This window comes from Nostoc cycadae WK-1 (genome assembly GCF_002897135.1).
GTDB lineage: Bacteria > Cyanobacteriota > Cyanobacteriia > Cyanobacteriales > Nostocaceae > Nostoc_B.
In genome coordinates this window covers 103,232-185,587 of the sequence record NZ_DF978434.1, presented here as the reverse complement: position 1 = coordinate 185,587, position 82,356 = coordinate 103,232, and the positions used below count along the sequence as shown (strand labels likewise).

The following is an 82,356-nucleotide window of genomic DNA, read 5'->3' as shown; positions in this document are numbered from 1 at the left end:
CTTTCAAGACTTAACGGGAAAAGTCAGGTACCTGTATAACCACCATCAACATTAGAAACGTTAATCACTACAGGAGTGACACCTGGTTGAGAAGCCAACACAGGAACATCATCTGGTGGTACATATAAGTCGCCAAAGTAATATGCAAAATTCAACAGTTGCTCATCTGTCAGCGTTTGATTTTTGAAGATTAAAATGTGGCGATCGCGCAAAGTTTGTTTCAGTTGTAAAATTACTTCTGGTGTAACAGGTTGACTAGCATCCAAACCAGTTACTACCGCACCCAAAGGCGCATCAAGCGGCGTAACTTTTACTTCTGTTAACGTTAATGTTGGCATAACATCTCCTCACTTTTAACTAGAAACTTTCTTACTTTTTCGCTAACACATCCGAGGGAGTGATTTTGGCGTATTCTTCGGGAGTCAAAAATCCATCTCGGACATTCACTTTCTTAGGTATTTGACCCAAGCTGTACCATTTATCAGCAACTTCTTGTTGTTTAGCAATCACTTGCTCAGTAATTGGTCGCAGACCATAGTCATACTTAGCGTGCATAATTTCGAGAGTAGGTACATCAAGCTGAGTAACTGGAGCTAATAACTGCGCTACTTCTTCACGATGTTCCTTAGTCCAAAGATCTGCTTTTTCAAGCTCTTCTAAAAATGCTTTAATCACATCAGGATGTGCTTGATAAAACTGTTTTGTAGTCGAGTAAAAATTGCCTGTATCTCGCAAATTACCACCATCTACCAACACACGACCAACTTTCTTTTGTTCGGCTCTAGTAACAAATGGTTCCCAGATAAACCAACCATCAACTTTACCTTGACTAAAAGCTACATTAGCATCTGGAGGTGGTAAGAAAACTGACTGCACATCACTTAATTTTAGTCCTACTGATTCTAATGCTTTAACTAAAAGATAGTGACCAATTGATGCTTTTTGGAAAGCAACTTTTTTACCTTTTAAGTCAGCAATAGCTTTCACAGGAGAGTTTGTGGGAACTAACAGCGAGACAGCTTTACCGCTAAAAGATGTAGTAGCTAGATACACAAGAGGTGTTCCTGCTGCTTGTGCAAATATTGGAGGTGATTCTGCTGTAGAAGCAATATCAAGTCCGTTGGCATTGAGCGCCTCTAACTGTTGTGGCCCAGCAGCAAATTCCGGCCACTCTACTTTAAAACCCAATAGTTCTAATCTTTTTTCTAAATTACCTTGCTTTTCTAAAACTGCTAGTGCAGAAAGTTGCTTTGACCGGACAATTCTTACTACTTGTTTTGCAGCATTACTTGGTGCGGCTACTTGCTGTTGAGTATTATTAGAAGATGCGTTACAACTCAGCAAAGTAGTTGATAGTACCAAACAGTAACCAACTACAAATAGTAGAGAACGACGGGCTATTTTTAAACGTTGCCAAAAATTAAATTTTGTTGGTAAACCTGGCATAAGCTCTTTTACGGAAAAAATATGGATAGAAAAATTTGTAGTTATTTACTTTGAGAATTTATAACTCAATTTAAATATTTTATTTAGGAAAGAGAGTGGGTATTACCCACTCTGACTCGATGAGGGACTGAAAACTCAATCAACTTTTAGGAGGCAACCTTGAAAAATTTGCGGTAAGGAATAGAAATAACCCACTTTTCTTGCTTAATTTTAAATTTGTGGATTAATTCTTCCAAGCTACTAAAATATTAGCGGTGATTTCCTCGCTGAACTCTCCGGAAGGTTCAACTTCTAGTAATGCTGCTTGTAAATCTGCTTCAAATGCTGGAGAATTATCACCAAAGAAAATCTTTAAAGCAAAAGCTGTAGTGTATAAATAGCCAAGGTAACTAGAGACTGTCCAAGTTTTTTGAAATGGAACTTCAAACACTTCTTGACGAGCAAAAGCAGAATTAGCAATTACCACTTCATGCGGCGGATCTACTGGTTTACGAACACCTTGTCCTCTTTGTCCAGTCCGACGTTCTTCACCTAGCCATTTTTTCACAACGCCAATGGCTGCTTGTTTCCACGTAAGGTTACTTGACCAGGGGTTTTCGTTAGTATTAATCAGTGCTATCCCACCATCATCAGCAAGTAGCTCATAAATTTTTTCTAATACTAATTCTCGCTCCATCCAATGAAAAGCTCTACCGATTGTGACTAATTTAAATTCCCCTAAACTAGAGTCAATCAGTTCTGCTCCTTGTTCTAGCCAAGTTATATTATTTGCTCCCACTGCTGCTGCTTGGCGTTGCGCTTCTTGCAACATTTCTGAAGAGGGATCTATCGCAATTACTTCGGCAAATTGAGTCCGCAAAGGAATAGCAATTAATCCTGGGCCACAACCTAAATCTAAAAGTCTGCCTTGACCGTTAAGCTTAAATATTTCTGTTAATTTATCAAATAAAGCAGGTGGATATTTCGTTCTGTACTGAGCGTAACCTTCCGCAGCACCTTCAAATAAGGTTGGGTCATAATTAGGAAGGGTTTTTAATGCTTGTACCATGATAAAATTTCCTTTCAAGTTAGGAAAATAGGATGGACATTTAATCATGTCCACCCTAGAGTTAACGAGTAGACAACTGTATTGAAGTCAAAAGTAAAAAGAGAAAAGGCAAAGAAATCTTTTACTTTTGACTTACTATTTCCTAATTCACGCCGTGTGCAACTTGCTCTAAATAGTCTAAAAAAGCGGGTGGAAATTCTTGCAGATCTAGAAATGATGCGAAATTATTTCACCATCCAATCTGATAAAGCAAAGTCTGACTGCGCTAACTTTTGCGATACCAGAAAATTTTTCGTACCTTCTAAGAGTTTCACTCCTTCAGATGGAAATGGTTCTTCAGGAACTTGATTAAGTGGGTACGATGTCTTGATAATGTTGACTGGATATTTACTAATCTGAGCGTGATATTTGTAATATTCTTCGGAGTTAGCTTTTAAATCTTTGACGGATGTTGTCAGGATTGTGTTGAATTTCTGAGGAAAATCCGGCTTTTGGGCGAGAAACTTGTCCGTTGCGACCACTAATGATGTCCCCGACAAACCATTGTGATCTGCTGATGAATCAATCACCGGAAACCCTTGGGATTTGAGAAAAGGCCCCATATCGCTAGAAGTTGCATAAGCTGCAATGTCACCACGTTCTAAAGCAGACTTGGCCTCAGTACTCATTAAGTGGACAACTTTGACTTCTTTAGCAAGCTTAGTCTGATCTAGTAGACCCAGTAGATAACGGTGCATATATGAACCTTTTTGGGTAGCTACTTTCTGTCCTTTAAGCTCAGTTAAAGAATTTGCCCCATTTTTTTTCGCTACTAGCCAAGCAGTGTTATTAAATTGAGTAATTCGCAACAACTTGGTATGAATACCTCTAGCTTTCAAAACTATAGCTGGTGTATCCCCTAAAAAACCCACATCTATCTGTCCTGCAACCAGAGACTCATTTAAATCTGGCCCGTTACCAAATCTGGCAAAGGTAACGTTTTGAAATCCAGATTTTTGTAGTTCTCGTTCTAATATTCCCTGTTTTTTTGCCCAACCTAGTGGCCCTGTAGGTTCTGCACTACCCACATAGCCTATGCGTAAGGTAGTTGTGGTAGGGCTAACATTTTCAGCTTGGACTCTAGAATTATTACTCCCTTGACTACACGCTGTTGTTAGTAGCAGCAGGAAACAAACAACTACAGTTGATATTTTTCTTTGACTGACAAAACCAGTCCCTACTGCAAACGACAACATATCTATTTTCTCCGTTGTGGCATAGAAATTCAGACGTTAGGAGCAATCATTCAGGATTCTGAATATTGTTTTCTCCTCATTTCATCTGTTTTAAAACTTGAAATGTTTGATCGGTTTTGGCGCTGGAAGTTTGTTTTTTTCCCCAACCGATATTTTTGCGGTAACTACCAAGTAAACCTGCTTCCGCCAACTCTGCTTCGTTGACTGAGGTTTGTAGCTCGGTGTCTGGTGCTACATAAAGAGCGTCAACGGGGCAGTACAATTCGCACATAAAGCAGGTTTGACAATCACTTTGACGTGCGATTGTTGGCGGTGCATCAGGTACAGCATCAAACACGTTAGTAGGGCAAACGTTAACGCAGAGATTACACTGAATGCAGCGTGACGCGCTGACTAACTCAATCACGCTGCTGCTCCTGTTGTTAATAAAGATTTATTGGTGTTGCTGAATGGTTGAGTTTTTACCCAAACTTGATCTAAACCACCGCTAATTAGATAATGCTGTTGATTAGCATCTTGTTGAGGATAGTCTTGGTGTTTGTGCATACCCCGTGTTTCTTTGCGTTCCAAGGCACTGTTGTACATCCATCTTGCTGTAGCTACCATTGCGGCGGCTTCTCGCGCTCGGATGAGTTGACTGTCTTCTATTTGGGTATCGCGGATAATTTGCCACAGGTTATCAAGGCGGGAAAGAGAATCGGATAAGCCTTTTTCTGTGCGGAAATAATTGCGATTGTAGGGGAAGACTTCAGTTTGTACTGCTTGGATAAATTCGTTGATGTTTGGGCTAGAAGCGTTTTCCGCTTTTGGTTGCAACGCTGCTTCACCCACACCGCGAACCCGAAGTTGATTTGCTTGCTGTCCTAAATTTAAGGCATACTCGGCAGCAGAATTGCCTGCCCAGTAACCAGAGGAAATTGCCCAAGCTGCATTATGGCTACCACCACCTGTAAACCCACCACAAATTAGTTCGCGGGTAGCAGCATCACCAGCTGCATAGAGTCCTGGTACAGAAGCGGCGCAGGTTTCATCAATAATCCGAATTCCCCCTGTACCGCGCACTGTACCTTCTAGGCGTAAGGTAATTCGGAAACGTTGGGTAAATGGGTCTATTCGCGCTCGGTCAAAGGGTAAGAAGAAGTTGGGCTGTGCTAACCGCATAGATGAGCGCATCTCTTCGGAAGCTTGATCTAAAATGGCGTAAACTGGCTGTTGCAGCAAGGTTTCAGCAATGACAGAACGTCCACGTTGGGAACCTGCGCCGGGTATTGGCGTGCCATCTTCGTAGGTAAAGGTAGCCCAGTTGTAGAAGAGGGTTTTGGTGACTGAGGAAAAGGCAGGAGAGATGCCGTAAGCATTGGAAAACTCCATACCCGACATTTCGGCACCTGCTTCTGCTGCCATCAAGTAACCATCCCCAGTTAGGATGTTGCACCCTAACGCTTTGCTCAAGAATGCACAACCACCGGTGGCGATGATGGTTGCTCCTGATATTACTCTCCATTTTTCACTAGTTTGACGGTTAATCCCAGTTGCGCCTGCAACTTTGCCTTCTTCATCTACTAGCAGTTCTAAGGCGGGGCTGTGGTCTAATATTTTTACTCCAGCGCGTTGAATTTGTCGCCGCATTAGCCGCATATATTCTGGGCCTTGGAGCGATCGCCGATATGGTTTACCTTGATCATCAGTGGGAAAAGGATAACCCCAATCAGCTAATAAGTTGACGTTCGTAAATGTCTGATCCAAAACACGCTTCATCCAACTGCGATTGGCTAAGAATCCCCCCAATGATTCTCTGCTCGCCATCGCATTTTCTCGCGCTTCTGCTTCGGGTGGCACATACCACACGCCATTACCAGAGGCCGCCGCACATCCCGACGTACCACAGTAACCTTTGTCTACTAAAACCACCCTCGCCCCACCAGACATAGCACTCCACGCAGCCCATGTACCTGCCGGGCCACCACCAATTACAAGTACATCTGCTTGTAAATTGAGTGCAAAATTATTTACTAACGTCTTCAACATTAACGTTCTCTCCCTTTGATAGCTGCACACCGGAGAAAATTTTTCCCTATTTGCCTAACTGCTTACTAACAGCCTTAGCTTGTCAGTTTTTGTGGCTGATTGCCAACAGATTTGCTTTTAAATTACTACGGTAACTTGACCAGTTTACCGTAGTTTAACCATAACGAAGTCTCTCATGGTTCTCTAAAAAAAGCAAGCCTCTTAAATCAATTTCTAAGTAACGTTATATGAAGCAATCTTTATGCCTATAAAAAGGGCTTGCTTTTTACATTAGTTTATGCAAACATCACAAGAGTAATCTTTAACAACACAATCTCTATCGATTTACCGTTGTTTATTTATCTATCATCAACGATAGACCACAATTAAGGCTATTTCTACATCAGGGCTAATCTGACTCAAAGAATAGCTGAGTTAAGGGAAACCGCTAGTAAGTAGATATTCCGAGATAATATCACCAGATTTACAAACTGAATTATGCCAGTTAAAAATTTTCAATAAAAAATACATGCTGATATCAAGCCACTGTTGATTTGTCATAAAATTCGCATAAAAATTCAAAAATTTAGCTTGACAAATACACTATAAAATCTGAAAAAATTAGTCATCAACAATATTCTTTGATTTACTCATTGTAGTTGAATTAAATGACTCATAAAATCAAAGAATATTGCCAGAATCAAGTTAGGCTAGAGAATTTCCAAAAGATAGCTCTTACTAATCAGAGATAGTAGCTATCAAGAATCTGTTGTGAATTCAAGAAGAAGTAGATTGATAACTAACAAGTAAATATTTCAATCAAGCAAACTGGAAAAGAGAAATTATAGGAATGTTCTATATCCATGTTTGCTCTTAAATCAGGTTCTATTACCTTTTGCCAGAACATAAATCCAGATTGTGCGAGAAACAACCCATGTCTAAGTTTTTGTGGAACTATTTGCTAGTTATCCCTACAGTTTTTTATGGACTTTTATTTTTACCTTCAGTAGCGAATGCAGATGTTACAACACAGGAGACTGTACCAACAAAAATTATTTCGCCTAAGCCTGTAGTTACTCAAGACCAAGAATCGGCTAATTCACTAACTGAAATCACAGGACAAGTCACATCAGTGTCGCAACTATCTGATGTTAGACCGACAGACTGGGCATTTCAGGCATTACAATCTTTAGTTGAGCGCTACGGTGCGATCGCCGGCTATCCAGATGGCACATTCAAAGGAAATCGTGCTTTAACTCGCTATGAATTTGCCGCTGGGTTAAATGCAGCACTTGACCGCCTCAGTGAATTAATTGCTTCTAATACCGCTGATTTAGTTAAAAAAGAAGATTTAGAGACCTTACAAAAGCTGCAAGCCGAATTTGCCCCAGAACTACAACAATTACGCGCGAGACTAGATAGCTTAGAAGCGCGGACTGCGGAAGTAGAAGCCAATCAGTTTTCTACCACTACCAAACTACTAGGTGATGCCGTATTTATAGTAGCTGACACCTTTGGCGATCGCGCCAATAATCGCCCAGCTAATGATACCAAAGATGATACTCAAACCGTTTTTGGTTATCGCTCTCGGTTAATCTTACAAACCAGCTTCACGGGTAAAGATCAACTCTCAACTATCTTATCATCCAACACTATTCCTAACTTGACCAACAGTACTGGCACAGCCATGACCCGCTTTACATTTGATCAGGGTACTGAGGAAGGAGTATATCTGAGCCAGTTAGTCTACCGTTTTCCCCTTAGTAAAAATGCCACTATTTGGGTAGGGCCGAGGGCATTGCAACCAGCTATCTATGCTCCAACCTTAAACTCTTCTATTGGCGGTTTAAATGGCGCTGTTTCTCGATTTGCCACCTTTAACCCGACCGTTTATAGACCTGGTTTTGACGGTGCGGGTGCGGCTTTAGGATATAAATTTAGTAATCAAGTGCAATTGAGTTTAGCTTACACAGCAGATAACACTCAGGCAAGTAGAGCCAGTGGTGAAGGTAACGGATTTGCTGATGCCAATAACATCATATTTAGTCAACTGACCATATCGCCTAGCCGTCAGTTAGATGTTGGTCTTGCTTACGTACATAAATATTTTGGGACTAGAACTGGGTTTAACCTAACTGGTGGTACAGGTAGTGCTTTCGCTAGAAATCCGTTTGAGCAAAACTCCACCTCAACCGATAATTTTGGGCTGCAATTTAACTGGAGAGCAAGTCGCCGCTTTGTTGTCGGTGGTTGGTTTGGTTATACACTAGCTCATCAAGAAAGTGGCCCTAATAATGATGCGACAATAATAAATGGCGCACTCACCTTGGCTTTTCCAGACTTATTTAAAGAGGGTAACATCGGTGGATTTATTGTTGGTGTACCGCCGAAAGTTACCAGCAACGATTATCGACCCAGACCAAACGCAGCAAGTCGAGAAGATCCCGATACGTCTTTACATTTAGAAGCTTTCTATACATTTCGTGTGAATGACAATGTGCGGGTGACACCAACTTTTTATGTGATTACCAGTCCAGAACATAACGATGCTAACAATGCTATTTGGGTAGGTGCGCTACGGACTACCTTTAGTTTCTAGAGCAGAAAATCAGAATTTGTCAAATTGGGACTTGCTTTTTCCATAATTTCCTGTAAAATCATGACTATAAAATACGGTAACTCTACCGATTTACAGTAGTTTTATGTAGTCTTAATAACAATAATGCAAATTCTTTGGTTTATTCCCACGGCGCGTGACGGACATTATTTAGGAACACAACTTGGAGGACGTGATGCGACTCCAGAATATTTACAGCAAATTGCCCAAGCTGTAGATAACTTGGGTTATACGGGAGCTTTGTTACCCACAGGCCCTTTTTGCGAAGACGCTTGGATAACTGCGGCCTCATTAATCTCTGTCACCAAGCGGATGAAATTCCTAGTAGCAATTCGTCCCGGCATTAGTTCGCCCACCTTTGCTGCCCGTATGGCCGCAACATTTGATCGAATGTCACATGGGCGATTGTTAATTAATGTTGTCACTGGTGGAGAACCAAAGCAATTAGCAGGAGATGGCTTACATTTGAGCCATGACGATCGCTACGACTTAACTGATGAATTCCTCACAGTTTGGCGGGGAATCATTAGTGGCGAGGCAGTTGATTTTCAAGGTAAATATCTCGATATTCAAGGCGGTAAACTGTTATTTCCGCCCGTCCAAAAACCCTATCCACCGCTGTGGTTTGGCGGTTCATCAGCAGCGGCAAAGCGAGTTGCAGCCAAACATATAGATACTTACTTAACTTGGGGAGAACCGCCTGAACAAGTAGCCCAAAAAATTGCTGAAGTTAAACAACTAGCAGCCGCACAAGGTAGAACAGTGCGTTTTGGTATTCGCCTGCATGTAATTGTGAGGGAAACTCAGTCTGCGGCTTGGGATGCAGCCAACGAGTTAATTAAATATATCGATGAAGATGCGATCGCTCAAGCCCAAAAAGCCTTTGCTAGTTCCGATTCCGAAGGGCAGCAACGTATGACACAGCTACACAATGGCAGTCGGGAAACCTTAGAAATTAGCCCCAACCTCTGGGCTGGGATTGGCTTAGTGCGTGGTGGCGCGGGTACAGCTTTAGTGGGCGATCCCAATACCGTTGCCGCCAGAATGTTGGAGTATCAACAACTGGGTATAGAAACCTTCATCTTCTCTGGCTATCCCCACCTAGAAGAAGCTTATCGTACTGCCGAATTATTATTCCCTCACTTGCCTTTGCAGAGTGAACCAACACTAAACACACAACCAATATTGACTTCTATTGCCAGTGAAAAATTTGCTAAACAACTAACGAGTGCCTCATGACTATTACCTTAAAAAACACCAAAAATCTCAGCATCTCGCTCAATGAATTACTCCAAAATCAGCAAATCCAAAAAATAGTTCCTTGGATTGTCCCAATTTTAGTAGTAGTGCTTTGGGAATTGTCATCAAGAACTGGTCTACTTTCTAATCGCATTTTACCTGCACCAAGCGGTGTAGTAATTACAGCATTTAAATTAGCTGCAACCGGAGAATTATTTCAACATATAGGCATCAGTGCTGGACGTGCCATTTCTGGTTTTTTAGTTGGTGGCAGTATTGGTTTTAGTTTGGGATTACTTAATGGGATTTTTCCCCTAGCAGAAAAACTATTGGATAGTTCACTGCAAATGCTGCGGACAATTCCTAATTTGGCATTAATTCCCCTAGTAATTTTATGGTTTGGCATTGGTGATCAAGCTAGATTATTTCTTGTATCTATGGGTGTGTTTTTCCCTCTTTATCTAAATACATTTCATGGCATCCGTAGCGTTGACCCAGGCTTGATAGAAATGGGACGAGTCTATGGATTAAAACCAGTACAACTTTTGTGGCAAATTATTTTACCAGGGGCATTATCTTCAATTCTTGTGGGTGTCCGCTTTTCTTTAGGAATTATGTGGTTGACATTAATTGTTGCCGAAACAATTGCCGCTGATTCTGGCTTAGGTTATATGGCGATGAATGCCCGTGAATTTATGCAAACTGATGTCGTAGTTTTGAGTATTTTTATTTATGCCCTACTGGGTAAGTTAGCAGATGCTACTGCTAGATTCTTAGAAAGAAAATGGTTAGCTTGGCATCCTAATTATCAAAATGCTTAAGCAGAATCAAGCTAACACAAAATAACAATGTAGTCAGGAGATATTATGAGTTATCAACCACAAGGAACACAACTAAGTATTTTGGATCTGACAAAAGCTTTTGGCAAAAAAACTGTTTTAAATTCTATTAATTTAGAAGTATCACCAGGAGAATTTGTTGCTATTGTCGGGCGTAGTGGTTGCGGTAAAAGTACCTTATTACGCCTTGTTTCAGGGTTAGAAAAAGCAAGTGCTGGCGGGATTCTGTTAGATGGCGAACCATTGCGGAAACTGAGTAGTTCCGTCAGAGTTATGTTCCAAGACCCACGATTGCTAGAATGGAAACGCGTCATTCAAAATGTAGGGCTAGGATTGCAAGATAATTGGCGTGAAAAGGCGCAGTGGGCGCTAGAACAAGTGGGATTACAAGATAGAGGCGAAGAATGGCCATCTGTACTCTCTGGTGGACAAAGACAAAGGGTATCTTTAGCTAGAGCATTAGTCAGTCAACCCCGCTTATTGTTATTAGACGAGCCTTTAGGAGCCTTGGATGCGCTGACTCGGATTGATATGCAGCGGTTGATTGAAAAATTGTGGCAAGAGCAGCAGTTTACAGCTTTTTTAGTCACTCACGATGTCGAAGAAGCTGTAGCATTAGCTGACCGCGTGATTGTGATTGAAGATGGCAGAATTGCTTTAGATTTACCTGTCAATCTTCCACGCCCCAGAGATAGGGGTAATGAAGCATTTGTTAGCATCAGAGAAACGATTCTTGACCAAGTAATGAATCGGGAAGGTAGCTATGCGTATAAACAGTTATTGCAGTTAGGTAGTTATTAAGTTTCAGAGAAATTGAAGCCCAAACGAAAATAACCCTGTAATTCGGTAACTTAAGATGAAGATCATTTTGCCTATCGAAATCGCTGCCGAAATTGAGCCACATCTACCATCAGATACTAAAGTTGTACTGGTTGATAGTGATGGCAATCTTGATCATGATGCGACTGATGCCGAGATTTATTTAAGTTGGTTTTTTCTGAAAAACCCTGTTTTGCATCGTGTATTAGCAGCAGCACCCGCATTACGTTGGCATCATGCGCCGAATGCAGGGGTAAATCATATTTTGACTCCGACTTATTTAGAACGCGACCTCATCCTCACCAATGGTGCAGGAGTTCATGCGATTCCCATTGCCGAATTTGTCTTAACTTATATACTTGCCCATGCTAAGAATCTGGCAGATTTGCAAGCTTTGCAAGCTGAACACCAGTGGAAAAGAGATTTTCCGATTCAAGAATTGACGGATGCTACTTTGTTAATTATTGGCGCTGGCGGGATTGGTCAAGCGATCGCCGCTCGCGCTAAAGCTTTTGGGATGAAAATTATTGGTACTCGCCGTCATCCCCAAGAACTAGAAAATTTTGACAAAGTGGTAGGTGTGGATGAATGGCGATCGCACCTAGGGGAAGCAGATTATGTCGTAGTTGCAACACCACTCACCGCCGAAACTCAAAATTTAATCAATGAGGAAGTATTGCGATCGCTACCACCTCATGCTTACTTAATTAATATTGCCCGTGGTGCTGTAGTTAACGAACCAGCATTAATCAAAGCACTCACCGAAGGTTGGATTGCTGGGGCTGCTTTAGATACAGTAGTGACCGAACCGCTACCATCAGACAGTCCTTTGTGGTCGGTTCCAAATCTTTTCATTACCCCTCACTGTTCTGGTCATTCCCCAAAAGTTAAACAGCGTTCAGTGGAACTGTTTCTTGATAACTTCCACCGCTACCACACTGGTCAGCCGTTACGCAATGTGGTAGACAAGCAAGCAGGGTATTGAAATTAGGGAGTGGGGATGGCGAGTAATCCCCATTTCCAAATCTAAAATTCAACGAGATGTTGCAATTAGCAGGATCAGGAATTCCGTGAAATAGTATTCAATATTATCCGCCGTTCTGCATAACTCGTTGATAATTCTTCACTTGCAAATCAATACCAGTTATTGCAGTTCCGACTACAACAGCATAAGCACCTAAATTTAAAGCATGACGTGCCATTTGTGGTGAAGAAATACCTCCTTCACAAATTACCGGAATCTTTAACTCCTCTAGCATTTGCGTCAGCAGTTCCCAACAAGGCGGAGAATCATTATTAGTTTTGGGAGTATAACCATAAAGAGTTGTAGCCACAATATCTGCACCCGCGGCGGCGGCGGCTTTAGCTGACTCAATTGTATCCACATCAGCAATAACTGGTTTGCCTAATTCCTGATGAATGCGGGTAATTATATCTACTACTGTCTCACCACCAGGACGATGCCTTGTTGTCGCATCGATCGCAATTATATCGGCTCCAGCTTGAGCAACAGCAGCAGCATGATCAAACTGAGGTGTAATGTATACATCATATTTAGGGATTATTTGCTTCCATAAACCAATAATCGGAACTTTCACGCCCTCTCTGACAGCATTGATATGAATTGGTGTATCGATGCGGACACCAACAGCCCCATTATTAACAGCAGCCTGTGCCATTGCAGCTATAATTTTTGGTTGATGCAGAGGTGAATCAACAGGCGCTTGGCAAGATACAATTAGTCCTTGTTTTAGGGTTGTAATTGAGTTTTCATTTGTCATTGGTTAATAGTCAATAGTCAAAACTTGTTCTTTCAGCACGGACTGAACGCCCCGCTACCGCCAACAGCACTAATAAATTAGGACTCAGTACTTAGCACTTTTGCTGACCGAGTAGGTATCCAAACAGTAAAAATAGAGCCGATACCCACTGTGGATTCTACTTCAATTCGACCACGATGCAGTTCTACAAGTTGTTTAGTTAATGCCAAACCAAGTCCAGTACCTTCATAACGGCGACGATAGGGTGTATCAAGCTGCTGAAATTTCTCAAACATTAATGGTAATTGCTCTTCAGCAATGCCAATTCCCGTATCTTCAACTTGAAAAACAGCAGTATGATCTTCTACCCAAATTCTCAAAGTCACACTGCCATCTTCAGGTGTAAATTTAATGGCATTAGTTAACAAATTCCAGAGAATCTGTTCTATGCGTTCAGCATCAGCACTAAAGCGATCGCGCTTTGGATCAATTTGTAAATCCAGTTTAAGATTAACTTGTTCGTTAGTGGCCTTATCTCTTAAGATTGCAATAGCATTTTCTGCCATTTGTGCTAAAGAAAATTCATTAATATTTAAAGCTGTTTTGCCAGCCTCGATTTGTGATAAATCAAGGATGTCATTAATCATTTCTAATAAATGTTCGCCACTGTCGTGGATGGTTTGCAGATAATCTCGCTGTCGTTGGCTCAACTCACCGATAGGCCAGCGCAACAATGTAGAAGACATCCCAATAACATAAGTTAACGGCGTAAGCAATTCATGGCTAATGGTAGCGAGAAATTCATTGCGTAAACGACTAGCGGCTTCAGCTGCTAATAAAGCATCACGTAAAGCCATTGTGCGTTCTAGCACCCGTTGTTCGAGAGTTTGTTTTTCTTGAGTGAGCGATCGCATTAACTCAGATTGATGAATGGCGATCGCCAATTGTTCTGCAATGGAAGTCAATAAATTTCGTTCGTTTTCATTCCACTGGCGAGGACTTTCACATTGATGAGCAATTAACAACCCCCAAAGTTTTTCCTCAAATATAATTGGTGCTACCAGCTTTGCACGGACATGGTTAGTGCGGAGAAAATTTAACAAACACTCTTCCAGAGCATAAGTTTTTTCCACATCCTCAACCACTAAGGTAAAACCTTGGCGATACTTATCCCAACAAGCAGAATTGCGTGTAAAGCAATTTGTTTCTGAATAATCTAACACCGAAGAAATCGCATCTGTCGCCTTAGCTTCATAAACTATACAACCCCCATACTTGTACCAGTCTTGTATAGAGGGTTGAGAATGATTTTGCTGATTAAGCGTTAAGTTTTGGGTATTGACCCTTGACCCTTCAAATTTATATATTACTAACCTGTCTAATTTCAAAAAATCACGTACTTGGGCGATCGCCGTTGCCATAATGACTGGCAAATCTAAACTTTTGCGGATCTGAGTTGTAACTTGATTTAATAATCTTTCTTGAGAAATTTGTTTTTGCAAAGCAATTTCAATTGCTTGACAGAAATTTTCGCCCTGATTTGCGCTTAAAGCTTCTGTTACTGCCTGATTCTTGTGTGGCAGCAGATATTCTAATAACAATAGCGTGAATTGACTTTGAAGCGTAGCATCATTAGGGCGGACAATTTGACTGTAGAATTCCAGATTGTGACGCGTATCAGAATCACTAGCAAACAAATCCTTCAATTTGCCAACAAAGGAGGCGATCGCTTCTGAACTAAAAGTCAAGCTAGTGCTGATTGGGGCGTAGGAAGTAGAGAGTTGTGAATGCTGAGTTATAAATTCTCCCCCTGCTCCCCTGCTTCCCTGCTCCTCTGCCTCTCCTGCTCCCCTGTTCCCTTGCTCACAGGTTCCTAACAAAAGCGCACTAAACTGATCAGAAACCACTAATGTGAATCTTTGACCTTGCCATTCTTCAGATATGATAATCCTTGCCAGTACAGCTTCTGTCAGCACTAGCACAGAATTTTCCACAGATTGAGCCATTTGCTGTAACAATTCCCCAAGCTGATTAAATACAACTAAAGGCAAATTTTGAGAAAAGCTCAAATCAGGTGAACTAAGCATTTTCAAGGGTCGGGTAAGAGGGGATGAGGAGCCAGTGACTTGGAGAGATGACCTCTCTTTGAGCAACTGGTTGTGCTAGGGTGGAATGTTTTTGAATCGGGTTATAACCAACAGTTTAAGACGGTAAGGCGGGATTATGCACCGGATAAATGCTAAATCAGTCGGGTGGAATCAGTCAGAAGGTTTAATTTTTGTAGAACAAACTCCAGCGCCGTTTGTGTTTATTACGGCTGCGGATACTGACATTCAAACTTTGGCAGCAGTAGTTACCAAATTACCGACAAATTTTCCTGCATTAAGAGTCGCTAACTTATTGCAGTTACAACAACAAATCAGTATTGATGCTTATAGCGAGCAAGTTTTGGAACTTGCTGAGGTAATTATTTTACGTCTTTTAGGCGGACGTGCATACTGGGCCTATGGTTTAGAAGTGGTGCAGGAAATTGTACAACGTAACGGTACCACCTTAATTGTAATGCCAGGAGATGACGCGCTTGACCCGGAATTAGTCTCTCAATCTACTGTTTCTGTCGATATTGTGAACCAAGTATGGCAATACTTCAGCGAAGGTGGTGTTAATAATTTTGTTAATGCGTTGAAATTTATTGCTGATAGTTGCTCAAACACATCCTTTAATTCTCTACCACCGCAAATTGTCCCCCGCGTTGGGTTGTATGAATGGAGTATGGAGAGTGATGAGTGGGGAGATAAGGGAGATATTAAGGAAATTTTCACCCCTGCTCCACTCCCCAAAGTCGGTATTCTCTTCTACCGCGCTCATTACCTATCGGGAAATACTAAGGTGATTGATGCTTTATGTACAGCCTTAGTTGAGAGAAACTTACAACCTATACCAGTTTTTGTGTCTTCATTACGTGACCCCAGTGTGCAAGATGAATTGAACGAATTTTTCCAACCCAAAGATACAGAACAAATCGCCATCCTTTTAAATACCACCAGTTTTTCCTTAGCGCGTTTAGATACAGAAGCACCTGAAACAGAACTGTGGCAAAACTTAGATGTGCCAGTGTTACAAGTAATCCTGAGTGGTGGTTTCGTTGAACAGTGGGAGTCACTGTCTCAAGGGTTATCACCCCGTGATATTGCTATGAATGTGGCACTACCAGAGGTAGATGGCAGGATTATCAGCCGTGCAGTGTCCTTCAAAGCTTTGGAAACACGTAACCCTGATCTAGAAACGGATGTAGTCGTTTATGAACCAGTGAGCGATCGCATTGATTTTGTCGCTCAACTCGCCGCTAATTGGGTACGCTTACGGACTAAACCACCCCAAAAACGCCGCATTGCCCTAATTTTGGCTAATTATCCCAACCGCGACGGTCGCCTCGCCAATGGTGTTGGTTTAGATACACCAGCTAGTTGTGTAGAAATCCTCAAAGCCTTACAAATTGCTGGTTATGAATTAAATAACTTACCAACAGATGGTAACGAATTAATCCAATTCTTGACAGATGGTGTTACCAATGATCCAGAAGCCAGAGAGTTACGACCAGTTCGGCAAAGTCTTTCAAGTGAAGCATATCAGAAATATTTCGCCTCATTACCAGAAACAATCAAGCAAAGTATTAATGAACGGTGGGGAGTCGAGAGTCAAGAAGCATTCCCCATTCCTGGAATCCAACTCGGCAATATTTTCATAGGTATTCAGCCAGCGCGGGGTTATGACCTTGACCCTAGCTTGAATTATCACGCCCCAGATTTAGAACCAACCCATACTTATTTAGCTTTTTATTACTGGGTCAGAGAATGCTTTGGGGCTGATGCGGTGGTACACGTCGGCAAACATGGCAACCTGGAATGGCTACCAGGGAAAAGTTTGGCTTTATCCAGCAATTGCTATCCCGAAGTTGCTTTTGGTGCAATGCCCCATTTATACCCATTTATCGTCAACGATCCGGGTGAGGGTTCCCAGGCCAAACGCCGCGCCCAAGCGGTGATTATCGACCACCTCACACCCCCAATGACCCGTGCAGAATTGTATGGGGCATTGCAACAATTAGAAAACTTAATTGATGAATTTTACGAAGCCGAAAGTTTAGATCCTTCCCGATTACCAGCAATCCGCGATCGCATCCGCGAATTAGTCATCAAAGAAAACCTGCACCTAGATTTAGGACTAGAAAACAAAGAAGCAATCTTCAACTTTGAACTATCAATATTAAACTCATTAGATGGTTATCTATGCGAACTCAAAGAAGCCCAAATCCGCGACGGCTTGCATATATTTGGGCAATGTCCTCAAGGTAGACAACTGCGAGACTTAATAGTTGCGATCGCCCGTATCCCCAACCGCCATTCCATCGGTATTACCCGCGCCCTGTCCCAAGCCTGGAGATTAGACATCGACCCCCTCACCGACGAATTTAGCTCCCCCTTCACCCTCCCCAACTCTCACTCCGCGCCTCCGCGCCTCTGCGTGAAACTTAACTCCTGTCGCACCATCGGTGATATAGTCGAACTCCTAGAAGAACACGCAGCCGAACTAGTAGAACAACTCCCCCACTCCCCACTCCCCACTCAGCACGGGCTGAACGCCCCGCTACCGCTAACAGCACTCAGCACTATCCTCAACTGGATCAAAGCAAAACTCCTCCCCGCCCTGCAACAAACCTCCGCCGAAATCACCAACTTACTCCACGGACTTGATGGCGGATACGTCCCCAGTGGCGCTTCCGGCGCACCCACACGCGGCAGACCAGAAGTTCTTCCTACAGGCAAAAACTTTTACTCAGTAGACATCCGTGCCTTACCCACAGAAACCGCCTGGGATGTGGGCAGAAAAGCCGCAGAGAACTTAATTGAATCCTATACTCAAGAGCATGGTGAGTATCCCAAAACACTAGGCTTATCCTTATGGGGTACAGCTACCATGCGGACTGGCGGTGATGACATCGCCGAAGCCTTGGCATTGCTGGGTGTTCGTCCGGTGTGGGATGGTGCAGCGCGACGAGTCGTCGATTTTGAAATTTTACCGTTATCGATTTTGGATCGTCCCCGTGTAGATGTCACCTTAAGAATTTCTGGATTTTTCCGCGATGCTTTTCCCAACTTAATTGATTTATTTGAGCAAGCAGTCATAGCAGTCGCCGCTTTAGATGAACCACCAGAGGAAAATCCTTTGGCGGTGCAAGTTCAACAAGATACAGATTATTGGATCACACAAGGATTACCAGAACAAGAGGCAAAAGAGCGATCGCAATATCGCATCTTTGGCTCTCAACCAGGGGTTTACGGCGCAGGAATTCAAGGTTTAATTGAATCGCAAAATTGGACTGATGACCAAGATTTAGCTCGCGCTTATATCAACTGGAGTTGTTACGCCTACACCAGCATTACTTCTACCCAAGACAAAGGCAAACTTACAGGAGTCGCTGCACCAGAAGCATTTGAACAGCGTTTACAGCAAATGCAAATTGTCCTGCACAACCAAGACAACCGCGAACACGACTTGCTGGATTCTGATGACTATTATCAATTTCAAGGTGGTTTAACAGTTGCCGCCCGTTCTCTGCAAGGTAAGAATCCGCAAATTTATTTTGGTGATAATTCTATTCCCACTAATCCACGCATTCGCCAACTCAAAGAAGAAATTGCGCGGGTGTATCGTTCGCGTGTAATCAATCCTAAGTGGATTGCCGGAGTTATGCGCCACGGTTATAAAGGTGCCTTTGAAATGTCAGCAACCGTTGATTTTTTATTTGCCTACGATGCCACAACTAAATGCGTAGAAGACTATATGTATCAAGGTATAGCAGAGTCTTATTTATTTGATACAACCATTTCAGAATTTATTCAGTACAATAATCCTCATGCGTTGCGTGATATTGCTGAACGATTACTTGAAGCACACAAGCGCGGTTTATGGGAGGATGTAGATATACTGACACTAGAAAATTTAAGAAATTTAGTACATCAAGCTGAAGCAGCCATCGAAGAAAAATACATCCCAGATCAATATTAATGGTGTAGGAATGAACTATGGACAACCTTGCATATTTGCACCTAGCATTTGCCTATGAAGACTGTGAATCCAGTGACTTGGTGTTGCTGAGTGATTTGTTAGACAAAGCCTCAGCACCAGACTGGAGGAAACTTTCTGGTAAGGCTTGGAAGTATATGTTACCTCTGGCGCTTACCTTGTCTATTCTCAGTAGTGTCAATAGTGTCTTGGCTCTAGAACGAGGAGATCAAGGCCCTTCTGTCAGAAATCTGCAACAAAAGTTGCAACAAGCAGGCTTTTATCAAGCACAAATCACCCAAGTTTACGATTTTCCCACCGAAGAAGCTGTCAGACGCTTCCAAAAAGCTGCGGGTTTACCAATTGATGGGGTGATGGGAGCCACCACACTCCAAAAATTAGATAACTGGCGTAAATCATCAGCAAATAGCCAAGCAAAAAAACCAACAGTTGTGCGGACATCTCAAACAACTAAAGTTGCGGCTGCTAGTACACCAGTCCAAAAAACCACAACCCAAGCCACCAAGCGCAGCAATTCTCAATACCTCATGAAAGGTGATGAAGGGGAAGAAGTGAGGGTTCTACAAGAACGCTTGCGGGTAGCAGGTTATTACTACGGGAATTCTACAGGGATATTTGGCCCAATTACCGAAGAATCTGTGAAGCGTTTCCAAGATGCTTATAAGCTAAATGTTGATGGGATTGTTGGCCCTGCAACTCTTAGCAAATTGCCAGGAAGAGGTGTAGGTTTTGGTGAAGATACTCCGCCAAAACGAGCAGCTGATCGAGACAATCTTCGTATGGGCGATCGCGGTGAAGCTGTCAGAATTGTGCAAGAACAATTAATTAAAGCCGGATATTTACAGGGAGAGCCAAATGGCTACTTTGGTTCTTATACCTCAGATGCGGTACGTCGCTTTCAAACAGATAATTACTTAGCCGCCAGTGGAATTGCTGGCCCCACTACCAGAGCTAGGCTATATAGCAAGGTGAACAATGCGCCTAAGAGTGACTTTAGTGTTTTAGAAATTCAACGACGACTGCGAGACAAGGGCTTTTATAAAGGGAAGCTCAACGGTGTTATGGCCGACGATACAAAAAAAGCAATTAAGCAAGCTCAGGAATTTTACGGTGTCAGTCTCAGTGATATTAGAAGCGGACGCTTTTAACATCCGCTTATATTTATCAATGTGAATCCCCAAGCCGTTACTTCCCTCCGATAACTCTGCCAATTTTAGATTTATTTTGGTCTATCACCCATTGAGTCCTAGATTGGCTAATTGATCAATCCAAAATCCAAAATTTAAAATCCAAAATTCTTTGGTTATCCTGCCCCAGTGCTACAGTGGCATTAATGCCCGTTGGCACTTGGGGCATACTGCATGAATTGTCATTTGACAGTCAAGCAGATGAAATCCTTCTTTTTGAGCAGTTTTTGCACCAATTTTTAAAATCGAATCGTTTTTAAACTCAATGGTACTGTTGCACCGAACACAAATTAAATGATGGTGATGGTGCGGGTAAGGTTGGTTAATTTCGTAATGTTTATGGCCTTCCCCTAATTCTAATTCCCGTAAAATTCCCATCCGTGCCATCAGCTTCAATGTCCGATAGATGGTTGAGAGACTGATACCTTCACCATCGGTTTCTAAACGATGATACAGATCCTCCGCACTGAGGTGTTCACCTTGCGGAAGTTCTTGAAAAATGTGTAGAATTACTTCGCGCTGGGGTGTTAAACGCCAGCCTCTTTCATTTAATTCTGCTTTGAGTGAAGTAGTTGTGTAGACTGTCATACTAATTTTTCTCAACAAAGCCTATTAGTTGAGAATATAACAAATGTTGTGAGCAATTTGCAACAACTAAAGCTTATTGACAATATTTATTAAATGCTCAAACATTGTAAACCAAACTCTTAAAGCAATTCTAGATTAGCGATCGCCATCCTCAAACTACCTTGAGAAGTAGGGAAACAAAGGGTCAGTTTCTCTAGCTGCAAAAGATTATTTATAAGCTTGAGAAAAATTCTAGCCGAAGAGATCAAAGCAATTTTCTCCAGAAAAATAAGTCCAAAGTCAACAATCTATAGTTAGAATTTTGTTTGCTATTGACCATTGACCCTTGACTATTAACTGATTGACTATTAACTAACTCAGAGACTCTAAATAGTCACGGATCAGGTTACGGCGCTTGGGTTGGCGGAGCTTTTGCAAAGCTTTTGATTCAATTTGGCGTACTCGTTCCCGTGATAAATCAAGGGCGCGGCCAATTTCGGCTAAAGAATAAGGATGACCATCAGCTAAACCAAACCGCATCAGAATTACATCTCGTTCGCGGGTAGTTAAATCAGCTAACAGATTTTGCAAGTCTTTTTGTAAAGATTCTCGCATTAACATTTCTTCTGGAGTCACGCTATCGGTTTCCAGCAATTCTCCTAACTCTGTATCTTTGTCTTTACCAACTTTGGTTTCTAAAGAAACAGAACGAGGAACTCTTAACAACACTTCTCTGACTTGAGATGGTGTCATTTCTAATTCAATTGCCAAGTCTTCTAAGGTAGGAGTCCGACCTTTTTCTTGAGCAATTTTGCGTTGCGCTTTTTTAATTTTGTTTAATTTTTCTGTAATATGAACCGGGAGGCGAATAGTGCGACTAGAAGTAGCGATCGCTCTTGTAATCCCTTGGCGAATCCACCAGTAAGCATAAGTGCTAAAGCGATAACCTTTAGTTGGATCAAATTTTTCAACGGCTCTTTCTAAACCAAGAGTCCCTTCTTGAACTAAATCCAATAATTCCAAACCACGATTTTGGTATTTCTTAGCAACAGAAACCACAAGACGCAGGTTCGCCTTGATCATGTGTTCTTTGGATTGCAGTCCTTGAGACTGAATTTGCTCCAATTCTTCTACTGTAATCTTGGCAATTTCCGCCCAACGGCGTTTGCCTTCTGACAAAGTTGGCTTGAGATCTGACAACTGCACACCAGCAGTAGCAGCCCATCTTTCTAAAGATGGACGGTGGCCGAGTTCAGATGCTAAACGTTCTTGAACTTCAATTAATCGTAGATAGGGCGAGACTACAGCATCTCCTTGCTTGGCAGCATTGGCTAGTACTGTCCGCATCCGTAGGTAGCGCTGAACTTTTTGAGCTTCTGAAACTTCTTCATCACGCCCCAACAACCGGACTCGGCCAATTTCCTGGAGGTATAGACGTACCAGGTCTGTACTGCGGCGGTTAGTGCTGGCACCAAAACTAGCAGGATCAACAGAAACTATCTCCAAATCTTGGAGATCTTCGACCGACAAATCACCGTCGTCAACCGTGAGATCTGGGTCTAAAACCTGGCGGGACTTTTGGGAATTGTAGGCGGCATCCGGGTAAAAAGATGTTGCTGGCATATCGTCTCAATGGCTCCAGGTAACAATAGATTACGGTGAGTCAGCGCTGTAGAAGGGTTTCCCCAATCTAGGCAACTGCGTTCCCCGAATGGGTTCTGGAAATAGAACCCGAAGGGTCAGCTAATCAAAATCAACTGTTGCTATTGTTCCCGTGATTCAAGATGAAATAACACGGTAGAGGATTCCAATACAATTTTTTTTCAAAAACTGCACTAGTGTTTCCAACATTAAATGCCGAAATCCTTCAGCAGCTGAACATTTGATTGAACCAATAGCTATTCAAATCTACAGATAGGCTTTAATTTCTGAGCTACCTAGTCAGTATTTCAACTTAATAAGTGATAAATGTTACTTTTCTAACTGGTATAAACATCTTTGAGTAAAGTTATGTTTAACATCTGGTTAGTCATATCTACATGGCTCTAAAAGTAATTTCCTGACGATTTAGTATTTTCTGTTTCAGGATTTTTTAGAAGTGGAGGTAAAAAGAAAAGCCAATGAAGTATGAAATTTCATACTTCTAGCGGTAGCGGGGCGTTCAGCCCGTACCGAGTAAAAATACTAGCCAATATTTCATACTGGGCTATTAAATAAGTTTCGTTGGGACTTTCTTCTGGCTTTTAACCATTGACAAATGACCTATGACAAATGACTAATATCAGTGATACTCTGGCTTAATGTTCCGCAACATGAGTTCATCAAGTGCTTGTTGAGGCGTAACTTCACTCTGAAGTAATCGATAAACTTGTTCAGTGATGGGCATATAGATATTTTGTTGCTGGGCTAATTGCATCAAAACTTGGCAAGTATTGACTCCCTCGGCAGTTCCTGGCAAATTAGCAAGAATATTTGTCAGGGTTTTACCACAAGCCATTTGATAGCCGACTTGGTAGTTACGACTTAAAGGACTATTGCAAGTGGCTAACAAATCTCCCAGACCTGACAAACCATAAAAAGTTTCCGTTTTCGCACCTAAAAAATTGCCGATGCGAACCATTTCTGTAAGTCCACGAGTGACTAAAGCAGCTTTGGCGTTGGTTCCCAATTGTAAGCCATCACATACACCAGCTGCGATCGCCATAACATTTTTCAGTGTTCCCCCCAATTCCACACCTAGAGGATCGGGATTGGTATAAACCCGGAAACGCGGTGAAGAAAATACCAACTGCACTTTTTGAGCCGCCGTATAAATGTTGCTGGCTACTACAGTTGCGGCTGGTAATGATTTTTGAATTTCTGCTGATAAATTCGGCCCAGATAATACAACCACTGGATGATTAGGAAATGCGGCTTGCCAAATTTGCGTCGGCGTAGCAGTGGTTTGTGGTTCTAACCCTTTGGTTGCTGTGACAAAAATTGTTTCTGGTGAAAGGGGGCAAGATTGTACTTGTGAGGCTACAGTTCTTACCCCTTTCATGGAAATAGCAGATAGCACGATTTGAGCATCTTGAACAACAGCTTGGAGCGTTTCTGTCCCTTGACGCGACCATAGTCGCACCCTATGACCATTGGCTGCTGCTAGATTTGCTAAAGCTGCACCCCAAGCACCTGCACCCAAAATTGCAATGGTAGTTTCTTGCACCACTTTCAACAGTTATCAGTTATCAGTTATCAAGTCTACTCCCTGTTTACTGATGACTGATAACTGATTTATCAGCACTCAGCACTTTTCTGGGATAGCGTTCCATTAACTCTCGAACTTGTTCAGCATGATATGAACTTCTGGTTAAGGGAGAAGAAACAACTTGTAAAAATCCTAGTTCTTCACCAAATGCTTGCCAAGCAGCAAATTGTTCTGGGGTAATAAACGCATCAACTTGCAAATGTTTTTGACTGGGCTGGAGATATTGTCCAATTGTCAAAATGTCACAATCGACGGCGCGTAAGTCTTGCATGACTTGGCGGATTTCGCTATCGGTTTCGCCCAAGCCCACCATGATGCCAGATTTAGTGTATACCCAAGGTGCAATTTGTCGAGACCGCTGCAATAATTCGAGAGTGCGATCGTATTTTCCTTGGGGACGCACCCGACGATAAAGTCGGGGAACCGTTTCTGTATTATGGTTAACTACCTCTGGATTAGCTTGGAAAATTATTTCCAAAGCATTCCAGTTACCACACAAATCAGGAATTAATACCTCAATTGTGGTGTGAGGTGAGACACTACGCACCGCACTAATGCACTCCACAAACTGAGAAGCGCCGCCATCTGGTAAATCATCTCGGTTGACAGAAGTAATTACGACATGATTGAGCCTCATACGGCGAACTGCTTCTGCTAATCTAGCTGGTTCTGTGGGGTCTAAAGGTTTCGGCTTTTTCTCAAAATCAATATCACAGTAAGGACAAGCACGGGTACAAGCTGGCCCCATAATCAAAAAAGTGGCAGTACCTGCATTGAAGCACTCACCAATATTCGGACAGGACGCTTCCTCACAAACCGTATTGAGTGCTAAATCCCGCAAAATTTCTTTAACGTTACCGACGCGCTCCCATTGAGGCGCTTTTACTCGCAACCAGTCTGGCTTTTGGTTAACAGTCACAATCCACTTTTACCACTGAAAGTTATACAAATCTAATCGTAGCAAGCAATCTATATATATAGTTGTCATTGCTCAATAGTTGTCATTGCTCATTTTGTTCTTCTGCCTCATACAGTTCAATATCTGCTGATTTTCCAGTTTCTCTGCCTACTCGCTTTTGCAAGACATTTGTGGTATCATAATAAAGATATTTGCTATTTTTAGCGGGATGTAGCGCAGCTTGGTAGCGCACTTCGTTCGGGACGAAGGGGCCGCTGGTTCGAATCCAGTCATCCCGACATAGGTTTTGAGCTTAAGTAATTATTCTGGGTGGGCTGAAGAATTCATCTCCGGCTTAGGGAACTTTTTGTTTGTTATTCTGTCCAAAAAGGTCAATTGCTTTCTTGGCAAGCCCATTTAAATTATCGATACTTCTCACCTTGAGTTGAGATATCCTTCAAAAGATATATTGACTTAAGGTAAATAATTTTGAAATATTATTTTTGTCATTGTATAGATAAGATAATAAGTATAATTTTTCTCGTTGTATACTTATAGTCATTTTTTGCCTTTTTGTCCAGTCAAAAATGTGAATTTCGTTGTATCTCAACATGTGTATTCTGAGTAATTGAGAACATACGAAACTTTTTAGTCATTAAATTACTTAACTGCTAGTTGATGTATTTATTACTTTAATATGCCGTTGAACATTTATAATTCAGTAGATGAATTAACTACAGAGAGCAAGGCTATACGACTATATTATATTACTTCACAATTACTTTATAAAGTCAGCTATTTTTAAAACAAAGGATGAAGATATCACTTTTACGTAACAGTAATTTCCACAAGGTGTTATAAATTAATTTTAGTATAAACAATTAAAAATCAGTGATTATACTAGAAGAATGCTTACAAAATTAAGTTCATCTGAAAATGTTAGTGTCGTAGCCTCAAGAGAACAAATTTGTTCAGAATTACAAGGAGAAGTGGTCATACTTGATATTAAATCTGGTGCTTATTATGGACTGAATCAAGTAGGCGCTAGTATATGGAATTTCATTCAATCACCTAAGACTATCAAAGAAATTCAAGATGCTATCTTAGCAGAATATGAAGTAGAAGCAGAGGTATGTAAACTTGATATTTCAGATTTGCTAGAAGACTTAGCAGCGAAAGGATTGATAGAAATTAAGAATGAAACGTCTGCTTAAAATACTGCAACTAACCAACAGCGATCGCCAATTTTTATTAAGTACGTTCATGTTACTGGGATTAGTGCGGCTAGGAATGCGGTTACTATCCTTTAATACTTTAAGAAAACTCATAAATCAACACAGTCAGCCAAACTCCAGTCTAAAACCAGTTTCTTTAAATAAAATTGTTTGGGCGATCAACATTAGCACACGTTACACCCCTGGTGGAGCTAAATGCCTAGCGAGGGCTTTAACTTGCCAAATATTAATGACTCGCTATGGTTATTCACCCGAATTACGTATCGGAGTCGTTAAAGGCGAAGCTGGAAACTTAGAAGCTCATGCTTGGATTGAAACTCAAGGACAAGTAGTCATCGGCTATCTTCCTGATCTCTCACGCTTTACTCCATTGCCGTCTTTTGCAGGGATATAAATCATGAGTGGTATAGTTGGCATTTACAATCTAGATAGTCAGTCAGTTGAGCCACAAAAGCTGGCTGTGATGGTAGATGCGATCGCTCATCGGGGGCCTGATGGTGCAGATGTCTGGTGTTCTGGCGCAATTGGTCTAGGTCATCGGATGCTGTGGAGTACTCCAGAATCGCTGCTAGAGAAATTACCGTTAGTTGATCATAATGGCGAGTTAGTCATTACAGCAGATATCCGTATAGATAACCGAGATGAACTAATATCTGCATTATCCATTGATAATTGCCCACCCGAAAAAATCACAGATAGCCAGTTAGTACTGGCGGCTTATGCAAAATGGGGTGAGCAATGTCCAAACAAATTATTGGGTGATTTTGCATTTGTGATCTGGGATCAACAGAAGCAGATATTATTCTGTGCCAGAGATCATTTTGGCATCAAACCCTTATATTATTACTATCAACCTGGACAGCAATTTTACTTTGCTTCGGAAATGAAAGCGCTTTTGAGTTTACCAGAAGTGCCGAACAAGGTGAATGAAATTGCGATCGCCAACCATTTACACCCATTTACAGAAGATAAATCTATTACTGCCTATAAAAATATCTATAGATTACCTCCGGCTCACACAATGACAGTGAGTTACACGGGTGGATTACAATCTCACGCCTACTGGTCTTTAAAAGTGGGTCAAGAGTTAAGACTAAACTCAGATGCAGAATATGCAGCAGCTTTCCGAGAGGTGTTTACTGAAGCAGTTCGTTGTCGCTTACGCAGTGCATTTCCTGTTAGTTGTCACTTGAGTGGTGGCTTAGACTCATCTTCCATTGCTTGTGTAGCCAGAGATATATTGCAAGAAAAAGGCGCACAACTGCACACTTTCTCAAATATTTTTGAAGAAGTTCCAGAGTGCGACGAACGTCAATATATTAACCCTGTATTAGACCAGGGCGGATTTATCCCCCATTATGTCCACGCCGATCAATCAGGCCCCTTATCGGAATGGCAGGACTACTATAAATACATGGAAGAACCCTTTATTGGGCCTAGCCATTTTCTGGTATGGGGATTAAATCGGGCTGCTCAACAAGCAGGTATACGCATTTCCCTAGATGGTTTTGATGGTGATACAACAGTATCTCACGGTATAACCTATTTTGCGGAGTTAGCGCGTCAAGGAAAATGGCAGACATTTATCCAAGAAGCTCAAGCCATATCTCAACACTTTGATACCTCATTGGCAGCCATTTTCTACGGATATGCCATTCCCTACTTACAGGAGTTAGTCAAACAGAGAAAAATGCTCACTTTTGTGCGAACTGCGTTGCAAATTAGTCAGCATTTTCGAGTTTCGAGGCGGAAATTGTTCGTCACTTACGGAATTAAACCCTTAGTTCCTCAATATATCTTGAAGATTTGGCGATCGCTCCGCGGTCACAAACAAAATCAACCTCAAGTCACTTCTTTAATCAACCCTCACTTCGCTAAACAAGTCGGGATAAATCCTCTAACACCATCTCATGATCAAGACCAAAATCCAGCTATCACAGTGAGAGAGGAACAATGTCGTACCTTAAATTCCGCCTTATTCACCACAGTACTGGAATTGGGAGACCTATGTTCTGCCGCATTTTCTCTAGAGTCACGTCATCCCTTTATGGATAAACGCTTGATTGAATTTTGCCTATCTTTACCACCAGAACAAAAACTCAATCAAGGATGGTCTCGCCTAGTGATGCGGCGAGGTTTAGAAGGTATTCTTCCCCAAGAAGTGCAGTGGCGTGGTGGCAAAACAGATATGACACCAAACTTCCAACGTGGGTTATTACATCTTGATCGACTGCTAGTAGATCAAGTAATGACTAACGATGGCAGTAATCTTCAAGAATTTGTGGATCTAAACACACTCCACAGATACTACAAAAACCTTATATCTACAACAGAGGATGCAAATGATGATTCGACAATTCCAGTTTGGAAAGCTTTAACACTTGCTCTTTGGCTAAATCATAACCAAATAAACCATAAGTCGGACTAGGGGTAGTGCATTTTTAGCCTGCTCCTACCTAGGCTGAATTGGTGAATATCTCAAAGCCAATATCTAGTCCAGTAACAAATAAACAAAAACAACAGGAGACCCAAACAATGAAAAAAGCTTACGAAGCTCCCAAATTAACAAACTACGGTAGTGTTCAAAACGTTACCAATGCTTTTGGAAGACCAGGCGTAAAAGATAGTTTCCAAATCGGCGGTCAAACTTTCCCTGCTCCTGGTGACATAACTGGTTCTAGGGATGGTGTAGTTGTTCCTGTACCCCGTTAATAGCTTTAGCAAGGTTATAGGTGTAATAGCATCACTGATACTATTATCCCTAAATCAAATCTAGAGCTAGGGAAGAAAGTAATCCTAAAAACTAACTTTTTTTGGACTACTGCAAAATCTAAATGAAATGTTTGGAAACATCAGGAAATAGTTTTCCTGATGGCTTCCTTTATTACAGATTGCCAGAACTTTGTCAAGATGACAGCGTTAATAAAATCGAGTTTTGCATCAACAAAAATAGTTCTTTAGTAGTCATTCAGCAATATTTTTAGATGTACGTTTACACAGCATACAACTTAGGCATTCACTCGGAATTACCCCTACCTGAACTCATCCCCAGTGATAAACCAGCTGATGTAGTTATCCGCTTGGGTAAGCTAAATGAACCACAACAGAAGGGTAGTGATGGTGGTAACTACCTATTAGCTACAATTGCTGAATTCGGTATGGTGTTGGTGAAAGACGGTAAAGAAATTGTCATTGATTCCAACCCTGGTGTTGATGAAGCATTAATTCGGACTTTTCTGCTGGGTGTGATTATGTGTGTATTGCTCAGACAGAGAGGCTTGCTTGTTCTTCATGCTAGTAGTGTAGTCATTAATGGTAGTGCTGTGGCCTTTATGGCTGACTCAGGTTTTGGTAAGTCAACTTTAGCAGAATGTTTTCACGCTCATGGCTACAGTATTTTGACAGATGATGTTTTGGCAATTCAAGTTGGTGAAAAACAACCGCTAGTAATTCCTGGGTTTCCGCAAATTAAGCTATGGCCAGATGCGGTGGCTTCTTTTGGCCATGTACCAGAAAGCTTACCTTTACTAAATTCCCAAACTGTGAAGCGTGTTCATCGATTGCAAGACGGCTTCTTTCAACAATCTGTACCTCTGAAAAAAATTTATGTTTTAGGTTGGGGAACTCACGCAGAAATAGTTCCTTTAGAAGCAAAACAAAGCTTTGGAGAATTAGTCCGACACTCTAGAGAAATGCAGGCCCTGACTGCGCCAGAATTTCTCAAAGAACATTTTAGGCAATGTATGAGTGTAGTTCAACAAGTGCCGATTTATAGTTTACGGCGGCAACGTTCGTTAGCGGCACTCCCTGAGTTGGTGAAGTTAGTAGAAAATGACCTTGTTCAAGGGAACCTATCTCCCGTTACAATCTAAAGTCTAAGAAATTAGAGTTGACATTTGCACATTCTTTACTGCGATCGCCATTTTAAATATGCAACTAGGCAAAAAAATTCGAGATAAGCTGCAAAATACTCTGCGACTTTTGCCTGCATTGCGCTTAGTATGGCAAAGTAGCCCTGGTTGGACGATCGCCCGTGTAGTCTTACTGACTATTCAAGGTATCTTACCAGTAATCTCAATTTATCTCTCGAAACTCATTATTGATGCAGTAGCTGCCAACCTGAGCCTAGCAGACAAAGCAGCAGCATTTCGTAATGTCTTAGTCTTAATTGCGATCGCTGGTGGAGTCACTTTATTAACCACTCTGGCTAACTCCTTAACAGAACTAGTCACCACTGCCCATTCTCAACGGGTAACTGACTATATGCAAGGAATTATTAACGCTAAATCTATTGAGGCTGACCTAGAGTATTACGAAAATTCTTTATACTACGATACCTTACAAAGAGCGCAACAAGAAGCACCTTATCGACCACCGCAAATTCTCAATCGTTTAGCACAGATTGGGCAAAATAGTATTTCTTTAGTAGCAATGATTGGTTTGTTACTAACACTCCATTGGGGAATTCTGGGTGTTTTATTTGTGGCTGCATTACCAGCAATGTTAGTGCGCGTCAAATATAGCCGTATTATGTATGATTGGCAGCGCAAATGGACACCGATGCAACGTCAAGGTTTTTATTTAGCTTGGATGCTGACATCAGACCAATTTGCTAAAGAAATTCGCTTATTTGATTTAGGTCACTACTTTAGTAATTGGTATCTTCGCATCCGCAGACAAATATATAAAGAAAGCCTGAAAATTTTTACCCGCCGCTTTATAGCTAACTTTGCAGCCGAGGCGATCGCTGGTATTCTCATATTTGCTATTTATGCTTTAATTATTTATCAAGCTATCAACGGAGTTCTACGTTTGGGTGATTTGGTGCTTTATTATCAAGCACTACAACGAGGACAGAACGATATTAAAAGTTTATTAGCTAACATTTCGGCACTTTACGAAGATAATTTATTTTTAGGTAATCTCTACGAGTTTCTTGACCTTAAACCCAGATTAATTGATCCGGTAAATGCCAAACCAATACCGCGACCAATGCAGACAGGTATTGTGTTTCATGATGTTAGTTTTCAATACTCTACTACAACCCGTCAAGCACTGCATCATATCAATTTGAACATCAAACCGGGAGAAGTAGTAGCACTAGTTGGTGAAAATGGTTCGGGAAAAACAACTTTAATTAAATTGCTATGTCGCTTGTATGATCCAACTGCTGGTAGCATCACTATTGATGGTGTTGATATTAGAGACTATAAAATTGCTGAATTACGCCGAGACATCAGCGTGATTTTTCAAGACTACGCTAAATATAATTTTACAGCCCAGGAAAATATTTGGTTAGCTAACATTGAATTGCCCGCTAATCGAGAAAGTATTATGACTGCGGCGCGTCGTTCTGGTGCAGATGATGTGATTACTAAATTACCCAAAGGGTATGACACAATTTTGGGTAAATTATTTGACCAAGGTGAAGAATTAAGTATTGGTCAATGGCAAAAAATAGCCTTAGCGCGGGCATTTTTAAGAGATTCTCAGTTGATAGTTTTAGATGAACCTACTAGTGCAATGGATCCAAAAGCGGAATATGAAGTGTTTGAAAAATTCCGTCAATTGATCCAAAATCAAGCAGCAATTTTAATTAGTCATCGCTTATCTACAGTTAAGATGGCCGATCGCATTTATGTCATGGAAAACGGCACAATTATGGAAAGTGGCACTCACGATGAACTAATCAAGTTGGGTAGTCGTTATGCCTATTTATATGAAACCCAAGCCAAGCAATATCGTTAGTGATAGTGCTGTAAAGCCCTGTGGGTATGGCTGCGCTTAGATCAGTAGCGAAGCAAAAGTGTTAGTTTTCCATCAAAATTAACCGTAAGGGGTCTAAACGCACATACCAAGGGTAAGGTTGGTCTTTAATCTGCACCCATTTTTCTTTGAAAACCTCCGCTTGCAGATGATAGTCTTTGGGATTATTGGGAGCAGTATGTAGTTTTAAAAATAACGTTATTCGATGAGGTGTTTCACTTGTTCGCACTAGCCAACAGGGAAAGGTATTAACTTGAGTTGAATCAAGGGAAAATATCAGTTGATGAGCGCGAATACCAACGTGAGATAGTTCATCAGGAATTGGTTGGACAACTTCGAGGTGACAACCCCAATCCAGTGCTTGTATTTTTTGGGTTCCTTGAAAGACAGCGCAAGAAAAATTCTTACAACCAGTTAATTGAGCAACACTCACACTAGCAGGATGCTCGAAAACATCATATTTAGAACCTTGATGTACGGCTTCACCATTTTCCAATACCAATAAATTTGGACAAACTCGGTAAGCTTCATCCATATTATGAGTCACAAACAAAGCCACACCTTGGTAATCGGCTAAAGTTGCTGTCATTTGCTGTTCTAATTGACTACGCAGATGAGTATCAAGGGCGGAAAACGGCTCATCTAAAAGTAAAGCCTCTGGCTGACTCGCCAAAGCTCTAGCTAAAGCCACCCGCTGCTGTTGACCACCTGAAAGTTGATGGGGATAGCGATCGCCTAATCCTTGCAATTGCATCGCTATGAGTTGTTCTTCAATTTGTCCGCGCACACTTGACGCAGATAATCCTTGCGGTAAGCCAAAGGCGATGTTTTCCGCCACTGTCATATTTGGGAATAGAGCATAATTTTGGACTAAAAAACCAATGCGGCGATCGCGGCTGGGTAGATTAATTCCCTTTTCAGAATCAAACAAAACTCTACCATTCAAAACTATCCGCCCTCTAGTTGGCGTTTCAATTCCCGCAATGCAACGCAAAATCATACTTTTACCTGCGCCGGAACCGCCTAACAAGCCTAGTGGTTGCTCATCGCTACTGAAGAAAACTTGCAAATGAAAACTGGGCAATTTTTTTTCAATGTCTACAAACAGTCCTATTTCAGAAGTTGGTGCAGAAGCAGAATAAGATTTAGTCAATCGTCTTTCTTGTTTTCTTGTTCCTACTTCCTTGCGTCTTCCTTGTTGTTTAAATTCCTGCCAAAAATTGACCGCAAAAATTCCCGATAATGAAATGATCATAATTGCGATCGCCCAAAACCAAGCTTCATCCATTGCGCCTGCTTCCACAGCAAAATAAATCGCCATTGGAATCGTCTGGGTTTGTCCAGGAATATTCCCAGCCAGCATTAAGGTTGCACCAAATTCGCCCAACGCACGGGCAAAAGCCAAGGTCGTCGCTGCTAAAATTCCCGGTAAGGCTAAAGGTAAACTAATTCGCCAAAAGATTGTTGATTCACTTGCGCCTAGGGTTCTCGCCACCCGCAGCAAATTACTATCAATTTGTTCAAAAGCTCCTAGTGCAGTTTTATACATTAATGGGAAAGAAACCACAGTCGCGGCGATCGCTGCACCATACCAAGTAAAGACAATCGTCAAGTCAAAAGGCTCCATAAGTTTCCCCACAGGCCCATTTTTGCCAAAAAATAACAACAACAAAAAACCGACAACTGTTGGTGGTAAAATCAACGGCGCAACAAAAATACTCTCAATTAAAGATTTGGCTTTACCTCGATAACTGAGCATCCAATAAGCAGCAGCTATGCCGACAAAAAAAGTAATAAATGTGGCTAATAATGAAGTTTTCAGAGATATCCAAAGAGGTGATAAATCCTGTGGCATAGTTTATCAAATATCTATCTTTTATCCAAGATGTATTTTTCTATCAACTTCCAGCTAAGACAAAACCCTGTTTTTTAAATACACTTTTAGCTGCATTATTACTAGATAAAAACTGCTCAAAATCTTTAGATACATCAATATTTTTACTACTTTTGAGTACTGCAATAGGATAGACAATCGGAGAATGACTGTTTTCTGGTGCAGTGGTTATTATTTTGACTTTTGCAGTACTTTTTGCATCGGAAAGGTAAACTAACCCAGCATCAACATTACCGGATTCTACATAATTCAAAGCTTGACGTACATCTTTAGCATAAACAAATTTACTTTTAATTTTGTCAGCAATTTTTAACGCAGTCAAAACTTGTTGAGCATATTGTCCCGCTGGTACACTCTTGGGTTCACCTAAAGCAACTTTCTTAATTTGAGGCGAAGTTAAATCTTGAAAATCTGATATCTTTGTAGAATTTTGTGGGACAATTAATACTAGTTGATTTTGCAATAAATTCTTCTTAGTACCATCAACTAACAAACCCTTTTTATCCAGTGCATCTATTTGTTTAGTGGCGGCGGAGATGAAAACATCAACTTTTGCACCTTGTTCGATTTGCTGCTGTAAAGCACCCGATGAACCAAAGTTGTAGGCTAGGTTAATGTTTGGTTTTGCCTGATTGTAAATTGGTTTGATTGCTTCGAGTGCATCTTTGAGACTAGCTGCGGCTGAAATAGTTAAAGTGCTTATTTGGGCGGTTGGACTAGCACTTGTGGCTGAGTTGGGTGTATTTGCTTGATTACAACCAATAACTAATAGGCAAGCAAACAATAACCAACAACTAAAAGCTAAAATGCGTTTAGGACTCATTAGCAGTTTTTCAATTCATCTGTTATTTACCAACCTAACACGAAAAAAGTTGGTAAATAACGTTGAATTACTGAAATATACAGAAATCTAAAATCTATTTACTGACAAACTAACAATCTTGATCATTGTAGTGGTGCGTGACCTTTGCTGTAACACACACTACTAAATATTGGCTAGATAAATAGGCTTTAACACTTAATTTTGGCTACTCACCTTTGTGAGTAAATCCTGACTTTTCTAGCCAATAAAAAGCCCCCGGTTTTTGCCAGGGGTATCTATCTCTATCAGCATCAACCTATTCCTACAACAATGAGAATCGCATTTGTTGGAATTTATTGCATCCGCATTCATGCGTTTTTTGCATAACTTTGATTTGTTTATTGCAAATAGCTATCGAAGATGAAAGCGATCGCACCAAATTTCCCAAAAAAAAAGGCTTAACAACAGGTTAAGCCTTGAAATGTCCTAGTGCTTAAGCAGACATCCGTGATTAATTTAGACGTACTAGCTTGACAGTTCATCTTCCTAAAGGAAGTCATTTGACCTGGGAGAAAAAACTTGAGAAAAATTACACATCGCGTTAAGCTTCCTTAGCGTAACCGCACGCTGTAACATCAGGCGATGACAAATCAACACTCCCCAAAAATCCCCTCCTGCACTTGGAATCGTCCCATTGGTTTAGGCTGGGACAAACCTTATACCGTCCGCTATGCCAGTAATCTTGATGATGGCCCTTGGCACGGGATGCCTTTGGGTGGTTTTGGTGCAGGTTGCATTGGGCGTTCTTCTAGGGGAGATTTTAACCTGTGGCACATCGATGGCGGTGAACATATCTTCAAAAATGTGCCGGTTTGTCAATTTAGTGTGTTTGAGTCGAACGGCACATCTTCTCAAGCCTACGCTTTATCTACTCAATCACCAGAAGATGGCAGTCTCAATGCTTGGCAATGGTATCCAGCCAGTAGTGAGTCAACTTCCACAGGGACATATCATGCTTTATACCCGCGCAGTTGGTTTGTGTATGAAAATGTGTTTCAAGCACAGCTAACTTGTGAGCAATTTTCGCCAATTTGGGCAAATAATTATCAAGAAACGAGTTATCCGGTGGCGGTGTTTTTGTGGAAGGCGTATAACCCCAGCAATGCACCGATTACCCTCAGCATTATGTTGACTTGGGAAAATATGGTGGGCTGGTTTACTAATGCGTTGAAATCACCGGAAGTGCAGATACGCGATGATGGTAGCCCAGTTTATGAGTATCAGCCGCGCTGGGGCGAAAGTCAGGGCAATTACAATCAAATAGTAGAAAATTCTGAATACTTTGGTTGCTTTTTAGGCAGGGGGGGAATTACTGCACCTGTACAAGAAGGTGATGGGAGTTGGTGTATTGCCACCTTGAAACATCCCCAAGTAGAAGTTTTTCACCACAGCAAATGGCATCCTGAAAGTACAGGTGATGAAGTATGGCAAAGCTTTGCGAGTAATGGTTCTTTACCTAATTATCTAGATACAAATCCAGCGACAGAAAATCAACGCTTAGGAACTGCGATCGCAGTTCGCTTCACTCTGCAACCAGGGGAAACTCTAGAAATTCCCTTTGTGTTGGCTTGGGATTTCCCAGTAACAGAATTTGCCACGGGAGTGAATTATTACCGTAGATATACAGATTTCTTTGGGAAAGACGGGAATCAAGCTTGGGAAATTGCGACTACTGCTTTAGCAAATTATCCAACTTGGCGATCGCAAATTGAAAGTTGGCAAGCCCCAATTCTCAAACGCGAAGATTTGCCAGATTGGTTCAAAATGGCGCTATTTAACGAATTATACGACTTAACTAGTGGTGGTACTCTCTGGAGCGCAGCATCAAAAATTGACCCTATCGGCCAATTTGCCGTGCTGGAATGTTTAGATTACCGCTGGTATGAAAGTTTAGATGTGCGGTTATATGGTTCCTTTGGTTTACTGCTACTATTCCCCGAATTAGAAAAGTCGGTGATGCGGGCGTTTGCACGGGGAATTCCCCAAAGTGATGACCATCAACGGATTATTGGTTACTACTATACCATTGGTGCAGATACAACAACCGCCACCCGTAAAGTTGCTGGTGCCACACCCCACGATTTAGGCGCACCCAATGAACATGTCTGGGATAAGACTAATTACACCTGCTATCAAGACTGTAATTTGTGGAAAGATTTAAGTTGCGATTTTGTCTTGCAAGTTTACCGAGATTTTCTGCTGACTGGTGGTGATGATGTAGAATTTTTGGCAGATTGTTGGGATGCAGTTGTGCAGACTCTCGACTACCTGAAAACTTTCGACAAAGATGGTGATGGAATTCCTGAAAATTCAGGCGCACCAGACCAAACCTTTGATGATTGGCGGTTGTTGGGGGTGAGTGCTTATTGTGGAGGGTTGTGGTTGGCAGCTTTGGAGGCGGCGATCGCAATTAGTGATATTTTAATAACGAACCGCCAAGGCGCAGAGGGCGCGGAGAAACAGAAGTCTATCTATGAGGGTTGGTTAGCGCAATCTCTCCCAATTTATCAGGACAAGTTGTGGAATGGACAATATTACAGGTTAGATAGTGAGAGTGGTTCTGCTGTGGTGATGGCAGATCAATTATGTGGGCAATTTTATGCCAGATTACTAGAACTACCGGATATTGTACCGAGCGATCGCGCTTTATCTGCCCTAAAGACTGTTTATGATGCTTGTTTCTTGAAATTCCAAAATGGTGAATTTGGTGCGGCGAATGGTGTACTTCCCGATGGTTCACCAGAAAACCCCAAGGCTACCCATCCTTTAGAAGTTTGGACAGGAATCAATTTTGGACTAGCGGCGTTTCTGGTACAAATGGGAATGAAGGATGAAGCTTTGCGGCTAACACAAGCTGTAGTGCAGCAAATTTATGAAAATGGTTTGCAATTCCGCACACCAGAAGCAATTACCGCAGCCGGGACTTTCCGCGCCAGTACTTATCTCCGGGCGATGGCTATTTGGGGTATTTATTTAGTGATGAGTAAATAGTAGACAACAGACCTCTTGCAAAAGTCCTTCTTTTCATCTTTTTCTTTGCGTCTTTGCGTGAAGCAAAATAATATTTATGCAAGAAGTCTAATGTTGTGCTGAAGATGAAGCTTGGAGTTGAGATAAAGTAATTCCAAGCTTTTTCATTAATACAATTCTTTCCCAGAAAAACAGACTTCTGATTATTTTTCATAAAATATAACTTTAACTAATATTTAATATTAGTTATTTATATCTTTTTAAAGTTTTATTGACATGGTTAGGGGGTATTCTAAACATTAATGTCATGAAATCATGACTTTTTAAATTACTTGAGTTTATGTCTCCCCAAATTTTGAAATATATGTAAATTCTTACCTAACATTTATTTAGAGAAAAGCAACATTTTAGATTAAGGCTAGTTTCTTTTATTTTTTTATAATTAACCATGAAAAGTTTTTTACCAAAAAGACAAATTAATCATACATATATCAAAAATTTTCACTATAAATTATTACATGGCTACTGGTTTAAAATTCGTGCAAGTAGACGCTCTGTTACTTTAGAGATTCCTCATCACAAACATATTTTTTGGAGTTGGTGCGGGAGTTTTTTTGGCATAGCTTTAACAGCTTATCTTTCTGTTAAAACTAATTCTCCTTTACTAATTGCTCCTTTTGGTGCTACTAGCGTTTTGATTTTTGGTGTACCTGATAGTCCTTTGGCTCAACCGCGGAATGTGATTGGTGGTAATTGTTTGGCGGCTATTGTCAGCCTAATTGTGCTGCATCTTTTTGGTTCAGAACCTTGGGCAATGGGAATGGCTGTTGCTACTGCTATTGGAATCATGCAATTAACTGCAACTTTGCATCCACCTTCAGGTGCAGTTGTATTAGTTGTCATGATGACTAAAGCTCCTTGGCACTTTCTTTTCACTCCTGTATTAGAAGGTTCTATTATCCTTGTGTTGTGCGCTGTAATTTTTAATAATCTAGCCAAGGAAAGGACTTATCCAAAATACTGGCTATAAACCTGCAAATTTATCACACATTCCCCTGGCAGATTTTGAGTTTCATCATATATAAAAAAGACACGAAATTTCGTGTCTTTCTACTAAATTGTTTAACTTTCCAGCACTTCTCGCAATAAAGAAGCCAATTTATCAGCGCTATCAGGAACGGCGATCGCTTTGGCATTTTCCCCCATTTTGGTTAACTCGGCAGGATTTTGCAATAACTGTAAAACTTGAGTTTGCAATTTTTCGGCTGTTAACTCTGATTGTTTATCTGTAATTGCTGCGCCAGCTTTGGTAAATACATCTGCGTTGTAAGATTGATGATCTTCCGCCGCAAAGGGGTAAGGGATCAAAATTGCGGGTGTGCCACACACGGCTAATTCTGTTAAGCTACCAGCACCAGAACGACTAATTGCTAAAGTTGCACGCCGCAACAGCGCCGCCATATTGTCATAAAAGGGTAACTCTATATATTGCGGATGTTTAAAAATACCTGCATCGGGATCGCGATCGCCTGTTAAATGCACAATATAAGCACCAGTGTCTAACCAAGCACTCGCAGCTTGACGGACGAATTTATTTACAGCCACTGCGCCTTGACTACCACCAAAAACCACAATTAACGGCGCATTATCGGGGATAGTTAAATCTAGCGGGGGGATTTCTGCCGCTAAAAATTGCGATCGCACTGGTGTACCAACACAGACATTTTTGGCTTTGGGTAAATACTTGGCTGCTGCGTCAAATCCCAGCGCCATTGCATTGCACCAAGGGCCAAAAAAGCGTGTCACTTTTCCTGGTAAAGCATTAGATTCGTGAAAAACTACAGGTAAACCTAAAGAACGCGCCGCAATCACCGCAGGCCCCGCAATATAACCGCCTGTCGTAAATACGCCCTGAAATTTGCCCTGTTTGAGAATTCGTCGAACTTCTATAATCGAACCAATGAGTTTAGCCAAAATCTTTAGAGATGCGAGTCCGAAACCTTGCTGGAACCCTTCAACTGGAATAGTATTCAAGGGGTACTGTTTGGGAACAAGTTGCGTTTCTAGTCGATTCGGCACACCCAACCATTCAATTTCATAGTCTGGCAGTTTTTCTGCCAGTGCGATCGCTGGAAACAAATGTCCACCAGTCCCACTGGCAGCTATGAGTAATTTTATCGGTGCGTTTGTCATCAAACCTCTACCGTTTAGCGCCTAGCTTCATTAAGATAAAACAATTTCCTTACGTTCATGAATAAAATCAGTAAACTGTTACCAATGACTAACATTATTGCTGTATTCCTCAAACGCCAACCCAGCTTTTCGACTCAAAGTTGGCTGTTATTATCACTGCTGACACTGAGTTTAACTAGCAGTTTACACAATGTGCAAGCTGCAACTCCCCCAAAGGCACCCGCAGAACTAAACAATTTACTAACACAAATTGATACAGCTGCTAGTAAAGGCAACGCTAAAGCCGTACTCCAATTCTATAGTCCTAATTTTACTAATGGAGATGGGTTAAACCGGACAAACTTGGAAAAAGCCCTACTGACTCTTTGGAAAGAATATCCCCAGTTACGCTACACCACAAAGCTACAATCTTGGAAATCTGAAGGTAATACCATTATTGCCGAAACAGTGACTAACATTTCTAGCGCACCATCGACTAACGCTAATAAATTGGCGCTGAATGCAACAATCACATCTCGTCAAAGAATTGCTGGCGGCAAAATTGTTAGTCAAGATATCTTAGGGGAACGTACTTTAATTACCTCTGGTAATCAACCGCCCCAACTTGATATTAAATTACCCCAGCAGGTAAAAGTCGGACAACAATACAGTTTTGATGCGATCGTTAAAGAACCATTAGGAGATGATTTTCTCTTAGGAACAGCGACAGAAGAACCAGTTAAAGTAGAAAAATATCTCGCTCCCTCATCCTTAGATTTGCAATTACTCACATCCGGCGGAATTTTTAAAGTTGGACGCGCACCCGCAACTCCTGGTAATCACTGGATTTCAGCGGTGATTGTTCGGGGTGAAGGGATCACAATGGTGAGTCAGCGTTTGCGAGTAGTCAAAAATTAGTCGTTAGTCCTCTCTTACAAAGTTCTGATCGCCGGAAGCCGGCGCTCAGACTTTGCGCTTTGTCATTTGTTATTGGTTTGTACTTGACTCTTAGCTCTTAACCATTGACCATTGACTCTTGACCATTGACTCTTGACTAACAATGATTTCCCTACAAAATCAAATTGTGTTAATTACTGGTGCAAGCAGTGGAATTGGTACTGCTTGTGCCAAGGTTTTTGCTGGTGCTGGTGCAAAGTTGATTTTAGCGGCGCGGCGGCTGGAACGGTTGCAAGAGTTAGCCAATACTCTCAATCAAGAGTTTGGGACAGCAACTCATTTATTACAACTAGATGTGCGCGATCGCCCGGTGGTAGAATCTACCATTGCTAACCTACCTCCCGAATGGTCGAATATAGACATTCTCATCAACAACGCCGGTTTAAGTCGCGGTTTAGATAAGCTACACGAAGGCGACTTTCACGACTGGGAAGAAATGATAGATACCAATATTAAAGGTTTACTGTACCTCAGCCGCTATGTCGTTCCGGGAATGGTCAAGCGCGGTCACGGTCATATAGTAAATCTTGGTTCCATCGCCGGACATCAAACTTACCCTGGTGGTAATGTCTACTGTGCAACCAAAGCTGCTGTCAAAGCAATTTCGGAAGGTTTGAAACAAGACTTGTTAGGTACTCCTGTACGTGTAACGTCTGTTGATCCTGGGATGGTGGAAACAGAATTTAGTGAGGTGCGGTTTCATGGCGATGCAGAACGCGCCAAGCGAGTATATCAAGGTGTAAATCCCTTAACTCCTGATGATATCGCTGATGTGATATTTTTCTGCACCACGCGATCGCCCCATGTCAATATTAATGAAGTCATACTCATGCCAGTAAATCAAGCTAGTGCCACTCTCGTTCATCGGCATAATTAAAGTAATAACATTCTTAAAAATAGGCTTGGGAAAGCTTATGCAGACTACTGCTAACCCTGAAGACTTAATGGTAGTGGAAGATAGGCATGGTCAGCAAAACTCTCAATTAACCTATAGCCGTCGGATTTGATTTTTGTAAAAACCCTAGTGTGGGCGAACATCCATTCGCCCATACCTTGGGAAGAAAATATTTACACGCATTAATTTTTGCTAGTTACTTATCAGCCTCACAACAGCATTAAGAGGCTTTTTTGGCTCTATCCTAGAGCAGATTTTTTCTATACTTAGAAGTTCATTTAGCTTGATCTATATGTATACTACGGTTAATACGTCGAAAAATCGTACTATAATCATGGTGTCTTTACACTCAAGCTTATCTAACGCACCTGCGAAGAACGCCAAACAGCATTTTACCAGACGGTCATTCCTGCCAGACCAGCAAAATGTTCTTTGGCAAATTGAAAAAGGCTTCGTACGTACTTTTACTTATTTAGAAGATGGTACAACAGTTGCTCTAGGACTATGGGGGCCTGGAGATATCATCGGTAAAGTCTTGTCAAAAATGGAACCTTATCAGATGGAGTGCTTAACCAAAGTAGAAGTCAAAAGCTTGCTCATGGAAAATTGGTATCAAGCGCAAGAGACGCTACTAGCACATATTCAACAAGCTGAAGAATTGATGGTAATTCGTAGTTATAAAAAAGTTGATACTATGCTGATTAAACTATTAGCATGGTTATCAAAAAAATTTGGTTTACAAGTTGAACAAGGACGTTTAATAGATATGCGGTTAACTCACGAAGACCTTGCAGAAATGCTTGGTTCTACCCGCGTAACCATCACTCGGATTTTAGGGCAATTTGAAGAAGAAGGTTTAATTGACCGTCTATCTCTCCATCGCATCGTCGTGCGAGAAGAAGACATTTGGTATTATGAAATTTAAATTCAGCAACTGCAAAAACTTTATTAGCCAGTAATTCTGGGGGATAAAAGCTAAAAAATCTCATTTTGGGCAAAATCAAGGTTTAAGTAAATTACCAGTAATTACTTGATTTTCTAGTCTTTTTCTATACTTTATTTTATAATCATTGTTCAAGGCTAGAACTAGAGAGATTTTTATACCTTGCTAGATTTACTCCCCCAATCATTATTTTTAACTCATATAAATATATAGACATATAAAAAACTAAATTATTCTAAATTACAGAGAAACTATTCATGTAAGATATAAAATCATCAGCTAAAGAGCTTGCGCTTAATTTTGCACATTTTTTGTGCAGAAAAGTGTTTCTTTGACAGCACTCAAAAATTAACAAATTGAGGTAAGTATGATATTGATAAAACGTTATCTGGTAAGCATCTTCTCTGTTGCAGCTTTAGGATTGGCTTCCTTACCTGCTCACGCCGAGACTAACCAGACAAGTACTCAGACTGTCGAGCAAAACGCTGCTATTGTAGGCAATGACAGCCAAATTTATCAACGAGCAGATCAAATCAATATCCAAAACAGTCGTCAGCGCATTAGAGGTAGGCGTTCTGGCGGACGTGTCAATCAAGACAATGGTCAATACACAGGCCAATCTGCTGGCGTTGTAGGTGATGGCAGTAGAATTGGCCAACGCTCTAGAATAATTAACATACAAAGAAACTCTATTCGTCGTGATCAGCGTCGGAGATAGTCTGAGTACTAAGCGGTTATTTATAAAGTAAAAATAAAATTCCAGTAGGGTGTGTTACGGCTTTAGGGAATATATCCTATCTAGGTATTCACTTTATAAATGGTCTCTGAAACTCCCAATCTTATTTAAGATTGGGAGCTATAAACTAATTATTGAGTTAATCAAGTTTAAAATTTTTGGGCTTTTTGAACTAAATCAGCATCAAAAAGCTTGTTTGCTCCATACTATGGAGAAATTTGATCATGATAGCGAAAAAGTCTTTACCATTAGTAGTTTTCTTAGCGCTGATGGTTTTGCCAAGTGCAGCCAGCGCATCCAGAGTTGAGATTCGTACTGATGACGGTACAACAATTGTTGATTCCGATAATGGGGTCAAAATCATTTCTGAAGAAGACAGGGATCAATCAACAGATAGTTACTATACTCCATCAGATGCTTATTCCCGTCGTCGTCTGCGAAGATATTATCGGCAAGCACCCTGTCGTCGCTACACGTCTAGCTATACCAAACGTCAAAACAGTTACTCAGGTAGAAGCGTTACTCAAAGCACTACTTCGACAACTGTATGTCGATAGTAATTACCGTTGATATTGACCAGGAGGTAAGTATGAGATCCAAAATTTTATTACTTGGATGGTTATCGAGCAGTACTTTATTAGCGATATCACCTGCTTTGACTGATTCTGTGGTTGCACAGTGTGTGATGACCGACGTTTCTGTGCAAGTGGCTGTTCGTGGCTCTAGACAGCCTTCTCGACAGAGTAATAATGTGGATTTGCAAAATCAAGGCCGATGCTCAGGAAACACAATTACACAAGTTGGTACCCAAGTTTATACAGGTAGTGGAAGAGCAAACCAACAACGCACCAGCAGACAACGCATTAATAGTGGTAGAGGTGGTACAGGGATAAATGGGCCGACTATTAAGGTTCCTGTTGGGGTGAAAGTGGATGTTTACAACCCAGCCTATGACCCATCTTTAACTAGACCTCGTAATTTCCGCCGCTGAAATCTATCTGTTTATTTAGGTGCAGGCTTGAACCCGTTAAACAATTTGGGATGTGAGATTTTGGCTTGATAAAGATAAATCTGGTGGCTCAATAATTACGAATTTGTAATTTAAAGGGTACAAGCCCCACCAAATTTTAGATGTTGGTGGTTATTCAATAAGTTGATTGAAGGTATGGCGAAGATGAGCAAGAAAAAATTTATTTTTAGTCTTTTAACAGCAGTTGCAACTTTTGGGCTGGTTGCTTCTCCTACGTTAGCCGAGGTTAACAGTAATCAAGGAGCCAACCAAACAGCGGCGATTAATGGAGATAACAATACAATTATCCAAATAATTAATCAAACTAATCGTCAACAAAATAGTCGAGGGCGGATAAATCGTCGTCAGTCACCTGATGAGCGACGTGGTAATTTTAACCGAAATCAAGGTTATGGGCGGCAGGAAAATTCGCGCCGTGACCAGGGAAATCATTATGGACGTTACAAAAAGTACCGTAATAATAGTTGGGATAGATAGTTGATTTAGCTCAGATTATCTCTCTCGAAACCACAGTGCTAGTCCACCTCCCCGGCCACGGGCGGCGATAAAATCTTCTGTAATTAAAAAGAACGCAAAGAATGGCAATTTAGCGATGGGTTCGTTGTCAAAATCTTTTGTTTGTGATTTATTACCGCCTAGAGGCTTATTGTAAATAACACGACCAAAAAGACTAATTTGGATGTGGGTAAAATCAAATGCCAAGAGGTTTTTTTTGCCTAAATATTTGGCTGGGCCTGTGAGTTTCAAAAACACAGACCCTAGTTTCACCTGATTGCTAATTTCTGCTTTGGCTGATGTTGCTTCACTAAAGGAAAGATAAGTTGGCGTCAATTTAGGCCAATAAAAGCCTTTACCCAAAATTATGCCGCCGCGCTGTCTCACTTTACGTGTTCCGGTGGCAAAGCACAGTCGCCATGTACCGACAAGAGAATCAAAAGTATAGCTAATTCGTTGCTGTTTGGCGGTTTTTTCTGCTTGTAACAGAGCATCAACTATGATTTTAGCTGATGGGCGATCGCTATCTTTGCCAGCTTGGGTTAACGTGGCGACAAACTCAGATGCAGCAAGTGATGGTAACTCAGCAGTCATGAAAAGTTAACTATTGTGAAGATGAACCTGGTTTCAGTCTATCCCGCCAACTGGGTGTTGATGCTGAACCCGAACCAGAAGAACCAGAACTATTACTAGTTGACGGTGAAGAATGTCTAGACCTTCTAGGTGTAGGAGATTCTGATTCAACTTGTCTAGATCTTCGGCGAGAACGGGGGGATGGTTCTGTAGCTGAGGCACTAGAATCATTTTCTACAGTGCGAAAGCGCCGCCGTCTTCTGGGTGTCTCAGTATTATTGTCTTGCTGCTGGTAACTACGTCTGCGTCTTCTTCTGGATGAGCCGCTATCATCAGCATCACTGGAATTCACCTCATCATTATCGTCACTAGAACTAGATCTGTTGAGGATTTTCTTCGGTTTGATAGGTTGGGCTTTAATTGTGCCTTTGCGACCATCTAACTTTGGCCTTTCCGGGAATTTTTCCACAGTCATTCCCTCTATGGCTTTTTCCATAAATTCGTGCCAAGTGTAAGCGGCGCTACTACTACTACCATAGGTGGCGCGGTTGTCATCGTTACCTAACCAAACTCCCGCCACTGCTTGGGGTATGTAGCCAATAAACCACAAATCCCTGGCTTCATCAGAGGTTCCTGTTTTGCCAGCTACAGGTCGATTATCTAACTGAGCAGCTGCACCAGTCCCTTCAACAACAACGTTACACAGCATCCAGGTCATGATTGCGGCACTATCAGCATCAAGCGCTCGCTGTGATTTAAAATTGGCTGACCAGATAACTTGGCCTTGGCGGTTGAGGATGCGACGAATACCATGCGGCTCTACGTGTAATCCTTGAGTGGCAAAACTGCCGTAAGCGCTGGTTAATTCTAAAAGGTTGACTTCGTTGGAGCCAAGGGCTAGAGAATAATTGGGTTTGAGTTCCGATTTAATCCCCATATCGTGGGCTAGTTTAATCGTTGGCGCAAATCCCACATCTAGCAATACTTTCAATGCAACTATATTCACAGAGCGAGTGAGGGCATCTCGCATATTCATCAAGCCCCGGAATTTTTCGCTATAGTTTTTTGGTTCGTAGCCATCGACGATTAAGGGAGCATCTAAATAGGTATCGTAAGGGCTTTTCCCTGTTGCGATCGCCGTGGCGTAAACAAATCCCTTAAAAGTTGAGCCTGGCTGACGTTTGGCTTGGGTGACACGATTAAATTGGTTTTTACCAAAATCTTTACCCCCCACCATTGCTTTAATTTCCCCACTGCGGGGGTCAATAGCCACCAAAGCAGCTTGCTTAAAGTTTTCCCAACGTCCTTGATTACGTAATACTTTTGTGACTGCGGCTTCGGCTGCTTTTTGCCAATTCGGGTCTAAACTGGTTTCTACTGTTAAACCACCAACCGCCAGTACATCAGCAGACACATACTTGGGTAATTCTTGCTGAACGTAACTGGTAAAGTAGGGTGACTCGACTTGTAGCCTTTTAGGCAAGCTACTTTTGACAATTAATGGTTCTTGAGCCGCGGCTTGACTTTCAGCGGCGGTAATAATGTTATCTTCCCGCATCCGTTGTAATACCAAATTCCGCCGTTGTTTAGCAGCAGCGGGATTTTGTTCGGGAGAATATAAACTTGGGGCGGGAGCTAACCCAGCAATTGTGGCTGCTTCGGCTAAGGTCAGTTGGTCTACTGGCTTACTGAAATAAACCCAAGCTGCATCACCTACACCATAAGCTCCTGAGCCTAAATACACCAAATTTAAATAACGCTCTAAAATTTGGTCTTTAGTAAATTCTGCTTCTATTTTCTGGGCGAGACGGACTTCTTTGAGTTTGCGCCAGATGGTTTTTTCTTGTTTTAAGAACAGAATTCGGGCTAATTGTTGGGTGATGGTGCTACCACCTTCTACCACATTTTGCGATCGCAAGTTATTCAAACCTGCTCTGACAATCCCTTGGGGATCGACACCGTTGTGTTCTGTAAATCTTCGATCTTCTGAGGCAATAAAAGCTTTTTTTAATTTATCGGGGATTTGTTCTATTTTAAGTTGCTCTCTGGTAGCTTCTCCTTGTTGCTGGAGGATATTACCATCAGCGGCTTTAATTGTTAATGTTTGCTCACGGACAAAAGCTTGTAGTTCTGATTTATCTGGCAAAGTTTTATCTATTGAAGTAATGACGTATTTCGCAGCAACTACGCCACTACCGACAGTTAATATTGCCCAAAACCAGAAACGACGATAAAACGGCTTTTCCCTACTGGTAAATATGGTAACTATTCCCGATGAAACATTACCCATCCGGCCAAATAGTTGCCTCACCTTTCCCACCTTGGTTGGGGGTAAGCTCTCGGCAGTGGATTCCTCATTTTTATATTGATTACCAGGCGACAATCGCGGTTCCTCCTTGTCAGAGTCACTCAAACTTTGTTGGTTGTTGCTTGAACCAGGAGGTGAGATTCCCCACGTTAGTTCCTTGCTCCAATTAATCGCAGATTAACCGCCTAAAAGACTTTTGAGGGGTTAATTAACTACGTTCGTGTTAGTATATTATCCTATAAATAATTAACTGAATTCATTGCTACAGAAAATATTATTCTCATAATTAGTACGTGAATTTTGTCAAGATTCAGTCGGTAATTTTATTTAATTCTTTAAAGAAAAATTGTTAAAACTATCCGGTCTCAATGGGGAGCAAAATATAATCAATCATCCTCATGATAGTGGACAAGAATCTCTTAGTGATAAAAGGTCTGGGCGGATAGCTGTAGCACTTGGTAGTAATCTTGGTGATTCTCGAAAAATCTTAGAAGCAGCGATCGCCCAGTTAAGCTTTATACCAACAATGCAATTAGAAGCAACATCCAATTGGTATATAACTAAAGCAGTAGGGCCACCGCAGCCAGATTACATTAATGGCTGCGTAATCTTGCAAGTTGACATGACACCGCAGTTATTGCTAGAAACCTTGTTAGCCACAGAACAGCAATTTGGGCGAGTGCGGCAAGAAAGGTGGGGGCCGCGATCGCTTGATTTAGACTTGTTGTTGTACGATCAAGTAATTCTCGACACCCCAACCCTGCAAATACCCCATCCCCGGATGCGCGAGCGAGCATTTGTTTTAGTTCCCCTAGCCGAAATTGCTCCAGATTGGATTGAGCCAGTTTCCGGATACACGATCAAACAGTTGGTAAAAGATGTAGACTGTTCTGATGTACATTTACTGAAGAGCAATTCAAGTCACTACCAATAAACACACAAAATCCTGATCCCACAAACGACAAACAGTGTTTGTTCGTTGATTTTGAAAAGATAAAACTATAACTATGCCATTAGGTAGAGAATTACCGCAGTTATTAAAACAACGTCTGTTTCATAAAGGACGCAAATTTGATTTTGAAGTCAATCGCTTGCGTTTACCAAATAAATCGGAAGGCGAATGGGAATGTATTCGTCACCCAGGTGGGGCGTTAGCTGTACCTGTGACCAATGAAGGAAAACTGGTACTCGTGCGTCAGTATCGCTTCGCCGTTCAAGGAAGAATCTTAGAATTTCCCGCGGGTACTTTAGAACGCAATGAAGATCCGCAAGAAACAGTCAGGCGTGAAATTGAGGAAGAAACAGGCTATAGCGCCCAAAAATGGCGCAAACTAGGAGAGTTTTTCCTTGCGCCTGGATATTCTGATGAAATTATTTATGCTTTTCTCGCCCAAGATTTAGAAAAGTTAGAAACACCACCCAAACAAGACGAAGACGAAGATATTGAAACTGTTCTCATGACACCAGAGGAACTGGAAGCCGCAATTTTACAAGGCGAACCCGTAGATGCTAAATCAATCGCCAGCTTTTTCTTAGCACGTCCTTTTTTGTAGCTTGGTTCAATATATTAGGTTTATATCCTCGACTTATTTAAAAAGTTGGGGATATTTTTTTATATAGGATTGCTAGTCAGGGCAAAAGGCGATCGCTTTTTGTTTCAGCTTTACTAAATATAAGTTACAGGGATAAGAGTGAAACTGTGGTTAATATTCAAGTCCAAATAGCACGATGGAAATTAACTTTCGATAGTATTTGGACTGATGATACCAAACGTAAACAAATGTCAGAACAATGTAATATTTTTTCAGGACGAGTATTAGATATGTCAGGATTGCTATCTGAATCTAGAACATAGTAAATCTTATCCTCTTCACTAAATTTAAACGGGGATGAGTCATGAGTAATAAGCCATCCCCGTGATGCAATTTGTCTCTAGCAGACATTCTATTTTTTATCCCGATTGATCCAAATCCCCCGCATTCCCGCAGCTTTTGCCCCTTGATAATCTTCGATAATACTGTCACCAATATGCCATGCTGCTTCTGGTAAACAATCGTGTTTTTCTAAAGCAACGGCAAAAATTTGGGTATCAGGTTTAGCAGCGCGTGCTTGGGTAGAAATTGTCACCGAAGTGAAATAATCACTAATACCTAAACTTTGCAACACTGAATAAATTCGAGAATCAAAGTTAGATATGATTCCTAATTCAATGCCCAAATGCCGCCAGTTCATCAGCGATGGCAAAACATCAGCATAGATAAACCAAGGTTCAGCAGTCCCAAAGTGAATATAAAGTTCGCTAAAAAAAGCCGAAAAGTCAGAAAATTGCTGGAGAAAACCAGCCGTCTCAAAGGTATTGAGGGCGATTATCCGCCACCAATCAAATTCTCGTTGAGGGATATCTGCTGGTTCTGCATCTAAAAATATTGGTGGTGGTGCGGCTTTAAAACTTTGGATGAATGCGTGATTTAATCTGGCCGCAGAAACTTCTACACCAAATTCTTTGGCTATCTGACTATATACTTCGCCCACACTGCCTTTTACGCCGAATATTGTGCCGACAGCATCCAGAAAAATAACTTTCGGTCGTTCCATCAAACTGTTTGTGATTATGTATTTTGAAGGTGATACCAATGCAAAACAAGAAAGGCACTGATGAAGAACCCCCAATCAATCTAAAATCGTTCGACTGAGCGCAGCCGAAGTCCAAAATCTAAAATGGTATGAGATTTAGATTGACTGAGAAAGTGTCTCTATAATAGGACGGACTAGCCAATTAAAACCAACTTTGAGTTGATGTTCTAAAGTCGGCATTCGATACAGATAGGCTAGACGACGCGCAACATAACCTAAAGAACCATCTAGTTTGATTCCTAAACCAGTCAAAGTAGCGTTATCTGTTCCTAACGCCATCATTTCTCCTAGTTTTTGGTAGCGGAAGGGTAACAATGGGCGATCGCTCAAAGAAGCCCAGATATTCCACGCAGTATAATCAGCTTGTTGAAAAGCTGCTTGGGCTGTGGCGGGAATTTGTTGATCTTCCGCATCACGACAGTCGGCTAAATCGCCCAAGGCAAAAATTTCTGGGTGGTCAAGAACTTGTAAGGTTGGTGTAGTCGTGATTTGATGGCGCTGGTTTTGCTTGAAAGGTAAGTTTTTAACTACAGGTGCTACTTGTGTACCTACAGTCCAAATAACTAAATCTACAGGAATTGTATCGATTTGATTTTTGTATTCTAGGGAGATGGTATCTGCGCTAATCGATTCAACTTTGGTTTCTAAATCAATAAATACACCCCTTGCGTCTAAAGCTTTTTTGGCAGTTTCACGGTTAAACTCTGGGGAGGTGCGTAAGATTTGGTCGCTGATTTCAATTAAGCGCAAACGGCCTTTTTCGCCCAGCCTGTCGGCTAATTTACAAGCTAGTTCAACACCACTGTAACCAGCACCAACGATCGCTATCCGAATTTTATCAGCATCGGATTCTTGCAAAATTTGCAGTCGTTGTTCCAGACGGTAAGCATCATTGATGGTGCGGAACGGTAGGGCGTAGGAAGTCGCACCAGGAACCATATCTAGTGGTGTTTCTCCACCTAAAGCCAGTACTAAGCGGTCGTAGGCAATTTCTGGCCCATCTTGTAATTGTACTCGTTGTTGGTCGGTATCAATTCCTGATACTACTGCTTGGTAAAAGCGTACACCTGTGCCTTGGAGGAGTTCGGCGAAGGGAGGGGCTATTTCCCAAGTTTGCAGTTCACCTGTGAGCAATTCGTAGAGTAAGGGGGAAAATAGAAAGCGATCGCTTTGATCTACCAGTACAATTTCGGGTTTTTGCTGAGATTCCCAAGGTAACTGGCTTAAGCGCAACGCGGTGTAGAGACCACCAAAGCCTCCACCAAGGATTAAAATTCTGTGAGTTTGTTTAGTCATCATTTGTATAGGACGGTCAATCCCAGCAGGGCATCTACCTCTCAGTGTAATGATTTATTTCCCTCTATTGACTCAAAATATGATAATTTTTTTCCAATATTTAAAAGCAAAAGGCGCTTTGCATTAATTACAAAGCGCCTTTTGCTCAAGTAAAATTCCAATTTAATTGATCTAACTAAGCTGGAATGAATCACACTCAAACAGAAAGTTTTTTAACTTAAACATTCTGCTGTCAGCCTGATTTTTATGATTTAATTCCCACCAGAAGTTACTGCTTTATTGTGTACGGCTGTATCTTCAGACTTTCTGTGCCATTCGCCGTTTTGGCCTTGTTTGTATTCGTTTCTTACACTATTCCAAGCAACATTAGTCGCCCCTTCTTCACTTAAACCATCGCTTTGGGAAGCATTAAAAGCAGCAAAGAAAATTTGTTGGGCGTGTTGAGGCAGTTTTTGTTGAATATCTTGGGGTAATTCTTCTATTTTGTTATAAGGCATAAATTAACTCCAGTTACCTTGACCTGGGTACATGCTAGAAAATTTATGAATAAAACTTCCTCTTACTTTCAGTAGAAATAAATAATAAATATAAATAAGTCAACAGAAATATTTATTTTGCATAAAAAGGCGATCGCTCTAAATTATGCAAGCGATCGCCATATATATCAACTAGCATAGGTCTATGTAAATAAACAGACCATCGGGAATTGCTAAAAAGCTTGTGGTGTCACTATTGTTTCTTTTTCCGACTCCTTCAGAGTGATACCAGTTCACTAAATAAATAATACGAATAATTTCTCCTCCGCCCCTCTGCTCCTCTGCCCCCCTGCGGTCTATTTGTATCAAACTTAAAGTGAAACGGTATGACGCTCCTGCGTCGCTAACGCTACTTGCTTCTCCTCATCAGAGACGCTACACGTAGCTTGCTTCCCCGTAGGGGTACAAGTCAGGAAACCCGCCCACGCGACTGACTCCGCAACGCGCTGCTCTCTGCCTTCTGCTATAGTTGCTAATCAACCACTCAATTACTCTATAGCGAAGCTTTCTTAATCTGCAAAATATTTCAATTTTCTTGGTCAATGAAGCAAATACAAATAATTAATAAAACGTCAAGCAAATATATTAAAAGCTCACATAATCACGCCATTTATCTAGCATCTTTGCGCTCACACCGGGAATACGTTCTAAATCTTGTAGGGATGTAAATTTTTGTTGTTGACGGGCAATAATTATCTTCTGTGCTAACTTTTTACCCACACCTGGAAGAATGACTAATTCTTCCTGAGTAGCTGTATTGAGATTAACTTTTTGAGTGAGTTGATTTTGACTCGATGTTGGTGCAATTATCTTAGGACATTTTTTCATCTCTGCTGGAACTTTTGCCTGCATTTCTGATGGTAAACCAATTTGAGCTTTGGCATAAAGACGGGCAAATTCCCGCACATAATGAGCAGCAACTAGAGGATTTTCAATTACTATCAATGTTTCATCATTACCACTGTTAGCTGCATCTGACCAATTGTGCGAACCAGTAATAACTATCTCGTTATCAATTACAGCAAATTTATGATGCAATAAATCTCCTTTAGCTAATACAGGTACACCAACACTAGTAATAGGATTTGTCCAAGGTTGATTATCAATTTCATACTTACACTTATTACTCAATGCAACTCCCATCATATCCAAAGCTTCGCTATAGAAACGATAGGCAAATTGAGCATCAATCAAAGCGCGAATACCTACATTTTGCTTATGACGTTGTTCTAAAATATCAGCAAGATGCTGTTCAGAAAATACAAATAATGCCAAATCAATAGATTTAGTAGCAGAATTTAAATGTTCACCAATTAAACCATTACTAGTTTTACTCCAAGGTTGAGTGGGAGAAGCTGGAGAAAACTGGACTGTAATTTTACTTGCACCCAAAGTAATTTGTTTGGGAGAACGCAGTGGTTTTTTCAAACCGAATAGGCTATCTGGCTTACCTCCAACGCCATCACCCCACATAATATTAAATTCTTGGGTAAACACAGATGCTAATTCTGGACTATCAATTTTTAGTAAATTATTAGCATTACCTAAACTGGTGCGACTGGTAAAATCGCCTGAAGTATCACTGAGGGTAAAATTAGCAGAACTAACAATTACAATGCGATTATCAACAATCACAAATTTGTGGTGCATCAAACTACTGCCTGCGGAACCATCAGCTTGATCATCTATCCAGGGAATTTTGGCATTTTGGATAATTACTAATGCGTCTCTTTGATTAATTTCTTCTGGGATGAGTTTGTTATCTTTATTTAAATCAATAAATTGATGAAATTCATTATATTTTTCTCGGTCTCTTGGTGCTAGTTTTTTGATATCATTTGGTGTATAGCTACTCCAAGGACGACTATAGTTATTTTCTAAAATTAATCTAACTTTCACCCCAGCTTTTTGTCTGTCTACTAATGCTTGGGCAACCTTGGGTAAGCGTAATTCTTGCACCGCTACATCTACAGTAGATTTAGCTTGAGAAATAGTATCGGCAATGATTTTTTCTAAGTCATCTCCCAGTCGAGTTTGCTGACGATAAGATTCTTGATATTCTGAAGATTCAGAATGATTTAAATAGACTTGAATAAATGAATCTTGAGGTAAAGGTGATAAACCCTGATGAGATGATTTAGGTTGTTGACAAGCAGTGGTAACAAATATTAAGGCAAATAGCCAAAAATAACTGGGTTGGCGAAAAATTGGCACGGTAATCTGCTAAAAGTGAATTGGTAGTGAACATAGTTATTGTTCCCAAAATACAGTACGCCTATTTAAAGAGGTAAACAGCTTGCTTGGCAATTAAAAAATCCGCCTATTGATGCACATTAATTCACATTTTCTCAAGATTTAACCAGAGAACTATCTATGATGAAAATAGTGAGTAGTCCCATGTCTGTGTTTTTTCGCTTAAGTGTTGTGATATGCAAATATATTTAGATTACAGTGCTACTACTCCAACTCGCCCAGAAGCGATCGCAGCAATGCAAGCAGTCCTCACTCAACAGTGGGGTAATCCTTCTAGTTTGCATGAATGGGGACAACGGGCGGCTATAGTTCTCGAACAAGCCAGAGTTCAAGTTGCAGACTTAATTAACGCAACTCATCCCGAATCAATTATTTTTACCGCGGGTGGTACAGAAGCAGATAATCTGGCAATTATTGGTGTCGCTCGGTTATCTGCTGTACCGCAACACATCATTATTTCTAATGTGGAACATTCCGCCATTGCTGAAACAGCGCGAATGCTGGAAATGTGGGGTTGGGAAGTCACGACTTTGGGAGTGGATAGCCAAGGGAGAATTAACCCCTTAGATTTAAAGGCTGCATTGCGACATAATACCGTCTTAGTATCAATAATTTACGGACAAAGTGAAGTTGGCACAATTCAACCGATTAGTGAATTGGGCAATATTGCGCGATCGCACGGTGCAATCTTCCACACCGATGCAGTGCAAGTTGCAGGACGTTTACCTATTGATGTGCAGACATTACCAGTCGATTTACTCAGCATTTCGAGCCACAAAATCTACGGGCCACAAGGTGCAGGGGCATTGTATATTCGTCCTAGTGTAAAAATTATGCCTCTGTTAACTGGTGGTGGGCAAGAAATAGGGATGCGTTCTGGAACACAAGCTGTCCCGATAATAGCTGGGTTTGGTGTCGCCGCAGAATTAGCAGCCAAAGAACTAGCAACAGAAACACCAAGGTTAATTGATTTACGCGATCGCTTGTTTGCATTGTTAGCAGATGTACCCGGTTTAATTCCCACAGGCGATCGCATCCATCGCTTACCACATCATGCAAGTTTCTGTCTGGAATACGCCGACGGCCAAAAACTCAGCGGTAAAACCTTGGTGCGACAATTAAATTTAGCGGGTATTGGCATTAGTGCTGGTGCTGCTTGTCATAGCGGTAAACTCAGCCCTAGCCCTATACTATTAGCAATGGGCTATTCTCAAAAAGCCGCATTGGGGGGAATTCGCATTACATTGGGACGTTACACCACCGCAGCAGATATCGATTGGACAGCGATGGTGTTGAAGCAAATTTTACAGAGACTGACACCGAACTATCCTATTCACGAAAATCTTACTCAGTATTCATATCTAACCTGATACTCACTAGCCTCAAAAATACCCCCGATTTGTTGGTCGATACCGCTTTGGCTAAAGTAAATATCCTGGGGATGTTCGCAACCATCTTCTGAGACCTCAAAATGTAAACAGATTTCTTTACTAGCTGGGTTAAAAATCGTTTCCACGTATCTTAATTGGGAAAATACTGGTATCTCGTTGCGGTCAACAAACTCGTAAATATTACCAGATTTAAATTTGAGTTCCTGCATAACAAACTCCGATAGTTATGCAGTTAATTCTAAACTGCCAAAAATCATTCAAACCCTATCTATATGGAGATTTATGTGTGGTATCTACAAGGCTTGAAGAGTAAGGCTAATTCTGAAAATGAATAAATTCCAACTCCAGAAGAAATAGCATAGCGCCGAAAAAAATAACAAGCGATCGCTTGGCCGCAAAACTGCAAGAATTAGGTATTGACCCTGATTCTATATAGTGGATTTACTTCTGGTTTAATTTTACAATCCTATACCTACGTAGTTTGTATCTAAGTTTAAATATTTTCCACCCACAGAAGATTATTCATGTAAGCAGTATTTTGCAGCGCGTTGTAAAATTTCTCATCTGCCGTCACCATCTCACATTTTTGCGAAATTGCCAGGGCTAGATATAAACTGTCATATACTGCGCGATCGCTTTGCAGGGCAATATCTAAAGCAAGTGGCATCAATGGCTGAGATAAGTAAATTTCTACAGGAACTGCATTTAAATCTGCCAAAGTTTGCTTTGCATTTTCAGCAGTATCTTCGCCGCGACGTACCCGTTTCCACAAGACATTTGTTACTTCTGCGAAGAAAAAATCTGGAACTAAAAAAGTATGATTACTTGCTAGTAAACGTCTAGCAACATCAGAGTAAATTTCCGGCGCAAACCATTTTATAGCAATGCTGGCATCTAAAACATATCGGCTCACCGTTCTCTATCCTCACGGATAAGTTCAGCACTGTCACTGAAAAATTTATTTGCATATCTTATCTGAGCGCGTGCTACTGCATCTCTCGCTTGTTGCATATCGCCGCCAATTTGGTAATTTGTTACTGTTTCTGCGGCTTGTTGGAGGATGTGTTTCAATTCTTCTTGCAATGATCTTCCGTGCTGTTTGGCAAGATTTTCTAGTTTTTCTAGAATCACTGGATCTAAATTTTCAACTAAGATTTGAGCCATACCGAACCTTCGAGCAATTCTAAAGTTTAAAGTCAAAAATAAGTTGTGCAAGGATTTGACTGCACCATTCTTAATTTTATTGTAGAAAAGTAAGTTGGGTAGAGCGATCGCTCCACCCAACATCCAAAATTTCTGATATGGTTGGGTTCCATTTCGTTTCACCCAACCTACATTTTAAATTCTTCTCTACGATTCGCTTTGTAAACACTAAAAATCAGTGTGATCGCTTATCAACAGTATTATCTAATAAACATTCTGTCGTTAGAACACAAGTTTCTGTCGCTATGACATGAAGTTGTAATATTATTACTCAATCAAGTTTACTTCACCACAAAAGCAGTTTGCAGATTCATAGAATGCTGTAGAGATGTTACATATAACTGCTATAAATGATTTTGGGTTTGATGCTTGTACCTCATTTACGCAAAATACGCTATCGAGCGATCGCACTCTCCGACAAAGAAGAAATGCGATCGCCTAACTTGATTTACTTCGCTACAACTAATTCAACTGACTCAACACCCGCTAAGTCCAAAATTTTAGGAATCAAATCTTCCCGCTTGACTGCCATAATATGGACACCATGACACAATTGCCTTGCTATTTGTACTTGTTCAGCAGCAATTTTGACACCTTCTTCTAGTGGATCTTTGGCTTTGGCTAATCTATCAATAATATGTTCAGGTATATTTACACCCGGCACACACCTATTAATAAATTGGGCATTTTTCGCTGATTTCAACAGAAAAATTCCTGCCAAAATTGGTTTGTTATGTACAGAAGCTATCTTATCCATGAACTTTTCTAGTCTTTCAAAATCAGTGATTAATTGACTTTGAAAAAATTGCGCTCCGGCTGCGATTTTGCGTTCAAATCGACTCTGCAAACCTGACCAACTGCCACATTGTGGATCTACGGCTGCACCGACAAATAAATCTGTTGCACCATCGGTCAAGGGTTTATCGTTGCAATCAACCCCTTGATTCATTTTTTGAATTAATTGCAATAATCTTACAGATTCTAAATCAAATACGCTTTTTGCATCAGGGTGATCGCCTGCTTTTACTGGGTCGCCTGTTAAAGCTAAGATGTTACGAATACCCAAAGCATGAGCGCCCATCAAGTCGGCTTGTAAGGCTATACGGTTGCGATCGCGGCAAGCCATCTGACAAACTGGCTCAATCCCGTTTTGTAATAAAATCGCTGAAGCCACCAGCGACGACATCCGCAACACAGCACGGCTACCATCGGTAATATTGACAGCATGAACTCTCCCCTTAAGAGTCGCCGCCATTTCAATTGTATGAGCCGGATTTCCCCCTTTTGGGGGTGCTACCTCAGCAGTTACTAAAAATTCACCTGCTTGGGCAGCCTTCTGAAATAAACTCACAGTAGGGCTATGGGTGTGATACATACACTTTAATAGTCTGGGATTCTTCCAGGGTATAACGAATCACACCTCAAAGCGTCTACAAAGGCAATGAGTAGCCCAAAGCCAATTTTACTTGCGTTAAAGTTTGATTTGCGATCGCTTGCGCTTTTTCCCGTCCATCACGCAATACAGACTCCAGATAACTCTTGTCATCCATAATTGCCTGATATTTTTCTTGGATTGGTTTTAACGCATTAATTGTTGTTTCTGTCAATAACGGCTTGAATTGTCCCCAACCCATATCTTGGCATTCCGCAGCTACTACTTCTTTGGTCTGACCAGACAGCAGCATATACAACGTTAACAAGTTATTACACTCTGGCCGTTCTGGGTCATCAAAAGTTAAACCCCTTACAGGATCAGTTTTGCACCGTTTAATTTTATTGGCAATCTGCTCTGGTGGATCTAACACATTAATGCGACTTAACTCTGATGGGTCAGACTTGGACATTTTCCGCGTCCCATCTGTCAAGCTCATCACCCTTGCGCCGTCTTTCCTAATCAACGGGTCTGGTAACTTCAATACTGGTTGATCCTTAGCAAATTGGTGATTGAATCTGTTGACAATATCTCGTGTCAGTTCAATATGTTGCTTTTGGTCTTCACCCACAGGTACTTTATCAGCTTGATAAAGCAAAATATCTGCCGCCATCAGTACAGGATAGATTAACAAACCTGTACTCACGTTTTCTCCTTGTTTAACAGCCTTTTCCTTAAACTGAATCATATCTTGCAGCCAGTTTAAGGGAGTGATGCAGTTAAGCAGCCAAGCAAGTTCACTGTGTGCGGAAACGTGGGATTGGACAAAGATACTGGAGTGGTTTAAATCAATCCCACAGGCCAGGTAAAGTGCTGCGATGGTGTAAGTATCAGCAGCTAAAGACGCTGGATTATGCGGTACAGTAATCGCGTGTAAATCTACTACACAAAAGAAATTGTCATACTGGTCTTGGACTTCTACCCAGTTGCGAATTGCACCTAAGTAGTTACCCAAATGCAAATTACCAGTTGGTTGAACTCCTGACAGCACACGCTGCTTACCCATAAATTCACTCTAGTTCTTGCTAAATGTTCATGCACGTATTCATCCCTATGATGCCGTGTCACACGGCATTATAGACTTTTTATGAGTAATAAAGTGACAGGATGCGACAACTTCAATCAAATCAAGCAGTAATGGAGTAGCACAACTATATTGCTAGTTCCTGGAAAATTATCACCAAAATATCAACTGATACCGACATCCGATAAGTAGTCTTATTGCAAACTTATGAAATAGTTTAGAAATCAAGATTTTCAATCCAAAATCCAAAATTTAAAATTCAAAATTGGATGAGTTATCCAAGTCATCATAGGTAATCCTTAATTTTTAATTAAGTAGAAAATCCAGATCAAGATAACTATTCCAGAAAGATCACCGGGCTGCAACCCTGTTTAATCCTCACTTATCTCAACAAGGAATATTTACATTCCCCTACTTTTTATCTTTAGATACAGTAGGTAATACTTAAATAGTGCTAGATCACTTTCAGTATTTTGATATGCGACAATTATTTCAGTATTTACGTACCTGGGTTATCGTCTGCCTGCTTTGTCTAGTCTTAGGCTGGACATTACCTGCACAAGCAGCTACCGATGTTAATTCCCAACTCGAAAAGCAAGTCTTAGAAATTATCCGTAACAATCCACAATTCGTGATCAATGCTCTACAAGAGTATCAACTGGGCAAGCAAGAGAAATTACAGAAAGTACAACAGGCTTTTTTAGATGATTTAAAAACTAATCCTGAAGATATCATTGGGGATTCACCAACAACTGGCGCGGCTAAATCTAAAACTGTGCTAGTAGAATTCTCAGATTTTCAATGTCCCTACTGTGCTGAGGTACATAAAACTCTGAAGTCAGTAGTAGACAAACACAAAGATAATCTGACATTGGTTTATAAAAATTTTCCTTTGACTGGAGTTCATGCAGAAGCATTACCAGCAGCGCAAGCAGCTTGGGCGGCGAAACAACAGGGTAAGTTCTGGGAATACCATGATGCTTTGTTTGAAAATCAAAAGCAACTAGGTGAAACTTTGTATGTGGATATTGCTAAAAAATTGAATCTCAATTTAGCGAAATTTGAGAGCGATCGCAAGCTGGCGAAGACAGCAGTTGAAAAAGACCTCCAACTAGCCAATGACTTAGGTATCTCTGGTACGCCTTTCTTAGTGATCAATACTGGTGATTACACTGGTGCAGTACAAGCATCAGAGATTGAAGGTAGGTTGGCTAAGGCCAGTTAAACCCATTAACTACAGCAGAACCAGGAGCCAGAATCAAAATAGGCTCTTGACTCTGCTGTAAATTAAATTAGAGGTTAGCAATCAAGTGCTAACCTCTAATCATTAAGTAATCTCTTCCAAAGTTAAATTCTATTCATTCGCCAGTCATCGAGAATCTCATTCTGAATCCTGACTCCTAAATACTTTTGTATTAATTAGAACTTACGCAACGCTGATAATGTCATTGCGACCGGAACGAAGTGTAGGGAAGCAATCTCAGCATTAGGGGAGATTACTTCCCTATCGGTCGTAATGACGAAGTTACGTTATTTTTGCGTAAGTCCTGTTAATCTTCTAATGATTTAGCTTGTACTTCCACCGCAGTCACATCAATTGTGCCTTCTGGAGCAAAGCGCTGGAAGTGACCTTTCTGAACTGATAGCTGTTCTCCACAATTAGGGCATTGTAATTGGCTATTATTTAAACCAGTAAATTCGTAGGCGCAAACAGGACACTTGTCAACCACTAAGTTACGTTGCAGCCACCAGCGAAACCCAAAGAATGCAACTACAGGTGCTAGTGACAGCAATGCAAAAAGAATAAATACAGACTTCACTAACCAACCCAAGCCCAATGAACCTAGCAACCAGATAACTGCTAATAAAGTGAGCAAAGGGCGGAGATTTACCAGATTCAATTGAGAATTGTTAAAGCTCATTTTTTAATTACTGTCTTGCTCTCTTTCTAGGATAGCGAGTTTAGAGGCAGTCAATGGTCATTTGTCATTCGTCATTTGTAAATATGTTTTGACTATTGACCTTTAACTAAAGCCAATAGCTGCTGTCTAAAAGCTGCTATACCGAAATGAGCGATCGCCTGTTCTCGCAACCACTTTCCATCACAGCGTTGGTCGTGCTTGTGCAGAATTTCTATGCAGGCTGCGGCAACAGCATCAGCATCGCGGTGTGGAACTCGCCAGCCTAGCTTACCATCTTGTAAGGGGTCAGCGGAACCGTCCGCATCACCAGATAAAACTGGGATACCACAAACCATTGCTTCTAAATAAACAATCCCAAAACCTTCTTGAGAAGGCATGATGTAAGCATCTGCTAGACGGTAATGGGCTATTAAATCTTCTGTAGGAACAAAACCAGCAAACACAACGCGATCGCTGACACCCAAATCTTTCGCCAACTGGGCTAATCGAGGTTTGTCATCACCACGACCAATCACCAAATATTTGACTTCAGGGAAAACCTGAGCGATTGTAGGTAGCGCCCGAATTGTAACATCAACACCTTTGTAAATATCTCCCGACCACAGACGTGCTACTGTCATCAAGACCTTAGCATCTGTCAAGCCATACTTTTCTACTAATTCTGGTAGTTTTGCCCCAGGGGTAAATTTATCACCATCAATTGCACAAGGCAGCATTTTCACTTTTTTGGGGTCAATTCCATTCGCCGCACAAGCGCGATCGCGGCTGTAGCGGCTGATTGTCCAAATTTCGCTGGCAGCGGCGAGGGCGCGGCGTTCTTGACTTTTCAAAGGTTCCCAAACTTCTTTACCGTAGGTGAGGACTGTGTAGGGAATACCCAACGGCTGACAAAGAGTTTGGATTAATACTGCAAGTTTAATATGACCACAAAAAATATGTTGGGGGCGTTTTTGTAAGAGAAACTTTAACAAAGCCCCAGCCATAGCAATTCTGCCTATTTGTGGAGATTGATTTTTAAAATAATGAAACTTTAAACTATCAGACTCAAAAGGATTTGAGCAGTCAGGGCTATCCCGCAGTACAAATACATCTGTCTTATACCCGGCGTTCAATTCCCCATAAGCCTGAAAAATATCTTTTACATAAGATTGAATTCCACCTTCACAGGCAAAAATTTCTATAAAAACGAAGACATGGTGAGGAGTTTCGTTAACTTTTTTACTAGCTTTCGGGTTTTCTCCCATTACATCAGTCAGCATTTACGTTTTTATTTATAGATAAGTTTCACTCTTTCACAGCCTGAGTAATCTCTATGCTGCTGCCAAATCTTAGCAAAAGCATCACCTCAATCGTATGCTGACTTTACTCAACTGAAGTATTTTTTTTATACACAAATTTTTACTGAAAGTGGATTTCCAGTTACTAAAAGCCAGACATCAAGGCTGTTTTACTTCTAGATTCTGACTCCTGGCTCCGTTCGGCTGACGATCACAGCGCAGCCTGAATTCTGCTGTAGTGAGCAATTCCCTTGTCTTTTCGGGCAATTTATTGGTGACTGTACTCGATAATTAACAGACAATTTCTCTCATCTGGACTACGTTCATAAACCACCCGATCAGTTAAACGCCTCAATAGAAACCATCCATAACCTCCTTCTTGGGGAGTACCAGGTTTTGGCTCGGCGATCGCATCAGGATTAAAAGGTTGGCCATGATCCCAAATTCTAATTTCCATTCGGTCAACCCATAGACTAACTTCAATATCTATAGTTGTTTCCGGCGGTAAAGCCTCATGAGCGTGGCGAACTGCGTTGGTAAAGCCCTCTGCTAATGCTAAATTGAGTCGATAGAGTTGGTTGTCTGACCAACCACGTTGAAATAAATATTGCAGACAAAATTGTTCAAACCATTGTTGAACTTTATTTAAGAGCGGAAGCTCGCTCCTGACAGTCAGATGGTCTCGCTCCACCATTCTCAGCATTGACCGTGACTTGATTATTCAATAAAAATGTTTTTACAAGTTGAATTATGGAGACTTTGAATTTTGGTATAGCTGTGATGTTAGGGGACAGAGTTAAATTTCCTCAACACTTTGGCTATTGTTTATAACTCAAAACTAAAAATCTCAGATGCTACCTGGATTACTAAAATTGACGCTTGTTGACTGTTTCATTAGCATGTTTTGGGGAGTATGAGTGGTTTTAACTACCACCCATACCCTTTTACATGCTACTGAAACTTACAAGCGTCAAAGCACTTTTCGGTAACTAATCTAATTTAGAAAAGTCCCAAGGTCAAGGATTTGTCTAAAGGTAAAGCAGCACCGATACCCAACCACAAAGTTACGAGAGTTCCAAACAGAAATACTGTAGTTGCAACTGGGCGACGGAAGGGGTTTTGGAACTTATTCACGTTCTCAATGAAGGGAACGAGAATTAGCCCCAAGGGTACGGAAGCCATTGCTAAAACTCCCAACAATTTGTTAGGAAGCGATCGCAAAATTTGGAATACAGGGTACAAGTACCACTCTGGCAGAATTTCCAGTGGTGTAGCAAAAGGATCTGCTGGTTCACCTGTCATTGCTGGATCTAGCACAGCTAGAGCCACAATACAAGCAAAAGATCCCATGATCACAACTGGGAATATATAAAGTAGGTCATTAGGCCAAGCGGGTTCACCATAATAGTTGTGACCCATACCCTTGGCAAGTTTAGCTCTTAACGTAGGATCGCTCAGATCGGGTTTTTTCTGCGTTGCCATGTTTAAATGCGCTCTCCTGCTGAATTTCAGTTAAAGCATTGATGTTAGCCGTTTGCTATCTGAGACAAGGTAGTAGCTTTTGCTTCTCAGTAAAAGTGTCTGTGATTTCTTGCTGATATACCATATCTAATTGTCCATCAGTTTAAAACAAACAACTTTCTCTGGAAACAGCTATTGCCTGTTCACATTTTGGCTGAACAAACAATGAGATTACAAAGGCCCAGAAATACCTTGCTTGCGAATCATCAAGAAGTGGAACAGCATGAAGACTGCAATTAACCAAGGCAAAACAAAAGTGTGGGCGCTGTAGTAACGAGTTAAGGTTCCTTGACCAACACTAGAACCACCGCGCAACAAGTCAGAAATCAATGTCCCAACTACAGGAATTGCTTCTGGTACACCACTAACGATTTTCACAGCCCAGTAGCCTACCTGATCCCAAGGTAAAGAGTAGCCTGTTACACCAAAGGAAACGGTGATCACAGCCATGATTACACCACTTACCCAGGTCAATTCGCGGGGCTTTTTAAAACCACCAGTCAAGTAAACTCGGAAGACGTGCAGAATCATCATCAACACCATCATGCTGGCAGACCAGCGGTGGATAGAGCGAATCAGCCAACCGAAGTTTACTTCGTTCATGATGTACTGTACAGAAGCATAAGCTTCTGCAACTGTTGGTCTGTAGTAGAACGTCATGGCAAATCCAGTAGCAAACTGGATGAGAAAGCAAACCAGAGTAATTCCACCCAGACAGTAAAAAATGTTGACGTGGGGAGGTACGTACTTGCTTGTTACGTCTTCAGCAAGCGCCTGAATTTCCAAGCGTTCCTCAAACCAGTCGTAAACGTTGGCCATACAATCTCAAGTTCCTAAAAATCGGTTGCGGTTGATCAATCTCCCAATTGGCAATTTTGGGATTTTCACAAAAAGGTTGTTTGTTTGGTTTTTTTGCTGTTCAGAGTGATTAGCGTTTTCAGCAACTTAACACTCTGTAAATATGAAATATATGGCGTTCTCTTTGCAACCAAACACTTAAGATGCCAGTTCCAAAGTAGATCTTATCGTTTGTAGAGTGCCTTGTGTACTCACAGATTGCTTAACAATTTGATGAGAGCAATGCACTACTTCTATAAAAAAAGTAACATAGTCGAGAGATAGATTTCATCAACAACAAGAGAACTGGGCAGTTCGATACAATTTGGGTTCAGGTGGAATTGAAAATGGGGTTCATGCAAAAGTACGTTTTTCGGGTAAGTTTGTCGTTATTTTTGGCGTTTTGTTTAGCGATTGGTGGAGTTATTCCCACCGCCACAGCTTTGACCAATGAGCAAAAGCTCGTTTCAGAAGTTTGGCGCATTGTCAATCGCTCTTATCTAGATGAAACATTTAATCATCAAAACTGGGCAGCAGTTAGACAAAAAGCTCTAGAAAAGCCTCTAACTAGCACAGAAGCAGCTTACACGGCGATTCAGTCTATGCTCAAGAGCTTAGATGATCCTTTTACCCGCTTCTTAGATCCAGAACAGTACCGCAGCTTGCAGGTCAATACTTCTGGAGAATTAACTGGAGTTGGTTTGCAAATTGCCCTCAATCCTCATACAGGTCAACTAGAAGTAGTATCACCGATTGAAGGTTCACCAGCAGATAAAGCAGGCATTAAACCGCGCGATCGCATTCTCAAAATTGAAGGATTTTCTACAGAAAACTTGACTTTGGATGAGGCAGCTGCCAGAATGCGTGGCCCCATTGGCAGTTTAGTAACACTGTTGATTGAACGCGAAGGAGAGGCATCCAGAGAAGTTAGTATCATGCGCGATCGCATTGAACTCAACCCAGTTATTGCCCAATTGCGGACTTATCCTCAAGGTACATCCATTGGTTATCTTCGCCTGACTCAATTTAATGCCAACGCTTCTACGGAGTTAGCCCACGCCATTAATAGTCTAGAGAAAAAAGGTGCTGCTGCCTATATTTTAGATTTACGCAACAACCCAGGGGGACTTTTACAAGCTGGGATTGAAATTGCTCGGCTATGGCTAGATTCTGGCACCATTGTCTACACAGTTAATCGCCAAGGCATTCAAGGCAGTTTTGAAGCCTTTGGCCCGTCACTGACAAAAGATCCGTTAGTCATTTTGGTCAATCAAGGAACTGCTAGTGCTAGTGAAATTCTCGCTGGCGCACTGCAAGACAATGGCCGAGCTAAATTAGTAGGCGAAACTACTTTTGGTAAAGGCTTAATTCAATCTTTATTTGAATTATCCGATGGTGCTGGCTTGGCAGTTACCATAGCCAAATATGAAACTCCGCAACATCGAGATATTAACAAATTAGGAATTAAGCCAGATCAAGTAGTTACCCAACAGCCTATTACCCGCGAAGAAATAGCCACAGAAGCAGATTTGCAATATCAAGCCGCCGTCGAAATATTAGCGAAAAATGCAGTAACTGTAGGTGCTAAAGCCTAGAACCGAGAGTAGGAAGTAGAAATTTCCAACTTCCTACTCAGAATTTACAAAATCGGTTGTAACTGCAACAAAGTTGGAAAATCTAATACAGCCAGCCGCTTGTATGCTTGGTCAATAACCCGCTGACCTCTGAGAAAACCTGTATTCGCACCGGGACAAATATACTCAAGAGTGACTGGAGTAAAGCGGTCTAGTAAAGATTGCACATTTTTAAGTTGTCTAGACCAGTGAAAGGTTTTAGCCGTGCGTAACGGGACTGGTTCACCGTGCTGATTGGGAACTAAATGGCGACCAGAAAATAAAACACCGCCTAATTCGCTGTAATAAAGGCAAGACGAGCCAGGAGAATGGCCTGGTGTCCAAATAATTTGGACTGTAGAAGTGAGAGTAATTTCTTGAGAAAAGTGATTAACGGTTAAGCCTGGTAATAAATAGGCTTCTTGTTCTTGAATTAAAATCTCACAACCCAAATTTTGCTGAAATTCTGGTGTTTTGCCAATAGCACCACGGTGAGTGATAAACAACCACCTTACACCCCCATGCGATCGCAAAAAATCCAGATTCATTTGATCTAAAGCAGGGCAATCGATGAGGATATTCCCTTCATTTCTTACAATGAAATAGGAGGTTCCTCCCAAGGTGTCCCGATTTGGTGGAAAAGCAAAAATGCTATCTAGCACAGGACGTGGGGACTTAGCTGTATGACTGGGCTGTTGGGGTAAGGAACACATGAGAAAAACTCAATAACAATGAGGAGTGGTAAAAATTTAGTAACAGAGTTGAAATGCCGATATCATTGGGATTTCAGATTGTCAAACAGTTGTTTTCTAAGCTTTTGAGCAATTCATCTGTTGCAATCATTGGGCAAATTGGTACTAAAAAATTAACCCTAAATAGTTAACTATTGTTAAAAATTAGGGTTTTAGATTCTGCTTTGTGGTGATGGCTGTGGTGCTGACACTACTAGTGGGATATTTTTCCAAATTATTAAAGAACACATGACTTTTTGGTTTCTCCTCCTACTGGGACTAGCTACTTATCTGATGGTGCAACGCAGTGCTATTGGCATTACACGCACACCTGTTTGGTTGTTATGGCTAGTGTTAATGACACCAGCATTACTATTGACCGGATGGACAGTGAGATATGGAATCAAACAACCTCCGCCACCGTCATTAATTATGGGGTCTTCTATTGTTTGTCTTTTGTTATACTGGCTGTTGTTTCAATGGGGGCGAACAGCGCCAACAAATAAGCAAACTGAACCCCAAGCTCCTAAATTAGAATCGGCTATCCATCCTACCGCAGAACCAGTGCCAGTGCGTCCCATTGAACCTACCGAAGAAAGCCAGCTACGAAATTGTTTTCCCTGGTCTGTATACTATATTCAAAATCTTGAGTATCGACCCCAAGCTATTATCTGTCGAGGGCAGTTAAGAACGACACCCCTGCAAGCTTACCAGCGAATTAAAGCCAACATCGAATCAGAATTTGGCGATCGCTTTTTAGTTATCTTTCAAGAAGGGCTGAATGGCAAACCTTTCTTTGTTTTAGTACCTAATTCACAGGCGGCTGAAGCCGTCAATAAAAACAAACCAGAAAAGTTAACCAGACCAGGAATAGCACTTCTATTACTAATTACAACTATTTTGACTACCACCTTTGTGGGAGCGAGAATTGCTGGTGTTGACCTCACAACCTTGAAGGCTGATCCAAATATTTTTTTAGAAGGATTGCCATATTCCTTGGGGTTAATCACAATTTTAGGCATTCACGAACTTGGTCATTACTTGACAGCTAAGTTCTACAAAATTCGTTCAACTCTGCCATATTTTATCCCCATGCCTTTTTTCTTGGGGACTTTCGGCGCATTTATTCAAATGCGTAGTCCAATTCCTCACCGTAAAGCTTTATTTGATGTCAGTATTGCTGGGCCAATTGCGGGATTTTTCGCAACATTACCCTTTTTAATGTGGGGTTTAGCCCATTCTGAGATAGTTCCTTTAACGGACAAAACAGGAATTCTCAATCCAGATGCACTTAATCCGAAATATTCAATTTTATTAGCATTACTTTCCAAGGTGGCTTTGGGTAGTCAGTTAACGGCTAAATCTGCTATTGATTTGCATCCCTTAGCTGTGGCTGGTTTTTTAGGATTAATTGTCACAGCCTTGAATTTAATGCCCGTAGGACAACTAGATGGTGGTCATATTGTTCATGCTATGTTTGGGCAACGCACAGCGATAGTAATTGGTCAAATAGCTCGCTTATTACTGCTATTACTTTCTTTGGTACAGTCAGAATTTTTTGTCTGGGCGATAATTTTATTATTTATGCCTTTGATTGATGAACCTGCCTTGAACGATGTCACTGAATTGGATAATGGACGTGACATTTTAGGATTAATGGCGATGGCTTTATTAATTATCATTATTTTGCCATTACCACAGGCGATCGCTAACTTACTGCAAATTTAGGATAGTAGGGAGAAGGTAGGGAAGATTATCCTACCTCCTATCTCTGTTAAGAAGCTGAATTACTAACTTCAGCTGCTTTTGCCGCTGCTGGACTACCACCCATCCGAATTTCCGAAGTAAAGGAAGCCATACTAAAACCGCCAAAGCGTTTAAGAATACTGACGCGCATTCTTAAATTGGGACTGGCAAACCACAGACGTTCTTCTGACCACATAGTTTCGTACTCTGTGGTTAAGGTTAATGCGTCATCACTACCCATCTTGTAGCGCCCGGCGACAGGGGCTTTTTCTGCATAACCCATTTCGCGGAGTAACTTACCTTCACTGGGATTATCAGCATCGGGTATAGTAACTAACACAGTCGAACCTGTGTGTTTCTCTTCATCCCATTCCATTGTGCCGTTCCATGTAACTCTCGCACCACAGGAAGCTTCAATGGGGTTGACTTCGTACTGCTGACATAGTTGAATCACTTCTGGATGATCTGCTGCCAACATCTCAATTACAATATCTGACTTGCCATCTTCAGACTGTTTAAATGCTAAATGGTGGCTAGTACGGTGAGAAAACCATTTACCAGCACTTAACTCAAAAAACTCTTCAATATTCATAAATGAAATTACCCTGCATCAAAATACTAAAAGTCCCTCTTATTATTAAAAGGTAGCAGGAGAAGGAAATTTTATGCTTGCTTGCCTTTTTCTTCAATTCGCTTGAGGCAGATTCTTGCGGCTTCAGAAACGTTGGGATGACTATCTTTCTCTAAATATTTTAAAGCCGAGATACTCTTAGGCGTGGGCAGATTTCCTAGGGCTTCTACCAGCCGTTGTCTAACTAGCCAATCATCCGATTGAGCAAATTTGAGAATATTATCAACTGCTGCTAAGTCGCCAATTTCCCCAAGTGCAGAAATTGCAGCTTCTTGTAAAACCGCTTCCTTACTATCCAAAGCCTGCAAGAGAATTTCACGAGCGCGTGGGTCTTTAAGATTACCTAAAGCCACAGCTGCACTAAATCGGACTAACCAATCAGTATCTTCATAAAATGCTCTGGCTAGTGCCTCAAAAGCTCTGACATCACCTAAATATCCCAATGCACCAGCAGCATCTGCACGAATGCCATAATCGGGGTCTGTTTGCAAAATTCTGACTAAGATTGCATAACATTCATCAGTTTGCTTGATTCCCAAGGCAAAGATTGCCATAGAGCGCAGTTGCAAAGAATCGTCATCCAACACCTTTTTAATTAAAGGTACTGCATCTTCAGCCGGGACATCGCGCAGACTGGCCAGTGCAACCATGCGATCGCGTAAATTTGAACTTTCTAACTGAGCAGAAATTTCCTGTAAGGGTAGAGCTGCCATTTATGATTAACGCGCTTTCTTTACTTATCTTTACTTTACCTGATTTACCAATTAGACTGCTGTCAAACTCAGATGCAGCTTTGGCGTAATTCCCGAATTTTCCCGTAACCTCAGAATGGGTGTAATACGGTTTCACTTTAAGTTTGAGACAAATATGCAGGAGAACAGACAGAAAAAATTTACTTTCGCTATGTGCGATTTATCTCAGTAATATAAATAATTTATTATACTTGGCTGATTGCATATCTCTCAGGGTGACACGTTGTAAAAAATACAATATATATGAGTTATGCAACAATTGTGAAATACATGAATTTAGCAGTCTTAATCATCAGTATTTTAGTTACTATTTGTTATAATCAAATTTTTCAATATAGAGCATCTTTAGCAGAACCTATTTTAATGTTGAATGAAGAATCTAGTTTATATTTAGTAGCCAAAACAAATCATATTTCATTTATAGAACAAGAAGTAATAAAAGAAACTAATAAAGTTAGACAAAATCCCAAGGCATATATTCCCATTTTAGAAAATTATAAAAAACAGTTTCATGGTAAAAAGCTGAGACTGTCACAAAATTCTTTTTTAATTACTCAAGAAGGAAGCAAAGCTGTTGATGAGGCGATCGTATTTCTCAAATCAGCACGTCCTGTCGGCGCGTTAAGTGTATCTAGAGGGATGTCTTTAGCAGCAAAAGCTCATGTAAAAGACCAAGGTGATAAAGGCAATACAGGTCATTATGGTAGTGATGGTAGTAGTCCTTTTGAGCGCATTAATCGCTATGGTAAATGGCAGATAACTGCGGCTGAAAATATTAGTTATGGCCCTAATACAGCCCAAGATATTGTCATGCAATTAATTATTGATGATGGAGTACCATCACGCGGACATCGCAAAAACATCTTTAACTCTGCATTTAAAGTTAGTGGCGTTGCTTACGGAAATCATAAAACTTACAAAACTATCTGCGTAATTAACTATGCTGGTGGTTTTCAAGAGAAAACAACTGAGATTGGCAAACCTCTCTCAACAATGTTACAAAAAAATTAGGTTAGGATTACAGTCAAATATTAATTTATAATTCAGTGATTTCACTAAGTCTTTTTTTCTATAAATGTATCTTAATGAAGTGAGAAAAAAGCATCTTGAGGTAAGTAAAATTAGCCTTACCTCATAAAATAAGTATTTACACTGTGTAAAATACTATACATTTAAATTTATTCTAGATATTTGAGAAAGTATGAAAGTGAAAGCAAGTGACTACAAGTAGAATTTTTCAGCATTCAATCCAGGATATGAGATTTTGAGGAAGAGCAATGCCAGGAAATGAGTGGGAGAAAATACGTCACCTATTGGTTGTCCAAGACTTGCAAGGACAAAGAACTATCCCACTTCAAGAAACCACTTATTCCATTGGTCGAGATTCGAGAAATGCGATCGTGCTGCGTTCTCGTTCAGTATCTAGACAACATGCGATTTTACTACGGGTCACGCTTCCAGAAACCGACCAGTATGGCTTTCGGATTATTGATGGTAACTTCAAGGGTAAATCCAGTACCAATGGCTTATATGTAAATGGGATGAAATGCGTCTCCCATAATCTTCAACATGGAGACGTAATTGCCTTTGGCAATAATCAAGTCCAGGCTAAATACTATGCAATTTCTTATATTTCCGAAAAGGCTTTTTCAGAAAGTGGGGATATTGAAAACATATCTGATTTTCTATTAGAACAGGCGAATGTTGCCAATCCGTTTCAAACTTTGATTGTTGATCCTAATTTTGAAGCGGCCAGTGAAACGGCTCTCGCACGCCTAGCATCTTTCCCTGAACTCATCCCCAACCCAATTATCGAAATGGATTTAGGGGGAACAATTACATATCTCAATCCAGCCGCATCGGTGAAATTCCCCAAGATTCGAGAAATTGGTAACAAGCATCCTGTGCTGACAGGATTGCTCAATGCGGTAGAGGATAGAAAGATAAATTCTTTTTCCCGCGAGATCACAGTTGAGCAGGAAGTTTTTGAACAATGTATCCATTACTTACCTGAAAGTGACTTAATTAGAACTTTTATCGTCAGGGATATTACAGAGCAGAAGCAAGCCGAAGCTGAATTACGCCAACGCGATCGCCTATTACAAGCAGTAGCCGAAGCCGCAAATTACTTGCTAGTGGAAATGAATTACGAAACTGGCATAGATAAAGTTCTAGCTGTTTTAGGAGAAGCAGCGAAGACTGATCGCGCCTATTTATTTAAAAACCATCTCCACTTAGATACAGGAGAAATGGCTCTCAGCCTGCAATTTGAATGGACACGAACTAACTTTACCTCCTCTCGCTCTCACTGGCAAAATCAGCTTTATCAATCTTCGGAACTGGCGCGTTGGTATGCGACTCTTTCCTGCGGACAATCTATTAGTGGTACTATCCAAGAATTTCCCATAGCTGAACAAAAGCTACTGGACAGGGATGGAATTAAATCTTTACTTTTAGTCCCCTTACGACTAGAAGATGAGTTTTGGGGTTGCCTTGGTTTAGCAGACTGTTCTCAAGAGCGTCTGTGGTCAAGACATGAAGAATCAACTTTATTGACAATGGCGGCTAGTATTAGCGGTGCATGGCAGCGTCAACAAGTAGAGGAAAAAATTCGCCATCAAGCACTCCACGATATGCTGACTGGATTACCCAACCGTTTACTATTTAATGAACTGTTGGCTAAAGCTCTACCAAACGCAACACGCAATTGTGAAAGTTTAGCTGTGATGTTTCTCGATTTAGATCGCTTTAAAGTGATTAATGATACTTTAGGTCATACATTGGGAGACGAATTATTACAAATTGTGGCGCAAAGGCTAAAAGAATCTCTGCGAGAAGGAGATACTGTGGCACGTTGGGGAGGAGATGAATTTACAATCTTGCTCCCACGAGTTAATTATCTAGACGAGGTAGACCAAGTAGCCCAAAGAATCTTGCAAGCCTTACAAAAGATGTTTTGTTTTGATGGACATGAACTTTATATCAGTGCCAGCATTGGCATTGCTTTGTTTGATGAACACAGCCATAATCCAGAAATTCTGATTCAACATGCAGATGCAGCTTTATATCACGCCAAAGATTTAGGCCGAAATAATTATCAGTTTTATACAACTACCCTCAGTGCCAAAACTCCAGAACTGCTAAATTTAGAAAAAAGCTTGCGCTATGCCGTAGAACGGGAAGAATTAATCGTATATTATCAGCCCCGTGTAAACATCTTGACAGGACAAATCACTGGGATGGAGGCTCTAGTACGCTGGCAAAACCCAGAGATGGGGCTAATAGCGCCAAATGTGTTTATTCCTCTGGCTGAAGAAAGTGGATTAATTATTCCCATTGGTGAATGGGTATTACGAGCAGCTTGTCTGCAAAATAAAGCTTGGCAACAAGCAGGATTGCCGCCTTTAACTGTGGCTGTGAATCTTTCACCTAAACAGTTTCGCCAATCTACATTGGTAGAAGATGTAGCCAGAATTCTCACAGAGACAGAATTAGATGCCAAGTTTTTAGAATTAGAAATTACGGAATCAACAGCGATCGCCGATTTAGAATTTACCAGAAATGTTTTACATAATTTAGAACAAATGGGTGTTCATCTTTCCATCGATGACTTTGGGACAGGACACTCTTCGCTTTCACGCCTGCAACTTCTCCCATTGCACAACCTGAAAATTGATCGCTCTTTTATTCAAGAGTTAACCACAGATGTGCGAGTAGCTCATATTGTGAAGGCAATTGTCACCTTGGGACGTAACTTAGGCCTAAGACTCACAGCTGAAGGTGTAGAAAAGCAAGAAGAATTAGATTTTTTGAAATCTATTCACTGTGAAGATGTACAAGGCTATTTGTTCTATAAACCGCTTCCGGCGGAAAAAGCTACTGAAGTTCTGCAAAACAAACAAACTTCTGCTTTAGAGATGAAAAATTGAAGTCAGGGCAAAATACATACATTTCAGAGTATCTCGTGATATTGTTTCTGCCAGAATAGCGATCTAGTGGGTAAATTGGGATATATATCCAGAAAATTTTTCTGTTTAAACCTAACCCACACATCGGAATGAGAGAACATTATCGAGATTTCTTAATTCGTAACTGGGAGAAGGGCGATCGCACCAGAGCGGCCGCAGTGATCAGTTATGTATTATCAGAATACGGTTTGGGTTGGGAACCCAAAGGTGCTGACCGAGATGTGTTGCAAGTAGAAGAATGTTACTTAGCAACAGGCGGCGAGTTTTGGGTTATTGAACACCAAAGCCAAATTGTAGGTACTGGGGCTTATTACCCCATCAATCGGGGGGAAAAAGCTGTGGAAATCCGTAAAATGTATCTTTTACCCAGTGTCAGAGGTATAGGATTGGGCAAATATTTGTTACAACAGCTAGAAGCAGCAATTGCTACCCGTGGTTTTCAGCAAATTTGGATTGAAACCGCCAGCATATTAGTAGAAGCAGTCAAGTTATACGAAAGCAGTGGTTATCTACCAGAAATAGGTGTGGAAACTGCACGGTGCGATCGCGTGTATGTTAAATATCTAGGCTAATTCTCCATGCCCAGTTGGACTCATCATCTTCAAGGTTTGCTCAACCTATTTTTACAATCTCATTGTCCTTTGTGTCAGCGAAATACATCTGATACTTTGTGTCAATACTGTGCCAGACAATTACAAAACTGCGGTCAGAAAAACCCCTGCATATCATGGCAAGGTGCAATACCAGTATTTGGTTGGGGTGTATATGGTGGTAGTTTGAAACGAGCGATCGCTGTGATGAAATATGAAAACCAGTCAAATATTGCTCGGATGTTAGGTACATGGTTAGGCGAAGCATGGTTATTACACTCACCTCAGCGCCATACTCAACTTATCGTCGTCCCTATACCCATGCACCCGCAAAAGCAAAAGCAACGTGGTTACAATCAAGCGGCGTTAATTGCCGAAAGCTTCTGCCAAACAACTAAGTTAAAATTAAGCGTCAACGGTTTAGAAAGAGTACGAGAAACTCAAGCACAGTTTGGTTTATCTGTGTCTGAACGCGAAAAAAACTTAGCTGAAGCTTTTGTAGTTGGTAAAAAGTTTCGCGATCGCTGTCCCAGTACTTCAGTATTGTTAGTAGATGATATTTACACTACTGGCTCTACCACCAAATCTGCCGTACAAATACTTCATCAGTCTGGAATTAAAGTTTTGGGGTTAGCGGCAGTTGCGATCGCCATCAAAGACCAACATACTAGTTCATAGGCGAGTCATCTATGACAAATCTATAATTAAGCGAATACCTTGTGTGTGGCAACACTGCCGGAGATTATGAGTAAAGCTTTTACAGCAGGTTTAAGAAGATTCATCATTGTTCCTACTACTTTTCTGGCAATTGGTATCAGTACAACAGCAGCATTAGCTCAAAGTAAGTTGTACAGTCCAATTCCTTTAACTAATCTCACTGAACTTTCTGATACACTCTCAGAAAAAGATATCCCCACAGGACAGGGTGGATTCGCCCGTGACTACACAGTTAAATTGAATAAAGGTGATAATCTGGCGGTTGATTTATCTTCGGAAAACTTTGACTGTATCATTACCCTGTTAGCACCAGATGGCTCAACCGTGGCCGAAAACGATGACGGCCCCGATGGTACTAGCAACTCTCTACTATTTACCCGCATCAACGAAACAGGAATATATATTATTCGTGTTCGGTCTTTTGGGGAAACGGGAGTGGGTAACTTTAAACTGAAGGTGACAAAACTGCAACCAATTAAGTAAAGTGCTGAGTAGTTAGATTGCATTTTTGTCTCACTAAAAAACAGTTAACACACAGAGAAATAAGGCTTCTGTCCACTCGACGACTGCGCCGTAGGTATCACCTGTGTGTCCTCCTAATTTGTGATTAAACCATACGCCCGTGAGCCAAGCGATCGCACTTCCTGCAAGTATCATTGCTAGTGCGAGAAAGAGGTTTTGGCTGTATATCAACCACAGCAAACCACTCAAACTTAACAACAACAGCAGTCCGGGAATAATATCTTTGTAGGAACGAATGGCTTCTTTGTGAAATGCACCTTTACCAGTCGGTTTCAGGTAAGGATATCGCAATATGGCTAGTTGTTGTCCCCAGCGCCCCCAACCACAAGCAGCTATTAATATTAACCAACGGTGAGCTTCAATGTCTGTTAAGGCTGATGTTTTTAATAATACTATGGCGATCGCTGCCATTGCCCCAAAAGCCCCTGTAGCGCTATCTGCCATGACTTCTAGTCGTTTTTCTGGATTCCCCACAGCTAAACCATCAGCTGTATCCATTGCACCATCTAAGTGTAATCCACCTGTCAAAGCTATCCAAATACACACAACTAAAGCACTGCGAGTTAATACTGGTATACCTAAATAAATCATACCAGTGTCACACAGCCCTAAAATTCCTCCAATGAGTAACCCAACGATTGGAGCAAAGCGAGAAACTCCCCGAAAATCTAAGCCATGAATATAGGGAAAAGGAATAACACTGTAAAATATTACACTTGCAATTAGAGTATCCAGAGGTGATTTCCACCACTGAGAAAACTTAGTCATATTAGTTACATTTTCTTAATGGCTATTTCAGGGATAATATTGATTACTGTGGTACAACCACTAGTAGAAAAGTTTAAAGCTTTGGATAAGATAGCTATTAGTTTACAGACTCTTCTAAAAAATTTTGCTATGCTGGACTCGTAGAGCTAATTTTTTAGCCCACAATAATAACATAAAAAAACAAATTTAACAAGGTAATACTAGCAAGAAATTTTGTGTATTCATTAGCTAGTAAATTAGATCGAGAGTATTGAAGCGATCGCACCACAAAATTGATATTTTTTAAATGTAGGGAACTAATTAAGCTATTCATTTAATATTTTTAGCTGTGTTCTCGCCTTTTCTCACTCCTTAAATTTCCTATGAGTCATCATCTACCCGACACCAGGATACCTGCTCCGTGCATTGTTGACACGGGCGTGATTGTGAATAAGCTCGATATGCGGCGATTACTTTCTGATTTAGGTCGAGTTCACTACATATACACCCACGGAGAAAAGGTAGTGAGCGAGGGTGAAGGAGATGTCATAGAAGTATTCGCTAATCCGCAACGTTCTACCTTAGTGGCTAACAGCGCGCTTTATTTAAATGTTTATAGTTTTGATTACATAGAACTGAAACAGTCCTCACCACAAGAAACCTGTTTCGATTTGATGCAAGAAGGTATGTGTTTACGGCTCATTCCCCTTACTACCCCTTTACAAGAACGTCGGGAGAAAACCTTCAACGTCAGCGCGATTGAAGCGATGATGGAACAAGTTCTCTCTGCCAAATGGGATGCAGAAATTGATGATGACTGCTCTGATTCGTTTTAGAATTGTCATCTGTCATTAGTCATCTGTCATTAGTAGCGGCACAAAGTTTTGCGCTCCTATAAACCAAGACTATTAATAATTGCTATAACCAAGGACAAAGGACAAATGACAATCATTTAGTGAAATCGTCTAATCTTTTACCTTGACCAAGAATTTTTCTTTTCAATCCTTAGCTCGTTGTAGCCAAACAAAAGCTAGAGCCGGGATATTCTTAACGCCCCACGGTGTTGTGGAAACCCCAAAATTTATGCCTGTGGGGACACTGGCTAATGTCAAAACAGTCACTCCCGCCCAGTTAAAAGATACTGGCGCACAGATGGTATTGTCAAACACATACCATCTCCATCTGCAACCAGGAGAAGCAATTGTAGCTGGCGGTGGTGGGTTACATAAGTTTATGGGCTGGGATGGGCCGATGCTCACTGATTCTGGTGGTTTTCAAGTATTCAGCTTGAGCGAGATGCGAAAAATTACTGAAGAAGGTGTAACCTTTCGCTCACCCCATGATGGACAGATTATCAATTTAACACCAGAGCGTTCTATAGAAATTCAGAATACTTTAGGGGCCGATGTGATCATGGCATTTGATGAATGTCCGCCTTACCCCGCGACGCGCCAAGAAGTAGAAACGGCTACTGAACGAACTTACCGTTGGCTAGAACGTTGTATAGCAGCCCATCAACGCCAAGATCAGGCCTTATTTGGAATTGTGCAAGGGGGAGTGTATTTAGATTTGCGTTCTCAGGCGGCTGTAGCGTTAGCTAAGTTAGATTTGCCTGGATATGCTATTGGTGGCGTGAGTGTGGGCGAACCCGCAGAATTGATGGCGCAGATTGTCCAAGCCACCGCACCACTGTTACCACCAGAAAAGCCCCGCTATTTGATGGGTGTGGGAACTTACCGAGAAATGGCGATCGCGATCGCTTCTGGGATAGATTTATTTGATTGCGTTATCCCGACTCGTTGGGCAAGACATGGTACAGCAATGGTGCAAGGCGAACGCTGGAATTTAAAAAATGCTAAATTTCGTGAAGATTTCACACCATTGGATGAAACTTGCCCTTGTTATGCGTGTCAAAATTTTAGTCGGGCATATATTTCTCATTTGGTGCGATCGCAAGAAATTTTAGCTTACACCTTACTCAGCATTCACAATATCACCGAACTGATTCGGTTTACTCAAAAGATTCGCCAAGCAATATTAAACGATTCCTTTCTGGCAGAATTTGGTCATTGGCTGAACTCGCCGGACACTGGAGAATTAGAGGAAAATTCTTAAACGCAGAGTGGCGCTGAGGTAAACGCAAAGGGTACGCTGAGTCTTTATTGAAAGGTGGTGAAGTTATTTATTGGTATAACGGCAAATTAATTGAGTCTCAAACCCTGGAATTAGATATTAATGATCCTGGGTTGCTTTATGGTGCAACGGTGTTTACTACATTGCGAGTTTATGAAAATTCTCTCGATAGTAGTTTAACTAACTGGCAGGCACACTGCGATCGCCTCCAGTTAAGTTTACAAGCCTTTACTTGGCAACAACCAGATTGGCAGCGGATACATCAAGGTGCAGAAATTCTCATCCAACATTTCCCCGTTCTCAGAATTACCTTGTTTCCTGATGGTAGGGAATGGATAATTGGCAGAAATTTACCAGCAGATTTAACAAAAAAACAACAAAATGGGGTGAAATGCGCCATTGCACAACCAGAATTTTATCGCAACTTGCCTTCTCATAAAACAGGTAATTATTTAGGTGCTTGGTTAGCTAAAAATAGTGTGCAAGCTTTAGCAGCCGAGGAAGCGATTTTAGTTGATAGGGCGGGGAATTGGTTAGAAACTACGACTGGTAATCTTTGGGGATGGCGGGATGGTTTGTGGTGGTCACCGCCCTTGGATGTAGGGATTTTACCCGGAATTATGCGATCGCAAATTATTCAATGGCTGCAAAATCAAAAGCTACAAGTACGAGAAGAACCTTGGACACCTGAGTTAGTCACGGGATTTGAAGCGATCGCCTACACTAATAGTGTGATGGAAATTATCCCCATTCATACCGTCGAGCAAGCTTCAGGGTCGCTACAATATAATCCCCACCATCTCAATTTTCAGCAAATCAGGAGGCTTTTTAGCATGACAACCGTACCATTTTGGTATACCTTAAAATAAGTTAACATAATTCTTAATAATGCCCTCTCATACAGAGACGCTCCGCGAAAGCACAGAATATACAGGAGATAGACCTTAGTGAATAAAAGATGGAGAAATGCGGGGCTGTACGCGCTACTGTTTATTGTTGTCATTGCGCTGGGAACAGCATTCTTTGACAAACAACCACAAAACACACAAACATGGCGCTACAGTCAATTTATTCAAGAAGTTGAAAAAGGTAGAGTTACACAAGTTAGGGTGAGTGCAGATCGTTCGACAGCGATTGTTAAATCTCAGGACGGAACTCAGATTAAAGTCACCTTAGTTAACGACCCCGACTTAATTAACACTCTCACCTCTAAAGGCGTTGATATTTCTGTATTGCCTCAAACTGATGAAGGTTTTTGGTTTAAGGCACTAAGCAGTTTATTCTTCCCTGTACTGCTGTTAGTTGGTTTATTTTTCTTACTCCGCCGCGCTCAAAGTGGCCCTGGTAGCCAAGCCATGAACTTTGGTAAATCCAAAGCGCGAGTGCAAATGGAACCCCAAACTCAAGTAACATTTGGTGATGTTGCTGGGATTGACCAAGCCAAGCTTGAATTAAATGAAGTTGTAGACTTTCTCAAAAACGCCGATCGCTTTACCGCCGTCGGTGCCAAAATTCCTAAAGGAGTATTATTAGTAGGGCCTCCAGGTACAGGTAAAACCTTACTGGCTCGTGCTGTAGCTGGGGAAGCTGGTGTACCTTTCTTCTCTATCTCTGGTTCCGAATTTGTGGAAATGTTCGTGGGTGTGGGTGCTTCCCGTGTCCGTGATTTATTTGAACAAGCTAAATCTAACGCTCCTTGTATCGTCTTTATCGATGAAATTGACGCAGTTGGTCGTCAACGAGGTGCTGGTTTAGGCGGTGGTAACGATGAACGGGAACAAACCCTCAACCAGTTACTCACCGAAATGGATGGTTTTGAAGGTAACACTGGTATTATCATCATTGCTGCTACCAACCGTCCCGACGTATTAGACGCAGCTTTATTACGTCCTGGTCGCTTTGACCGTCAAGTTGTAGTAGACCGTCCTGACTACGCCGGACGCAGCGAAATCCTCAAAGTTCACGCCCGTGGCAAAACCTTAGCTAAAGATGTGGACTTGGATAAAATCGCCCGTCGTACCCCTGGTTTCACTGGCGCAGATTTATCCAACTTGCTGAACGAAGCAGCAATTTTGGCAGCACGCCGCAACTTAACCGAAATTTCGATGGATGAAATCAATGATGCCATCGATCGCGTGTTAGCTGGCCCAGAAAAGAAAGACCGGGTAATGAGCGAAAAACGCAAGACCTTGGTAGCTTATCACGAAGCTGGTCACGCTTTAGTTGGTGCATTGATGCCTGACTATGACCCAGTACAAAAGATTAGTATCATTCCTCGCGGTCGTGCAGGTGGTTTAACTTGGTTCACCCCCAGCGAAGACCGGATGGACACTGGTTTATACAGTCGCTCCTATCTGGAAAATCAGATGGCTGTGGCATTAGGTGGTCGTTTAGCCGAAGAAATTATCTTTGGTGAAGAAGAAGTAACCACAGGTGCTTCTAACGACCTACAGCAAGTGGCACGCGTAGCCCGTCAAATGATTACTCGCTTTGGAATGAGCGATCGCTTAGGGCCTGTTGCACTGGGTCGTCAACAAGGTAATATGTTCCTCGGACGCGATATTATGTCAGAGCGCGACTTCTCCGAAGAAACCGCTGCTGCTATCGACGAAGAAGTACGGAAACTCGTAGATACAGCCTACACCCGCGCCAAAGAAGTGTTAATCAACAACCGTCACATTCTGGATCAGTTAGCCCAAATGCTGGTTGATAAAGAAACAGTAGATGCCGAAGAATTGCAAGAAATCTTGGCAAATAATGATGTGAAAACTGCCGCCTTTGCTTAATCAACTGCGGTAATCATCTAAAATTTGGATTTGGGGTAGTTCTGAAAAAGAATTACCCCATTTTTTTCTTTGAGTTCTTTGCGTCCTACCCTACGGTTGATATTGAGACAGCTAATTTTGTGCATTAGATTTAGATAAAATTAACCGCAGATGAACGCGGATAAACGCAGATAAAAATGAACTTGACAACTAACAAATCCTCTGAATTTGCGATATATGATTCCGGGATGCTGTCATACCAATTCACGAAAAATTTGATTCA

The 82,356-nt window shown here is 41.2% G+C and carries 73 protein-coding genes and 1 tRNA gene; 38 read left to right on the top strand and 36 right to left on the bottom strand.

Features of this window, described 5'->3' with window-relative positions; all coding sequences use genetic code 11:
- Positions 1 to 23: 23 nt before the first annotated feature.
- The 6 genes from NCWK1_RS20575 to NCWK1_RS20550 all read right to left on the bottom strand — a co-directional run bounded on the left by NCWK1_RS20575 (position 24) and on the right by NCWK1_RS20550 (position 5,757).
- Positions 24 to 338 carry a TauD/TfdA dioxygenase family protein gene (locus NCWK1_RS20575; RefSeq protein ID WP_245894958.1) on the bottom strand — a complete coding sequence of 105 codons (315 nt, stop codon included), beginning with the start codon at positions 336 to 338 and terminating at the stop codon, positions 24 to 26.
- Positions 339 to 369: 31 nt separating this feature from the next.
- Positions 370 to 1,446: an aliphatic sulfonate ABC transporter substrate-binding protein gene (locus NCWK1_RS20570; protein WP_103125979.1), complete on the bottom strand. Its 1,077-nt coding sequence runs from the start codon at positions 1,444 to 1,446 to the stop codon at positions 370 to 372.
- Between the two features lie 223 nt (positions 1,447 to 1,669).
- Positions 1,670 to 2,494, bottom strand: a complete 825-nt coding sequence (locus NCWK1_RS20565) for a class I SAM-dependent methyltransferase (RefSeq protein ID WP_103125978.1) — start codon at positions 2,492 to 2,494, stop codon at positions 1,670 to 1,672.
- A 224-nt stretch (positions 2,495 to 2,718) separates the two neighbouring features.
- Entirely contained in the window at positions 2,719 to 3,729 is a 1,011-nt protein-coding gene (locus tag NCWK1_RS20560; protein WP_103125977.1) for an ABC transporter substrate-binding protein, read from the bottom strand.
- A gap of 76 nt (positions 3,730 to 3,805) precedes the next feature.
- Complete coding sequence (locus NCWK1_RS20555) at positions 3,806 to 4,135, bottom strand: 4Fe-4S dicluster domain-containing protein (protein ID WP_096578467.1); 330 nt, start codon at positions 4,133 to 4,135, stop codon at positions 3,806 to 3,808.
- On the bottom strand, positions 4,132 to 5,757 hold the full coding sequence (locus NCWK1_RS20550; RefSeq protein ID WP_103125976.1) for an FAD-dependent oxidoreductase: 1,626 nt from the start codon (positions 5,755 to 5,757) through the stop codon (positions 4,132 to 4,134). The genes NCWK1_RS20555 and NCWK1_RS20550 overlap by 4 nt, the downstream gene beginning before the upstream one ends.
- A gap of 913 nt (positions 5,758 to 6,670) precedes the next feature.
- Here NCWK1_RS20550 and NCWK1_RS20545 point away from each other — a divergent pair.
- The 5 genes from NCWK1_RS20545 (at position 6,671) to NCWK1_RS20525 (ending at position 12,235) form a co-directional block, all read left to right on the top strand.
- The gene (locus NCWK1_RS20545) at positions 6,671 to 8,335 is read left to right on the top strand and encodes an iron uptake porin (protein WP_103125975.1); all 1,665 of its coding nucleotides are present in this window, start codon (positions 6,671 to 6,673) and stop codon (positions 8,333 to 8,335) included.
- Positions 8,336 to 8,458: 123 nt separating this feature from the next.
- Positions 8,459 to 9,592 (top strand): FMNH2-dependent alkanesulfonate monooxygenase, encoded by a 1,134-nt coding sequence (gene ssuD / locus NCWK1_RS20540; RefSeq protein WP_103125974.1) that lies wholly within the window; start codon positions 8,459 to 8,461, stop codon positions 9,590 to 9,592.
- On the top strand, positions 9,589 to 10,413 hold the full coding sequence (ssuC, locus tag NCWK1_RS20535) for an aliphatic sulfonate ABC transporter permease SsuC (protein ID WP_103125973.1): 825 nt from the start codon (positions 9,589 to 9,591) through the stop codon (positions 10,411 to 10,413). The genes ssuD and ssuC overlap by 4 nt, the downstream gene beginning before the upstream one ends.
- Before the next feature lie 45 nt (positions 10,414 to 10,458).
- Positions 10,459 to 11,232 carry an ATP-binding cassette domain-containing protein gene (locus NCWK1_RS20530; RefSeq protein WP_103125972.1) on the top strand — a complete coding sequence of 258 codons (774 nt, stop codon included), beginning with the start codon at positions 10,459 to 10,461 and terminating at the stop codon, positions 11,230 to 11,232.
- Positions 11,233 to 11,287: 55 nt separating this feature from the next.
- Positions 11,288 to 12,235 (top strand): D-2-hydroxyacid dehydrogenase, encoded by a 948-nt coding sequence (locus NCWK1_RS20525; RefSeq protein WP_103125971.1) that lies wholly within the window; start codon positions 11,288 to 11,290, stop codon positions 12,233 to 12,235.
- A 103-nt stretch (positions 12,236 to 12,338) separates the two neighbouring features.
- Here the strand turns inward: NCWK1_RS20525 and NCWK1_RS20520 are convergent, their stop codons facing one another.
- Together NCWK1_RS20520 and NCWK1_RS20515 are read right to left on the bottom strand one after the other, a co-directional pair.
- A complete protein-coding gene (locus tag NCWK1_RS20520; RefSeq protein ID WP_096578481.1) occupies positions 12,339 to 13,031 on the bottom strand; it encodes an N-acetylmannosamine-6-phosphate 2-epimerase in 693 nt (230 codons plus the stop codon).
- Positions 13,032 to 13,108: 77 nt separating this feature from the next.
- On the bottom strand, positions 13,109 to 15,097 hold the full coding sequence (locus NCWK1_RS20515) for a GAF domain-containing sensor histidine kinase (RefSeq protein ID WP_103125970.1): 1,989 nt from the start codon (positions 15,095 to 15,097) through the stop codon (positions 13,109 to 13,111).
- A gap of 136 nt (positions 15,098 to 15,233) precedes the next feature.
- Between NCWK1_RS20515 and cobN the strand changes: the two genes are divergently transcribed.
- Both cobN and NCWK1_RS20505 read left to right on the top strand, forming a co-directional pair.
- Positions 15,234 to 19,079, top strand: a complete 3,846-nt coding sequence (gene cobN / locus NCWK1_RS20510; protein WP_103125969.1) for a cobaltochelatase subunit CobN — start codon at positions 15,234 to 15,236, stop codon at positions 19,077 to 19,079.
- Between the two features lie 17 nt (positions 19,080 to 19,096).
- Positions 19,097 to 20,245, top strand: coding sequence for a peptidoglycan-binding domain-containing protein (locus NCWK1_RS20505; RefSeq protein ID WP_103125968.1), 1,149 nt, complete (start codon positions 19,097 to 19,099; stop codon positions 20,243 to 20,245).
- A gap of 171 nt (positions 20,246 to 20,416) precedes the next feature.
- Here NCWK1_RS20505 and NCWK1_RS20500 read toward each other — a convergent pair whose 3' ends face one another.
- From NCWK1_RS20500 to NCWK1_RS29690, 5 genes are all read right to left on the bottom strand, one after another.
- On the bottom strand, positions 20,417 to 20,872 hold the full coding sequence (locus NCWK1_RS20500; protein WP_015115240.1) for a Fur family transcriptional regulator: 456 nt from the start codon (positions 20,870 to 20,872) through the stop codon (positions 20,417 to 20,419).
- Between the two features lie 351 nt (positions 20,873 to 21,223).
- Complete coding sequence (sigC, locus tag NCWK1_RS20495) at positions 21,224 to 22,474, bottom strand: RNA polymerase sigma factor SigC (protein ID WP_096578489.1); 1,251 nt, start codon at positions 22,472 to 22,474, stop codon at positions 21,224 to 21,226.
- 658 nt (positions 22,475 to 23,132) lie between these two features.
- Positions 23,133 to 24,056: an NAD(P)H-dependent glycerol-3-phosphate dehydrogenase gene (locus NCWK1_RS20490; RefSeq protein ID WP_103126003.1), complete on the bottom strand. Its 924-nt coding sequence runs from the start codon at positions 24,054 to 24,056 to the stop codon at positions 23,133 to 23,135.
- Between the two features lie 46 nt (positions 24,057 to 24,102).
- On the bottom strand, positions 24,103 to 25,017 hold the full coding sequence (lipA, locus tag NCWK1_RS20485) for a lipoyl synthase (RefSeq protein WP_103125967.1): 915 nt from the start codon (positions 25,015 to 25,017) through the stop codon (positions 24,103 to 24,105).
- 82 nt (positions 25,018 to 25,099) lie between these two features.
- On the bottom strand, positions 25,100 to 25,249 hold the full coding sequence (locus NCWK1_RS29690) for a hypothetical protein (protein ID WP_187308196.1): 150 nt from the start codon (positions 25,247 to 25,249) through the stop codon (positions 25,100 to 25,102).
- On the opposite strand from NCWK1_RS29690, the gene NCWK1_RS20480 reads away from it, so the two are divergent.
- The 7 genes from NCWK1_RS20480 (at position 25,222) to NCWK1_RS20455 (ending at position 31,979) form a co-directional block, all read left to right on the top strand.
- Positions 25,222 to 25,295, top strand: a tRNA-Pro gene (locus tag NCWK1_RS20480). The genes NCWK1_RS29690 and NCWK1_RS20480 overlap by 28 nt on opposite strands.
- Positions 25,296 to 25,904: 609 nt before the next feature.
- Positions 25,905 to 26,210 carry a PqqD family peptide modification chaperone gene (locus NCWK1_RS20475; RefSeq protein ID WP_103125966.1) on the top strand — a complete coding sequence of 102 codons (306 nt, stop codon included), beginning with the start codon at positions 25,905 to 25,907 and terminating at the stop codon, positions 26,208 to 26,210.
- On the top strand, positions 26,194 to 26,625 hold the full coding sequence (locus NCWK1_RS20470; protein ID WP_096578495.1) for a lasso peptide biosynthesis B2 protein: 432 nt from the start codon (positions 26,194 to 26,196) through the stop codon (positions 26,623 to 26,625). The genes NCWK1_RS20475 and NCWK1_RS20470 overlap by 17 nt, the downstream gene beginning before the upstream one ends.
- A 3-nt stretch (positions 26,626 to 26,628) precedes the next feature.
- A complete protein-coding gene (locus NCWK1_RS20465; RefSeq protein ID WP_103125965.1) occupies positions 26,629 to 28,659 on the top strand; it encodes a lasso peptide isopeptide bond-forming cyclase in 2,031 nt (676 codons plus the stop codon).
- Positions 28,660 to 28,766: 107 nt separating this feature from the next.
- Positions 28,767 to 28,943, top strand: a complete 177-nt coding sequence (locus NCWK1_RS29185; RefSeq protein ID WP_146034014.1) for a lasso peptide — start codon at positions 28,767 to 28,769, stop codon at positions 28,941 to 28,943.
- Positions 28,944 to 29,215: 272 nt separating this feature from the next.
- On the top strand, positions 29,216 to 30,103 hold the full coding sequence (locus NCWK1_RS20460; protein ID WP_096578499.1) for a serine kinase: 888 nt from the start codon (positions 29,216 to 29,218) through the stop codon (positions 30,101 to 30,103).
- Between the two features lie 58 nt (positions 30,104 to 30,161).
- Positions 30,162 to 31,979, top strand: a complete 1,818-nt coding sequence (locus NCWK1_RS20455) for an ABC transporter ATP-binding protein (protein ID WP_096578501.1) — start codon at positions 30,162 to 30,164, stop codon at positions 31,977 to 31,979.
- A gap of 61 nt (positions 31,980 to 32,040) precedes the next feature.
- Here NCWK1_RS20455 and modB read toward each other — a convergent pair whose 3' ends face one another.
- Together modB and modA are read right to left on the bottom strand one after the other, a co-directional pair.
- A complete protein-coding gene (gene modB, locus NCWK1_RS20450; protein ID WP_103125964.1) occupies positions 32,041 to 33,852 on the bottom strand; it encodes a molybdate ABC transporter permease subunit in 1,812 nt (603 codons plus the stop codon).
- Positions 33,853 to 33,895: 43 nt separating this feature from the next.
- Positions 33,896 to 34,714: a molybdate ABC transporter substrate-binding protein gene (gene modA, locus NCWK1_RS20445; RefSeq protein ID WP_103125963.1), complete on the bottom strand. Its 819-nt coding sequence runs from the start codon at positions 34,712 to 34,714 to the stop codon at positions 33,896 to 33,898.
- A gap of 621 nt (positions 34,715 to 35,335) precedes the next feature.
- Here modA and NCWK1_RS20440 point away from each other — a divergent pair.
- Both NCWK1_RS20440 and NCWK1_RS20435 read left to right on the top strand, forming a co-directional pair.
- Positions 35,336 to 37,744, top strand: coding sequence for a GH116 family glycosyl hydrolase (locus NCWK1_RS20440; protein ID WP_103125962.1), 2,409 nt, complete (start codon positions 35,336 to 35,338; stop codon positions 37,742 to 37,744).
- Positions 37,745 to 38,171: 427 nt separating this feature from the next.
- Positions 38,172 to 38,753 carry an HPP family protein gene (locus NCWK1_RS20435; RefSeq protein WP_103125961.1) on the top strand — a complete coding sequence of 194 codons (582 nt, stop codon included), beginning with the start codon at positions 38,172 to 38,174 and terminating at the stop codon, positions 38,751 to 38,753.
- Positions 38,754 to 38,845: 92 nt separating this feature from the next.
- Here the strand turns inward: NCWK1_RS20435 and murG are convergent, their stop codons facing one another.
- Positions 38,846 to 39,916, bottom strand: coding sequence for an undecaprenyldiphospho-muramoylpentapeptide beta-N-acetylglucosaminyltransferase (gene murG / locus NCWK1_RS20430; RefSeq protein WP_096578515.1), 1,071 nt, complete (start codon positions 39,914 to 39,916; stop codon positions 38,846 to 38,848).
- A gap of 84 nt (positions 39,917 to 40,000) precedes the next feature.
- On the opposite strand from murG, the gene NCWK1_RS20425 reads away from it, so the two are divergent.
- From NCWK1_RS20425 to NCWK1_RS20390, 7 genes are all read left to right on the top strand, one after another.
- Complete coding sequence (locus NCWK1_RS20425) at positions 40,001 to 40,813, top strand: hypothetical protein (protein ID WP_103126002.1); 813 nt, start codon at positions 40,001 to 40,003, stop codon at positions 40,811 to 40,813.
- A 142-nt stretch (positions 40,814 to 40,955) separates the two neighbouring features.
- Entirely contained in the window at positions 40,956 to 41,729 is a 774-nt protein-coding gene (locus NCWK1_RS20420; RefSeq protein WP_103125960.1) for an SDR family oxidoreductase, read from the top strand.
- Positions 41,730 to 42,081: 352 nt separating this feature from the next.
- Positions 42,082 to 42,672 (top strand): Crp/Fnr family transcriptional regulator, encoded by a 591-nt coding sequence (locus NCWK1_RS20415; protein ID WP_187308195.1) that lies wholly within the window; start codon positions 42,082 to 42,084, stop codon positions 42,670 to 42,672.
- Positions 42,673 to 43,057: 385 nt separating this feature from the next.
- Complete coding sequence (locus NCWK1_RS20410; RefSeq protein WP_096578519.1) at positions 43,058 to 43,408, top strand: hypothetical protein; 351 nt, start codon at positions 43,058 to 43,060, stop codon at positions 43,406 to 43,408.
- 242 nt (positions 43,409 to 43,650) lie between these two features.
- Positions 43,651 to 43,983: a hypothetical protein gene (locus NCWK1_RS20400; protein ID WP_146034013.1), complete on the top strand. Its 333-nt coding sequence runs from the start codon at positions 43,651 to 43,653 to the stop codon at positions 43,981 to 43,983.
- A 32-nt stretch (positions 43,984 to 44,015) separates the two neighbouring features.
- Positions 44,016 to 44,417, top strand: a complete 402-nt coding sequence (locus NCWK1_RS20395) for a hypothetical protein (RefSeq protein WP_103125958.1) — start codon at positions 44,016 to 44,018, stop codon at positions 44,415 to 44,417.
- A gap of 183 nt (positions 44,418 to 44,600) precedes the next feature.
- Complete coding sequence (locus NCWK1_RS20390) at positions 44,601 to 44,933, top strand: hypothetical protein (protein WP_096578527.1); 333 nt, start codon at positions 44,601 to 44,603, stop codon at positions 44,931 to 44,933.
- A gap of 15 nt (positions 44,934 to 44,948) precedes the next feature.
- Here the strand turns inward: NCWK1_RS20390 and NCWK1_RS20385 are convergent, their stop codons facing one another.
- On the bottom strand, positions 44,949 to 45,545 hold the full coding sequence (locus tag NCWK1_RS20385) for a hypothetical protein (protein ID WP_103125957.1): 597 nt from the start codon (positions 45,543 to 45,545) through the stop codon (positions 44,949 to 44,951).
- A 10-nt stretch (positions 45,546 to 45,555) separates the two neighbouring features.
- The gene (locus NCWK1_RS20380; protein WP_187308198.1) at positions 45,556 to 47,907 is read right to left on the bottom strand and encodes a transglycosylase domain-containing protein; all 2,352 of its coding nucleotides are present in this window, start codon (positions 47,905 to 47,907) and stop codon (positions 45,556 to 45,558) included.
- Positions 47,908 to 48,217: 310 nt separating this feature from the next.
- Between NCWK1_RS20380 and folK the strand changes: the two genes are divergently transcribed.
- Positions 48,218 to 48,766, top strand: a complete 549-nt coding sequence (folK, locus tag NCWK1_RS20375; protein ID WP_096585047.1) for a 2-amino-4-hydroxy-6-hydroxymethyldihydropteridine diphosphokinase — start codon at positions 48,218 to 48,220, stop codon at positions 48,764 to 48,766.
- A 73-nt stretch (positions 48,767 to 48,839) separates the two neighbouring features.
- Complete coding sequence (locus tag NCWK1_RS20370; protein ID WP_103125955.1) at positions 48,840 to 49,385, top strand: NUDIX hydrolase; 546 nt, start codon at positions 48,840 to 48,842, stop codon at positions 49,383 to 49,385.
- A 391-nt stretch (positions 49,386 to 49,776) separates the two neighbouring features.
- On the opposite strand, the gene NCWK1_RS20365 is transcribed toward NCWK1_RS20370, so the two are convergent.
- The 4 genes from NCWK1_RS20365 to NCWK1_RS20350 form a co-directional block, all read right to left on the bottom strand.
- On the bottom strand, positions 49,777 to 50,427 hold the full coding sequence (locus NCWK1_RS20365) for an HAD-IA family hydrolase (protein ID WP_096578539.1): 651 nt from the start codon (positions 50,425 to 50,427) through the stop codon (positions 49,777 to 49,779).
- Positions 50,428 to 50,562: 135 nt separating this feature from the next.
- Positions 50,563 to 51,762 (bottom strand): NAD(P)/FAD-dependent oxidoreductase, encoded by a 1,200-nt coding sequence (locus tag NCWK1_RS20360; protein ID WP_096578541.1) that lies wholly within the window; start codon positions 51,760 to 51,762, stop codon positions 50,563 to 50,565.
- A gap of 251 nt (positions 51,763 to 52,013) precedes the next feature.
- Positions 52,014 to 52,259: a ChaB family protein gene (locus NCWK1_RS20355; RefSeq protein ID WP_096578543.1), complete on the bottom strand. Its 246-nt coding sequence runs from the start codon at positions 52,257 to 52,259 to the stop codon at positions 52,014 to 52,016.
- 624 nt (positions 52,260 to 52,883) lie between these two features.
- Positions 52,884 to 54,512: a DUF655 domain-containing protein gene (locus tag NCWK1_RS20350; protein ID WP_103125954.1), complete on the bottom strand. Its 1,629-nt coding sequence runs from the start codon at positions 54,510 to 54,512 to the stop codon at positions 52,884 to 52,886.
- A 215-nt stretch (positions 54,513 to 54,727) separates the two neighbouring features.
- Between NCWK1_RS20350 and NCWK1_RS20345 the strand changes: the two genes are divergently transcribed.
- Entirely contained in the window at positions 54,728 to 55,921 is a 1,194-nt protein-coding gene (locus NCWK1_RS20345; RefSeq protein ID WP_103125953.1) for a cysteine desulfurase family protein, read from the top strand.
- Here the strand turns inward: NCWK1_RS20345 and NCWK1_RS20340 are convergent.
- The 5 genes from NCWK1_RS20340 to trpS form a co-directional block, all read right to left on the bottom strand.
- Positions 55,900 to 56,151, bottom strand: coding sequence for a hypothetical protein (locus tag NCWK1_RS20340; RefSeq protein WP_096578549.1), 252 nt, complete (start codon positions 56,149 to 56,151; stop codon positions 55,900 to 55,902). The two genes, NCWK1_RS20345 and NCWK1_RS20340, sit on opposite strands and share 22 nt — an antisense overlap.
- 284 nt (positions 56,152 to 56,435) lie before the next feature.
- Positions 56,436 to 56,855 carry a type II toxin-antitoxin system VapC family toxin gene (locus tag NCWK1_RS20335; RefSeq protein WP_103125952.1) on the bottom strand — a complete coding sequence of 140 codons (420 nt, stop codon included), beginning with the start codon at positions 56,853 to 56,855 and terminating at the stop codon, positions 56,436 to 56,438.
- Positions 56,852 to 57,268: a FitA-like ribbon-helix-helix domain-containing protein gene (locus tag NCWK1_RS30240; protein ID WP_245894957.1), complete on the bottom strand. Its 417-nt coding sequence runs from the start codon at positions 57,266 to 57,268 to the stop codon at positions 56,852 to 56,854. The genes NCWK1_RS20335 and NCWK1_RS30240 overlap by 4 nt, the downstream gene beginning before the upstream one ends.
- A gap of 325 nt (positions 57,269 to 57,593) precedes the next feature.
- On the bottom strand, positions 57,594 to 58,520 hold the full coding sequence (locus NCWK1_RS20325; RefSeq protein ID WP_103125951.1) for a methylenetetrahydrofolate reductase: 927 nt from the start codon (positions 58,518 to 58,520) through the stop codon (positions 57,594 to 57,596).
- Between the two features lie 55 nt (positions 58,521 to 58,575).
- A complete protein-coding gene (gene trpS, locus NCWK1_RS20320) occupies positions 58,576 to 59,583 on the bottom strand; it encodes a tryptophan--tRNA ligase (protein ID WP_103125950.1) in 1,008 nt (335 codons plus the stop codon).
- A 496-nt stretch (positions 59,584 to 60,079) separates the two neighbouring features.
- Here trpS and NCWK1_RS20315 point away from each other — a divergent pair, with 496 nt between their 5' ends.
- A complete protein-coding gene (locus NCWK1_RS20315) occupies positions 60,080 to 60,826 on the top strand; it encodes a DsbA family protein (protein ID WP_103125949.1) in 747 nt (248 codons plus the stop codon).
- A 325-nt stretch (positions 60,827 to 61,151) separates the two neighbouring features.
- Here the strand turns inward: NCWK1_RS20315 and NCWK1_RS20310 are convergent, their stop codons facing one another.
- The 5 genes from NCWK1_RS20310 to petB form a co-directional block, all read right to left on the bottom strand.
- Positions 61,152 to 61,523, bottom strand: a complete 372-nt coding sequence (locus tag NCWK1_RS20310; protein ID WP_015115197.1) for a hypothetical protein — start codon at positions 61,521 to 61,523, stop codon at positions 61,152 to 61,154.
- A gap of 92 nt (positions 61,524 to 61,615) precedes the next feature.
- Positions 61,616 to 62,782 (bottom strand): glycosyltransferase, encoded by a 1,167-nt coding sequence (locus NCWK1_RS20305; protein ID WP_103125948.1) that lies wholly within the window; start codon positions 62,780 to 62,782, stop codon positions 61,616 to 61,618.
- A gap of 286 nt (positions 62,783 to 63,068) precedes the next feature.
- Positions 63,069 to 63,503 (bottom strand): ATP-binding protein, encoded by a 435-nt coding sequence (locus NCWK1_RS20300; protein ID WP_096578561.1) that lies wholly within the window; start codon positions 63,501 to 63,503, stop codon positions 63,069 to 63,071.
- A gap of 296 nt (positions 63,504 to 63,799) precedes the next feature.
- Entirely contained in the window at positions 63,800 to 64,282 is a 483-nt protein-coding gene (gene petD, locus NCWK1_RS20295; protein ID WP_015115194.1) for a cytochrome b6-f complex subunit IV, read from the bottom strand.
- Positions 64,283 to 64,492: 210 nt separating this feature from the next.
- Positions 64,493 to 65,140: a cytochrome b6 gene (gene petB / locus NCWK1_RS20290; RefSeq protein WP_096578563.1), complete on the bottom strand. Its 648-nt coding sequence runs from the start codon at positions 65,138 to 65,140 to the stop codon at positions 64,493 to 64,495.
- Positions 65,141 to 65,505: 365 nt separating this feature from the next.
- Between petB and ctpA the strand changes: the two genes are divergently transcribed.
- Entirely contained in the window at positions 65,506 to 66,753 is a 1,248-nt protein-coding gene (gene ctpA, locus NCWK1_RS20285; RefSeq protein WP_103125947.1) for a carboxyl-terminal processing protease CtpA, read from the top strand.
- 44 nt (positions 66,754 to 66,797) lie between these two features.
- On the opposite strand, the gene NCWK1_RS20280 is transcribed toward ctpA, so the two are convergent.
- Positions 66,798 to 67,484 carry an MBL fold metallo-hydrolase gene (locus NCWK1_RS20280; RefSeq protein WP_103125946.1) on the bottom strand — a complete coding sequence of 229 codons (687 nt, stop codon included), beginning with the start codon at positions 67,482 to 67,484 and terminating at the stop codon, positions 66,798 to 66,800.
- A 267-nt stretch (positions 67,485 to 67,751) separates the two neighbouring features.
- Between NCWK1_RS20280 and NCWK1_RS20275 the strand changes: the two genes are divergently transcribed.
- The gene (locus tag NCWK1_RS20275) at positions 67,752 to 69,230 is read left to right on the top strand and encodes a site-2 protease family protein (RefSeq protein WP_103125945.1); all 1,479 of its coding nucleotides are present in this window, start codon (positions 67,752 to 67,754) and stop codon (positions 69,228 to 69,230) included.
- 46 nt (positions 69,231 to 69,276) lie between these two features.
- On the opposite strand, the gene NCWK1_RS20270 is transcribed toward NCWK1_RS20275, so the two are convergent.
- Both NCWK1_RS20270 and NCWK1_RS20265 read right to left on the bottom strand, forming a co-directional pair.
- Entirely contained in the window at positions 69,277 to 69,840 is a 564-nt protein-coding gene (locus NCWK1_RS20270; protein ID WP_103125944.1) for a phycobiliprotein lyase, read from the bottom strand.
- A 71-nt stretch (positions 69,841 to 69,911) separates the two neighbouring features.
- Positions 69,912 to 70,592, bottom strand: a complete 681-nt coding sequence (locus NCWK1_RS20265; RefSeq protein WP_096578573.1) for a HEAT repeat domain-containing protein — start codon at positions 70,590 to 70,592, stop codon at positions 69,912 to 69,914.
- A gap of 282 nt (positions 70,593 to 70,874) precedes the next feature.
- On the opposite strand from NCWK1_RS20265, the gene NCWK1_RS20260 reads away from it, so the two are divergent.
- The 5 genes from NCWK1_RS20260 to NCWK1_RS20240 all read left to right on the top strand — a co-directional run bounded on the left by NCWK1_RS20260 (position 70,875) and on the right by NCWK1_RS20240 (position 76,389).
- Entirely contained in the window at positions 70,875 to 71,642 is a 768-nt protein-coding gene (locus tag NCWK1_RS20260) for a CAP domain-containing protein (protein WP_245894956.1), read from the top strand.
- A gap of 266 nt (positions 71,643 to 71,908) precedes the next feature.
- On the top strand, positions 71,909 to 74,560 hold the full coding sequence (locus NCWK1_RS20255) for an EAL domain-containing protein (protein WP_103125943.1): 2,652 nt from the start codon (positions 71,909 to 71,911) through the stop codon (positions 74,558 to 74,560).
- Between the two features lie 128 nt (positions 74,561 to 74,688).
- Positions 74,689 to 75,171, top strand: a complete 483-nt coding sequence (locus NCWK1_RS20250; protein ID WP_096578577.1) for a GNAT family N-acetyltransferase — start codon at positions 74,689 to 74,691, stop codon at positions 75,169 to 75,171.
- 6 nt (positions 75,172 to 75,177) lie between these two features.
- The gene (locus NCWK1_RS20245) at positions 75,178 to 75,867 is read left to right on the top strand and encodes a ComF family protein (protein ID WP_103125942.1); all 690 of its coding nucleotides are present in this window, start codon (positions 75,178 to 75,180) and stop codon (positions 75,865 to 75,867) included.
- A 66-nt stretch (positions 75,868 to 75,933) separates the two neighbouring features.
- A complete protein-coding gene (locus NCWK1_RS20240) occupies positions 75,934 to 76,389 on the top strand; it encodes a PPC domain-containing protein (protein ID WP_096578581.1) in 456 nt (151 codons plus the stop codon).
- A 33-nt stretch (positions 76,390 to 76,422) separates the two neighbouring features.
- Here the strand turns inward: NCWK1_RS20240 and cobS are convergent, their stop codons facing one another.
- Positions 76,423 to 77,196 carry an adenosylcobinamide-GDP ribazoletransferase gene (gene cobS, locus NCWK1_RS20235; protein WP_103125941.1) on the bottom strand — a complete coding sequence of 258 codons (774 nt, stop codon included), beginning with the start codon at positions 77,194 to 77,196 and terminating at the stop codon, positions 76,423 to 76,425.
- 362 nt (positions 77,197 to 77,558) lie between these two features.
- Here cobS and NCWK1_RS20230 point away from each other — a divergent pair, with 362 nt between their 5' ends.
- The 4 genes from NCWK1_RS20230 (at position 77,559) to ftsH3 (ending at position 82,094) form a co-directional block, all read left to right on the top strand.
- Positions 77,559 to 78,011, top strand: a complete 453-nt coding sequence (locus NCWK1_RS20230) for a hypothetical protein (protein ID WP_096578585.1) — start codon at positions 77,559 to 77,561, stop codon at positions 78,009 to 78,011.
- 142 nt (positions 78,012 to 78,153) lie between these two features.
- The gene (gene tgt / locus NCWK1_RS20225; protein ID WP_103125940.1) at positions 78,154 to 79,290 is read left to right on the top strand and encodes a tRNA guanosine(34) transglycosylase Tgt; all 1,137 of its coding nucleotides are present in this window, start codon (positions 78,154 to 78,156) and stop codon (positions 79,288 to 79,290) included.
- A gap of 65 nt (positions 79,291 to 79,355) precedes the next feature.
- Positions 79,356 to 80,177 carry an aminotransferase class IV gene (locus NCWK1_RS20220; protein WP_103125998.1) on the top strand — a complete coding sequence of 274 codons (822 nt, stop codon included), beginning with the start codon at positions 79,356 to 79,358 and terminating at the stop codon, positions 80,175 to 80,177.
- Positions 80,178 to 80,255: 78 nt separating this feature from the next.
- Positions 80,256 to 82,094, top strand: coding sequence for an ATP-dependent zinc metalloprotease FtsH3 (ftsH3, locus tag NCWK1_RS20215; protein WP_103125939.1), 1,839 nt, complete (start codon positions 80,256 to 80,258; stop codon positions 82,092 to 82,094).
- The last annotated feature ends 262 nt before the right edge of the window (positions 82,095 to 82,356 follow it).

Coding starts and splice junctions, on each gene's coding strand:
- NCWK1_RS20575 (WP_245894958.1), bottom strand. CDS start 338: ATGCCAACATTAACGTTAACAGAAGTAAAAGTTACGCCGCTTGATGCG.
- NCWK1_RS20570 (WP_103125979.1), bottom strand. CDS start 1,446: ATGCCAGGTTTACCAACAAAATTTAATTTTTGGCAACGTTTAAAAATA.
- NCWK1_RS20565 (WP_103125978.1), bottom strand. CDS start 2,494: ATGGTACAAGCATTAAAAACCCTTCCTAATTATGACCCAACCTTATTT.
- NCWK1_RS20560 (WP_103125977.1), bottom strand. CDS start 3,729: ATGTTGTCGTTTGCAGTAGGGACTGGTTTTGTCAGTCAAAGAAAAATA.
- NCWK1_RS20550 (WP_103125976.1), bottom strand. CDS start 5,757: ATGTTGAAGACGTTAGTAAATAATTTTGCACTCAATTTACAAGCAGAT.
- NCWK1_RS20545 (WP_103125975.1), top strand. CDS start 6,671: ATGTCTAAGTTTTTGTGGAACTATTTGCTAGTTATCCCTACAGTTTTT.
- ssuD (WP_103125974.1), top strand. CDS start 8,459: ATGCAAATTCTTTGGTTTATTCCCACGGCGCGTGACGGACATTATTTA.
- ssuC (WP_103125973.1), top strand. CDS start 9,589: ATGACTATTACCTTAAAAAACACCAAAAATCTCAGCATCTCGCTCAAT.
- NCWK1_RS20530 (WP_103125972.1), top strand. CDS start 10,459: ATGAGTTATCAACCACAAGGAACACAACTAAGTATTTTGGATCTGACA.
- NCWK1_RS20525 (WP_103125971.1), top strand. CDS start 11,288: ATGAAGATCATTTTGCCTATCGAAATCGCTGCCGAAATTGAGCCACAT.
- NCWK1_RS20520 (WP_096578481.1), bottom strand. CDS start 13,031: ATGACAAATGAAAACTCAATTACAACCCTAAAACAAGGACTAATTGTA.
- NCWK1_RS20515 (WP_103125970.1), bottom strand. CDS start 15,097: ATGCTTAGTTCACCTGATTTGAGCTTTTCTCAAAATTTGCCTTTAGTT.
- cobN (WP_103125969.1), top strand. CDS start 15,234: ATGCACCGGATAAATGCTAAATCAGTCGGGTGGAATCAGTCAGAAGGT.
- NCWK1_RS20505 (WP_103125968.1), top strand. CDS start 19,097: ATGGACAACCTTGCATATTTGCACCTAGCATTTGCCTATGAAGACTGT.
- NCWK1_RS20500 (WP_015115240.1), bottom strand. CDS start 20,872: ATGACAGTCTACACAACTACTTCACTCAAAGCAGAATTAAATGAAAGA.
- sigC (WP_096578489.1), bottom strand. CDS start 22,474: ATGCCAGCAACATCTTTTTACCCGGATGCCGCCTACAATTCCCAAAAG.
- NCWK1_RS20475 (WP_103125966.1), top strand. CDS start 25,905: ATGCTTACAAAATTAAGTTCATCTGAAAATGTTAGTGTCGTAGCCTCA.
- NCWK1_RS20470 (WP_096578495.1), top strand. CDS start 26,194: ATGAAACGTCTGCTTAAAATACTGCAACTAACCAACAGCGATCGCCAA.
- NCWK1_RS20465 (WP_103125965.1), top strand. CDS start 26,629: ATGAGTGGTATAGTTGGCATTTACAATCTAGATAGTCAGTCAGTTGAG.
- NCWK1_RS29185 (WP_146034014.1), top strand. CDS start 28,767: ATGAAAAAAGCTTACGAAGCTCCCAAATTAACAAACTACGGTAGTGTT.
- NCWK1_RS20460 (WP_096578499.1), top strand. CDS start 29,216: ATGTACGTTTACACAGCATACAACTTAGGCATTCACTCGGAATTACCC.
- NCWK1_RS20455 (WP_096578501.1), top strand. CDS start 30,162: ATGCAACTAGGCAAAAAAATTCGAGATAAGCTGCAAAATACTCTGCGA.
- modB (WP_103125964.1), bottom strand. CDS start 33,852: ATGCCACAGGATTTATCACCTCTTTGGATATCTCTGAAAACTTCATTA.
- modA (WP_103125963.1), bottom strand. CDS start 34,714: ATGAGTCCTAAACGCATTTTAGCTTTTAGTTGTTGGTTATTGTTTGCT.
- NCWK1_RS20440 (WP_103125962.1), top strand. CDS start 35,336: ATGACAAATCAACACTCCCCAAAAATCCCCTCCTGCACTTGGAATCGT.
- NCWK1_RS20435 (WP_103125961.1), top strand. CDS start 38,172: ATGAAAAGTTTTTTACCAAAAAGACAAATTAATCATACATATATCAAA.
- murG (WP_096578515.1), bottom strand. CDS start 39,916: ATGACAAACGCACCGATAAAATTACTCATAGCTGCCAGTGGGACTGGT.
- NCWK1_RS20425 (WP_103126002.1), top strand. CDS start 40,001: ATGACTAACATTATTGCTGTATTCCTCAAACGCCAACCCAGCTTTTCG.
- NCWK1_RS20420 (WP_103125960.1), top strand. CDS start 40,956: ATGATTTCCCTACAAAATCAAATTGTGTTAATTACTGGTGCAAGCAGT.
- NCWK1_RS20415 (WP_187308195.1), top strand. CDS start 42,082: ATGGTGTCTTTACACTCAAGCTTATCTAACGCACCTGCGAAGAACGCC.
- NCWK1_RS20410 (WP_096578519.1), top strand. CDS start 43,058: ATGATATTGATAAAACGTTATCTGGTAAGCATCTTCTCTGTTGCAGCT.
- NCWK1_RS20400 (WP_146034013.1), top strand. CDS start 43,651: ATGATAGCGAAAAAGTCTTTACCATTAGTAGTTTTCTTAGCGCTGATG.
- NCWK1_RS20395 (WP_103125958.1), top strand. CDS start 44,016: ATGAGATCCAAAATTTTATTACTTGGATGGTTATCGAGCAGTACTTTA.
- NCWK1_RS20390 (WP_096578527.1), top strand. CDS start 44,601: ATGAGCAAGAAAAAATTTATTTTTAGTCTTTTAACAGCAGTTGCAACT.
- NCWK1_RS20385 (WP_103125957.1), bottom strand. CDS start 45,545: ATGACTGCTGAGTTACCATCACTTGCTGCATCTGAGTTTGTCGCCACG.
- NCWK1_RS20370 (WP_103125955.1), top strand. CDS start 48,840: ATGCCATTAGGTAGAGAATTACCGCAGTTATTAAAACAACGTCTGTTT.
- NCWK1_RS20365 (WP_096578539.1), bottom strand. CDS start 50,427: ATGGAACGACCGAAAGTTATTTTTCTGGATGCTGTCGGCACAATATTC.
- NCWK1_RS20360 (WP_096578541.1), bottom strand. CDS start 51,762: ATGACTAAACAAACTCACAGAATTTTAATCCTTGGTGGAGGCTTTGGT.
- NCWK1_RS20355 (WP_096578543.1), bottom strand. CDS start 52,259: ATGCCTTATAACAAAATAGAAGAATTACCCCAAGATATTCAACAAAAA.
- NCWK1_RS20345 (WP_103125953.1), top strand. CDS start 54,728: ATGCAAATATATTTAGATTACAGTGCTACTACTCCAACTCGCCCAGAA.
- NCWK1_RS20340 (WP_096578549.1), bottom strand. CDS start 56,151: ATGCAGGAACTCAAATTTAAATCTGGTAATATTTACGAGTTTGTTGAC.
- NCWK1_RS20325 (WP_103125951.1), bottom strand. CDS start 58,520: ATGTATCACACCCATAGCCCTACTGTGAGTTTATTTCAGAAGGCTGCC.
- trpS (WP_103125950.1), bottom strand. CDS start 59,583: ATGGGTAAGCAGCGTGTGCTGTCAGGAGTTCAACCAACTGGTAATTTG.
- NCWK1_RS20315 (WP_103125949.1), top strand. CDS start 60,080: ATGCGACAATTATTTCAGTATTTACGTACCTGGGTTATCGTCTGCCTG.
- NCWK1_RS20310 (WP_015115197.1), bottom strand. CDS start 61,523: ATGAGCTTTAACAATTCTCAATTGAATCTGGTAAATCTCCGCCCTTTG.
- NCWK1_RS20305 (WP_103125948.1), bottom strand. CDS start 62,782: ATGCTGACTGATGTAATGGGAGAAAACCCGAAAGCTAGTAAAAAAGTT.
- NCWK1_RS20300 (WP_096578561.1), bottom strand. CDS start 63,503: ATGCTGAGAATGGTGGAGCGAGACCATCTGACTGTCAGGAGCGAGCTT.
- petD (WP_015115194.1), bottom strand. CDS start 64,282: ATGGCAACGCAGAAAAAACCCGATCTGAGCGATCCTACGTTAAGAGCT.
- petB (WP_096578563.1), bottom strand. CDS start 65,140: ATGGCCAACGTTTACGACTGGTTTGAGGAACGCTTGGAAATTCAGGCG.
- ctpA (WP_103125947.1), top strand. CDS start 65,506: ATGGGGTTCATGCAAAAGTACGTTTTTCGGGTAAGTTTGTCGTTATTT.
- NCWK1_RS20280 (WP_103125946.1), bottom strand. CDS start 67,484: ATGTGTTCCTTACCCCAACAGCCCAGTCATACAGCTAAGTCCCCACGT.
- NCWK1_RS20275 (WP_103125945.1), top strand. CDS start 67,752: ATGACTTTTTGGTTTCTCCTCCTACTGGGACTAGCTACTTATCTGATG.
- NCWK1_RS20270 (WP_103125944.1), bottom strand. CDS start 69,840: ATGAATATTGAAGAGTTTTTTGAGTTAAGTGCTGGTAAATGGTTTTCT.
- NCWK1_RS20265 (WP_096578573.1), bottom strand. CDS start 70,592: ATGGCAGCTCTACCCTTACAGGAAATTTCTGCTCAGTTAGAAAGTTCA.
- NCWK1_RS20260 (WP_245894956.1), top strand. CDS start 70,875: ATGAGTTATGCAACAATTGTGAAATACATGAATTTAGCAGTCTTAATC.
- NCWK1_RS20255 (WP_103125943.1), top strand. CDS start 71,909: ATGCCAGGAAATGAGTGGGAGAAAATACGTCACCTATTGGTTGTCCAA.
- NCWK1_RS20250 (WP_096578577.1), top strand. CDS start 74,689: ATGAGAGAACATTATCGAGATTTCTTAATTCGTAACTGGGAGAAGGGC.
- NCWK1_RS20245 (WP_103125942.1), top strand. CDS start 75,178: ATGCCCAGTTGGACTCATCATCTTCAAGGTTTGCTCAACCTATTTTTA.
- NCWK1_RS20240 (WP_096578581.1), top strand. CDS start 75,934: ATGAGTAAAGCTTTTACAGCAGGTTTAAGAAGATTCATCATTGTTCCT.
- cobS (WP_103125941.1), bottom strand. CDS start 77,196: ATGACTAAGTTTTCTCAGTGGTGGAAATCACCTCTGGATACTCTAATT.
- NCWK1_RS20230 (WP_096578585.1), top strand. CDS start 77,559: ATGAGTCATCATCTACCCGACACCAGGATACCTGCTCCGTGCATTGTT.